This window comes from Streptomyces sp. NPDC026206, assembly GCF_040638465.1.
Taxonomy (GTDB): Bacteria; Actinomycetota; Actinomycetes; order Streptomycetales; family Streptomycetaceae; genus Streptomyces.
The window spans coordinates 57,672-145,636 of sequence record NZ_JBEZYL010000016.1; the positions used below are offsets into that span (position 1 = coordinate 57,672).

Genomic DNA, 87,965 nt, shown 5'->3' on the forward strand with positions numbered 1-87,965 from the left:
GCGCGACGGCGGTACCAGATCAGCCCACCGGCGATACCCGCAGTGGCGCCCACGAACGCGAGTGCCGGGGTGTCGAGAGCCGAGGACTCCGAAGCGGCCACGTCGGCCGTGGCGCCACCACCCGCGTGCGCGTGGTGACTCGGCCGGCCGTGGTGTTCGCGGCCACCGTCGTGGCCACCGTCGTGACCGCTGTGGTGCTCGCGCCCGCCGTCGTGGTGGTCACGGCCGTTGTGGTGCTCGCGCCCACTGTCGTGGTCGTCACGACCCTTGTCGTGGTCACGACCCTTCTCGTGGTCGTCATGACCCTTGTCGTGGTCGCGCCCACTGTCGTGGTCGTCGCGACCGTGGTCGCGCCCGCTGTCATGGTCGTCGCGGCCCTCGTGCTTCTTGTGGCCGTCGTGCTCGTCCCGGCCGTTGTGGTCGTCGTCGCAGTCGTCGTCCCGACCGTCGTGATGGTCACGGCCCTTGTGGTGCTTGCCGCCATCGTCGTCGTCGCAGTCGTCGTCACGACCCTTGTCGTGGTCGCGCCCGCCGTGGTGCTTGCGACCGTGGTCGTCGTCGCAGTCGTCATCGTCGTGCGTGGTGGCAAGACGGCTGTCGGCCTTGACGGTGGACAGCTCAACCGCCCCGGCCTTGGCGGACGGGTCGTTGAGGGCATAGGCGGCCGGGGCCGCGCAGACGGCAACTGCCGTCAGGGTGCCGCAGAGTGCGGTACGGATTGATTTCACGGGATGTACCTCCTTGCCTCCGAGGTTCACCCCGCACTCCGGGCGGAGCATCCGCAGGGTAGTCGTATTGCTCCATTCGGTAACGGATTCCGGCCGGACGGGTGGCGCGGCCGCTGGATACCGGCTGAATCCGGGCTGAACAGGCTTGGCGCCGAGGTCGCGGGCGGCCTCGCCACCCCGCGACGGCCCGCCGAGCTGGTGGGCGGGGACGGGCACGACGTCCTCGACGGAACGGCGCGCGTCGTGACGGCGCAGGCAGGGGTGACGGCCGGGTCGTTCTCGCCTGGTTTGTCCTTCTGAACGGCCGCGGCCGGCCATCGGCTGCCCCCCCCCGGAGGCACCGGCCTGCGCCTGGGGCTCCGACGGCATCTGAGGTCAGGGCGGCAGCAGTGGCTCGATATATGCCCCAAATCACCACACCGGTCAGGCCCGGCCAGGGCAATGCGACAAGAACTTGTGACGAGATCTAGCGGATACACCTCTTCCCCGCTTCGTGATCCTCATTGAGGATCGTGTGGCATCCGGAAGCACTCCGTCCGCTTCATCGACTCTGCGCTCCAATGAGGACTCATGTTGGCCCCATTCGACTCCCATGCCGCGCCCTTCAGATGGAGATTCAGTGAAGGTCCCGCCCTCTGTGCGCCTCGAAGGCGAAGCGCCTTGAGCGATATCACCTCGCGGTATGCCCGATGGAAGCCATGTCGAGCAGCGGATGAGGGAGCGCTGGCCCCTTGAGGTTCCGGATCGGTCGTCCAAGCAGCACATCCGCGCGCCCGTCCCCGGAGGACCCGGTACCGGTCCCAGCCGTACATGCGGGAGAGCCGGAGGCCGTCGAAGCACCTTTGTCGGACCACGAGATAGGCCTCATAAGGACTTCTCTGTCAGTGGTCGAGCCCCGCGCGGGGGAGATAACGGTCTACTTCTACGCAATTCTTTTCGCTCGCTACCCCCAGGTCCGTCAGATGTTCCCGCAGGGAATGGATGCCCAGCGCGATCGCCTCCTGCGCGCGCTGTTGCGCATCGTGGATCTGGCCGACGACCCCGAAAGTCTCGTCCGCTTCTGCGGACATCTCGGCCGCGATCACCGCAAGTTCGGCACCCTCGCCGCGCACTTCCCGGCTGTGGGCGAGTGCCTCCTCGCCGCTCTGGCCCGGTACGCCGGCCCCGCGTGGACCCTGGATATCGCCGCCGCCTGGGCGAAGGCCTACGGCACAGTCGCCCAAGTCATGATCAGTGCGGCCGAGCAGGACGAGGCCGTACGGCCCGCCGTGTGGCCCGCCACGGTTGTGCACCGTGTCTCGCGCGGCCATGGCATCGCCGAAATCACCGTACGCCCCCACATTACCTACGAGTACGCCGCAGGTCAGTACGTGAGCGTCGAGACTCCTTGGTGGCCGAAGCGGTGGCGCTACTACTCCGCGGCCAACGCGCCTCGTGAGGACGGCACACTCACCTTTCATGTGCGCGCAGTGGCCGGCGGCTCGGTCAGCGACGCACTGGTGCACCGAGCGGCGGTGGGCGACGTACTCCAGCTGGGGCCCCCGATGGGTGACATGGTCCTGGATGCCGCCGATCACAGGAAACTGCTCTTTGTGGCCGGCGGCACCGGTCTCGCCCCGATCCGCGCACTCATTGAAGAGGTCGCCCACCGAGGGGGACGCCATCAAGTGGATCTGTTCCTCGGCGCCCGGACCGGGGCCGAGCTGTACGCGGTCGACGACATGCTCCGGATGGCCCAACGACACCACTGGCTGACCATCAGGGCCGCAGTCTCCCACGAGCACCTCCCCGGAATCCGGGGCTCCCTGCCGGAAGTACTGGCCGAGTACGGGCCGTGGTACGAGCATGACGTCTTTCTCAGCGGCCCGGCTCGGATGGTCGTCTCCGCCATGGAGACGCTCACCCTCAACGGCACCCCGCCCCACCGCATCCATCACGACCCGTTCGAGACGCCGGTCCTGTCCACTTCTTGAGCCGCACCTCTTATCCGCCCTGCCAGGAGAACCCCTCGTGACCTTGCCGCCGCCGCCTTTCGGATCAGCAGGTGAACACCAGCTGCAGCAGCAACTGGGCACCGCCGACCGCGCTGCCCGGTTCTACGATCAACAGGTGCGTCCCCACCTCACACCTGAGATGCGGGACTTCATCGGCCGCCAGGCAATGGTCTTCCTGGCCACCGCCGACTCCCATGGGGAGTGCGATGCCAGCTTTCGGGCCGGGCCGCCGGGATTTGTCCACGTGATCGACGACCACACGCTCGCCTACCCCGAATTCCGCGGGAACGGTGTGCTCGCCAGCGCCGGCAACATGATCGAGAACCCTCATCTCGGCATGCTCTTCGTGGACTTCACGCACCATCACGTGGGGCTTCACGTCAACGGCGTGGCCCACCTCTACCGCGACTGGGACCTACGTAGCATCCATCCCGGCCTACCCACTGACATCGCGCCCGGGCGTAGTCCGGAAATGTGGGTCTATCTCACCATTGAGGAGGCATACATCCACTGTTCCAAGTACATACCCCACCTGGAACCAGCCCCCCGCCCCGCCGGCCGCGACGCAGCCCGCCCCAAGGACTCGGACTATTTCACCAGGCCCCGCACGACACACTGGCCGAGCATTCCGTGAACACCTTCCATGAACAGTGGGCACGGGGATTCGGCTGATACGTCCGGTGAGCGATCGTCAGAAGCGGGAAGGGGACTGCGCCTTCGGCGGGGCCACCGGGACCGGCAGGTTGAACACGTGGTCCGGGGTCACGATCCGGGTGATCGCCTGGCCGAAGAGAGTGCTCGGTTCCGTCCTGTCGTGGAGGATGTCGGTGTTGAGCAGGACGACCAGCGTCGCCTGCTCCTCGGGCAGGTAGATCGTCAGGGACTCGTAGCCGGGCAGGGAGCCGTTGTGGCCGATCCAGCCCTGCACATTGAGGACGCCGAGTCCGTAGCCGGCCCCCGGAATGGTCGTCGGCCGGGTCTTGAGCCGCTCCGCCTGCGAGGCGGGCGTCAGCAGGGTGCCGGTGGCGAGGACGCGCGCCCAGGTCCGCAAGTCCTGGAGGTCGGAGATCATCGCGCCCGCGGCCCAGCCCCAGGACGGGTTCCAGTCCGTGGAGTCCTCGGTCTTTCCGGAGGCGGTCTGGTTGGTGTATCCGTGGGCGTGCGGGCTTGGGAACGCGGCGTCGGTCGGGAAGAGGGTGTGGCGCAGTCCGGCCGGTTCGACCACGTTCTTCTGGATGAACTCGTGCAGCGGAAGGCCGCCGGTCTTCTCCACGACGAGTCCCAGCAGAATCAGATTGGTGTTGCAGTACTCGAATTCCTTGCCCGGCGCGAAGTTCACCGGGTGCTTGAAGGAGTAGCCGAGCAACTCCTGCGGACTGAAGGGACGTTTGGGGTTCGAGGTGAGCGCATCGAAGAAGCCGTCGTCCATTGAATAGTTGAACAGGCCGCTGCGCATGCCCGCCAGTTGACGCAGCGTGATCTCTTTGCCGTTGGGAACGTCGTCGACGTACTTCCCGATCGGATCGTCCAGGCCCACCTTGCCCTGGTCGACGAGTTCGAGCAGCGCGGTCACGGTGAAGGTCTTGGTCTCGCTGCCGATCCGCATGTAAAGGCCCGGGTTCATCGCGGTGTCGTCGGCCTTGTCGGCGACGCCGAAGGCGCGGACGTAGTTCCCCTTGCCGGGCGCCGATAGGCCCACGATCACACCTGGCACTTCGGTCTCGCGCATAACCCGCTGTATCGCGGCGTCCAGTCGTGCGGCGACAGCCGGGCTGAGCCCGGGGAAGCCGGTGCGGGAGGGCGAAGGCGAGGGGGAGGGGGAGGGGGAGGGCGCGGCGACGGTCGAGATCGATGGACCTGGAGCTGTCGCACCGTACGCGGCTCCCGCGGACGCCGGCACGGCCAGAGTCCCCGCCACGGTCAGACCTGCGCAGAGTATTCGCCAGCGTGCTGGTGAGTACCTCATGGCAGCCTCCAAGACAGACGGGGACAAGCCTCTTCCACGAGGCTAGGTCCGGGCCTCCGCCCCCGCACGGCGAGCGCCGCCCCACGTCCGAGCTGTCCGTGACCCCGGTACGGTTTCGCCGTCCACTGCGACGGCCCCCGTTTGCGCAGCCCGCCGTCCAGGGCCGGGGCGCTGAGGGGACCATGACGCATCGTCACGTGAGCGCCCGCGCCCTGACGGGACCGAGTGGCAACTTCCTGTCACGATATTGCAGCACCTGACCCTTTGACGGTAGGACTTGTGACGTCGGGGGATCTTGGTACGAATGCTTCAGGCGGCGACACCCTGTCCGCCCGGTGTACTCAATACGGACCTATGTCCGGCGCTGTTGATGGGAAACTCATTGCTTTTCCATCTTCACTCCGCGAACCTGCGGCGATGTGCTGGCCTCGGCGGAACCGGAAGAGTTTCCCGTCAATGTGCACGACACATCGGCTAACCAAGGGGTTCGGGGATGACAGGAACCGTCACGAGCGCATTACCCACGAGGCAGTTACGGCACGATAGCGGTGTTCTCTCGGCGCCGACAGCGCCACGGGTGCACGTTCCGGCGCTCGGAGATATTCTCCGGCTGCGGTCGAACTTATTGAATGCCATTCAATACGCCGCTTCGGACGGCAGCGAAGTCTCATATTTCAACGTCGGCTCCAAGAGCATGATTTTCATAAATCGGGCCGCTGCGGCGGACGTTGTCCTCTCGGATATTCACACCTTTGGCAAGCCGGACGGCAAAAATCCGCTGAGGTTGGTACTCGGGGACGGATTGATCAGTAATCCGTACCACGATAATTGGTTGCAGCGACGAAGGGCTCTTCAGCCCATGTACGGTCGCCCCAGCCTGGCCGGCATGCAGCAGAAGATGGCCGATGTGATCGCCGAACACACGAGGCGATGGGAATACCACGACCGAACAGATCTGAATGTTCACGAGGACATGCTGGCTTTTGCCCTCGACGTAGTGTCGAGGTGCATGTTCAGTCGATCCGGCGACACAGTATCCGACGTAATCACGCCGGGAACGGTCTCGTTCCTCCTCGGCTTCGTCGAGCGTCGACTCCGGTTGCCGCTCTCCTTGCCAGTAAGCGTGCAGAGCCGGAGGAACCGCAATTTCACCTCGACCATGAGAGATCTCGATGATCTCGTCTATCGGCTCATAAAAGAACGGCGCGGAACCGGCGAACAGCACGACGACCTTCTGGATATTCTGCTGGCGGCCAAAGTCGACGACGCCGGGAATCCATTGACCGATGTCGAGGTCCGGGACGAAGTTCTGACCGCGTTTGTGGCCGCATACGAGACCACGGCCAGTGCGTTGACGTGGATTCTCTACCTGCTGGCGTGTTATCCAGACATTCAGCAGCGTGTCCGTCAGGAGATACGTACGCCTGTATCACCTGGTCAGAAGGAGCGGCAGGGTAGCACATTTCTGGAATGTGTCATCAATGAGGGCATGCGACTGTTCCCGCCGTCCCCGACCATTCCGCGTCAAGTCAAGAAGGATGCGCTCATCGGCTCGGCCGAGGCTCCCAAAGGGTCGTTCGTGATGCTCAACGTTGCGGCCATCCACAGGGACCCAATCATCTGGGAACGGCCCGACGAATTCGTTCCGGAACGTTTCATGAACGGCATCCCCGGAAGGGGAAAGTATCTGCCTTTCGGCGCCGGTGCCCATATGTGCATCGGCAAAGGATTCGCCATGATGGAAATGGGCATGCTCTTGGCGAGTGTTGTCGACAAGTTCGAGATATCGCTGCGGGACTCCGCAGGTCCCGACCCCAGAGCTCTCCTTACCCTGCGGCCTCGTGAAGGTTTCGGACTGACCCTCACACGAATCTGACACCCGCTCCGGGCGCGTATCTTCTGAAAGCGCACGACATCAGAGAGAGGTTGACCTATGCGCCGCATGGCGCGTTTCAGCGCGGTAGTCAAAAACGTGCGTCCTCGCACGCTTCTCGTCAGCCCTCTCTCCTACTGCGTGGGTGTAGCCGTGGCTGATCACCGCTTCGATCTCGCGGTGCTCCTCGGCGTACTCTTTCATATTCTCGCCCCCCTGGCGGCCAATGCTCGCAATGCCGTGACCGATCTTGTCGAGGACGGAAAGAACGTACCCGGCCGCTTGAAGCTGGTCGAAACAGCAGGCGAAGAACTTCTGCAGAAGGTTGTGTCGGCGAGCCTGGGCATCATGCTGCTGCTGTCGCTGATGATATCGTTCGCCCAGACTGTCCTCTGGGTATTCAGCGTTTTCCTGGTACTCGGCTACTCTTCGCCGAGATTTCGGCTGAAGGGCCGTCCGGTCATCGGTATGGCCGTGTTCTCGATGGCGGTCACGGAACCGTACATCGCCGGTGCGCTTCTCGCGGACTCGTGGTGGGAGATTCCTCGATACGACTCCTACCAGCCGATTATTCTTGGAATATTCCTGTTCTGCTGGTATTTCGCTAAGGGAATCATGAAGAATGTTCCCGACTACGCGGGAGACAAGGCAGCTGGACTCAGAACGATTCCAGCACTCTTGCCGTCGCAGCGCTCGGGTGCTTGGGTCGCCGCGATAGCGACAACACTGGTCTACGTCGCGTTCCCGGTGCTCGCTCTCGTCACCAACATACCCGATCGTCTGGTTTACATGGGCGTTATGGTGCTGCCGGCTGTGGCTAATATGATCTCCATGGTCCGGGCCCGAACGCCGGTTGAGTACAACCTGGTTGGCCAACGGGACATGTATGTGTCCGTGGTGTTTCTCGGCCTTCTGCTCTTCGGGGTGCAACTGTCGGTGGGATCAGCGCTGATTGGGCTCCTTGCTGTTGCGGTCATGGTCGGGTCGGACGTGTCCGGAACAGACTCCAGAGCGAGCCGCCATCTCGCCCGGGCCGAGTCGACAGTGAGCATTCCTGGTGGAGGAGGTCTCAGAGGTGACGAGTGACCGCACGCCTCGTGGCAAAGGCTCCGAAGTGCACGGGATCTTCCAGAAGATCGCCGGGTACTACGATCGGATGAACTTCGTCATGACGCTCGGCCGTCATGAGAAATGGTGCCGCGAGGTGGCCGCACGTGTCGCACCGACCACGGGCGGACAGCTGTTGGACTTGGCCACTGGGACAGGTGTGATCGCCTTGGAAGCGGCACGAAAGTACCCTGCCGCCACTGTGACGGGCGTCGACTTCTCGGAGGAGATGCTGAGTCGTGCGATGGCCAAGCCCGGGGCGGACGCGGTTCGATGGCGGCATGCGGATGCGGCCTGTCTGCCGTTTGAGAAGGAGTCTTTCGACGGGATTACCGAAGGCTATCTCCTCAGGAACGTCGAAGACCTGGACGGAGTGCTTCGCGAGCAGTACCGGGTTCTCAAGCCCGGCGGCCGCATTGTGATTCTCGAAACGTGCCCCCCCGGCGGCCCGATGAAGCTGATCGTGAAGTGGGGGATGCGCATCATCGTTCCACTGCTGGGGCAGGTTGTGGCTCGCGACCGATCATCTTATACCTATCTCGAATCCAGCACGCTCGCCTTCGAGTCACCGCAAAACATCGCCGATATTCTGAGTGGACTCGATTTCAAGGACATCGGGTGGCGCAAGAAGTTCTTCGGCACGAACTTCATTCTGTGGGCCACCAAGCCGGGATGACGGCTGACAGCATCAGTATCTTGACGCCAGACAATTCTTGGCGGACCGGGGGGATTTTGTGAGTAAACCTGTTTTGGTCAGCACTCCAGCTGTTCCTTACGTATCACACGCCAAGAAGGCGCTGGAACGCTGGGCATACGAGTACCCCGACCGGGTCGGGGTGATCGGAATTGACGGCCGTGGGCTGACCTGGAGAGAAATCGCCACCTCGACTCGGACCCTGGCCGGCCGACTTGAGCGGGCCGGAATCGGGGTGGGTGATCGAGTCGCCGTCATGGCCGGCCGGTCACGATACGCACTCAGCAGCCTGCTTGCGGTCTGGGCAAACGGATCGTCGGCGGTGCTGCTTGACGAACGGCACCCGATCGAACGTCTGCGCTGGGTATCGCAGGATGCCGGTTGCTCGGCAGTCGTGTCGTCGGAACCGAATGCCGCAGACCTGGGCCTCATGGTGGTCGAGACGTACGACTCCGAGACCGAGTCTGTGGGCCTTCCCTTCACCGGGCTCGGCTGTGACGAATGGACCCGTGGTGAGGGTGAGTTGGAGGCATACGTCGTCTACACCTCAGGCACCACCGGTCGCCCGAAGGGCGTTCGCGTCGGCTCTGCCAGCCTGGAGAATTTTCTGGCCAGTGCCGAATCGCTGAGATATCGGCCGGGCAGTCGAGCCGTTTCGGTTGTCTCTCCGGGTTTCGACGGCTGGTTGTGGTCGATACTCACTCCTTTCGTCAATGGCGTCACGTGCGTCGCGATCGACACCACGCTCGGGGGCGTGGAACAGGCCCTGGTCGCACAGAAAATCGACAATCTTTGCATGACCCCCTCGCTCTACGCCGCGCTCGAGGAGCTGCCGGAGGTCGAGGTTGCCGTGGTGGCTGGAGAGCGCTGCCCGGACTCCCTCGTCGTTCGACTCCAGGAGATCGCCGACCGGGTGATCAACGTGTACGGGCCGACCGAAACCACAATCGCCGCCACCATGGCCGATACCGCCCGCCGGGAGGACCCCCGCACGATCGGTCGTCCGATGTCCGGCTACACAGTCACCGTCGTCGACGCCGACCTGAACGAGGTCCCCCCGGGCGTTACCGGCGAGGTCCTGATCGGTGGCATCGGAGTCGCTCTCGGGTACGTCAGCACGAGCGGGCCGAGCACGGATCGGTTCATCGACCGGAGCGACGCCAGATATTTCCGGACCGGGGACCTGGGGGTGCTCCGTGCCGACGGTCAGCTGAGCATCCTCGGCAGGGCCGACAATCAGGTCAAAATAGGTGGTTTCCGCATAGAACTCGAGGAGATCGAGAACATCGCCTGCGAGGTGAGTGGCGTCGAGGGGGCGGTGGCCTATACGCGTGGTGATCCACCCACACTCGCAATCGGTCTCCAGACGGCATCCGGCGCCCACCTGGACGATGGCCTGCGAAAGCGGCTCACCTCCGAATTCTCCTCACGGTTGCCACGACAGCTGTGCCCGACCTTCATGCATCGAATCGTCGACGTTCCGCTGGAGCCAACCGGTAAGGTTTCGCGACGCGAGGTGGCTGCGCTCGGCGATGTCGAACTGTCCGGCAACCAGAACAACGCGGTGGGAGACAGCGCCCGGTCCATGCGCGATGGCCAATTCCTCGACTGTGTCCTCGCGGCCTGGAGTGACGTGTTCGGGCACAGCGTCGCCGAAGACTCCGACTTCTTCGCTGTCGGTGGACATTCACTACTTGCGGCTCAGCTGGCCTCTCGCATGGAGACGCAGCTCGAGGTCACAGTTTCGATCACCGACGTCCTCACGGCCCGGACTCCTCGAGCGCTGGCAAACCGGATCGAAGAAACGAGGCCGGTGTGACCTATCTACGATCCTTCACCGCGGCCGGCGAGAGTGCCTCCACGACAGTGGTGGTGTTCCCGCAGGCGGGCGCAGGTTGCTTGCGCCTGCGATCGATCGCACCGGCGCTACCCTCCGGGCTGAACCTGTCAGGGGTGCAGTTGCCGGGTCGCGAGGACCGGTTGCTGGACTCTCCAGCGAACAACCTCTCCGAGGTGGTCGATTGCATCAGCGCCGAATTGCGCGATCCAACACATCGTCGACCGCTGGTCTTCCTTGGCGTCAGCCTCGGTGCGCTCGTCGCTTACGAGGTTGCGAGGAAGCTCGAACCCGAGGGCGCGGCGCCTCGTTCGCTGGTGGTGGCCGCGGCCCGGTCGCCTGAGCACTGGGGGACCTTTCCATCGGCGAACCCGCCATTGGCAGAGTTGACGGCTCTGCTGCATCCATCGGTCCGCGAGTCCGAGTTCGCCCGTTACGCCGTCGCGGCGCTGCGCTCGGACCTGCGTCTCATGGCCGACTATCAAGTCCCGTCCACAGCGCTGACGAGCACATCGCTCCGATCGGTGTCGGGACGCCGCGACAGAGTCGTCAGCACCGCGCAGATGGCCGGATGGCGTGACAGATCGACCGATTACCACGGGCATCAGGTGATCGATGCAGATCATCACGAGTTCATGGACCGGGACGTCCTCACCGGGATCTTCTCCGACGTCGCGTTCGAGACCGCTCCACGTCGGGTGGTGTGCGGGTGAAGCAGCGGACGGCGCCGGACCTGTTCGAGCCAGGTCTGTTCGACGGAACCAGGTTCTACGATGCCTTCGCGTGGTACCGGGCAAATGATCCAGTGTCTTGGCAGCATTCCGCCGGGGAGCCGGAGGGGTTCTGGAGCGTCACCAGGTACCGCGACGTGGTGTCCGTTCACAGAGACAGCACGAGGATGAGCTCGACGAAAGGCATGCGGCTCGGCTCGACAGACCGCGCTGTCGACGCCGTCGCGAACAAGATGCTGATCGTTTCCGACCCGCCCGATCACACGCGGATGAAGCGCGTGCTCATCCAGCCGTTCTCGAACGAGGTTCTCGCCAGGGCCGAAGAGTATGTGGAGAAGGTCGTCGCCGACGTCGTCGCAACGGCCGTTCGGAACCCCGAACCGGATCTGATCAAGCATATCGAGCACATCCCGACCGATGTCATCTGCGCGATCATGGGGTTGCCCCGTTCGGACTGGGAATGGATCGGAAAGAAGACCACCGAGGCGTTCGAATCGCCCTCGGAGCTTCACCGAATCACGGCAAACAGTGAGATTTTCAAGTACTTCAACGACATGGTGAGCGAGAATCGCAGAACCGGTGCGAACGAATTCATCAGCAGCCTCACTGATCTGACCCACAGCAGCCCGCAGTTGACCGACGAGGAACTGGTCTTCAATTTCAGCGGGATTCTGGCCGGTGGAAACGAAACGACCCGGTACACGCTGGCTGCGCTCACGCATCAGCTGGTGGAGCACCCGGACCAATGGCGTCGAATCGCCCGGGGAGAGGTCGACCCGGCCGTCGCAACCGAGGAAGGACTGCGCTGGTCGGTGCCCGGGATGCACGTGCTGCGGACCACAACCGAGGCAGTTCGGGTGGGCGAGGTCGAGATCGGGCCCGGACAGCGCGTCGTGACCTGGATCGGCTCGGCCAACCGAGATGCAGAGATATTCGACAACCCGGATACGTTCGATGTCGGACGGACCGGCAACCGGCATCTCAGCTTCGGCGCGGGCCGCCATATGTGTCTGGGGAGCCGGCTCGCGCGGCTGGAAATCACGGCGTATCTCCGGACGCTGCGCAGCATGGTGGGATCGATGACGCTCGAGGGCGAGCCACGCTACAACGGGTCGAATTTCACCTGGGGTTTGAACGAACTTCCGGTGGTGCTTCACGCATGACAGAGACGAGGCCTGCTTCTCAGGTGCGTGCCGTGACCCTCTGCCTTCCTGACGAAATGTTCGAGGGTGGGCGAGCCAGTGGCGTCGGCATCAGCGAATACGGCGAGAAAGCACTGGCGATCGGTGACAAGATCACGCGCGCCGGGTTCGAAGTGCAGACGGTCCGCCTTTCCAGCCCGGCACTGGACGGGCCGCTGAACCACGATCAACTCTACACGCGAGCCGCTGATCTCGTGGAAGGCTGCCGGCGGGCGGGCGTGGGCAGTGCCTCTCTGGGCGCATTGCGGCCTGCCGCGCTTGTGGAGCTCACGCCTTCCCAAGTCGCAGAAGTGCTGACTGAATACCCGTCGCTGTTCCTGTCTGTTGTCGTCGCTGATCGTGCCGACGTGGACCACTCCGCCGTCGATTTCAGCGGGGCTGTGATCCGCGAGCTGGCGAGCCGTGACGGTGATGCCAACTTTCGATTCGCGGCAGTCGCCAATCTGGGCGCCAACGCTCCATTGTTTCCCGGCTCCTTCAGCGACGGCGGCAATGCAGGGGTGAGCGTGGGACTGCAGTCGGCCGGCACACTGCTCGCACGCGCCCGAGCGAATCCACCCCGCGACCTGGCGGAGACGACACAACTGACCAGGATATGTCTGCAGGATCAGCTGGCCTCGTTCGAAGACTTGCTGAGGCCATCATGCGAGCAGCATGGCCTGCTGTTCCATGGTTTCGATCCGTCGCCGGCCTGTGCGCCGGATGCCAGCATCGGAGAGTTTCTGGAGAATGTCGGTGGAATCCGGTTCGGTTCCCCCGGCACGATCGCAACCTGCGCTGCAGTTACTGCTGGCATTCGGTCGGTCAGCCAGCCTACTGTCGGATATGCGGGTCTGATGCTCCCGGTACTCGAAGACAGGGTGCTCGCACTCGCCTGGCAGGAGGGCCGAATCAATGCCGACTCAGTGCTCGCGTACTCGTCGGTCTGCGGTGCCGGATTGGACACGATCCCCTTGCCCGGATCGACTCAGGATCATGAGGTGGTCGCCGTGATCAGGGATATGGCGGCACTGTCGGCACGGTGGGCGAAACCTCTGTCCGCCCGTTTGATGCTCGCGCCGGTCAGCTCCGATCCGCATCGTACCCAGTTTCGAGCGGAACAGATCGTCAACATCGACTATCCGACCGCTCAGGGGTATCGCGGGTGATGATCTGAATGAGGGTGCTCGTCTGCGAAACATCGAAGGAGGGGCAGTCAATGCCGCTCGCACCGTCCATCACCGATTTCTCGTTTCACCACCGCGAACACTGGATCGGCGGTGTATGGGTTCCCTCGAACGGCCCGGAAATCGATCGAGTGAGCAATCCGGCCGACGGCAGCCTCATCGGGAGCGTCCCCCGGGGTGAAGCGGCAGACGCGGAGGCCGCTCTCGCGGGCGCAGCCGCAGCGCTACCCGGCTGGAGCGAGACACCACGCGATGACCGACTCAAATCGGTGCAGAGCTGGCTGCGGCTGATCGAGGCCGATTCCGAATTCCTTAGCAAGCTGATATCCCGCGAGGCGGGCACGCCGATCACCTTGAGCCGCAATGTTCAGGTGGGTCTTGCGATCGACGTCGCCCGAGCGTGCATTGATGCAGCGTCTGTGCTGGACGAGGAGCGGCGTGGCAATTCCATCATCCGTAGGGTGCCGGCCGGGGTAGTGGCGGCGATCACGCCTTGGAATGTGCCGCTGATCCTCACCCTGCAAAAGGTTGTACCGGCTCTGCTCGCCGGGTGCACGGTCGTGCTCAAGCCCAGCGAACGGACGCCACTGCATGCGGCATACCTTGCACGACTGGCCGAGCGCAGCGAATTGCCGGCCGGCGTGCTCAATATCGTGTTCGGTGACGGGCTGAGGGTCGGATCAGCACTGGCATCTTCTCCCACCACCGACCTGATCTCGTTCACCGGCTCGGTGCGCGCCGGCCGCTCGGTGGCCGCTGCAGCGGCAACGAACCTCAGCCGCGTGCACTTGGAGCTCGGGGGCAAGAGTGCTTCATTGATTCTCGATGACGCAGACATAGCTCAGGCAGTCGCAGCGTCCATCGATCAGGCGATGTTCAACAGCGGGCAGGCGTGTCTCCAATGGAGCCGGCTGATCGTGCCGCGACGGCTGGTTCGCGAGACAGAGGAACTTGCGCGGACGATCACAGCCACGTACGTCGTTGGCGATCCCGCTGACCCTGATACCAACCTGGGGCCGCTCATCAGCGCAGACGCCAAGACGCGGGTCGCTCGCGCATGTGAACTCGGGGTGGCTGGAGGCGCTCGCCCGGTGGTTCCTCAGCGAGATATGGACGGTCTGTACTTCGCACCGACCGTGTTCAGCGACGTGACCGAGGACATGGATCTGGCGCAGGAGGAGATCTTCGGGCCAGTCATTTCGATCATGACCCATGACGGGGACGACGACGCCGTCCGCCTGGCGAACTCCACGCGCTACGGGCTGCATGGTTCGGTGTGGTCCCGCAGCGATGAGCGGGCAACCGCGGTCGCCCGGCGGGTGCGGGCAGGCCAACTGGAGATCAATGGTGCCCCGTTCAATCCGGCAGCGCCCTTCGGCGGGTTCAAACACTCCGGCATCGGGCGAGAGTGCGGAGCAGAGGGGATCGACTCCTTCTGCGAGCTGCAGGCCCTTCACTACCCAGTGGCAGGCGGACGGACTGTTCGAGCCAAGACGTAGATCCGGTGGTCTAGAAGAACCCCAGCTTCTTCGCCGAGTAGCTCACCAGCAGGTTCTTCGTCTGCTGGTAGTGGTCCAGCATCATCTTGTGGCCCTCGCGGCCTATGCCTGACTGTTTGTAACCGCCGAAGGCCGCGTGGGCCGGGTAGGCGTGGTAGCAGTTGGTCCAGACGCGGCCGGCCTGGATGGCTCGGCCGGCGCGGTAGGCGGTGGTGCCGTTGCGGGTCCAGATGCCGGCGCCCAGGCCGTAGAGGGTGTCGTTGGCGAGGGTGATGGCGTCGGTGAAGTCCGTGAAGGGGGCTACCGCTACGACCGGGCCGAAGATCTCCTCCTGGAAGACACGCATGTCGTTGCGGCCCTCGAAGATGGTGGGCTGGACGTAGTAGCCGCCCGCCAGTTCGCCGTCGAGTTCGGCGCGGGCGCCGCCGGTGAGGGTGCGGGCGCCTTCCTGGCGGGCGATGTCGAAGTAGGAGAGGATCTTCTCCATCTGGTCGTTGGAGGCCTGGGCGCCGATCATGGTGTCGGTGTCCAGGGGGTGGCCGGGCCGGATCTGCTCGGTGCGGTCGATCGCCGCTTCCAGGAAGGTCGTGTAGTGGCCGCCCTGGATCAGGGCCCGGGACGGGCAGGTGCAGACCTCGCCCTGGTTGAGGGCGAACATGGCGAATCCTTCAAGGGCCTTGTCGAGGAAGTCGTCGTCGGCCGCGGAGACGTCGTCGAAGAAGATGTTGGGGCTCTTGCCGCCCAGTTCGAGCGTGACCGGCTTCAGGTTCTCCGAGGCGTACTGCATGATCAGGCGGCCCGTCGTCGTCTCGCCGGTGAAGGCGATCTTGGCTACCCGGGGGCTGGACGCCAGTGGTTTGCCGGCCTCGGCACCGAAGCCGTTGACGATGTTCACCACACCCGGAGGGAGGACGTCCGCCACCAGATCCAGCCAGACGTGGATGGACGCCGGGGTCTGCTCGGCCGGTTTGAGGACCACGGCGTTGCCTGCCGCGAGTGCCGGGGCGAGCTTCCAGGCCGCCATCAGGATGGGGAAGTTCCACGGGATGATCTGGGCGACCACGCCCAGCGGCTCGTGGAAGTGGTAGGCGACGGTGTCCTCGTCGAGCTCGGAGAGGGTGCCCTCCTGGGCGCGGATCGCGCCCGCGAAGTAGCGGAAGTGGTCGATGGCGAGCGGGATGTCGGCGGCGAGGGTCTCGCGGACGGGCTTGCCGTTCTCCCAGGATTCGGCGACCGCGAGGATCTCCAGGTTGCGCTCCATGCGGTCGGCGATGGCGTTCAGGACCGCGGCGCGCTCCGCCGCGCAGGTGCGGCCCCACGCGGGTGCGGCGGCGTGGGCGGCGTCCAGGGCGCGTTCGACGTCCTCGGCGGTGCCGCGCGCGACCTCGGTGAAGGGCAGGCCGGTGACGGGGGTCGGGTTCTCGAAGTAGCCGCCCTGCTTGGGCGGTACGTACTCGCCGCCGATCCAGTGGTCGTAGCGCGGCCGGTAGGTGACGATGGCGTCGGGGGAGCCCGGGCCGGCGTAGCGGGTCATGAGGGCGGGCCCTTTCGGTTGACGGGTGCCTGCGTGGCGGGCGATTGCCGTCAGGACGCTAGCCCCGCGCAGGTTGCACGAACGTTGCCCGCAGGTGCCGCGCACGCGCCGCCACCGAGCCGCGGTGCGCCGCGCTCCGTGGGAGCGCGGTCAGCAGTCGCTCCCACACCTCCAGGTCCTCCTCGCCCCACCGGCTGTCGGCCCACAGCTGCAGCGCCCCCGCGTCACCGCTGCCCAGTAACGCCCGCCGCAGCCGGTCCTCCAGCAGCCGGCGCATCCGGCACACCCCCGGGGCCTCGGAGAGGGGGAGGAGGGGACCGTTGTACGCGTGGAGGGCGGCCCGGAGGTCGCCTGCCTCCAACTCCCGCTCCACGGCCGACGCGTCCGTCTCCAGCGGAACGTTCAGGCGGTACGGGCGAGAGGCCATCAGGTCGCCCGCCAGCCGTCGCAGCCGGGACAGCTCCGCCCGCAGTGTCACCATGGGCATCGGCCGGTCCCCGTAGAGGGCGAAAGCCAGTTGATCACCCGTCAGGCCCTCGGGGCGGTCCGCCAGCAGGGCCAGGATCTCACTGTGCCGTCTTCCCAGCCGCAATCGCCGGCCGTCCGTCACGAGGAGCGCCTCGTCGCGGCCCAGGACGGACAGGGCGTGGCGCGGTCCGGTGGCGGCGGTCGCCAGTTGCGCCTCCGCCGCGCGCGCGGTGGCCTGGACCAGGGCCAGGCTGTGCGGGCCCGCCAGATGGTCGCCGCCGGTGATGTCCACGGCGCCCAGCAGCCGCCCGGTGCGCGGGTCGTGGACGGGCGCGGCGGCGCAGGTCCACGGCTGGACCAGACGGTTGTAGTGCTCGGTGGCGAAGATCTGCACGGCGTGGTCCAGGGCGAGTGCCGTGCCCGGCGCGTTGGTGCCGGCGTGGCGCTCGTCCCAGCGGGCGCCCGGAACGAAGTTCATGCCCTCCGCCCGGCTGCGTACGCCCCGGTGCCCCTCGACCCACAGCATGCGGCCCGCAGCGTCGCAGACCGCGAGCAGATGTGCACCGTCGTCGGCGATGGAGCCGAGCAACTCGCGGAAGAGCGGCATCGCCCGCGCGAGCGGATGCGCGCGGCGGTAGCTCTCCAGTGCGCCGTCGGCCAGCTCGACCGGGACCGTGAACTCGGGCGCGGGCAGCGCCGCCGCGGACCGCCGCCAGGAGTCGGCGACCACCGCGCGCACGCGTGGGCTCAGCACGCCCCCGGAGACGAACGCGGCGTGCGCGCCGCGGAGTCGGCGGCACCGCTCGGCGGGATCGGCGCCGGAAGCCATCGCCAGCCATGGATTGACCGCGTCGGCCATAGGAACCCCTCCCAGCGGACCGGCTTCCCCGGACGCCCACGGCGTTCGCCGGCCGTCTCGGCCGTCGTCGGCCGTCGTCGTGACGATACCGCTGGGGGCGCCGGTGCGCCGGTGCCGAAGTGGCCCGGAGCGGGTACATCCCGGGACAGCAGAGCTTGCGGTGCACACGTCACAACGGCGACTCTTCCACCGGGAACAAGTGCTGAACCGACCGAACGTCCTGAACTCCGCAAGTACGTCCCGACACCAGTACGTCCCGACATCAAGTACGTCCCGACACCAGTACGTGCCGAAACACGAACGTCCCGTAATCAAGAACTCCCTGAAACGGAAGACCATTCATGCGCCAGGTGCTTGCCGACATCGCCGAACGTACCCTCGCCGCCTACGTGACCACCTTCCTCGGTCTGCTCATCGCGGACGGGTTCGACCTCACCAGCGTCTCCGCGATCAAGGCCGCCGCCATCGCCGCGCTGCCCGCCGCGCTCTCGGTGATAAAGGGGGCGATAGGCAGCCGCTTCGGCGACAAGGGCAGCGCCGCCTGGCTGCCGGCCCGGCGGGGCGGCCGGGCCTGACGCTTACCGGAAGCCGGCCGTCCACACGGGGTGTGCGCGGCGCACCCGCACCCACCCCCTCGCACACGCTGCCACCGGGGCCCGGCGCGCGGTTGACTCGACAGCGCGAGTCCCACTGGCGCGACGGGACCGGGTCGCCGGTCATTCCCCCCGAGCCGGCGGCCCGCCGCCCCGTACCGCCGGGCGGACGGTACGGGGCGGAGCCATGCGCCCGAGCGGGGGGTCGTACGGGCGTGAGCGAGCCCCCCGGCGTCGGGCCGCGCGGGGCGGGTGCAACGATGTCTCCGTCATGAGAGCAGGGCAGGAGACCGGGCAGGTACCGCGTGCGCTGCGAGCCGGGGTGTTCGCAGCGGTCTGCGTGCTGCTCGCGGCCCTGGGGCACGCCGTCATGTCCGGGACCACGGTCCCGTGGTGGGCCATAGCCGTCGCGCTGTCGACGACGGGCGCCTGTGCCTGGTTCCTGGCGGGGCGCGAACGCGGACCGCTGCTGATCACGCTCGCCACCGTGGGAGCGCAGACCGGGCTGCACTCGTTCTTCACGCTCGCGCAGAACGTCACCCAGAACATCGTGCAGAGCGCGGGGCACCAGGCGGCCGATGCAGCCGGCGGGGCCGGCACCGTCGTGGCGGACCTGGGCTCCACGGGCTCGTCCGCCCTGTGCGGCGGTGCCGGTCACGCGATGACCACACCCATGCCCATGCCCATGCCCATGTCCATCCCGTCCATGGACCACGCCATGGGCGGGATGGACATGGCAGGCATGTCGATGCACGCCGGCCACGGTGCCCTCGGCATGTGGTCCGCCCACGTGCTCGTCGCGCTCCTGTGCGGCATCTGGCTCTCCGGCGGCGAACAGGCCGCCTTCCGGCTCGGCCGGACCATCGGCGCCCGCCTCTTCACGCCGCTTCTCCTCCTCTTCCGCGACGTGCCGGTCCGCTCCGGACCGCCCCGCGTCCGTGCCGGCCTGGGCCGCGCCGACCAGCGGCTTCGCCGGCTGCTGTACGCCCACGTCCTGGCCACGCGCGGTCCGCCGGCTCGCGTCGCCGTCTGCTGACCGGCTCACCCCGGGGCCGCTGACGGCGACCGACCAGGTCGGATCACGTCACCGGGCCCGCCCGCCGCCCCTGCGGCCGGGCGCCCGGATTCCAGGAAGGACCCAGGGCGATGACCCCTGCCCTCACACCGCCGCTCTCGTCACACCGGACGCAGGCCCGCCGCCAGCGTCTTCAGCCGGCGGGCCCGACGGCCCCAGTCACGGCACGCGGAACAACTCAGCAGATGCGCGTCGAGTGCCGCCCCGGAGACCTCCGGCGGCAGCTCCTCGCCGTCGACGCGCGCGGATATAGCGGTACGGAACTCACTGCAGTGCACCCCGCCATCGTCCCCGGCACCGGTACGACTCCCCGCACCGGGGGCCGCTGTGCGTGACGACGAGACGGTGACCGCCTGGGCGCTGGCGGCGCGCGGCGGCGACGCCGACGCGGTCGAACGGTTCATCCGTGCCCTGCAGAGCGATGTGCGGCGGTACGTGGCGCGGCTGAGCAACGACCCGCAGGGCGCCGACGACCTCGTGCAGGAGACGTTCCTGCGGGCCCTGCGCTCCCTGCCGCGCTTCGAGGGCCGTTCGTCGGCCCGCACCTGGCTGCTGTCCATCGCCCGCCGCACGGTCGTGGACCGGCTCCGCTTCCAGGCGGCCCGGCCGCGCCTGTCGGACACCGACGACTGGCAGTCGGCCGCGGAGCGCGCGCAGAGCGCGGAGCTGCCCGGCTTCGATGAAGGTGTCGCGCTGTCGCAGCTGCTGGACCGGCTGCCGTACGAGCGGCGGGAGGCGTTCGTGCTGACCCAGATGCTCGGGCTGCCGTACGCGGAGGCCGCGGTCGTCGCGGGGTGTCCGGTGGGCACGGTGCGGTCGCGGGTGGCGCGGGCGCGGGAGGCGCTGATCGGGCAGTTGGAGACGGCTGAGCGGGAGGCGGTGGCGGTGCCGATGCCCGTGCCCGTGCTTGCGGGGTAACCACGTGTGCCCCGGCCCCCGGGGAGGTGCGGTGCGGGGCGGGGTGGTTCTTCCCCACCCCGCCCCTTCCCGCCGTATCCGACATGCGGCTCCGCCGCGTGGCGGTTCCGCCCCGGACCCCGGTCCGCAAACTCCCCAGCCACTACCGCTGGGAGGTGTCCCCGGACGGGCTGGATTGTGCCCGGGCGGCCGACAGCGCTCCGTGTCGTGCCGACAGCGTCTCCCGGCGGCTTGGACAGGGACCCCGCCCCGCGGGAGCGTTCAGCTTCCCGCCCTCACCACCGTGGCCTCCGCCCGGATCGTGCCGCTTTCGCGGAAGCGGAGAACGAAGGGGAGGCGGTCGCCCACGCGGACCTGGGGTGGGCGGTAGACCATGATGTCCAGGCCGTGGGGCGTCATCTTCAGCGTGCCGCGGGCGGGGACGGTCGCGGAGGGGACCATGCGCATCGAGCCCGCGCCGTTCTTGACGACCGTACGGCTCAGCATGGCGCCGCCCGCGGAGGGCACGTCGACGCCGATGAGCTCGTCGTCCGCGTCCCCGGCGTTGCGCAGCCGGAACATCGCCGCCGTGTTCTCGATGCCGAACGGCACCAGGACGCGTGCGTCCTCGACCGTCACCGCGGCGGGCCGGCCCGCCGCGCCGGAGGCGGTCCAGGCGGTCAGGCCGCCGAGGGCCACCGCGCACGCCACGAGCGGGACGAGAGCGGCTCGCCCGGCGCTGATCAGCGAGTCCTTCATCAGATGCCCCCTGGGGACGGCTTGTTGTTCCGGACGGCCCTGCCGGGCCGCGGCTGCCAGCCGCGCAGCCGCAGGCTGTTGCCGACCACCAGCAGGGAGCTGGCGGACATCGCCGCCGCGGCGACCATCGGGCTCAGCAGCCCGACCGCGGCGAGCGGCACGGTGACCAGGTTGTAGCCGAAGGCCCAGGCCAGGTTGGAGCGCACGGTCACGGAGGTGCGCCGGGCCAGGCGTACGGCGTCGGCCAGGGCGCTCATGTCCTCGCGTACGAGCGTCACGTCCGCCGCGCCGATGGCCGCGTCCGTGCCGCTGCCCATCGCGATGCCGAGGTCCGCGCCCGCGAGGGCGGCGGTGTCGTTGACCCCGTCGCCGATGACCGCGACCCGGTGTCCGCGCTCGCGCAGCGAGCGGACGAGCTCGGCCTTGTCCTCGGGCGTGGCCCGTGCGTGGACCTCGGTGATGCCGAGCTCGGCGGCGACCGAGCGGGCGGCGGCCTCGCTGTCGCCGGTGGCCAGGACGGGGCGCAGGCCGAGCCGCTTGAGATGGTCGACGGCGCGGTAGCTCCCGGCCCGCACGGTGTCGCCGAGGGCGATGACGGCCTCGGCGGTGCCGTCCACGGTCACGAGGACAGCGGTCCTGCCGGCTTCCCCGGCCCGCCGGAGGGCGTCGGCCAGCGGCGGTCGCAGTGCCGCCGGGCCCTCGCCCCCCGGGTTGCCCGCCGGTGCGGCGGGGGCGGCTTCCCCCGCCGCGGCCCGTCCCGTGACGCCCCCGGCGCCAGGGCCACCGTCCGGCCGCGTCACCTCCACCACGTGGCCGTCCACCCGTGCCCGTACGCCCATGCCCGCCGTCGCGACGAAGTCCGTCGCGGGCGGCAGGGGCCCGGACGCCGTCTCCAGCGCGTGGGCGTGGATCGCGCGGCCGACCGGGTGTTCCGAGCCGGCCTCGGCCGCGGCCGCGAGCTGCAGGGCCCGCTCGTCGCCGGTCAGCTCGGTCACCGTCATCGAACCGGTCGTCAGCGTGCCGGTCTTGTCCAGCACGACCGTGTCCACGCGGCGCAGCCCCTCCAGGGCCTGCGGGCCGCTGACGAGGATGCCGAGGCCCGCGCCGCGGCCCGTCGCGGCCAGCAGGGCCGTGGGGGTGGCCAGGCCCAGCGCGCACGGGCAGGCGACCACGAGCACCGCGACCGCCGCGGTGACCGCCGCCTGCACGGTGGCGCCCGCGCCCAGCCAGAAGCCGAGGACGGTGACGGCGACGGTGAGGACCGCCGGGACGAAGACCCCGGCGATGGCGTCCGCGACGCGCTGCACCCGGGCCTTGCCCGCCTGCGCGTCCTCCACCAGCCGGGCGATCCGGGCGAGTTGTGTGTCCGCGCCGACCGCCTCGGCCCGTACCTCCAGGACACCACCGGAGTTGACCGCGCCACCGATCACGGGCGAGCCGGGCCCGGCCTCGACCGGCGCGCTCTCGCCCGTGACCAGTGACAGGTCGAGCGCCGAGGTGCCCGCGACGACCACGCCGTCGGTGGCCACCCGCTCGCCGGGCCGTACGACGAAGCGGTCGCCGAGCTTCAACTCCGCGATGGGAACACGGCGTTCCGAGCCCTCGGCGGTCCGTACCACCACGTCCTTGGCCGCGAGCGAGGCGAGCGCCCGCAGCGCGGAGCCCGTGCCCCGCCGCGCCCGCCCCTCCAGCAGCCGGCCGGTCAGCACGAACAGCGGTACGCCGACCACCGCCTCCAGGTAGATGTCGGCGGTGCCGCCCATCGCCGACGGCACCAGCGTGAACGGCATCGTCATCCCCGGCCTGCCCGCACCGCCGAGGAACAGCGCGTACGCGGACCAGAGGTAGGAGGCCAGGACGCCGAGGGAGACGAGCGTGTCCATGGTCGCGGCCGAGTGCCGCAAGCCCCGCAGCGCCCGACCGTGGAACGGCCACGACCCCCAGACGGCCACGGGCGTGGCCAGCGCGAAGCACAGCCACTGCCAGTTGCGGAACTGCAGGGCGGGAGCCATGGACAGGACCAGCACCGGCACGGACAGCACGGCGGTGATCAGCAGCCGGGTGACCGCCGGGGCGTCCGGCGTGCCGGCGCTCTCCCCGGGCCCCGGCTCATCGGGGGCCGGCGGCTCGGGCAGCGAGGCGGTGAAGCCCGCGCCCTCGATCACCGCCACCAGTTCTGCGGCGGTCACCGCGGCGGGGTGGCTGATCCGTGCCCGGCCGGTGGCGAGGTTGACGCTCGCGCTGACGCCCTCCAGGCGGCCGACCTTCTTCTCGATGCGCGCCACACACGCCGCGCAGGTCATCCCGCCGACGATCAGCTCCGTCTCGACGGCGGAATCCGTCGCCGCGTTCGTCGTCGTGGTCATCAGTGGCCCATCCCGGGCATGCCGCCCATGCCCGGGCCGGAGCCGCCCCCCGGGCTTCCGCCGGAGCCCTCGCCACCGCCGGTGCGGTGCATGCCGGGTGCCGCGGGCCCGGCCGCCGACCCGGCCGCGCAGGCGACGCCGAAGAGGGCGGCCAGTAGCAGGACGAAGCCGGCCAGGGTTGCGTACGGACGGAGAGGGGGGCGTGCTCGACGTGCGGTCATCGCCGCATCGTGACACGCTCCGAGCCGCCCGGAGCCGTGCCCGCCGGTTCCTCGGCGCGTGAGGATTATCCCTTTCGTGCCCGGGAACCAGCGGGCCCCCGGAGCCGACTACCCAGAGATTGCGGCAGGCCGCCGACGGCCCGTACGAACACATCCGAACAGCCGGGAACCCGGCGGGCGTTCCGTACGACTTCTGAGGGGTCCACGACTTCGCGAGGAGAGCTCACCGTGCCGCTGCCCGACCCCGTACCCCTCTACGGCCCCGAGTACAAGCGGGACCCGTACCCGCTGTACGCACGGATGCGTGAGGCCGGGCCCGTCCACCGGGTGCTCTTCCCCAGCGGGGTCACCGCCTGGCTGGTCACCGGCCACGCCGCCGCACAGCAGACCCTCGCCGACCCCCGGCTCGGCAAGAACCACGCGCGCGGCAACGACCGCTGGCGCGTACGCGCCTCGATCATGCCCGAGCCGCAGCACTCCCAGTTGCAGGCGCATCTGCTCCACCAGGACCCGCCCAAGCACACCACGATGCGCCGCCTGGTCACCGACGCCTTCGCGCCGCGCCGCGTGGAGGCGCTGCGGCCGCGGTTCCAGGAGATGGCGGACGCCCTCGTCGACGCCATGGCCCCCGGGCCGCACCGCGGCGCGGACACCACCGACCTGGTGCGCTGCTTCGCGGCCCGGTTCCCCTTCCAGGTGCTGGCCGAGGTCATCGGCCTGCCCCCGCACCTCGCGGCCGGCTTCCGGCGCGAGTGGGGCAAGGTCGTGGCGCCCGTGGGTCCCACCGACCCCGGGCGGCCCGCCTACGAGGCGCTGCTGCGCGAACTGCAGGACTACATCGCCGAGGTCGTCGCCGACCGCCGCGCCGAAGGCGGGGACGGGCTCATCGGCCGCCTGGTGGCCGCCCGCGACGAGGGCGAGCTGAGCCCCGAGGAGCTGGACTCCATGATCTTCCAGCTGCTGGTGGCCGGGCAGGAGCCGGTCACCAATCAGATCACCACGGCCCTGGTCGCGCTGATGCGTCACCCGAAGGCGCTCGAACGGCTGCGGTCCGAGCCGCAGCTGATGCCGGCCGCCGTCGAGGAACTGATGCGCCTCGACAGCGCCTTCGAGCTCACCACCTGGCGCTTCCTCGCCGAGGACGCCGACCTGCACGGCACCCGCGTCCCCGCCGGCGACTCCGTGATCGTCTCCCTGTGCGCCGCCAACCGGGACCCCGGGCGCTTCCCCGACCCCGACACCCTCGACCTCGACCGGGCACAGGGCCCGCACCTGGCCTTCGGGCACGGCATCCACTTCTGCCCCGGTGCCGCGCTCGCCCGCATCGAACTCCAGGTCGCCCTCTCCACGCTGCTCGCGCGGCTGCCGGGCCTGCGCCTGGCCGTCCCCGATGACGAGCTCGACTGGATCCCCGCCGTCCTCGGCCGGGGCACCAGCGAACTGCCCGTCGCCTTCGACCTGCCCGTATGCCCGCACTCCCGTGGAACGACCGCATGACCCCCCGCAGCGACACCCTCACCGCGCCTTCCCCCGCGACGCCCCTGCCCGGAACCCCGGCCGCACCCTCCGTCGAGGCCCGCATCCTGGGCCTCCTGCTGCCCCACCACCGCACCACCGGGCCGGGCACCTGCGACCCCGGCGCCCACCCGGAACAGCTGCGCCAGATACGACGGTTCACCGGCGCGGGCCTGCCGGTCCTCTTCACCCTCCCCGGCTTCCCCTGCAAGTCCCCCAACCCCGCCAAGGTCCTCGGCCACCTCCCCGACGAGGGCGAGCGGCTCTCGCTCGCCTTCCTCGACCGGCTGTGCGCGCGCATCGGCGAGATATACGAGCCGGGGGCCCGCATGCTCATCTGCTCCGACGGCCACATCTTCGGCGACCTCATCAACGTGCCCGACGCGCACATCGACGCCTACGGCGACGCCCTGCGCGACCTGATCCACGACCTGGGCCTGCGCCACCTGGAGACCTTCGACATGCGCCACGTCCACGGCGACGCGGACCACGACACCAAGCGCGCCCTGGTCACCGAGGCATACGCCCCCTCCACCGACTCGCTGCGCGCCCAGGTCCGCACCGACGAGGAGACCGCCCGGCTCTACCGCGGCATCACCCGCTTCCTCGTCGAGGACACGGCGGGCTTCACCGGCACGCGCTCCGCCCTGCAGCGCGAGTGCCGCAGCCGGGCGTACGGCGTCATCGCCCGCAGCCGCGCCTGGGGCGACCTCATCGCCGACTGCCACCCCCACTGCGTACGGCTGTCCATTCACCCGCAGCGGCCGGGCGCCGCCAAGTTCGGGATCCGGCTGCTGGACTCCGCCGACGCGTGGGCCACTCCGTGGCACACGGCCGTCCTGCGGCAGCCGGGCGGCGAGGCACGGCTGATGCGCCGCGCGGACGCCGAGAAGCTGGGGCGCCTCGTCCTGCGCGACGGGCGCCCCAGTCACTTCGAAGCGGTCGCCTGAGGACGTTCCGGGGCTCTGCCCCGGACCCCGGCCGCCGGCGAGCGGTGATCGAAGGCGATCAGCGGGTCGCCGGTCAGCGGGTGGTCGACCACGGCCGCCCGGACCCCGAACACCTCGGCCAGCAGTTCCGGCGTCAGCACCTCCCGCGGCGCGCCCGAGGCCACCACGGCCCCCTCGTGCAGCACGTGCAGCCGGTCGCACACCGACGCGGCCGCGTTCAGATCGTGCAGCGCCAGCAGCGTCGTACGGCGCTGGGCGCGCAACAGCGCGAGCAGCTCCACCTGGTGACGCACGTCCAGATGGTTCGTCGGCTCGTCCAGCACCAGCACCTTCGGGTCCTGGGCCAGCGCCCGGGCGAGCAGCACCCGCTGGCGCTCGCCGCCGGACAGCGTGGAGAACCGGCGCCGTCCCGCGTCCTTCATGCCCACCCGGGCCAGCGCGTCGGCCACTGCGTCCCGGTCGGCCGCGTCCTCGCCCGCGAACGCCCGCTTGTAGGGCGTACGGCCCATGGCGACGACCTCGCGGACCGACAGCTCGAAGTCGGTGCCCCGCTCCTGGGGGAGCGCCGCGATCTGCCGCGCGGACTGCGCGGGCGTCAGCTGCCGGATGTCCGTGCCGCCGACGAGCACCCGGCCGGCCCGCGGCGCCAGATGCCGGTAGACGGTCCGCAGCACCGTCGACTTGCCGCTCCCGTTGGGCCCCACGAGGCCGGCGATCTCGCCGTCGTCCGCGATCAGGCCTACCCCCGAGACCACCGTCCGCCCGGACAGCGTCACTTCGAGGCCCTCGATGGCGATCCTCACAGCCGCTCCATCCGTCGGTCCAGTAGGTACAGCAGCGCCGGAGCACCGATCAGCGCCGTGACCACGCCCACCGGCAACTCCTGGTCGGGCAGGGCGGTACGGGCCACCAGGTCGACGACGACCAGCAGCAGCGCACCGAAGAGCCCGGCCACCGGCAGCAGCCGGCGGTGGTCGCCGCCCACCACCATCCGGCACGCGTGCGGCACCATCAGCCCCACGAAGCCGATCGCCCCCGACACCGCCACCAGCACCCCCGTCAGCAGGCTCGTCACCACGAACAGTTCGCGCCGCAGCCGGGTCACGTCCACGCCCAGGCCGGCGGCGGTCTCGTCACCCATCAGCATGGCGTTGAGCCCCCGCGCCCGGGCCAGCAGCACCGCCGCGGCCACGACCACCGCGGCCGTGGGCAGTGCCAGCGTGGACCACTGGGCCCCGCCGAGGGAGCCCATCAGCCAGAACAGCGCGCCGTGCGTCTGCTGCTCGTCCCCGGCCTGCAGCACCAGGTAGTGGGTGAACCCCGACAGGAACTGTCCGATGCCCACCCCCGCCAGCACCAGCCGCAACGGCCGGAAACCGCCCCCGCGCCGGGCGAAGGTCCACACCAGCGCGAAGGAGGCGAGCGCGCCGGCGAACGCCGCCGAGGAAAGCCCCAGGCCGAGCGCACCGCCCGCGCCTGCCCCCAGCACGATCGCCGAGACCGCGCCCAGCGACGCCCCGCTGGAGATGCCCAGCAGGTAGGGGTCGGCGAGCGGGTTGCGGACCAGGGCCTGGACGGCCGTACCGACCAGGCCCAGGCCCGCGCCCACCACGGCCGCCAGCAGTGCGCGCGGCACCCGGAGCTGCCACACGATCAGGTCCTGGGTGCCGGGCACCGGCCCCCGGCCGCCGGCACCGCGCACCACCGCCGACCACACCTCGGCCGGCGGCACCGAGGTCGAGCCCAGGCAGACCGAGGCGGTCAGCGCCACCAGCAGCGCGGCACCCAGCGCGGCGCAGGCCCAGCCGGCGCGCAGGCCCTGCTCCCGCTCCTCCTCGCGGGCCGCGGTGAGCGTCGCCATCTACTTGACCCGGTCCGGGTGGAGCGTGTGCGCGATCTCGCGCACGGTGTCGGCGCTGCGCACCCCGCCGATGGTGGTGCGCTCGGAGCCGATGCGCAGGAAGCGGCCCTCCTGGACGGCCGGGAGCCCGGCCGTCGCGGGGAAGGACTTCAGGAACGCGGCGGCCTCGTCGAAGGCCTTGTCGTCGGCCTCCTGGCTGCCCCGGTTGCGGACGGCGAGCTGGATCCAGTCGGGGTTCCTGGCGACGACGTCCTCCCAGCCGACGGGCTTGAAGTCGCCGTCGCAGCCGGCGAAGACGTTCCGCGCGCCGGCCTGGGTGATCACGGCGTTGGCGACCTGCCGGTTGCACACCGCCATCGGCTGCTTGGTGCCGGCGTCGAAGTCGAAGAGGAAGTAGGTCGGCCGCTTGTCCTCGGGGACGTCCTTGAGGGCGCCCCGCACCTCGCCCGTCTTCTTGCGCATGCCCTCCACCAGCTCGGTGGCGCGCCGCGAGGTGCCGGTGATCTTGCCGAGCTCCTCGATGTCGGCCTCGACGCCCGACAGGTCGGTGCGGGCGGCCTTGGCCATGGAGGCGCAGGCCGTCGACTTCAGGAAGACGTGCTTGATGCCGGCGGCCTCGAACTCCTCGGCCGTCGGCGCGTCACCCGCCTTGCCCATGTTCTTCATGGAGGAGAAGGAGTCGATGTACAGCTCCGCGCCCGAGCCCAGCAGCTTCTCCTTGGGGATCACGGTCTTCCCCAGCACCGGCACCTTCGCCGCCCCGTCCGCGTACTGCGCGGGCAGTACGCCCTTGCCGGGCGGGAAGCCCGTACCGACGACCTTGTCGCCCGCGCCCAGCCACATCAGCAGCTCCAGGGCGGCGGCGTTGCTGGTGACGATCCGCTGCGGTGCGGCGCCGAACGTCGTCCTCGCCCCCATGCAGTCGCCGACGCTCACGGGGAACCCGGCCCGCGCACCGGCCGCCGCGCCCGCGTCGTCGGCCTTCTTCGCCCCACCGCCAACGCCGCAGGCCGTCGCCGACAGGGCCACAGCGGCCAGCACACCGCACCACGCACGAGGGCGCATCAGTAACTCTCCAGAAACTCGACATCCCCGGGCCCGCCGATACGGGCCCGGACCAGATAGTCGGACCGCGCGTCCACCCAGTTCCCGCGTGTCGCGAAGAAGAGTGAAAAGGAGCGCTGCGGCCCGCATACGCTGCCCCGGGGTGCACCGACCGTGGAGACAGGGACGCGAAGGAGTAGCCATGACCGACCGGCTCGCCGAGATGCCCACCGACTGGCGGCGCGCCCTCGCCGTCGTCGCCCACCCCGACGACCTGGAGTACGGCGCCTCCGCCGCCGTCGCCACCTGGACCGACGACGGCCGCGAGTGCGCCTACCTGCTGGCCACGTTCGGGGAGGCGGGCATCGACACCATCACGCCCGCCGAGGCCGCGCCCCTGCGCGAGAGCGAGCAGCGGGCGAGCGCGGCTGCCGTCGGGGTGCGCAGCGTGGAGTTCCTCGGCCACAGCGACGGCATCATCGAGTACGGCATCGCGCTGCGCCGCGACTTCGCCGCCGCCATCCGCCGCCACCGCCCCGAACTCGTGCTGACCCTCAACCACCACGACACCTGGTCCTGGGACGGCGGCGCCGGCTGGAACACCCCCGACCACCGGGCCGTCGGCCGGGCGGTCCTCGACGCCGTCGCCGACGCCGGCAACCGCTGGATCTTCCCCGAGCTCGTCGACGACGGCCTGATGCCCTGGAACGGCGTGCGGTACGTGGCCGTGGCCGGCTCCCCGCGGGCCACCCACGCCGTGGACGCGCGCGCCGGCCTCGAACGGGCCGTGGAGTCCCTGCTGTGCCACCGCACCTACATCGAGGCGATCACCGACGAACAGCCGGAGACGTACTGCCGGAGGTTCCTGGAGGGCACCATGGCGGCCGTCGCCGACCGCTTCGGCGGCCGGCCGGGGGTCGCCTTCGAGCTGTTCCGCCGCTGACCGCCGCCTCGTCAGCAGCCCTCGCGCGAGCCGTCGGCGGAGCCGGGCCCGGCGGGCGTCCCGGGTGCGCGCTCCATCACCAGCACCGCCACATCGTCCTGTAGGCGGCCGCCGGTGTGCGCGTCGAGGTCGGCGCGCAGCCGGGCCAGCAGCTCGGGCGTGGACAGCGCGGCCCAGGCGTTGAGCCGCTCGGCGAGCGGATAGAAGCCGCCGTCCGCGGCCCGCGCCTCGGTGACCCCGTCGGTGCAGGCCAGCACCCGGCAGTCCGGGGGCAGCGCGATCCGCCGGGACGAGCGGGACTCCGCCACCAGGTTGCCGAGCCCCAGGGGCAGTCCGGGCTCCTGTTCCAGCTCGTGGACGCCGCCGTCCGAGCCGATCAGGAACGGGGCGACGTGCCCGCAGTCGAGGAAGACCACCGGCACCGCGCCCTGCGCCCCGGACCGCGCGCCGGGGTCCTCCTCCGTCCCGAAGACCAGCGCGGTGACGAACTCCTCCGAGGCCTGCGCGCCCCCCGAACTGGCCTGGTACTCCGCCGACCGGTGGTAGCGGTACAGCCCCTGCTCCATCGCCACCACCCCGCTCCCCAGGTCCCGCCGGTGGTACGCGGCCTCGCGGAACGCCGTCAGTACCGCCGCCCCCGCGCCCAGCGTGCCGAGCCCCTTGCCCCGCACGTCACCGATGAGCACCCGTGTCCCGTACGGGGTGTCGACGACCTCGTAGATGTCGCCGCCGATCAGCGACTCCCGCTGCGAGGACACGTAGAAGCCGTCCACGACGACGCGGCGGGTGCGCAGCGGCAGCGGCCGCAGCAGGGCCCGCTGGGCGGCCTCGCCCGTGACGCGTACGCGCTCCAGCAGGGAGACCTCCTCGCGCCGCAGCCGGGCGAGGGCGATGCTCGCGCCCGCCATGAGGGCGTTGCCCACGGCGGAGCCGACGCGGTTGACGGCCGGCATGTCCGTCGGCAGGACGCCGTGGTGGGCCACCATCAGGGAGAAGTCCAGGACTCCGACGAACACCGTCTGGCGGTAGGTGCACAGGGCGGCGGCGGTCATGGGCGCGAGTGCCGCGTACATGTCGAGGCGGAGGTTGGAAGGGGTCACCAGGTCGACGACCACGATGACCACCAGGTAGGTCAGGACCAGCGCGAAGGGCAGTACGCCCGTCTTCGACCGCGACATCGACAGGGTGCGCGACACCGTGGCAGGACCTCCGAGCCGGGAACCGGGAGCACCCGGGACAGGGGGATGAGAACACGAACACGTAGACATTTCCAGACTTTCCCGGTGAATGCCCAGCGGTCGCCCTCGTGTCGGCCACATCTGTTCGGTTGTGCCGGGCCTCAGAGCTTGCGGTACGTCCGCGCGTCGTCGGTCGCCGCGAGGACGGCCGGGAGGTCCCCGCCCGCCGAGGCCGTCACCACGGCCGCCACCGCGCCCTCGACGAAGGGCGCGTCCGCGATGCGCGCGTACTCGAACCCCTTCTCGGGCAGCAGTGCCTTGACGGTGAGGACCGCGCTGCCCATGTCGCACAGCACGACCACGCCGGAGCCCTCGTCCGCCGTGCCGACCGCCCGGCGGACGAGTTCGGCGCTGGTGCCGATGGCGCCGTCGGGCAGTCCGCCCGCCGGCACGACCGGCGCCGCCCCGCCCGTACCGACCAGGGCCCGCGCGAGCGCGGCGGCGGACTCGGCGACCTCGCGGCTGTGCGAGACGAGCACGACGCCGACCCGCCCGGCCGGCTGCTCCCGCTCCGCCCCGGGCGCCGCCTGGGCCTGTGCTTCCGCTTCCGGTGCGGCAGCGCACAGCGCCGGGTCGGTGGCCTCGTACAGCGCGGTGATCAGCAGTGCGGAGGAGGCGGCGCCCGGGTCCTGATGGCCGATGCTGCGCTCACCCAGGTAGCTGGCACGTCCCCGCCGGGCCCGCAGCGGGACGGTGGCCGCGGCCCCCGCGCGGGCGGCCCGGGCCGCCGCGTCGAGGGCCGCGGTCACATCGCCCTGCGCCAGGGCCTCGGCATAGGCGTCGGCGGCCGGCTGCAGGGCGTCGACCATCGTCGCGTCCCCGGGCGCGGACTCCCCGAGCCGCCGGACGCTCGCCACGGCAGCCGCCAGCGCGCGGCCCAGTGTCGCCGGCTCCACGGTGGGCTCCTCGCCGAGGACCTTGCCCATGCGGCGCAGCACCGTCCCGTACAGCGGACCGGCCGCCCCGCCGACCGTGTTGGTCAGGTGCGCTCCGACGGCGGTCAGCAGGGCCCCGGGCGTGGTGGGCGGACCGGCGGCGAGCGCCTCGGCGGCGGACGTGAAGCCGCGCTTGAGGTTGGCGCCGTGGTCGGCGTCGCCGATGGCGGCGTCGAGCTCGGTCAGATGCGCGGCCTGGGCGACGACGACGTTCGTCGCACGGTCCAGGAAGCGGCGGAAGAAGGCCAGGTCGAGCGTGACGGTCATGGGCGCGGCTCCTCGTGCGGGCTCGGGTCGGCCCAGCGTAACCACGCCCCGCTCCGGCGGGAGTCGCCGGTGGCGAGGGTCAGTTGATGGCCTTGATCAGCTCACCGCCCGCCGTGTCCCCGCTGAGCTCCCAGAAGAACGTGCCGCCCAGGCCCTGCCGGTTCTTGTAGGCCATCTTGCCCGCGATCGTCGACGGGGTGTCGTAGCTCCACCAGTCGCTGCCGCACCTGGCGTAGGCCGTGCCGCCGACCGTGCCGGTGGCGGGGCATGCGGACTTGAGGACCTTGTAGTCCTCGAAGCCCGCCTCGTAGGTGCCCTTCGCGGGGCCGGTGGCCGTCCCGCCGGGGGCCGACCGGGTGACGCCCGTCCAGCCGCGGCCGTAGAAGCCGAGGCCCAGGAGCAGCTTCGAGGGCGGGATGCCCAGCGACTTCAGCTTCTGGATGGTGGAGTCGGTGTCGAAGCCCGCCTTGGGAATGCCGTTGTAGGACGTGAGCGGGGAGTGCGGGGCCGTGGGGCCCTTGGCCTCCCAGGCGCCGAAGAAGTCGTAGGTCATGGGGTTGTACCAGTCGACGTACCGGGCCGCGCCCGCGTAGTCGGCGGCATCGATCTTGCCGCCGCTGGAGGCGTCGGCCGTGATGGCGGCCGTGACCAGGTTCTTGCCGCCGAACTTCGCGCGCAGCGCGGCCATCACGTCGCGGAAGGCGCTGCGGCCGCTCGTGTCGCAGGTCAGACCGCAGGCGTTGGGGTACTCCCAGTCGATGTCGATGCCGTCGAAGACGTCGGCCCAGCGGGGGTCCTTGACCAGGCCGTAACAGGACTCGGCGAATGCGGCGGGGTTCTTCGCGGCCTCCCCGAAGCCACCGGACCAGGTCCATCCGCCGAAGGACCAGACCACCTTGAGGCCCGGGTGCAGCTTCTTGAGCTTGCGCAGCTGGTTGAAGTTGCCGCGCAGGGCCCCGGCGTCCCAGGTGTCGGCCTTGCCGTCGACGCTGCCGGCCGCGCCGTAGGCCTTGTCGTAGTCGGCGTAGGCGTCGCCGATGGCGCACTTGCCGCCGGTGACGTTGCCGAACGCGTAGTTGATGTGGGTGAGTCTGGCCGCCGAGCCGGAGGTCTCGATGTTCTTGACGTGGTAATTGCGTTCGTAGACGCCCCAGTTGGTGAAGTAGCCGACCACTCGTTTGCCGGCGGAGGTGTCGTCCGGGGTGTCGGCGGTGGCCGGCGCCGCGGCGAGGGCGGTGGCCAGGAGGGTGGCGGCGGCCGCTGCCGAGGCGAGCAGGGCGCGGGCGCGGGGGCGGTGTCCGTGCGGTCGGGACATGGTTCTCCTCGGTGGGTGGGGAGAGCAGTGGGGGGTGACCGGCGTCGCGTGTGTTGGCATGGACGCGTTGAACAGTGGGGAAACCGTAGAAGGACTAGACCAATGGGTCAATGGTTCGGACCAAACCGCCCGAGAACTCGTTCAAGATCCGCCGACCCGTGACGTCACGCCCCCGATCGGGCATACTCCAACCCGCCACAGCCGCAGGTCACAACGGTCCGCAACCCGGCAAGGGACCATCGGCTGGGCACCCACGGTGGCGTCGCCGACACCCTTGCGCGCCGGCCACCGCAGCGCCCGACAGGGAGGAGAGCCGCCGTCATGACCGATCACGGCCCGCAGCCGGTGGAGCGTCAGCTGCCCACCGAGGAGGCCCGCGACCTGATCTCGCTCGTCCGCGAGCTGGTCCAGCGGGAGATCGAGCCGCACGCGGCCGAGGAGGAGGACGCCGGGCACTTCCCGCGCCAGGTCTTCGGCCTGCTCTCCGCGTCGGGGCTGCTCGCACTGCCCTACGCGGAGGAGTTCGGCGGCGGCGACCAGCCGTACGAGGTGTACCTGCAGGTGCTGGAGGAGCTCGCCGCGGCCCGGCTGACGGTGGGCCTCGGCGTCAGCGTGCACACCCTCGCCTGCCACGCGCTCGCCGGCTACGGCACCAAGGAGCAGCAGCAGGAGCACCTGCCCGCCATGCTCGGCGGCGGCCTCCTGGGCGCGTACTGCCTCTCCGAGCCGTCCTCCGGCTCCGACGCCGCCTCCCTGCGCACCCGCGCCACGCGCACCGGGGACACCTGGGCCATCGAGGGCACCAAGGCGTGGATCACCCACGGCGGTGTCGCCGACTTCTACACCGTCCTGGCGCGCACGGGCGGCGAAGGGGCCCGTGGCATCACGGCGTTCCTCGTGCCCGGCGACGCCGCCGGCCTGACCGCCGCGCCGCCCGAGCGCAAGATGGGCATGAAGGGCTCACCCACCGCTCAACTGCACTTCGACGGGGTCGAGGTCTCCGACGCCCGTCGCATCGGCGCCGAGGGCCAGGGCTTCGCCATCGCCCTGTCCGCCCTCGACTCCGGCCGCCTGGGCATCGCCGCCTGCGCCATCGGGGTCGCCCAGGCCGCGCTGGACCAGGCCCTGGCCTTCGTCGCGGAGCGGCGGCAGTTCGGGCGCCCGCTGTCCGACTTCCAGGGACTGCGGTTCATGCTCGCCGACATGGCCACCCAGATCGAGGCGGGCCGCTCCCTCTACCTCGCCGCCGCCCGGCTGCGCGACCAGGGCAGGCCCTTCTCCAAGCAGGCCGCCATGGCCAAGCTCTTCTGCACCGACGCGGGGATGCGGGTGACCACCGACGCCGTCCAGCTCATGGGCGGTTACGGCTACACCGCCGACTTCCCCGCCGAGCGCTACATGCGCGAGGCCAAGGTCCTGCAGATCGTTGAGGGCACCAACCAGATCCAGCGGATGGTCGTCGCCCGCCACCTCGCGGGACCCGAGTCCCACAGCGGCTGATCCCCGGCCACCGGCCGCGGGCGGAAGGCACCCGGGTGGAAGGAACCGGGCCGGGGCGCGGCCGCCGGCGCGGGGTGCTCAGGACGAGTGGCGCATCTCCGGCACGCGCAGTGGGAGCGAGCCGGGCCCGCCGATGTGCGAGAACGGCTGCGTCCGCCAGTCCAGGCTCTGCGGCAGCGTGAGCAGCAGCGCCGCGTCCAGATCCTGCGCGGTCAGCGACTCGTCGGCGGGAGCGGCGTCCTCCATGGCGCGCCCCGAGCCCGGGCAGACCGTGAGCCCGAACGGGTTCCACGGCGACGGGCAGAGCGCGTGCTCGGGGAGCACGTCCTCGTCGGCGAGCAGCGCGATGGGCCGCGCGCAGTCCGGGCACGTCACCCGGAACATCTCGTAGGTCTCGAACTCGTACGGGCTGCCGTCGCCGTCGTTGTCCAGGCGTTCCAGGCTGGGCATAGTGTTTTTCCCCCTCGGATGGGCCGGCCAGGCACCTCGGCCTCGGCCACACCAAGCACTTCCCGCGCGGGGAGTCGGGTAATCGCCGCGTACGGGAGGACACGGGTGCATACCTGTGGTGTTTGTCACATACGCTGTGCGCCTGCGGCGCCGTCGGCTGTCCCGGACACACGCGGACGCAGTAGGTTGACCCATGTGGAGGAGCTGGACAGAGAGATCGTGGAACTGCTCGTCAAGGACGGGCGGATGAGCTACACCGACCTGGGCAAGGCCACTGGCCTGTCCACCTCGGCGGTGCACCAGCGCGTGCGCCGGCTCGAACAGCGGGGCGTCATCCGCGGCTACGCGGCGGTGGTCGACCCCGAAGCCGTCGGGCTGCCCCTGACCGCGTTCATCTCGGTCAAGCCGTTCGACCCCAGCGCCCCCGACGACATCGCCGACCGGCTCGCCGAGATCCCCGAGATCGAGGCGTGCCACAGCGTGGCGGGGGACGAGAACTACATCCTCAAGGTGCGGGTGGCCACGCCGTTGGAGCTGGAGCATCTGCTCGCCCGCATCCGGTCGTTGGCCGGGGTCTCCACCCGCACCACGATCGTGCTGTCCACGCCGTACGAGGCGCGGCCGCCGCGGGTGGGGTGAGGGGTTCTTCTCCCCCCTGCCCGCCCCTTCCCGCTTCTTGTCCTCAATCGCCGGACGGGCTCGATTTTCCAGCCCGTCCGGGGGCACCTCCCAGCTGTAGCTGGGGGAGATTTGAGGACCGGGGTCCGGGGCGGAGCCCCGGTTACGGGAGACTGGATCCCATGAGCGAGCGACCCGACAAGACCGTCCTGCTGCGCGGCGGCGACATCCACAGCCCCGCCGACCCCTTCGTCACCGCCATGGTGGTCGAGCACGGCCACATCGCCTGGGTCGGTTCCGAAGGCGCGGCGGACTCCTTCGCCGATGGCGTCGACGAGGTCGTCGATCTCCAAGGGGCGCTCGTCACACCGGCGTTCACCGATGCCCACGTGCACACCACTGCCACCGGGCTCGCGCTGACCGGCCTCGACCTCACCGGCGTCCGCACGCTCGCCGAGGCCCTCGACCGGATCCGCGCCCATGCCGCCGGCCGCCCGGCCGACCGCGTCCTGCTCGGGCACGGCTGGGACGCCGGCGCCTGGCCCGAGCTGCGGCCTCCCTCCCGCCGCGAGCTGGACGAGGCCACCGGCGGCAGACCGCTCTACCTCACCCGCGCGGACGTCCACTCGGCCGTCGTCACCACGGCCCTGCTCGACCTCGTCCCACGCGCCCGCGAACTGGGCGGCTACACCCCCGACGCGCCCCTGACCGGCGCCGCCCACCATGCGGTGCGCGCCGCCGCGTACGACACCGTCACCCCGGCCCAGCGCGCGGAAGCGCAGCGCGCCGCGCTCACCCGCGCGGCCTCGCTCGGCATCGGCTCCGTCCACGAGTGCGCCGGGCCCCAGATCTCCAGCGCCGACGACCTCACCGGCCTGCTGAGCCTGGCGGCCGAGGAGCCCGGACCTCGCGTGACCGGCTACTGGGCCGAGGCGATCACCTCTGCCCAGGGCGCCGGACGGATCCGTGACCTCGGTGCGATCGGCGCGGCGGGCGACCTGTTCGTGGACGGCTCCCTCGGCTCCCACACCGCGTGCCTGCACGAGCCGTACGCCGACGCCCCCGGGCAGCGGGGCACCGCCCACCTCGACGCCGGGGCCGTCGCCGCCCATGTCGCCGCCTGCACCGAGGCGGGCATCCAGGCCGGCTTCCACGCCATCGGCGACGCCGCGCTCTCGGCGGTCGTCGACGGCGTGCGGAGCGCCGCGGACAGGCTCGGCCTCGCCCGCGTCCGCGCCGCCCGGCACCGCGTCGAGCACGCCGAGATGCTCAGCCCCGAGCTCATCGCCGCCTTCGCCGAACTCGCCCTGACCGCCTCCGTCCAGCCCGCCTTCGACGCGGCCTGGGGCGGGGACGAGGCCATGTACGCCCGGCGCCTGGGCCGCGAGCGGGCCCGCACCCTCAACCCGTACGCGGCCCTGCTGCGCGCCGGTGTGCCGCTCGCCCTCGGCTCCGACAGCCCCGTCACGCCCCTCGACCCGTGGGGCACGGTGCGGGCCGCGGCCTTCCACCGCACGCCCGAGCACCGGATCTCCGTCCGCGCCGCCTTCACCGCGCACACGCGCGGCGGCTGGCGGGCCATCGGCCGGGACGACGCGGGCGTCCTGGTACCGGGCGCGCCCGCCGACTACGCCCTCTGGCGGGCCGGCGACCTCGTGGTGCAGGTCCCCGACAGCCGGGTCGCCAACTGGTCCACCGACCCCCGCTCGGGCACACCCGGTCTGCCCGAGCTCACGCCCGGCGGCCCGCTGCCGGTCTGCCTGCGGACGGTCGTGGGCGGGCACACGGTCTACGCGGGCCCGAACGAGTGACGCGTCAAGATCGGTGTACCGCCGAACGATGTGCCCTCGGCCTGTCGCGGTGCGGCGTCATCTGCCGTACTGACCTGCTGATTTGAGTGAGGCACGCAGGTCGCGAGGGTGTTGACACGGTGCGGGCGGCGGCCGGTAGGTTCTCCGCTGTCCACCACAGGACGTCCGACCGGTGAATCTCCACGCAGTCGTCGAGCGCCGCTGGGCCATGGGCGGGGCGCCGAGCAGGCGCACCACCACTGGGAGCCAGGTCCAGCGCACGGGGGCGAGGGAAGGTTCCGCCAGGTCGGCAGGTGCGACCCGGGTGGGGCCCGGACGTTCAGTAGACAACGGCTTTCGGTCGACTCCGCAGCCAGCGGATCCCAGGTCGGTACGAAGGACACCGGGCCCCCATTCCGCCTTCACCGGGCTCATCGAGCTTTGCCGGGCTTCCCCCGGAGATCACCCCGGGCACCCGCCGGGCCGTGGTGTGTCCGGCGCGAGGTACGGTCTGAGACCCAGAAAGCTCCAGGAAGGCGCGACCGTGCCCTCGGGTCCCGAAACCACCCCAGAAGCCGCCGCGAGCCCGCCGGCGCCCGGTAGCGCGCCCCCCGGGCCGGTGGCGCCCGTGCGCCCCGGACGGGCCGCGCGCCTGGCCCGGCTCGTGCGCCGCGAGGCGCCGCGCACCGCTCTCGCCGCCATCGGCGGCCTGACGCTGGCCGGGGCCTTCCCGCCGTACGGCCTGTGGCCGCTGTCGGTTCTCGCTGTGGCCGCGCTCGCCCTGCTGACCCGCGGGCGCACCGCGCGCCAGGGCGCCTGGAGCGGCTTCGCCTTCGGGCTGCCGTTCTTCTTCGTCCTGCTGCGCTGGCTGCACGTGGTCGGCTACGACGCGGTGCTGGGCCTGTCGGTCGTCGAGGCGCTGTTCGTGGCCGCGCTCGGCGCGGGGCTCGCCCTGACCTCGCGGCTGCCCGGATGGCCGCTGTGGGGCGCCTGCCTGTGGACCGCCCAGGAGTGGGCGCGGGACCGGTTGCCGTTCGGCGGCTTCCCCTGGGGGCGGCTCGCCTTCGCCAACACCGGCTCCCCCTTCACCCCGCTCGCCGCCCTCGGCGGCGCCCCGCTGGTGACCTTCGCGGTGGCCCTGGCGGGCTCCCTGCTGGCCTGTGCGGCGGCTGCCGCGTACCGGCTGCGGACCGCTCCGCGCGGCGCCCGGGCCGTGCTGCCCGGCGCCGGGGCCCTGGTCCTGACCGCGGCCGTCGCGGTGGCCGGGTACGCCGTGCCCGTGCCTACCAAGGCGGACGACACGGTGGACATCGCCGTCGTGCAGGGCAACGTCGAGAAGCCCGGCATGGACTTCCTCGGCCGTCCGCTGATGGTGCTCGACAACCACGTCGCCACCACGCTCCAGCTGGCCCGGGACATCAAGGCCGGCAAGGTGGAGCGGCCCGACCTGGTCATCTGGCCGGAGAACTCCTCCGACCTCGACCCCTTCCAGTACCCGCAGGCCTACGACCGGATCGAGGGGGCGGTGCGGGCCGTCGGCGTCCCGGTCCTGGTGGGCGCCCTCATAGACCACCCCGGCAAGCAGGGCTACATCGACAACAAGGGCATCGTCTGGGACCCGCGGACCGGTCCCGGCGCCTCCTACGCCAAGCAGCACCCGGTGCCGTTCGGCGAGTACGTGCCCTTCCGGGCCCAGCTGAGCAAGGTCATCTCCCGGCTCCAGCGCGTTCCCCGCGACTTCTACCCCGGCGAGCGCACCGGCCTCCTGCAGGTCGGGCCCGCCCGGCTCGGCGACGTCATCTGCTTCGAGGTGGCCTACGACGAGATCGTGCACGACACCGTGCGGGCCGGCGCCCGCGCCCTGGTCGTCCAGACCAACAACGCCACCTACGGCCGCACCGGCCAGCCCGAGCAGCAGCTGGCGATGTCCCGGCTGCGGGCCGTGGAGCACGGCCGGGCCGTGGTCACCGCCGCGACGAGCGGCATCAGCGCCGTGGTCGCCCCCGACGGCAGGATCGTGCAGCGCAGCGAGGAGTTCACCCGGGACGTGATCACCGCTCGCATCCCGCTCCGGGACGCGACGACCGTCGCCGACCGCGCCGGTGCGGCGCCCGAATGGGTGCTCGCTATGGTGGGCCTTCTGTCCTGCGCGGCCGCGGTCCTGATCGGTCGCCGGGGACGGGTGGACGAGACCACGGGCAGGAAGGGCCAGAAGTGAACGACGGCGGTCAGCGGAGATACGGTCCGCTGGGCACGACCTTGGTGATCATCCCGACCTACAACGAGGCGGAGAACATCAAGCCCATCGTCGCCCGGGTGCGGGAGGCCGTTCCGGAGGCGCACGTCCTGGTCGCCGACGACAACAGCCCCGATGGCACCGGAAAGCTCGCGGACGAGCTGGCGGCCGAGGACGACCACATCAAGGTCCTGCACCGGCAGGGCAAGGAGGGCCTCGGTGCCGCCTACCTGGCCGGCTTCCGCTGGGGCCTGGACAACGGCTACGGCGTGCTGGTGGAGATGGACGCCGACGGCTCCCACCAGCCGGAGGAGCTGCCCCGGCTGCTCACCGCGCTGGGCAACGCCGACCTGGTGCTCGGCTCCCGCTGGGTGCCCGGCGGCCGGGTGGTGAACTGGCCCAGGTCCCGCGAGTTCCTCTCCCGCGGCGGCTCCACCTACTCCCGCCTCATGCTCGACGTGCCGATCCGCGACGTGACCGGCGGCTACCGGGCCTTCCGCCGCGAGACGCTGGAGGGGCTGGGCATGGAGGAGGTGGCCTCGCAGGGCTACTGCTTCCAGGTCGACATGGCCTGGCGCGCGGTCAAGGCCGGCTTCCACGTCGTGGAGGTCCCCATCACCTTCGTCGAGCGCGAGCTGGGCGACAGCAAGATGAGCCGCGACATCGTCGCGGAGGCCCTGTGGCGGGTCACGTCCTGGGGGCTCGGCTCCCGTGCCTCCAAGGCGCTGGGCCGGGACCGGTAAGGGCCGGATAAGCCCGCTCCGGCCGCTCGGCCCCCGGCCGGGCACACTTGAGGCATGACGTTCGGAGCGCAGCAGCAGACCTTGGACAGCCGGCCGCCGGGGCGCGGCAGGGCTCGCCGGCTCATCCCCCTCGGCGTGGCCGCGTGGGGGATCCTGGAGATCTGGCTCCTGACGCTGGTGGCCGGCGCGGCGGGCGGATGGACGGTGCTCGCCCTGCTCGCCGGGGGAGTGGTCGCCGGCTCCTGTGTGATCAAGCGGGCGGGCCGCCGGGCCTGGGAGCGCCTGACCCGGTCGCTGCAGACGCCCGGCGCGGCCCCCGGGCCCGCGCGGGAGGGCGGCGGCAACGCCCTGACGATGCTGGGCGGGCTGCTGCTCATGGTGCCCGGCCTGATCTCCGACGCGGCCGGCCTGCTGTGCCTCTTCCCGCCGACCCGGGCGCTGCTGCGCAGGTCCGTGGGGCGCCGGCTGAACCGCGCGGGCGTCTTCCCGCCGGCCCCGGCCCCACTGCGCGACGACAAGGTCGTCCAGGGCGAGGTCGTCCGCGACGACGAGCCGCCCGCCCCGCGCACCGGAGGGCCGCAGCTGCCGCCGAAATGATCCGGTCCGGCCCGGCGCCCGGAACCCGGATGGACGCACAAAGGGCCCGGGCCACCGCATTGAGCGGTGGCCCGGGCCCTTTGTCCTACGCTTTCGCCGTCAGGCGGACTTGCGGGTGTCCCGCGGATGCACGGCAATGTTCATGGCACCGGAGCGCAGGACGGCCAGCCTCTCGGCCAGCACCTCCTCGAGCTCCTCGCGGGTACGCCGCTCCATGAGCATGTCCCAGTGCGTACGCGCGGGCTTGCCCTTCTTCTCCTCCGGCCCATCGCCGTCCACAAGGAGTGCCACGGCGCCGCACGCCTTGCACTCCCACTCCGGCGGAATCTCCGCCTCTACCGAGAACGGCATCTCAAATCGATGGCCGTTCGGGCATGCGTACTCCACCGCCTGGCGTGGTGCCAGATCGATGCCGCGGTCGGTCTCGTAGCTGGTAACCACAAGTCGCGTGCCGCGGAGAGCTCGCTCACTCATGAATCGTGCCTCCCGGGCTTGTCGCCCACAGGACAGGTGTCGCTGTCGTCGTCATCCGGTCAACGTCCGGTCGGCGGTGAAGATTCCCCGTTGAGGGACATGCGTCGCCCGTCGTGCCGCCCCTTGTTGTACCCACCGGCGCCCGTTTTGTCACATCTGACAACAGATGTCACCCTGTGTTTCTGCTGCTTGAGCGCGCAGTAACGGTCCGTCCGGTGGTTCAGAGGCGTACACTACCCGCCCGCTTGGTTCAGGCCTAAACCGGGTCCGGGCATTCGCGGACAGGGGTGGTCGCAAGCGCTACATCCGGAACGTTCGGACGCCCCGTTTCCGGCGGCGAGAAGGCCCGCAGGAAGAACTGCGCCAGCGGCCCGATGCCCACCGCGTAGAGCACCGTACCGACCCCCGCCGAGCCGCCCAGCGCGAAGCCGGTCGCCAGTACGGCTACCTCGATGCACGTCCGCACGAGCCGCACCGAGCGCCCCGTACGGCGGTGCAGGCCCGTCATCAGCCCGTCGCGCGGCCCCGGCCCGAAGCGGGGCGCTATGTAGAGCCCGGTCGCCACCCCGCACAGCGCGATCGCGAACAGCAGGAGGGGGATCCGCGCCCACAGCGAGTGCGGGGCCGGCGTCACGCTCAGGGTCGCGTCCAGCGCGAGGCCGATCACCAGCACGTTGGAGACCGTGCCGAGCCCCGGGCGCTGCCGCAACGGGATCCACAGCAGCAGCACCGCCGCGCCGACGGTGATCGAGGCGGTGCCGATCGACAGGCCCGTGTGGCGTGCGATGCCCTGGTTGAGCACGTCCCACGGTGCCAGCCCGAACCCCGCCCGCAACTGCAGGGCGGCGCTCACTCCGTACAGCACGAGCCCGCCGTACAGCTGGACGAGACGGCGGGCGAGGCCTGATCCCCGAGGCGCAGACAACGAATTCTCCCCTGTGGTGGTGCGAGTGGACTGTCGCGTGACAGTCTGTGGACCGGGACGGACAATGATCCATAGCCAATCCCGGGAAGGTGGACCGCAAACGATGACCCACTGGACCTCTTCGGTGGGGGCGCCGCAACTCGGCCGCCTCCTCGGTTCGCAGCACGAGCGCGCCACCGTGACGCCGCTCGGTGCCCGCCGGACGCCCGCCTACCGCTCGCTCGCGGACGGCATCCGGCTGCTCGTCCTGGAGGGACGGGTCCCGGTGGCCGCCCGGCTGCCCGCCGAGCGCGAGCTGGCCGCCGCCCTGTCCGTCAGCCGCACCACCGTCGCCGCCGCCTACGAGGCGCTGCGCGGCGAGGGCTTCCTGGAGTCCCGGCGCGGAGCCGGCAGCTGGACCGCCATGCCCGCCGGGAGCCCGCTGCCCACCCGGGCCCTCGACCCGCTGCCCCCCGAGGCCGCCGGCTCGGTCATCGACCTCGGCTGCGCCGCCCTGACCGCCCCCGAGCCCTGGCTCACCCGGGCCTTCCAGGGCGCCCTGGAGGAGCTGCCGCCCTACGCACACACCCACGGCGACTACCCGGCCGGCCTGCCCGCCCTGCGCGAGGCCCTCGCCGACCGCTACACCGCCCGCGGCATCCCGACCATGCCCGAGCAGATCATGGTCACCACCGGCGCCATGGGTGCCGTCGCCGCCATCTGCCGGCTCATGGCCGGGCGCGGGGAGCGGGTGGCCGTAGAGTCGCCCTCCTACGCCAACGTGCTGCAGCTCATGCGCGAGGCCGGCGCCCGGCTCGTCCCCGTCGCGATGGCCGACCGGCTCGCCGGCTGGGACCTGCCGGCCTGGCGCCAGGTGCTGCGCGACGCGGCCCCGCGCATGGCCTACGTCATCGCCGACTTCCACAACCCCACCGGCGCCCTCGCCCCCGAGGAACAGCGCAGGGAACTGGTCGAGGCGGCACGCGCGGCGGGCACCCTGCTGGTGGCCGACGAGACCATGTCCGAGCTCGTGCTGGAGGACGGCCTCGCACTGCCCCGGCCGGTCTGCGCCTTCGACCCCGCCGGCAACGCCGTCATCACGGTCGGCTCGGCCAGCAAGTCCTTCTGGGCCGGGCTGCGCATCGGCTGGGTGCGCGCCGCCCCGGACGTCATCCGCAACCTCGTCGCCGCCCGCGCCTACGCCGACCTCGGCACGCCCGTGGTCGACCAGCTCGCCGTCGCCTGGCTGCTGAATACCGGAGGCTGGGACTCCGCCCTCGCCCTGCGGCGGACGCAGACGCGGGAGAACCGCGACGCCGTCGTCGCCGCCGTCCGGCGCCACCTGCCCGACTGGGAGTTCACCGTCCCCAGGGGTGGCCTGACGCTGTGGGCGCGCACCGGGGGCCTGTCCGGCTCGCGGATCGCCGAGGCGGGGGAGCGGCTGGGGGTACGGGTGCCGTCCGGGCCGCGCTTCGGCGTCGACGGGGCCTTCGAGGGGTACGTGCGGCTGCCCTTCACCGTGGGCGAGGCGGTCGCGGAGGAGGCGGCCACCCGGCTGGCCGAGGCGGCCCGCCTGGTGGCGAGCGGAGCGACCGCCGCCGTGGAGGTGCCGCGCACCTACGTGGCCTGAACCGGCAGCACCCCGTCACCGGCCGTCCGGCCCGTCACCGGCAGCATCCTCTCCGGCAGCAGGGCCAGCACCGCGCGGCGCTGCGCCTCACAGGTGTCCTGGTCGTACGGGTCGGGGGTGGCCGGCACCTGAAGCCGGTGCACGGGCCCCGCGCCCAGCCGGGCGTAGCCCCGGCCGGGCGGCACGTCCCCGGCCGGCGTGGTGTGCGGTGGCACGCCCAGCACCGCCGCCACCTCATCGGGCGTGACCGGCCCCAGCACCACCCGCGCCCCGGTCCGCGTGAGCAGGGGTTCACCGAGCAGCCCGGTGCCGCTCAGCTGCTCGCCCGCCGCGACGGTGACGTTCGCGACGCGCCCGTGCAGCAGCGCCACCTCCAGCAGCGCCTGCGGGTCCGGGCGGCCCTGCTGGGCGGCCAGCCGGCTCAGCGCGACGGGCCGGTCCACGACGATCCACAGCGGGCGGCGCACGTCGTCCGGCGCCGGCCGCCCCAGCCCGCGGGCGTACCGGGCGGCCGCCAGCCGCCGTTCCGTCTCGTGCGAGGCCCACTCCAGCGCGGCCAGGACGCCGGACAGCGCCGACTCCACCGCCAGCACGCCCTCCCGGCCCGTGAGGCAGGCGTACTCGCCGGTGCCACCGCCGTCCACCACCACGACGTCACCGTGGAGCAGGGCCTGTACGGTGAGCGAGCGCAGCAGGGTCGTGGTCCCGCTGCCGGGCCGGCCGAGGGCCAGCAGATGAGGCTCGGTGGAGCGCTGACCCGTGCGCCAGACGACGGGGGGCGCGTCGCGGGGCCCGGCCGCGTCGGTCACCGGCAGAGTGCGCTGGACGGCGGAGGGGTCGGTGAAACCCAGCACCGTCTCGCCGGGCGCGGTGACGAAGCGCTGCGCCCAGATGTCGGTGGGCAGCGCGGCCAGCGCGGTCAGGGACAGCCGGTTGGCGGCCTCGTCCCAGTCGAACCGGTACTCCCGGCCCCGGCCGGCCTTCAGGTACAGCAACTGCTCGACCCTGGCCCTGGCCTGCGGCTCGCCGTCGGTGAAATAGCCGGGGTAGCGCAGGTGCAGGGCGCACAGCCGGCCCTCCTCGTCGAAGGCGTGCTCCTCGAAGGCCTTCCGCCAGTCGCCGCCGTGCTCGTAGAGCGCTCCGGGAGCCTGCGGGTCGGAGAAGTACGGCACCAGGGCTTCGTAGACCGCCTGTAGCCGCTTGCCGTACTCCTCGCCCGCGTCGGCCCGCCCGGGCAGGCGCGCACGCTCCCGGCCCGCCCAGGCGCCCGCCGCCACCAGGGCCGCCGTGGCGAGCGTGGGCCCGTAGGGGAGCAGCGCCACGATCACGGTGGACGAGGCCAGCAGGAGCAGCGTGGGGCCGTGCCGCTCCCGGGGCATCCGCTGCCATCTGCGCCGCGCGCCGGAGACCAGGAGGCGCAGTCCGCGCGCCACGACCAGCAGGGGGTGCAGCATGTCCCGGGTGTTGTCGGCGACGCTGTGCGCGAGCTCCCGGCCCTGGGAGAGCGCCGGCCGGTCGGTCAGGGCGTGGGGGAGCGAGCGCCGGCCCATCTGGGCCTCCTGATGTCGGTGCGGCGGCGGTGGGTACGCGGCGGGATCAGAACTTGATGCCTCCCAGCAGGCTGGCGAGGCTGGCGCCACCCGCCTTGATGCTGGGGGCGATGCCGGTTCCCGCCAGATAGAAGCCGAACAGGGCGCAGACGAGTCCGTGCGAGGCCTTCATGTTGTCCTTGCGGAAGAACAGAAAGACGACGACACCGAGGAGCACGACGCCCGAGATGGAGAGGATCATGGGAATCTCCTGGAACTGGGGGGCGGTCACCGTGAGCCCCTCCAGCTTCACAGAAAGATTTTTTCCGGCAACTGGGGATACACCCGTACGGAGGTTGGCAGACGATGACCGGACCGGCGCCCGAAGCCGAAGAGCCCGCCCACGACCCCGAGGTGCTCCAGCTCGCGGCCAAGGTCTTCGACCTGGCGCGACACGGAGACACCGATACCCTTGCCGCCTATGTGGACGCAGGGGTCCCGGTGAACCTCACCAATGACCGGGGCGACTCCCTCGTGATGCTGGCCGCCTACCACGGCCACCCGGGGACCGTCACCTCCCTGCTGGAGCGCGGCGCCGACCCCGACCGGCCGAACGACCGGGGGCAGACACCGCTGGCCGGTGCCGTCTTCAAGGGCGAGACCGAGGTGGTGCGCATCCTCGTGGCACACGGCGCGGACCCGGCAGCGGGGGTGCCGTCCGCGGTCGACACGGCGGCCATGTTCGCCCGCCAGGACCTGCTGGAGCTCCTGCAGGGCGGCTGACGAGAAGCCGGCCGGGGGCGCTGATCCGAGCAGTGACGTTCCTTCAGCGCCCTTGGCCCCGGCCGGATTTCGCGGGTGTTCCTTAGAACTCTCTTAAACCCGCCCGCTATCAACTCCTCATGCACTTCACCAACCCCAGCCGCACCGCCCGTGCCGCCGCCGTCGCGCTCGCCGTGACCATCCCGTGCGTCACCCTCGCCACCCCCGCCCACGCCGCCGACCGGCGGCCGGCCCAGGCCGTCCGCGTGCACGACCGGCTCGTCGACGTCCCGCTCAAGGGCGGCACCGCCACCGTCGACACGGCCACCCTGCGCGTCACGGCCCGCACGGACGCCGGCGAGACCCTGGAGCTGTCCGCGCCGGCCGCCGGCACCCCCGGAAAGCCGGGGCGCGTGACCACCACGGCCGACGGCGCCCGCTGGACGTACGGCGACAGCGGCCTGACCGTCACCGCCCGCGCCGACCAGGGCCGCCTCCTGGTCTCCATGCGGTCCACCGGCACCGCCGACCACACCCTCAAGTGGCCCGTCACCGGCACCGACCCCAGCTCCTCGGCCCTCCAGCTGCCGCGCGGCGAAGGCCTGTCCATACCCGTGGCCGACACCTTCTGGAACTCGCCCGAGGCGCAGCTCGCCGGCAGCCACGTGGCCATGGACTCCCAGCTGTCCCTGCCGCTGTGGGGCTACACCGCCGGCCGGGCCGGTGCCGGCTACCTCGTCCCCACCGACATCGGAACCACCTTGGACATCACCTCCGAGCGCGGCCGGCTGCGGACCACCGCCGTGCACGCCTTCTCCCGCGCCGAGGGCACCACCGACTACACCGTCGCCCTCTCCCTGACCGACGGCTCCCCGGTCGCCCCCGCCGCCGACTACCGGGCCTGGCTGAAGGAGCACGGACAGCTCGGCAGCCTCAAGCGCAAGATCGAGGCCGTCCCCGCGAACAGGAAGCTGCTCGGCGCCTTCCACGCCTACGTGTGGGGCGGCGCCCGCACGGCCGAGGGCGTGCGCAAGCTGCGTGCGCTCGGCGTGGACCGGATGTGGCTCGGCTACGACTCCGGCGACAACCCCATGGACGCCGCCGCCGTCACCGCCGCCAAGGACGCCGGCTACCTCGTCGGCCCGTACGACTCCTTCGCCAACGGGCAGGAGCCGGAGAAGTCCGACACCCCCACCTCCGCCTGGCCGGACAGGCTCTACCCGGACTTCTGCGTCCAGGGCGCCGACGGCAAGCCGCAGACCGGCTACCGCGACCGCGGCTGCTACATGAGCTCCGAGGCCTTCGAGAAGGCCGAGCCTACCCGCCACTACCTCGCCGACCGCACCCGCGCGATGACCGCCAACGGCGCCGACAGCTACTTCCTCGACGTCGACGCCGCCGGCGAGCTCTTCCGCGACCACAGCGCCGCCCACCCCATGACCAGGGCCCAGGACCGCGCCAACCGCATCGCCCGCATGAAGCGCCTGGCCGACGCCCACAAGCTCGTGCTCGGCTCCGAGTCCGCGGGAGCCTGGTCCAACCAGGTGCTCGCCTACGACCACGGCTCCGGCACCCCCGTCCACGACGGCCTGTGGAAGGCCGAGCGGGAGAAGGAGAAGTGGGGCGGCTACACCCCCGAGCAGGCGCCGGGCGTCTTCTTCAAGCCCGCCGAACTGCCGCCGCACGTCGCGAAGGCCATGTACGACCCCACGTACCGCGTCCCGCTGTACGAGACGGCCCTGCACGACTCCCTCGTCAACGCCGAGCGCTGGGAGCTGCCGTACGACAAGCTGCCGCGGCAGAAGACGGACCGGGCCCTGCTGGCGATGCTCTACAACACGCCCCTCAACTTCGTCATCGGCGGCGACTCCCTGGAGCGCCAGGGCAGTGAACTCGCCGCGCTGCAGAAGTACTTCTCGCCGCTGCACAAGGCGGCGGGAACCGAGGCGATGAGGGACTTCCGCACCCTTGACGGTGACCGCACGGTGCAGCGGACCGTCTTCGGTGACGGCACACTGACGGTCACCGCCAACTTCGGCACGAAGGCGTACGACGGGCTGCCGGGCGGTTGCGCCGACGCGAAGCTCAAGGGGGACAAGAAGCCGCGCCGCCTCTGCCCGGCGGACGTCAACCGCTGAAATCCGGCCCGTCCGGCGCTTGGGGACCAGGGTCCGGGGCGGAGCCCCGGCCCAGCGCCAGCACCGTCTCCACCGTGTCGGCCTCCTCCGCCCGCTTGTCCTCCCGGTACCGCACCACGCGTGCGAACCGCAGCGTCACCCCCGCCGGGTACCGGGAGGACCGCTGGAGGCCGTCGAAGGCGATCTCCACCACCAGCTCCGGCCGCACGGTCACCACGAGTCCGTCGTCGCTCAGCGCCAGCGACCGCAGCCGCTCGGTCTGCCACGCCAGCATCACGTCCGTCATGCCCTTGAACGTCTTGCCGAGCATCGCGAACGAGCCGTCCGGCCGCCGCGCCCCCAGGTGCAGGTTGGACAGCCTGCCGCGGCGCCGCCCGTGCCCCCACTCGGCGGCCAGCACCACCAGGTCGAGGGTGTGCACCGGCTTCACCTTCAGCCACGACGTGCCCCGCCTGCCCGCGGTGTACGCGGCGTCCAGCGCCTTGACCATCACCCCCTCGTGGCCACGCCGCAGCACCTGCGCCGAGAACTCCCGCGCCGCCGCCCGGGACCGCTCGTCCGACGGATCCGCCACCACCAGCCGCCGTACCCGCAACGGCTCGGGCACCACCTGCGCCAGCACCGCGTGGCGCTCGGCGGTGGGCAGCCCCAGCAGCTCACGGCCGTCCACGGCCAGCACGTCGAAGAAGACCGGGGACAGCGGCAGGGCCGCACCCGCGGCCGCCACGTCGAGCCGGGAGCCGACCCGCCCGGCGATGTCCTGGAAGGGGTGCGGCCGCTCCGCCGCGTCCAGGGCGATGACCTCGCCGTCCAGCACGGCCGAGCTCACCGGCAACGCCAGCGCCGCCGGGGCCAGTTCCGGCAGCCGCCCGGTGATCTCGTCCAGGGTCCGGGTGTAGACCCGCACGTCGTCACCGTCCCGGTGCACCTGCACGCGGATGCCGTCCAGCTTCTCCTCCACCGCGCAGGGGCCCAGCCGGTCCAGTGCCTCGTCGACGTCCTTGGCGCTGTGCGCCAGCATCGGCAGCACCGGCCGCCCCACCTGCAACCTGAACTCCGCCAGCGCCCCCGGCCCTCCGGCCAGCAGCGCCCGCGCCACCGCACCCAGCGAGCCGCCCAGCATCACCGCTCGCCGCACCTCCTCCGGCGCCGCCCCCGCGGCGGCCGCCAGCCCCTCCACGGCCAGCGCGTCCAGGGCGCCCTGCCGCAGCTCGCCCCCGATCAGGCGCAGCAGGAAGTGCTGCTCCTCGGCCGTGGCGGCGGCCAGCAACACGCCGACCAGCCGCTTGCGTTCGGCCTGCGCGCCCGGCCCGGCCACGGCCGCGATCCGCCCGAGCGCCCGGTCCACCTCCCGTACGGTCAGGGACGGCTCGGCGGCCGGGGCGGGGACGTCGCGCAGGGTGCTCCAGCCGACGCCGATCCTGCGCTGCGGCAGCCGGCCCGCCAGATACGGGATGGCGACCGGCGCCTCGTCCGGCTCGGCGTCCTTGAAGAGCCCGGCCAGCAGCGCGGTCTTCTTCGACCGCGAGCTCGTCGCCGCGACCTCCGTGGACACCCGTGCGACCTCGGCGAGCAGCATGTTCTCATCGTGCACCGGGTGGCGCACCGGCGCAGTACGGCGCGGCCGCCCGCCGGCCGCGGACCGCCATCCGGAGTCACGGTGGGTGATGTCGCGCACACTTCGTGGAAGTGTCGTAACCGGCCGGTGTCACGGCGGGTTGACGCACCGGCACCGCAGGACCGACGACGCAGGACGGAGCAGTGGTTCAGCCATGAGCAAGCGCCAGAAGGGCCGCCGACACCGCAGGGTCAACCGCACCCCACGCCCGGTGGGTTCGACCAGCCCCTCCGCGGCGCGGCCGGAGCCGCGCCCGGACTCCCGGCCGGAACCGGGGCCGGCCCCCGGCCTCGGCCGCCACGAGACCCGTACGTTCGACGGGCTGAGGGCCCTCGGTGACGGCGGGGCATCCGTCGACGAGCTGTGCGCGGCGGTGGGCTACCAGGCGCGCACGATCCTCAAGCACGTCAACGGCCTCGCGGGCCACGGCCTGGCGGAGCTGCGCGGCGACCGCTGGTACGCCACGGCTGAGGGGCAGCTCACGAGCCGGTGACGCGCGCCGGCCGGGGAGCGCGCACGCCCCCGGCCCGGGCCTCGCCGCGGCCCCTCACCCGGTCACCGCTGAAAGGCGCCGCCCGCCTCCCGCCGCCTGCGCGCGAGCACCGCGAGCACGGCCTCATGGCCGAGGAGCACGTCGGCCGCCCGCTCCAGCGCCCGGGCGGCGTGCTCCGCCCGGTCGGCGTGCGCCAGGATCTGCCGCCGCAGCGCCGTGCCCTCCGCGTCGACCGCCGACACCGCCTCGGCAGCCGCGCGCAGCCGCCCGGCCTGCTCGCGCAGCCGGCCCGCCCGCTCCCGTACCGACCCCGACCAGGCCGCCTGACCGGCGGCCCCGACCCGGCCCGTCACCGCACCCCCGTCCAGGGGGCGAACGCGTTGCGCGCACCCTCCAGCGCGGGAGCGAGCTCCGGATGATGGCGCAGCAGGACGTCGCGCATGCTCGTGCGGTCGATCCACTCCAGGCCCTCCGCGGTGTAGATCTCCGGCCGGTAGTCGGCGGTGAAGAAGCGGTCGCTCTTCAGCCGCCGGGACGCCATCAGCACGAACACCCGGAACGCCGTGTCGCTGAAGGCGAAGCCGCGCGGCCTGGGTTCGGCGTACATGCCGACCATCGTGTCCACGCGCTCCAGGCGGCCGTCGTAGACCTCCCGCAGCTCCGCGGCCAGAGCGGCGTCGCCGCCGGTCAGCTCCTCGAAGCTGTGCACCGGCGGCCGGTGCAGGGCCGCCCGGAAGGCGGTGTAGCGGGGCACGCCGCGCTCGCGGTCGCGCAGGATGTCGACCGTGCCGACGTCGACGCGCTCCCCGGACACCCGGGCAAGATCCCGCAGGCAGTCGGGGTGGTTGTGCAGGGTGATGGCGCCGGGGTGCATGGTGCCGAAGGAGTACAGCAGGTCGGACAGGCCCCAGTGGTCCACCGCCTTGCGGGTGGCCAGCGCCTGCAGCGGCTCGAAGCCGGTGACGTCGATCAGCTCGCCCGTGCGGTGCGAACGGATCTCGTACTCGTCGCGGACCAGCGGGTGCAGCCGGTAGGAGGTGACGAACTCCTCGGTCATCGAGTACGGGGCGCGGTGGTGCCCGGTGGGGGAGCCGAGGATGCCGAAGAGGGCCTCGCCCCTGCCGAAGCGCCGCACCCGGCGGCGCAGCCGGGCGGGGAGCACGCCGTACCAGTTGAGGTGCATCGCCGCCCGCGTCACCGGCTGGTCGATGACGGCCGGCGTCCACTCCACCGTATGGATCTTCGCCATGACGGCGGCGTTGACCAACCGGGCCGTCTGGAAGAGCCGTTCGTCGCTCCAGGTGGGGTGGACCGAGGCGATGCGGTCGCAGATCGCGTTGTGCTCCTTGGCGAAGAGCGTGTGCAGCAGCGACAGCCCGACCCAGTAGTTGTCGTTGAAGCCCGTGGCGTCGATGCCGGACAGCCCGGCCCGTGGCTCGTCCGGCAGCCTGCCGGCCACGAGCGCCAGTTTGCCGCCCTCGCCCGTGCGCAGCGCCCGGCACTGCTCCTCGTCCGAGCCGTAGACCTGCGAGCCGTCCCACCAGTGGGTGACCGTGTTCTCGTACGTCGGCGGCCGGCCGGGGCCGGTGTGAGCGGTGGGGTCGGGGCGGGAGCGGCGGACGAGCATGGGGCACTGCGGCCAGTCGTCGTCCCCGGCGACCGGCACCTGCAGGGGCCGCTCGGTCTTGTTCTCGCCGTGGCTGAACCAGCCGTGGTTCTGGAACTGGATCCACGCCGCGGCCAGCAGATTGAGCGTGGGCGCCGGACGGAAGCCCGAGGTGCGGGCCAGCAGCTGCCGGCTGACCTCGCGCGGACTGGGGGTGAACAGGCCCTTGTCCTCGGGCTCGGGGAAGGTCTGCGGCAGCGCGCAGTTGCGGTCGAAGCGGGTGCCCGCCCGGCCCATGTCGGCGTCGTGCGGGTCGTAGCCCGAGCCGTCGTAGCTGCGGTGGGGCAGCAGGTGGGGGCCGGGCCCGCGGGGGCGCTCGCCGCCGGCGCCGTAGGTGTCGTGCAGATTGTGGGCGCGCAGCAGCTCCCGCTGTCGTCTGATCTCCCAGAGCGCCAGGGGGAAGGGCAGCGAGTGCCACTCGCGCCGGGGCCGGGGTACCGGGGTCATCTATCGCTCTCCAGAGGTAGGGGAAAGGGCGGTTCAGCGGTCGTGGAGCCGCAGGACGACGGTCTCCTCCACTTGGCCCCGGTACGGCTCCAGCAGGGCGTCCACCCGGTCGCGGGCCTCGGGGACCACCTCGTCGAGGCTCTGCGCGTACACCCCCGCGTTGTGGCACTGCGGGAAGTCGTGCGAGGAGTCCACCCAGGTGATCTCCAGCCAGTCCGCGGGCACCGGGAAGACGGAGACGGGGCTGCGGCCCTCCAGGTTGGGCACCACGTCGTGCTCGTTGACGAGGCTCACGACGCGGGTCGCGGGGTCGCGGGGCCGCTTGAAGTCGATCGGCGAGCCGACGGCCACGACGTGCGTGAGCCGCCACCGGCGGTTGACCTCGGGCAGCTCGGCGAGGCTCATGGCCGTGATGCCGCCCAGGCTGTGCCCGATGAGCGCGACCTGCGCCCCCTCGGGGACGGCGTGGGCGAGGGCCTTGCGGACGGCCCGGGTGTACGGGGTGTCGTTGCGGCCCACGGCGGTGACCGCGCCGACGAGGTCCTGCGGGGTGGCGTTGCGCGGGCGGCCGAAGGCCATACCGGGCAGCAGCACCACATGGCGGGTGACGCCGTCCGGCCCCGTCACGCGCTGGATCAGCATCCGGCCGTCGTTGCCGAGGACCGTCACGTTGCGCAGGTGCGCGGCGATGCCGCCGCCGTGGTCCAGCCGGGCCAGGAGCTCCGGGTCCGGGGGCTCGGTCTCCGCCCGGCCCGGGCCCCGGTCCCAGCGGGCCCACGCGCCGATGGAGGTGCCCAGCAGCGGATCGCCGTCGGCCCGGGTGCCCATGACGATGTGCCAGGCCGCCGCGTCGTTGAACGGGTTCTCGTCCACCAGCGCGTTCCAGGCCATCACCTCGGTCAGCGACGGCGCGAGCCGGGCCAGGGCCCGTTCCGCGCCCTCGGCCCGCACGCTCTCCCGCAGGATCCGCAGCGCCCGCGTCTGCCGGTCCGCCTCGATCGCGGCCAGCAGCCGCCGTACCGGCCCCTCCTCGGCGAACTCCGGGTGCCGCACCGAGCACAGCCGAATCCGCAGCTTGAGCGAGGTCACCGCCACCGCGACGGCCAGGGACTCCCGGCCGGCGAGGACCCCGCCCAGCCAGGCGGCCCGGCCCAGCGTCCCGCCGTCCGGCGCGTAGCCCAGCCCCGCCGGCGAGGTGAGGGCCCGGGCCAGGGCGCGGACCGCCCGCAGCCCGCTGCGCGGCGAGCGGCCCAGCGAGGCCGTCAGCGCCGGGTCGGTGGCCACGGCGGTCAGCGCCCGGCCCGCCTCACGGATCTCTCCCGCCACCTCGCCCAGCGTGCGGGCCACGGCCGCGAGGGCGGCCACGTCCGGGCCGGCGGTCCCGGCGCGGGTGCCGCTGTCGGTACTCATGTGCCCTCCGGCGACCGGTGGGCGCGGTAGCCGATGCGCAGCCGGGTCGTGTCGAAGGTGAGCGGCAGCGGCTGCTGCGGGCTCAGCCGCACCCCGGCCACCGCCAGGTCCCCGCCGCGCAGGAACTCCGCGACGAACCCGGTGGCCAGCAGCAGCCCCAGCTCCATGCCGCTGCACTGCGCCTCGCCCCGGCTGAACGGGCTGACGGCCCAGTCCCGCTCCGCGGTGCCGTCCAGCCACTTCTCGGGCGCGAACCGGTGCGCGTAGTCGATGCGCTCCCCGTCCCGGGCGAGGAAACCGGCGGGCACCAGCACATTCATCCCGCCCGGTGCCACCCTCGCCCGCCAGCGGGTCTCCGCCGTGGTGCGCCGCATCAGGCTCGGCACCGGCGGCCACAGCCGTGCGGCGTCCTGGACACAGGCGCGCAGGTACGGCATGTCCTCGAACCCCGCCACCGTATGGGCGCCGTTGCGCAGATCCGCCGCCCGTACCTCATCGGCGGCCCGCCGGTACTGGAGCGGATGCGTGGCCAGCACGGCCAGCGTCTGCACCACCGCGGCGTTCACCACCCCCAGCGCCATGAACCAGTGGGCGACCTGCCCCTCGGGGGCCGTCTCCGGGCTTCGGGGCGCCGTGCGGAACAGCCCGGTCAGGCTGCGCGGGTCGGCGTCGCACAGATACCGCGCCTGACGCTGCATCATCCGGCGCCGGACGCGCCGGGTCCGGCCCGCCCGCCAGCGCCGCGCCCCCATCCAGTTGGCCTCCGCCAGCAGCTCGCCCAGCAGCCGGGAGAACTCCGCGTCCTCGGCCGCCGCCTCGCCCAGGAAGCAGCGCCGCCCCATGCGCTCGATCCGCTCGCGCACCTGCTCCGCCGACAGGCCGCCCGCCGCCCGCGGCCCCAGCAGCGCCCGCGACTCCTCGCCCACGACCCGCAGGAAGTGGCCCGCGAGCCGGTGCACAGGACACCCCGCGTCCAGCACCGCGTCGTTGAACGCCCGGCGCGCGGTGCGCTGCCGGCCGTGCGAGGCGACCAGCGCCTCGGGCTGCACGGCCGCGAAGCCGCTCACCTTCTCCCAGGTGTCGACGGCGTACACCTCGATGGGCCCCGCCAGGACCTGCCGGGCGTCCTCGGCGTCGAGGACGAGCAGCGTGGGCCCGGACGTGCCGCGCACCACGACCGGTCCGCGGCCGTGCCGCCTGCGCAGGCCCTGCATCAGCTCCATGCCGCGCCGGTTGGGGTCCAGCGCCGCCACCAGACGGGCGACCTGAGGGCGGGAGCGGAAAACGCCCCTGAGGTAGTTGGGCAGGAAGTAGCCCAGGGTCAGCCGCAGGTTCTCGCTCCTGGACGCGGTGGGCAGCGCCGGGCCGTCCGCCGCACCGGTGAGCGTTCCGGTGCTGCCGCCGAAGGTCTCGCTCGTCGAGCTCATGCCAGCACCTTCCCGGGGTTGAGCAGGCCCTGAGGATCCAGCAGCCGCTTGATCTCCCGTTGCAACCGCAGGTTGCGCGGTGACAGCTCCCGGACCAGCCAGTCGCGCTTGAGCGTGCCCACGCCGTGCTCGCCGGTGATGGTGCCGCCCAGCTCCAGGCCGGCCGCCATGATGGCGTCGTAGGCCTCCTTCGCCCGCCGCACGGCCGAGGGATCGGAGCGGTCGAAGACCACCGTCGGGTGGAGGTTGCCGTCACCGGCGTGCCCGACCGTGGCGATGTAGAGCCCGTACTCCTCGGCGATCTCCTCGATCCGCCCGACGAGCGCGGCCAGCCGGTCGCGGGGCACGGCCACGTCCTCGATGAACGCCGTCACCTCGCCCGGCATCTCCTGGGCCCGGGATGCGAGCGCGGGCATCACCATCCGCCGCGCCCGCAGCACCTGCCGCGTCCGCTCCTGGTCGTCGGCGACCGCCACGGACAGCGCCTTCGCGCCCTCGCACAGCGCGGCCATCTCCCGCACGCGGGCCGCCGCGTCGGGGGCGTCGCTCGCCACGATCAGCGTGGCGACCGAGCCCTGGGCATCCGCGGCGCCCGTGGCCAGCAGCGGGTGCCCCAGCGTCGCGACGGCCTCGGTCGTCGTAGGGTCCAGCAGCTCCAGCGCGGACGGCACATGGCCCTCCCGGATGATCGCCCCCACGGCCGCACCGGCGTCCGCGGTGGACGCGAAGCGGGCCAGCAGCGCCAGCTCCGGCGGGCGCGGCGGGCGCAGCGCCAGCGTCGCCTCGACGACGACGCCCAAGGTCCCCTCGGACCCGACGAACAGCCGGGTCAGGTCGTAGCCGGCGACGCCCTTGACGGTGTCCCGCCCGACGCGCAGCACCTCGCCGTCCGCCAGGACGACCGTCAGGCCGAGGACGTAGTCGGCGGTGACCCCGTACTTCACACAGCACAGCCCGCCCGCGCCGGTGGCGATGTTGCCGCCGATCGTGCAGGTTTCCCACGACGCGGGGTCGGGCGGATAGCACAGCCCCTCACCGGCGACGGCCGCCGCGAGGTCCGCGGTGATCACGCCGGGCTCGCAGCGCACCAGGCGGTTCGCCGTGTCGATCTCCAGGATGCGGTTCATCCGCACCATGGACAGCACCACGCAGCCCTCCACCGCGTTCGCGGCGCCGGTGAGCCCGGTGCGGGCGCCCTGCGGCACCACGGGCACGCCCTGCGCGCGGGCTGTGCGCAGCACGTGCTGCACCTGCTCCACGCTCCCGGGGCGGACGACCACGGTCGGCTGGCCCGCCTCGCTGAAGGGGGCCGAGTCATGGCTGTGCAGGGCGAGTTCGGCCTCGTCGGTGAGGACGGCGTCCGGAGGCAGGCCTTCGGCCAGCGCCGCGAGCAGCGCGCTCTCGAAGGTGACGGTCATGGGCAGCTCCATGCGGTGGGGGTCCGGAAGAGGGCGTCAGGGGGTGACCGCACGGCGCCGGGCACCGTGCGGGAGAAAGACAGGGGAGAGGAGTCAGAGAGTGGGGGGTACGGTCGTGACCGGGGCCTCGATCAGTACCGGGCCGTCCGGGCTGGTCGTGGCGGTGGCGACCAGCTCGGCCAGGTGCGCCGGGTCGGTGGCGCGGTGCGCGGGTACCCCGTAGCCCCGGGCGAGCGCACACAGGTCGAGGCCGGGGACGTCCAGGCCGGGCACCCCGGGGGTGTTCTCGAAGCGGCCGAACCACTTGAGGATCGCGTACTCGCGATTCGCGGGGATGACGAAGGTCACCGGCACCCGGTAGGCGGCGGCCGTCCACAGCGCGGTGATCGCGTACTGCGCCGAGCCGTCGCCCACCACCGCCACCACCGGCCGCTCCGGGCGGCCGAGCTGGGCGCCCACGGCCGCCGCGAGGCCGAAGCCCAGGCCGCCGCCGGTGGTCATCAGGAACGAGCCGGGCCGGTCGATGCGCACGTGGTCGCGGAACGCCTGGATGTTGGAGGGCGATTCGTTGACCCACACCGTGTCGGCGGGGGCCCCGCTCGCGACGGCGGCCAGCGCGATGGACGCCGACATCGGTTCGCCGTCGGCCTCCGGCACCTCGGCCGCGCTCTGCCGGGGCGTCGGCGCGGGGGAGTCGCCGCGCTTTTCCACGAGCTCGGTGAGCAGCTCCAGCGTGGGCCGCAGCCCCGCCACCAGCGCGTCACCCACGGGTGCGCGCGCGGCCTCCGCGGGGTCGCTGGTGAGCAGCACCAGTTCGGCGCCCTCGGGCAGCAACGGGCCCGGGACGTAGGGGTAGTAGCGGAAGACGGGGGCGCCGGCCACCAGCACCAGATCGTGCCCGGCCAGGGTCCGGGCCAGCGGACCGATGGCCGGAGGCAGCACGCCCCGGTAGAGGCGATGGTTCTCCGGGAAGCCCACCCGGCCCTCGATGGGGGAGGCCCACACCGGCAGCCCCCGGCGCTCGGCGAGCGCCACGGCCGCGTCCCAGGCGCCCTCCGCGTCCACCGAACCGCCCGTCACCAGCACGGGATTCGCCGCCGCCGACAGCCGGCGGGCGAGCGCTTCGACGGCCGGGGTGTGCGCCGAGGTCAGGTCGCCGACCCGGCGGGCCGCGGCGTGCCGGGCGGCGCGCTCCTCGGCCGCGTCCAGCTCCACGTCGAAGTCGTCCATCGGAAGCGAGAGGAACACCGGGCCGCGCGGCGCGGTCCCGGCGATGTGGAAGGCCCGGGCGAGCGCGGCGGGCACGTCCTGGGGGCGCGGTGGCTCGTACGCCCACTTCACGGCCGGTCGCGGCAGGAGGGTGGCGTCGGCGTTCGTCAGCATCGCCTCCATGGTCATCATGGCCCGCACCTGCTGCCCCGCCGTCACCACCATCGGCGTGTGGTTGGCCGCCGCCGTGACGAGGGCGCCCATGGCGTTGCCCAGGCCGGGCGCGGTGTGCAGGTTGACCAGGGGCGTGGTGCCGGTGGCCTGGGCGTATCCGTCGGCCGTTCCCACGACCACGGCCTCCTGCAGGCCGAGCACGTACCGGAAGTCGGCGGGGAAGTCCTGGAGGAAGGGGAGCTCGGTGGAGCCGGGGTTGCCGAACACCGTCGTCGCTCCGTGGGACCGCAACAGCTCACGCGCGGCTGCGCGTACGGTCGTCATGCCTGGCACCTCTTGGGGTCATGTGGGCCGAATGGGGGAGGGGAGCATTGCCACTTCCCGTCCGGCGAAGCCATGACTCCGGAAGATCACCTGAGTATTCATCCGAGCGGGTGAATCCCTCCTGGCCTGCACCGCTTTGCCGCCGCGCGGGTTCTACCGTCGCCCGCATGCCTGACATGGATGAGATGATCCGACGAATCCGCCGGGACATGGACACGGAGCTGCGCAAGCGGGCGCGGCGTGCGCTCACCACCGGCGGCACCGCGGATCAGCAGGGCGCCACCATCCCCGCCCAGCCGCCCGGTACCGGCCGCAACCCCGCGCTCAGGGCCCCGTTGCAGCAGCCCGAATAGCCGGTAGGCGCGCGGTGGCCCCGCCGCCCGGACCGCGGGCGGCGGGGCTCGGCCGTACGCGTGGTGTCACAGGCGTCGTGCCCTGCTGACGCCTAGTCCTGCCAGAGCCAGGGCGGTCAGGCACGCCAGGACCCCGACGACGACGTTGCTCACGCCGGCCCGCGTGGCGAACGCGTGGCCCGCGACGATCCACGGGGCCGCGATCGTCCAGGCGGCCAGGACCAGGGCGGCCCAGCTCATGGAGTGCGTCCGCTCGTAGGCGGGCCCAAAACCGCCGACCAGGCAAGCGAAGGCAATGCCGCAGATCAGGTTATTGATGGCCAGGGTGGTGGAGCCGTTGAAGCCTGCAATCCATGGTGAGGCCGCCAAATAGACGCCACAGAGGATCGCGAATGCCTCGACGGCCTGGGCGGCGGGGGTCGCCGTCGTCTCCTCGGAGTGGGCGCGGAGCGCCATGATGTCCGGGTGCTGGTCGATCCGGGGCGACGTAGGGGCGGTCACATCAGCCACCTTCTTTCCGTGTCGGTTCGGACCTGGTTGCATTTTAACCCAATTGCCCGTTAATTAACCCTGTTGGCGGTAGGAAGTGACACCTGGTCCGAAGACGCGGCATATCAACCCTCCGAACGGGGAAGTCTTCAAGGTCAGGAACCGCACCCCTAGGGGGAGACGCGTCATGGAAGAGCCCAGGAGGCGGGAGAACCGCGACGGGAACACCACCGGAGCCCCGGAGCACGCCGTACGGGCGCGCCGCACGGCACCGGACGAGCACCCCGGCCATCACCCGGCAGGCGACGAGGACGAGGCGGAGCCCCACATCATCCGCGGCGTGGACTGACGCTCACGGGACGTTCCCCGGGCGGAAAGATCCACGTGGCCGGCGCAACGCACCCGGTGCCGAGACCATCCGTATGCGAGTCGTCATCGTCACCGAATCGTTTCCGCCCGACGTCAACGGCGTCGCGCACTGCGCCTGGCAGACCGCCCGGCACCTCGCTTCGAGCGGCCACGAACCGCTCGTGGTGGCACCGGCCGGGCGTCCGGGCTCCGGCGCCGGACCGCTTGCGGCCGGGCCCTGTGCCGTCGTGCGCGTGCCGTCGGTGCCGCTGCCCGGCTATCCGCAGATCCGCGTCGCGCTGCCCAGCCGGCGACTGGCCGCCGCGCTCGGCGCGCACCGGCCGGACGTCGTCCACCTCGCGAGCCCCTTCGTCCTGGGCGCCCGGGGCATGACGGCCGCCGCACGGCTCGGCGTGCCCGCCGTCGCCGTCTACCAGACCGATTTCGGCGGCTACGCCCGTACCTACCTCGGCATGGGCGAGGGCATGGCCTGGCGCCGCATCAGCACCGTCCACAGCGCCGCCGACCGCACGCTCGCGCCCTCCGCGGCGGCCGTCCACGACCTCGCCGCCCACGGGGTGCCCCGCGTGCGGCTCTGGCCGCGCGGCGTGGACTCCGAGCGCTTCCACCCGGCCCGTCGCGACGTGGACCTGCGCCGCGCGCTCGCCCCCGGCGGCGAGCTGCTCGTCGGCTACGTCGGCCGTCTCGCGCGGGAGAAACGCGTCGACTTACTGGCGCCCCTGTGCGGCGTGCCCGGCGTCCGCCTCGTCGTCACCGGCGACGGCCCGCACGCGGCCCGCCTGCGCACCGCCCTGCCGGGTGCGCGTTTCCTCGGCACCCGCACCGGCGACGAACTCGCCCGGATCTTCGCCTCACTGGACGTCTTCGTCCACCCCGGCCCCCAGGAGACCTTCTGCCAGACCCTGCAGGAGGCCCAGGCCAGCGGCGTCCCCGTCATCGCCCCCGCCGTCGGCGGCCCCCTCGACATTGTCGATCACGCCCGCACCGGCCTCCTCGTCCGCCCTCATGACGCCGGGGCCCTGCGCGACGCGGTCCTCACCCTGGAGGCCGCCCGCCGCACCCGCACCGCGTACGGCCGCGCCGGCCGGGCCTCCGTCCTCGCCCGTACCTGGGCGGCGGTCGGCGACAGCCTGCTGGGCCACTACCGGGAGGTGCTGGAGGAGAGGGCGGCACACGAGGTGGCCGTGTGAGCGGCACGGCAGCCGGCCCGTGCCCCTCCGGCACCCGATCACGCCCGTACCGGGACGAACCGCACGACGGTGCCCGGCAGCGCCTGCGCCGCGGCGGCCAGGGCCGGTTCGGGCACCACGCCGATGACGGGGTAGCCGCCGGTCGTGGGGTGGTCGGCGAGGAAGACGACCGGGTGGCCGTCCGGGGGGACCTGGACGGCACCCAGCACCATGCCCTCGCTGGGCAGTTCACCGGCACGGGACCTGGCCAGGGCGGGGCCCTCGGTTCGCAGGGCGATGCGGTTGCTCGCCGCGGAGACGGAGAAGCCACGGCCCGCCAGGGTGCGCAGGGCCTCGGGGGCGAACCAGTCGTCCCGCGGCCCGGCGACGACCGGCAGGACGAGCTCGCGGGCGGGCGGCCCCGGCCACGGCACCGCGTCGGCACCGGCGGACGGCCCGCAGGGGGCACCGAGGGGCAGCCGCGCACCGTCGGCCAGCGGCTCCGGCCCGAGGCCGGAGAGCAGGTCCCGGGAGCGGCTCCCCAGCACCGGCGGCACCGCGACGCCGCCCGCGAAGGCGACGTAGCTGCGCACCCCCGCACCGGCCGCGCCCACGTCCAGGACCGCCCCCGCGGGAAGCCGCACCGCCGCGCCCCACGCCACGGGCCGGCCGTCGGCCCGCACCGCACAGGGCGCCCCCGTCACGGCCACGGTCACGGCCGGACCGGTCCGCACGGCGCAGCCGTTGAGCGTGGTCTCCAGCGTGGCGCACTCCGCCGGATTGCCCACCAGGGCGTTGGCGAGCCGGTGCGCCGGCTGGTCCAGGGCGCCCGACCGCGGCACGCCCAGGTGCGCGTGGCCGGGCCGGCCCAGGTCCTGCACGGTCGTCAGCGCCCCGGCCCGCACGACCGTCAGGGCGTTCACGCGCGCTCCTCGAAGCGCACCCGGGTACCGGGCGCGAGCAGGGCCGCGGGCTCGCGCCCCGGATCCCACAGCACCGCGTCCGTGCGGCCGATCAGCTGCCAGCCGCCGGGGGAGGAGCGCGGGTAGACGCCGGTGTACGGGCCGGCCAGGCCGACCGAGCCGGCGGGGACGGAGGTGCGCGGCGTGGCCCGGCGCGGCACGTGCAGCCGGTCCGGCAGGCCCGTCAAATAGCCGAAGCCGGGCGCGAAGCCGCAGAAGGCGACGCGGAATTCGGTGCCGGAGTGGACGCGCGCGACCTCTCCCTCGGTCACCCCCCACAGCGCCGCGACACGCGCCAGGTCCGGGCCGTCGTAACGGACGCTCAGCACGACCGGCGCGGCGTCGGCGGCGGGCAGCGGCGGCACCTCCCAGTGCGCCAGGTCGGCGGCCAGCGCGCCCGGCTCGTCCAGGCCGTCCAGCAGTACGGTACGGGCGGCCGGCACGATCTCGCGTACGGGCGGCAGGGCGCCGGCGGCGCGCCTGCGCAGCAGTTCGGCGTGCAGGGCCTGGGCCTCCTGGGCCGTGGCGACCTCCACCAGCAGTGCGTGCCGGCCGACGGGGAGCACCCGCGGCGGCGCGGTGGGCCGGGCCTGCCCGGGGCCGGTCATACGAATGCCTCGACGCGGACGCCCGCGGCCTCCAGCCCTTCCCGTACGCGCCGCGCGAGCAACGCGGCCCCGGGCGTGTCGCCGTGCACGCACAGCGAGCGGGCGCGGACGGCGACCTCCTCACCGGTGAGGGCCGTGACCGCGCCCTCGCGGGCCAGCCGCACGGAGCGGGCGATGACGGCGTCCGCGTCGAGGATCACGGCCCCCGGCTGCCGGCGCGGCACCAGCGCCCCGAGCGCGGTGTACGCGCGGTCCGCGAACGCCTCGGCCACGACCGGCAGCCCGGCCCGCCCGGCCGCCTCGTGCAGCCGCGAGCCGGGCAGCCCCAGGACGGGCAGCGGGCCGCCCGCCCGCAGCACGCCGGAGACCACGGCCGCCGCCTGCTCGGCGTCGGTGACCACACGGTTGTAGAGCGCGCCGTGCGGCTTGACGTACGACACATCCGAACCGGCGGCCTGCGCGAACGCGCGCAACGCGCCGATCTGATAGGTGATCTCGTCGGCCAGCTCGTCGGGAGGCACGTCCATGGCGCGCCGCCCGAAGCCGGCCAGGTCCCGGTAGGAGACCTGCGCGCCGATGCGCACACCGCGCGCGGCGGCGCGCTCGCACACCCATCGCATGATGGACGGGTCGCCCGCGTGGAAGCCGCAGGCGACATTCGCGCTGGTGACGGCCGACAGCAGGGCGTCGTCGTCCGTCAGGTGCCAGCGTCCGAAGCCCTCGCCGAGGTCGGCGTTGAGGTCGAGCACGGGCACCGTCACCGGGTGTTCCGTCATCGGTCAGCCTCCCGCATCGTGCCGAGGATGAGCCGGCGGGCGTCATCCAGATAGGTGGTCAGTTCCGCCTCGGCCCGCCCGTGGTCGCCGCTCGCGAGCAGTGTCGCCAGGGCCCGGTTGCGGGCCACGAACGGCTCGTGGAAGCGGCGTGGCGAGGGCATCTCGTGGAAGGCCAGCCGCAGTTCGGCCAGCAGCCGGTCCATCGCGGCGTCGATGCGCCCGCTCCCGGCCAGCGCGGCGAGCGCCCGGTGGAAGTGCAGGTCCGCCGAGCCCACCGCACGCCAGTCGCCGGCGGCCGCGGCCCGTTCGGCCTCCGCGACCGCCGCCGCGACGGGCTCCAGCAGCGCGGCCGGTGCCCCGGCGGCGGCGCGTACGCCCGCGGTCTCCAGGGCCTCGCGTACCCGGTAGATGTCCGTGACGTCCTCGGGCGCCAGGACCCTGACGAACACCCCGCGGTTAAGCACGTGCACCACGAGGCTCTCGTGCACCAGCAGCCGGAAGGCCTCGCGCAGCGTGTTGCGCGACACCCCCAGCTCTCGGCCCAGGGCCTCCTCCGACAGCTGCGTGCCGGGCGGCAGCCCACCGCCCTCGATGCGCTCGCGCAGCGCCGCGGCGACGCGCTGAGCGGTGGACCGGGCCATGGCGTCTCCCGTGGGGGCGGTGGCGGTACGGCTGGCGGGAATCACTGTTTCAGCATTGCCTATTGAGGATTGTTGAACAATATCTTAGCCTCCTCGCCAGTCGCCTCACCTCATCGAGTGAGGTCCGGGAATGCGGAAGGCGGACGCATGCTCGTACTCCTGGGCGTCCTCGTGGTGGTGGCAGGCTTCGCCACCAGGCGCAACCCCCTGCTGGTGGTCGGCGTGGCGGGCATCGTCACCGGCCTGCTGGGCGGGCTGTCGCCGCGGGAGGTCCTCGCCGCCTTCGGCACCGGCTTCGCCTCCAGCCGCGCGGTGACCATCTTCGCCATCACCCTCCCGGTCATCGGCCTCCTGGAGCGCTACGGGCTCCAGGAGCAGGCCCGCACCCTCATCACCCGCTTCGGCAGGCTCACCGCCGGCCGCTTCCTCGCCTGCTACCTCCTGCTGCGCCAGGTCACGGCGGCCCTCGGGCTCAACGGCGTGTTCGGGCACGCCCAGACCGTACGCCCGCTCGCCGCCCCGATGGCCGAGGGCGCCGCCGAACGCGGCCACGGGCCGCTGAGCGACAAGGCGCGCGAGAAACTGCGCTCCTTCGCCGCCAGCGCCGACAACGTCGGCTTCTTCTTCGGGGAGGACGTCTTCCTGGCTGTCGGCTCGATCCTCCTGATCACCGGTTTCGTCAACACGACGTACCACACTCACCTGGAACCACTGCACCTCGCGCTCTGGGCCGTCCCGACCGCCCTGTGCGCCCTGCTCGTCCACGGCTGCCGGCTGCTGCGCCTGGACCGCACCCTGGAGCGTGCGGCGCAGCAGGCGGCGCCCGCCCCGGCCGTCCCGGGCGGTGCGGCCGAATGATCAAGGCGGAGTGGTTCTTCTGGCTCGTCGGCGGCCTCTTCCTGGTGATGGCCGCCCAGATGGCCGCCGACCGCACCAACCCCAAGCGCCTCGGCACGGCCGTGTTCTGGGGCCTGCTCGGCCTGGGCTTCGTCTACAGCACGTGGGTGGTGCGCAAGAGCGCTCCCCCCGAACCGCTGGGCGCCGCCGTCCTCGTCATGGTCTGCCTGGCGGGCTTCGGCTTCACCGGGCGCGGCGCGGCCCGTACCGCCACGCCCGGGCAGCGGGCGGCGAGCGCCGAGCGGTTCGGGTCCCGGCTCTTCGTGCCCGCGCTGGCCATCCCCGTGGTCGCGCTGATCTGCGCGGTCGGCGTCAAGAGGCTCTCCGCCGGTGGTGAACCGGTCCTCCAGAAGGGCAGCGAGACCGTTCTCGGGCTCGGCATCGGCTCGCTCGTCGCGCTCGCCGTCGGCATGGCGATGCTGCGGGAGAGGCGCGTGACGGTCCCCCTGCACGCCGGGCGCTCGATGCTGGAGTCGATGGGCTGGGCCATGCTCCTGCCGCAGCTGCTCGCCACGCTCGGCGCCATCTTCTCGGTGGCCGGTGTCGGGGACCAGGTCCGCCGGATCACCACATCGGTCCTGCCGGAGGGTTCCGTCCTCCTCGCCGTCGTCGCCTACTGCGCCGGGATGTTCCTGTTCACCGGCATCATGGGCAACGCCTTCGCCGCCTTCCCCGTGATGACCGCCGCCGTCGGCTGGCCGGTGCTGGTGGAACAGGCGCACGGTGACCCCGCCGCCGTTCTCGCCGTCGGCATGCTCGCAGGGTTCTGCGGCACGCTTGTGACGCCCATGGCGGCCAACTACAACATCGTCCCCGCCGCGCTCCTGGAGCTCAAGGACCAGTACGGCCCCATCAAGGCACAACTTCCGACCGCTTTCATCCTTCTTGGCTGCAATATGGCCATCATGTTCGCTTTTGCGGTCTGATGTGCTCAACCGTTGCCCGGCCGTGGGGGACTTCCGCCGGGGAACGGCATGTCCCCGAGCGGGGCGAGCCCGTGCCGTTTCGTCCGTTGTCAGGGTGACCGCCTACTCTGTGCGACGTGACTTCTGCAGCCCCGGCGGCCGTTCCGCCCCAGCTCAACGGGCCCTCGCTCCCCCGAGCTCCTGGCTACGCGCGAGCAGGGGGGACCCCCACGGCCCCGGGCCCGGCCGCCGACGAGGGCCTGGCCCGCAGGCTGCGTGCGCTCGCCTGCACCGCGCCCCTGCACGACCTCGACGTGCGCAAGGCCAATCTCGCGGGTGAGTACGGCGTCTACGCCATGGCGGAGGTGGCGCTGGCCGCCATCGACCTGGTCACGCTCAACATGGACTTCGACACCGGGGCCGACCACGAGCAGATAGTCGCCAGGCTGCAGCCGCGCGTCGCCGCCCAGGCCCCCGGGCGGCCCCACGCCGAGCACGAGCGCGTCGCCCGCTGGGTCCTGGAGAACCTCATCAACGTCGGCAGCGTCGACCGGGGCTTCCGCGCCGTCTACGGCACGTTCGGCGCGGACGGCGTGTACGTGCGGCGCGACTACGACTTCAAGCTCCTCGAGGAGGTCCCCGGGCCCGGCGGCACGGTCTTCCTGCGCACCACCGACGAGGCCGTCAACGTCCTGGTGGGCGCCCTCGACACGGACGTCACCAGCGCTCAGATCGCCGCCGAGGTCAAGCTCGAGGTCCTCATCAGCCGGGGCCGGCTCGCCGACGCCCAGCTCGCCGCCGAGCAGGCCCGTTACCGCACCGTGCAGTACGCGGAGACCCTCCGCAAGACCCTGGACGCCACGCGGCGCAACGTCCGCGCCGTCGACTGGCTGCAGGCCGTCCCCGACATGATCGCCGAGGCCCTCGACCACGTAGCCGACCGCTACCGCCACGAGAACGCGATCCTCACCAACATCCGCAAGGCCCGCGACGAGGCCGAGACCGGCAACGACCCGAAGACGGCCGAGCACAAGCGGCGCGCCGCCGAGCTCGTCGACATCGTCAAGGACTGCATCCGCCGCCACACCCAGCTGCAGTCCCGCCTCCTGGAAGCCGGCCCCCTCTTCCGCGCCGAGCAGGACCGCCAGGCCTTCGCGACCCCGGCCGCCCGCTCCGGCCTCGACCTGTACGGACAGCTCCTGGCCCCCCTGCTGCCGCTTCCCCTGGAGCAGGCCGGGCGCGTCACCGACGCGTTCTTCGCCCGTGGCACGGGTCTGCGCACGCCGGCCTCCGTGCGCGTCGGCGACCTCGTCGAGATGCTGCTGACGCCGCCCGCCGAGCGCGAGCACCTGGGCGCCGAGATGCCCGAGCCGGACCTGATCGCGACCCCGGACGACAGCCGCTTCAGCGAGGAACAGCTCGCGAGCGCCATGGAGCTCCTCGCCCTGCCGCCGGACGCCCCCCGGCGCCTTTCCGGCCTCCTGGCCGAGGCCCGCCGCCGCGACCCCGAACTGCCCTACCTCCTCGCCCTGCTGGCCGTCCACGCCGCGAGCCCCTCGGTGGGCACCGCCTACCGCCAGGGTGAGCGGTCCCTGCTCTTCGCCGTCGACGACGGCACCCAGCTCGACGACGCCGAGTTCGGGGGCGCGGACCTGATCGTGGGCACCGCCCTGCTGGACGCGGCCGGCATGGCCGCGGACCGCTCGGAGGGGGCGTGAGCGGCGTGCGGCTCGCTTCGCGGCGGGCATGTGGGAACGGCCGGCCCGGCACCGCCGGAGCGCGCCGTGTGACGTCCCGCCGTCGCGGCGGAGGGATGTTCCCCGGTCTGGCCACCCCGGACCTTCCCGGGGTCCGGGGCCGGGTCCCGGGAAACGGGAAGGGGTGGGACCGGGGCTCTCTCTCCCCGCCGACGCGGCGCGCGACCACCGCGACGCGGCCCGGCGGTGCCGAGCCGGCCTGCCCAACCGACCGCACCCATGCAACCCCCAGTACCCCCAGCAGGAGCACCAACCGTGACTGAGTACGACGCCGGCCACCCGGCGCAGCCGGACGCCGCACCCGCCGGCGGGGCCGAGGCCCCCACGGCGAGCGGCCCCGCACCCGTCACCCCCGCCGACGCGGCCGACGCCGCGCGCCTCATCGCGTTCGGGCTCCAGCCCAAGCTGCAGCCCGCCCGGGACGCCGAGTACGCCGACCTGCTGCGCCGCCACCGCGACGAGCCCGCGTTCGCGCGCCTCGCCGACGCCGTCGCCGCCGGGCTCGGACTGATCGTCCTGGAGGTGTCCACCCGCGCCGGCATGGCCGTCACCGCCGCCGAGGACTCCGTCTTCGCGGTCCGCATGGGCGACTACGCCCGCCGCGCCACCGCCGACTCCGCCGACCGGTTCCTGCACGGCCTCGCCCACCTCGCCGTCGCCGCCATGGCCTTCCCCCGCCCCGACGACCTCGCGGACGACGGCTACATCGGCCGCATCACCGTCAACGGCGTCGACGCCTTCGTCCGCCAGGCCTGCCGCAGGCTGGAAGAGAAGGCCGCCGAGCAGGGCGAGAACACCGACCCCACCACCGACGCCCCCGGCCTCGAAGCCGCCTGGCGCGTCTACGCCCGCCGCAGCGCGACCGGCGCCACCAAGGACGCCCGCCGCCTCGCCGGCTCCACCACCGGCATCATCGCCAAGGCCGTCGCCTTCCTCGTCGACTCCGGCTTCCTGCAGCGCACCGGCGACGACGCGGGCGGCACCTTCCGCACCACCGCGCGCTACCAGCTGCAGGTCCGCGACATGGCCGGCAGCGCCGCCATGAGCGAACTCCTGGAGCTCGGGATCGTGCCCGTCGCCGACGGCAAGGCCACCCTCCTGCCGCCGGACGACGCCGACGACCTGGACCTGGTCGCCGACGCCGGCCTGCCCTTCCACTCCGCCTGACCCCGCCTGATCCCGCTGGCGGTCCCCCTGATCCCGCACTGATCCCCCACTGATCCACCTCAGCAAACGCCCGTCACGACAACGAGAGTCCGCCATGTACGAGCTGTCCCGGGTCCGCCTCTACTCCATCGGGCCCGCCGGTGCGCGCTACGCCGACACCGTGCTGGACCTGCGCGGGGTGGGCGCGCCGGTGCCCTCTCCCGCGCCCGCGCAGGCGGAGTTCTTCGAGGACGAGCCCACGGGCCCGCCGCGCCGCCCCGCGCCGGCCGGCGTGCTCTTCCTGGAGAACGGCGGCGGCAAGTCCGTCCTCCTCAAGCTGATCTTCTCGGTGATGCTGCCGGGCCACCGCAACACCCTGGGCGGCGCCAGCTCCGGCGTGCTGCGCAAGTTCCTCCTCGCCGACGACTGCGGCCACGTCGCCCTGGAGTGGCAGCACGTCCTGACCGGCGAGTCCATCGTCGTCGGCAAGGTCAGCGAGTGGCGCGGCCGCCAGGTCTCCAATGACCCCCGCAAGTTCGCCGAGGCCTGGTACTCCTTCCGCCCCGGCCCGGGCCTGAACCTCGACTCGCTGCCCGTCGCCGAGTCCACCGCGATGCGCCCGGCCGCCGACGGCGCCTCCGCCGCGCGCGGCCGCCGCCGCACCATGAAGGGCTTCCGCGACGTCCTCACCGAGGCCGGCAAGGCCTACCCCAACCTCGACGTGGAGTGGGAGGAGATCCACGAGCGCTGGAACGAACACCTCGGCGAGCTGGGCCTGGACCCCGAACTCTTCCGCTACCAGCGCGAGATGAACGCCGACGAGGGCGAGGCCGCCGGCCTCTTCGCCGTCAAGAACGACTCCGACTTCACCGACCTGCTGCTGCGCGCCGTCACCGACACCCGCGACACCGACGGCCTCGCCGACCTCGTGCACGGCTTCGCGCACAAGCTGGGCCGCAGGGCCGAGCTGACCGCCGAGCGGGACTTCACCGCCGGCTCCCTCGACCTGCTCTCCCGCATCGCCGACGCCGCCGTGCAGCGCGAGCAGGCCCGGGGCGTGCACGCCGGTGCCGAGCGCCGCACCCGCGTCCTCGCCCGCCGCCTCTGCGCGCGCGGCGCCGAGGAGCGCGGCCGCGCCGTCGAGCTGGCCGCTCAGGTCTCCGCCGCCGCGGACGCCGTCACCGACGCCGAGAGCGAACGCGGCCGCCGCTCCCTGATCGCCGCCGAACTCGCCTACCGCCACGCCTCCCTGGCCCTGGCCGCCGCCGAGAAGGCCGCCGCCGCACAGCGCCGCGAGCTCAACGACGCCCGGACCCTGCACGCCGCGTGGCAGGCCGCCGAGACGGTGCTGCGCCACCGCGCCGCCGCCGACCGCTCCGCACGCGTGGCCGCCGCCATCCACGAGGCCGAGCGCGACGCCGCCCCGGCGCTGGCGGCCCGTTCCCGGGCCGCCACCGAGCTCGTACGGGCCCTCAACGCCGCCGCGGAAGAAGGCGAGCGGCTGGCCAACGAGCACGAGGAGCGCTCCGCCGTCCTGCAGGAGACCGGCGAGGCCGCGCACCGCGACGCCACCGCCGCCGCCACCGAGGCGCAGCGCGCCCGCAGCGAGTCCGGGCACCTGCGCCAGCGGCTCGCCGAGGTGGAGCAGGAGACCGCCGAAGCGGTCCGCGCCGGCTGGCTGGACGACACCGCCCCCGACGCCGACCCCGCCCGCGCCGCGCTCGCCGCCAGCGACGCCGAGAAGCCCGCCGTCGCCGCGTACGAGAGTGCCCGCGAAGCCGCCCGCCGGGCCGCCGACCGGGCCAAGGAGGCGGCCGCCGCCGAATCCCGCGCCGAACTGGCCTCCGCCCGCGCCTTCGATGCCGCCACGGCGGCCGGGGCGGCGTACGAATCCGAGCGCCGCGCCGCCGAGTCGCTCGGCGCCGACCAGCGCATCGTCGAACTCCTGGGCCTGTCCCAGCCGACGGCCTGCGGCCACGTGCCGGGCCAGCGCGCCGCCGGCGACGCGACGGCCGGGGAACCCGCCGCCCACGGCCCGCAGGACGCCACTTTCGGCCCGGCCGGACACGGGGCCCAGCCGCCCGCCCCGCGCAGGTCCGGCGAGGGCCCCGGGGACGGCGGCGCCACCGGCTCCCCGGCCGCCCGCCGGCCGGCCGACGGCCCCCTGACCGCCGAGGAGCTGGACCGCGCCGCCGACCCGCTGCGCGAGCTGCTCGACGAGAACGTGGCCGCCGCCGAACGACAGCTGTTCGACCTGCGCACCGCCGCCGCCGACGACTCCCGCATCCTGGGCGCCCTCGGTGACGGCGGCCTGCTGCCGCCCAGCCCGGACGTGCTGGCCGCCGTCGAATACCTCGGAGAGCACGGCATCCCGGCGCTGCCCGGCTGGCGCTACCTCGCCCAGGCCGTCGACCCGGCCGACCACGCCGCCGTCCTCGCCGCCCGCCCCGAGCTCGTCGACGGCGTCGTCATCACCGACCCGGGCGCCCACGCCCGCGCCCGCGAGGTGCTCGGCGCGGCCTCCCTGCTGCCGCGCTCCGCCGTCGCCGTCGGCACCGCCGCCGCCCTCCTCGCCCCCACCCCGGCCGCGGACGGCCAGGACAGCGGCGCCGTCGACGTGTTCCTCGTCCCGCCGAACCCCGCCATGCACGACGAGCGCGCCGCCGACGAGGAGCGGCACGCACTGCGCGAGCGCGCCATGGCGCGGGACGAAGAGATCCGCGCCACAGCGGCACGGCTGGCCGGCGACCGCACGCTCGCCGCCCGGCTCTCCTCCTGGCGCGCCGGCTGCCCGCAGGGGCGGCTCGCCGAGCTCGCCGCCGAGACCGAGCGCTGCCGCGCCCTCGCGGACGCCGCCCGGGAGGCGCTCGCCGAGGCCCGCACGGCCCGCGCCGAGGCCGAGGAGGCCGCCGCCGGGACGGCCCGCGTCCGCGACGAGCGGCAGGAGGCCGCCCAGCGCGCCCGCCGGGTCGCCGACGCGCTCGCCGGACTCGCCTACCGGCTGCGCGAGCGTGCCAACTGGCAGAGCAGGCTGCGCGAACTGGCCGAGGAGGCCGCCGAGGCGGAAGAGCAGGCAGCAGTCCGCGTCGACCGCGCCCGCGCCGCCGATGAGGACCGCCGCGCCGCCCAGCGCGCCGCGGACGACGCGCGCCGCACCACCCGCGCGCTGCGCGCCGAGCGCGCCGAGATCGCCGGTGCCCCGGACACCTACGACGCGGTACCCGAGGGCACCGAGGCGTCCACCACCTCCCTGCCCGCCCTGCGCGAGGCCTACCGCGCCGCCTCCCAGCTCTACGAGAAGGTCGGTGTCGGCGCCGACCTGCGCGCCGAGCAGGCCCGGGCCGAGAGCGACGAGAGCGCCGCCCGCGCCGAGCTCGACCGCCTCACCAACAAGGTCCGCACCCGTGCCGCGCAGCTCCTGGAGGGCACCGACGGCGCCGACGGGCCCTCCCGCCAGGCCGCCTCCGCCCGCGCCGAGTCCCTCGTGCAGATGCTGGAGACCCGCGCGTCCACGGCCAGCGAGCAGCTCGGCCGGCTGCGCGGCGAGGCCGAGCGCCTCGCCCCCGCCGACGGCGAGGCGCACACCGGGCTCCCCGAGGATCTGGTGCCCTCCGACGCCGAGCGGGCCAAGGAGCTGCTGCGCACCGCCACCTCAGAACTCGCCGCCCGCACCGACGCCCTCGACGGCGCCCGCCGGGCCCACGGCGACCTGGTGCGCTCCCACCGCGCCGCCGAGGACGCGGCCACCGGCTTCGACGACACGGCGGCCCTCCTGCGCGACCTGCTGCGCGAGAACTCGCCCGAGGAGGAGAGCGAGCAGTCCGAGCCGTACGCCGGGACGCTGGAGGAGGCCCGGCAGGCCGCAGCCGAGGCCCGGCGCTCCCTGCGTGGCTGTGCGGGCGACCTGTCGGCGGCGGAGGCCGCGGTCCGTGAGGCGAGCGACGTTCTCGTGCGGCACGCCAACTCCACCCGCTACGAGCAGGTGCGCACCCCGGCCCGCCAGCAGATCCGCGAACTGCCCGCCGCCGCCCTGCCCGAGCACGCCGTGGCCTGGGCCGAGGCCTTCGCACCCCGGCTGCGCGTGCTCACGGACGAGCTGGAGCAGCTGGAGCGCAACCGCGACAGCATCGTCGACCGGCTGCGCGGCCTGGTGGAGTCCTCGCTGACCACCCTGCGCTCCGCGCAACGCCTGTCCCGGCTGCCCGAGGGCCTGGGGGAGTGGTCCGGCCAGGAGTTCCTGCGCATCCGCTTCGAGGACCCCGACCAGTCCACGCTCACCGAGCGGCTCGGCGAGGTCATCGACGAGGCGACCCGCTCGGCCGTGAAGAAGAACTCCGACCTGCGCCGCGACGGCATGTCGCTGCTGCTGCGCGGTGTGCAGGCGGCGCTGCTGCCGCGCGGCGTCGCCGTGGAGATCCTCAAGCCCGACGCGGTGCTGCGCGCCGAGCGGGTGCCGGTCCGTCAGATGGGCGACGTCTTCTCCGGCGGGCAGCTGCTGACCGCCGCGATCGCGCTGTACTGCACCATGGCGGCGCTGCGCAGCAACGACCGTGGCCGCGACAAGCAGCGGCACGCCGGCACGCTCTTCCTCGACAACCCCATCGGCCGCGCCAACGCCACGTACCTGCTGGAGCTCCAGCGGGCCGTCGCCGACGCGCTGGGCGTACAGCTGCTCTATACGACGGGCCTGTTCGACACCACCGCGCTGGCGGAGTTCCCGCTGGTCATCAGGCTGCGCAACGACGCGGACCTGCGGGCGGGGCTGAAGTACATCAGCGTCGAGGAACACCTGCGGCGCGGGCTGCCGCAGCCGTGGGCCGCCGACGACGGGGCGGCCGAGAAGGTGCACGGCGAGATCACGGCCACGCGGATGTTCCGCCGCCCCGCGGATACGGAGGAGGGGACCGGCCGGACCGAGCCGGTGGCGGCCGGGTCGTAGCGCCGCCGCCGGCCGGGCTTCCCCTGGCGCAAGGCCCGTCAGGGGTAGTGCGGCCTGCGTACCCTGCGCATCCCGCGCGCCGAGCTGCTCGGCACGGACACCACGCCGTGCCGCTGCAGCCACACCTGCCGCGTCACCCATACGTCGACCACGCCCCACGTCGCGGCCACCGTGCACGCCACCGAGCAGAGCACCGCCGGGAACGCGAACCACGACCCCGAGAGCGCGAGCAGTACCGTGACCACGGTCTGTATCAACGTCACCGCGACGATGAGAAACGCGCGCACCGCGGACGTCCGGACGGGATCGGGCATCCTCGGCCTGCGGGCCGGCTCCTCGACCCACAACGGCCTGCGGGCGTACGACGCGGCGTCGTGGCGGTCCTGATCCATGGCGGCTCACCTCCCCCAGTGGCTGCCCAGAGCTCCCTCTCCGTAGGAGAAGAGCGAACAATGACCCCCAAAGGTTCCCCCGGGGAGGGGGAATCCGGCCAGACCCCCTTCCGTCAGCCGTACTGGCCTTCGAGGCGCGCACCCCGCAGTAGTAGGCTCACGCCGCATTACTGTCGGAAGACCACCCCCGTGCGCCGGGGCTGACGGAGGGGAGGCCATGCGCTTGCGCGGGAAGTCGATCCGCCGGAAGATCGTGGCGCTGCTGCTGGTGCCACTGGTGTCCCTGACCGGCCTGTGGATCTTCGCCACCGTCATCACCGGCAGTGAGGCCGTTCAGCTGCTGTCCGTCGCCGACGTCATGCGCAAGATCGGCTACCCGGCCGAGGACATGGTCCGGTCCTTGCAGAAGGAGCGCCGCCAGACCCTCGTCTACCTCGCCGACCCGGGCCGCTCCGACGCCCTGGCCGGGCTGCGCGAGCGGCAGCGCGCCACCGACAAGACGGTCGCGGCCTTCCGCTCCCGGGTCGGCGACGGGGTGCGCGACGACATGGCCGACGAGGCGGCGAATCGTTTCCGTGCCATCGAGAAGAGCCTCGACAGCATCGAGGGACTGCGCCGCAAGGTCGAGGACAACACCGTCACCCGGTACACCGCCCTGCAGGCCTACAACGAACTCGTCGAGCCCTACTACGACTTCCTCGGCAGCCTCAGCGCCATCCAGGACGCCGGCATGGACCGCCAGGGCCGCGCCCTGGTCGGCATCGCCCGCGCCCGCGAGGCCCTCTCCCGCGAGGACGCCCTGCTCGCCGCCGCGCTCGCCGCGGGCAGCATGAGCAGACAGGACCTGCGCTCCTTCTCCGACCGCGTCGCCGAGCGCAAGGTCCTCTACAGCACCCACCTGGCCGTCCTGCCGGCCGCCGACCAGAAGACCTTCGACGACTACTGGCGCGGCACCAACGCCCAGGCGCTGCGCTCCGCCGAGGACACCGTGATCCTCGCCGGCGCCGCCCGGGCCGCCCACGTCGCCGACCCCCAGCGCTGGCAGGCCACCGCCGGCCCGGTCCTGGACGACCTCGGCCGCATGGGCATCGAGGCCGTCGACCGCTTCGGCGACCGGGTACGGCCGGTGGCCATCGGCGTCCTCACCAAGGCCGCCGTCGCGGGTGTCCTCGGCCTCGCCGCCCTCGTCTGCTCACTGGTCATCTCCCTGCGCGTCGGCCGCGGCCTCGTCAAGGACCTGAGCCGGCTGCGCAAGGAGGCCCACGAGATGTCCGGGGTCCGGCTGCCCGGTGTGATGCGCCGCCTCGCCGCCGGGGAACGGGTCGACGTCCAGGCCGAGGCCCCCCGCCGCGACCACGGCTCCGACGAGCTCGGCCAGGTCGGCCAGGCGCTCGACACCCTCCAGCGCGCCGCCGTCGAGGCCGCCGTCAAGCAGGCCGACATGCGCCGGGGCGTCTCCGACGTCTTCGTCAACCTCGCCCGCCGCAGCCAGGTCCTGCTGCACCGTCAGCTGGCCCTGCTGGACACCATGGAACGGCGCACCGAGGACACCGACGAACTCGCCGACCTCTTCCGCCTCGACCACCTCACCACCCGCATGCGCCGCCACGCCGAGGGCCTGGTCATCCTCTCCGGCGCCGCCCCCTCGCGGCAGTGGCGCAAGCCCGTCCAGCTGATGGACGTCGTCCGCGCGGCGGTCGGCGAGGTCGAGGCGTACGAGCGCATCGAGGTGCGCCGGCTGCCGCGCCTGGCCCTCAACGGGCCCGCCGTCGCCGACCTCACCCACCTCCTGGCCGAGCTGCTGGAGAACGCCACCGTCTTCTCCCCGCCGCACACCACCGTGCAGGTCCTCGGCGAGCGGGTCTCCAACGGCTTCACCCTGGAGATCCACGACCGCGGCCTGGGCCTGACCCCCGACGCGATGCTCGAAGCCAACCTGCGCCTGGCCGAGACCCCCGAGTTCGAGCTGTCCGACACCGACCGCCTCGGCCTCTTCGTGGTCAGCCGGCTCGCCCAGCGCCAGGGCGTGCGCGTCTCGCTGCAGACCTCCCCGTACGGCGGCACCACGGCCGTCGTGCTCATCCCCTCCACGCTGCTCACCGACACCCTGCCGCTCGGCGGGATGCGGCGCACCGAGGACACCGGCGGGCAGCCGGCCCGCAAACGTCCCGCCCGCGAGTCCGGGGCCGCGGCGCAGCGGCCGCACCCGGACGGGCCGGCGGAAGCGCGGCCCGTGCCGGGCCCGTTCGACGGCGGCCCCGGCGAGCAGCACCACCAGGCCCCCGACGGCCCCGAGGCGGAGCGGACGCCGACCGGCGGCCTGCCCCGGCGCGTCCGCCAGGCGAGCCTCGTCCCGCAGCTCAAGGAGGACCCGGCCGCGCGCACCCGGCCCGTCCCCGACCCGGCCGGCGCCGGTGACGACCGCGACGCCGACGAGGTACGGGCGCGGATGGCGGCCCTCCAGCGCGGCTGGGAGCGCGGGCGGGAGCACAATGACGGGCCGGGGGACCATGGGGTGAAGAACCCACCCGGCACAACAGCACCAGGAACAACAATTGAGGGGGACGGTCGATGACCGCACCGAAGGCCGCGATACGTAACGTTCTGTCAGAGACGGGCCCCGGCGGCACGGGAGAGCTCAACTGGCTCCTCGACGAGCTCGTCGAGCGCGTCGGCAGCGTCAGCAAGGCACTCGTGCTCTCCAGCGACGGCCTGGCCACCGGCAGTTCGAAGGGGCTCACCCGCGAGGACGCCGAGCACCTGGCCGCCGTCGCGTCCGGCTTCCACAGCCTGGCCAAGGGCGTGGGCCGGCACTTCTCCGCGGGACAGGTCCGCCAGACCATGGTCGAACTGGACGAGGCGTTCCTGTTCGTCACCGCCGCCGGCGACGGCAGCTGTCTGGCCGTCCTCGCCGGCGCCGACTCCGACATCGGCCAGGTCGCCTACGAGATGACGCTGCTCGTCAAGCGCGTGGGCACGCACCTGGCCACCGCTCCGCGCGCCGGCGTCGCCGACGAGTGACCGGCGGCATGACCGGAGACGCCGCGCAGGAGGCCCGCTGGTACGACGACGCGGCGGGCCCGGTGGTCCGGCCCTACGCCATGACCCGCGGCCGCACCCGCGGCCCGGCCGAGGAGCGGCTCGACCTGATCGCGCTCGTCGTCGCCGAGGAGTTCCTGGTGGCACACCCGGGCGGGGCGCACGCCATCGCCGACCGGACCCTGTCCCCGGAACACCTCGACATCGCCGGGCTCGCCGTGCAGGAATCCCGGTCCATCGCGGAACTCGCCGCCGGGCTCGACCTCCCGGTCGGCGTGGTCCGCGTCCTGGTGGGCGACCTGATCGACGCCGGGTACGTCAAGGTCTCCCGCCCGGTCCCGCCGGCCGAGCTGCCCGACGCGGGAATCCTGCGCGAGGTGATCGCCGGCCTGCGGGCGCTGTGACCGGCGGCGGACGGCCCCGGCTCGGCCCGGGGCCGGCCGGGCCGCAGGCGGGACCGGACGGGGGTTGTCGAGGTGGCGTTCCTTGCGGAACGATCACTACCACGGGGGAGCGCGAGCCGCACTGACCCTGAATCGGAGGAATTTCCATGGTGTTCGGGCGCTCTGACCGCCGCATACGGCCCTCGGTCACCCCGGTGGCACTCAAGCTCCTGGTGGCCGGCGGCTTCGGCGTCGGCAAGACCACCCTGGTCGGTGCCATCAGCGAGATAAAGCCGCTGCGCACCGAGGAACTGCTCACCGAGGCGGGCAGGCCGGTGGACGACACCTGCGGCGTCGAGGCCAAGCGCACCACCACCGTCGCCATGGACTTCGGCCGGATCACGCTGCGCGAGGACCTCGTCCTCTACCTCTTCGGCACCCCCGGCCAGGACCGCTTCTGGTTCCTCTGGGACGAGCTGGCACAGGGCGCGCTCGGGGCGGTCGTCCTGGCCGACACCCGGCGGCTGGAGGACTGCTTCGCCGCCGTCGACTACTTCGAGCGGCGCGGCATCGCCTTCACCCTCGCCGTCAACTGCTTCGACGGCGCGGCACGCTACCCCGAGGAGGCCGTGCGCGACGCGCTCGACCTCGACCCGGCGGTGCCCGTCATCATGTGCGACGCCCGCGAGCGCGAGTCCGTCAAGCACGTCCTTGTCTCCGTCGTCGAGAACGCCCTGGCCGCGGGGGTCACCGGCCGCAGCCCCGCCACGGTGTGACGACGGGGCACACCGAAGGCCTCAGCGGACGGGGAAGTCGAAATAGGTCGCGGGGTACGGCTCGTCCCGGAGCATGTAGTGCCACCACTCCTCCGGCAGATTGACGAAACCGGCTCCCTCCATCGCGGACTTCAGCAGCAACCGGTTGGCCCGCTGCCGGCCCTCGACCCGCGGGTCGAGGGTGTGGGAGAGCGTGTCGAAACAGTCGAAGCCGGTGCCCATGTCGACGGAGTTGTCGGGGAAACGTTCCGCCCTGGGCGCGTAGCACGGCACGAGCCGCTCGCCCGGCAGGTACGGGCGCGTGGGCAGGACCGGCAGCCGCACCACCGTCACATCCAGGGTGCTGCCCCTGCTGTGGCCCGACTTCGCCGCGATGTAGCCGTCCTCGAACAACCGCGACTTCTCCACGCGCGGATAGAACTCCCCCTTCATCCGCACGTCCCGCAGATCCTCCGCCCACGCCACGAAGTCGTTCACCGCACGCTGGGGCCGGTAGCAGTCGTAGACCTTGAGGGTGTAGCCGCCGCGCAGCAGCACGCGCTGCACCCTCCGCAGCGCCTGGGCGGCCGGGCGCGTGAGCAGGCAGCGGGGCCGCTCGTAACCCTCGACGCGATGGCCGGTGAAGTTGTGCACACCGGCGTAGCGCATCTCCTGGACGATCGTGGGGTCCACCTCGGCGAGGGCGACGAAGCCCGGCGGCGCCTGCCGCGCCGGGCCCGCCTGCGAGGACGGAGCGGCCACGGCGGGAGCGGCCGCCGCGGCGACGGGCAGGACGAGCGCCGCCACCACGGCGCGCAGTACAACGGAGAGTCTCTGCATGGCCCCTTGCGATACCAGCCGCCGCCGCCCCGGGGAAGGGGGTGCGCGCCGCCTCAGCCGCGCACACGCACCGGATACCCCACCTCGGCCGCACCCTCCTGCTCCACCGTCACCACCCCGCCCCGCGACCGGGTCGTGAAGCGCACCACCTCCGGCCGCTCCCACCCCCCGCCCGCATCCGTGATCAGCACCCCGCCCCCCGTACGCCCCGCGGCCGGCGCCCACACCTGAAGCTCCACCGCCCCGCCCGCACCCGCCACCGGCACCACCGAACCCGCCCGCGCCAGCACCGGAATGCGCGAGAGCGGAGCATCCACCAGCACCTGCCCCGGCCCCTCGTGCGCCCGGCCCGTCGCCGTGTCGTACCACCGCCCGCGCGGCAGCCGCACCGCCCGCTGGTCCGCCCCCCGCTCCAGCACCGGGGCCACCAGCAGCGAATCCCCCAGCAGGAACTCGTCCTCGCAGTCACGCAACGCCCGGTCCTCCGGCGACCGCCACCACACCGGCCGCACATAGGGCGCCCCCGTCCGCTGCGCCAGGTGCGCCAGCGTCACGAAATACGGCAGCAGCCGCATCCGCTCCCGCAGCGCCGCCCCCGCGTGCTCCAGCACCTCCGCCCCGAACTCCCACGGCTCGCGCCGCCCCGCCGACATCGCGGCATGCGTACGGAACAGCGGCAGATACGCGCCCAGCTGGAACCACCGCAAATACAGCTCGGGCGAGGGGAACCCGGTGAACCCCCCGACGTCCGGCCCCGAATACGGCACCCCGCACAGCCCCACACCCAGCACCAGCGCCAGCGACGCCCGCAGCCCCGGCCAGCCCGTGGTCACGTCCCCCGACCACGTACCCCCGTAGCGCTGCATGCCCGCCCAGCCCGACCGCGAGAAGACGAACGGCCGTTCCTCCGGGCGCAGCGCGCACAGGCCCTCGTAGCCCGCCCGCGCCATCGTCAGCCCGTACACGTTGTGCGCCTCCCGGTGGTCACCACCGCGCCCCTCCAGCGCGTGCCGGGCCGAGCGCGGCAGCGTCGGGTCACCGAACGCCGCGAACGACACCGGCTCGTTCATGTCGTGCCACACCCCGGAAAAACCCTGCACCAGCCGCTCCGCGTACAGCCCGCCCCACCACTGGCGCACCTTCGGATCGGTGAAGTCGGGAAAGACCGACTCGCCCGGCCACACCTCCCCCCGCACCTCGTGCCCCCGGGCGTCCCGCACGAACGCGTCCGCCTCCCGCCCGCCGTCGTACACCTCCTCCCCCGGCTCGGCCTTCACCGCCGGGTCCACGATCGACACCAGCCGCACGCCCTCCCGGCGCAGGTCGGCCGCCATCCCCGGCAGATCGGGAAACCGCTCCCGGTCCACGGTGAACACCCGGTGCCCCCGGTAGTGATCGATGTCCAGGTGCACCGCGGACAGCGGCAGCCCCCGCTCCCGGTAACCGGTCACCACCCGCCGCACCTCGCGCTCACTGCCGAACCCCCACCGCGCGTGCTGGTACCCCAGCGCCCAGGCCGGCGGCAGCGCGGCCGCACCCGTCAGCGCCGCCCAGCCGTGCAGCACCCGCGCCGGAGTGCCCGCCATCACCCAGTAGCGCAGCGGACCACCCTCCATCCGCATCTCGCACCGCCCCGGCCGGTCATGCCCCGAACCGGCCCCCTCCTCGCCCTCCCACAACGTCACCCGGCCGTCCCAGGTGTTGTCGTGGAACACCAGATGCGTCCCCGCGTCCGCCACCACCAGCTGCACCGGCATCGTGATGTACAGCGGATCGTCCCCCGGCTCGAACGCACCTCCCGGATCGGTGTTCCACAACCGGTACGAACCGTCCCGCAGCCGCGGCCCCGCGGCACGCCCGCCCAGCCCGAAGAACCGGGCGTCCGCCGTCACCTCCGACCGCTGCACCCAGCGCGCCCCGGCCGCCGTCCGGGCCGCGGGCTCCCACCAGCGCGGCGGCAGATCACGGCGCAGCATCACCCCGCCCGGCGTCCGCACCTCCACCGCACCGTGCCGGGACACGACCACCAGCACCCGCTCCGACACCACCCGCCAGCCGCCGTCCGTGTCCGGCTCCAGCACCGCCCGCTCGTCCACCTCCGGCACCGGCCCCGCCAGCGCGTAGGACGGCTCCGGCCCGGCATCGTCCCAGCCGCAGAACACCGCGCCCCCCGCCGCCACCCGCACCCGCAACGACGACCGGGCGAACCGCACCACCCCGCCCCCGGGCCGCGGCTCCGCGCCCTCCGCCACCCCCGGCACCCGCGCCCGCTGCGCACCCGGCCGCGGCAGCCCCACCGCGTCCACGCGGTGCCGCCGCCACGCCGAACGCACGGACCGCAGGCCCTGCGCGCTCCCCACCGCCCTCAACGAGGCCATCCACTTCACCGTCCGCACAAGGTCACCCGCGTCCATGCCGCTCACCCTGCCACCGTCCCCGTCCGCCCCGCGTACCGTTCGACCGGCGTTCACCCCAGCAGGGCGTGCCCTTCAGACCGTGGTGTGACACCACCCCTGGTGCACGAGTCGATCACATGGCATCGTCCTGGTCAGCCGCGCGATGGGCCGACCCCGCCGTGTGCGCGGCGCCGCCCACGACGCGTACAGCCGGGAGCAGCCAGATGACCACCGCACCGCAGCCAGTCGACCCGCCGGAGCCCCTGTGGCGCCCCGGCGAGGACCGCATCGCCCGCGCGCAGGTCACCCGCTTCCACAGCCGGGCCGCCGAACGGCACGGGGCCCCCGCACCCGTCCCCGGCGACACCGTCGCGAGCTACACCGCCCTGCACCGCTGGTCGGTGGAGGAACCCGAGCCCTTCTGGCAGGCCCTCACCGAGTGGTGCGACGTCCGCTTCTCCAGCCCCTACGAGCGCGTACTCGCCGACCGCGCCATGCCCGGCGCCCGCTGGTTCCCCGGCGCCACCCTCAACTACGCCGAGCACGCCCTGCGCACCGCCGAGGACCCGGCCCGGGCCGCCGAGCCCGCCCTGCTGCACGTCGACGAGACCCACGAGCCGCGCCCCGTCAGCTGGGCCGAGCTCCGCGGCCGGGTCGGCGCCCTGGCCGCCGAGCTGCGCCGCCTCGGCGTACGCCCCGGCGACCGCGTCAGCGGCTACCTGCCCAACATCCCCCAGGCCGTCGTCGCCCTGCTCGCCACCGCCGCCGTCGGCGGCGTCTGGACCTCCTGCGCCCCCGACTTCGGCGCCCGCAGCGTCCTGGACCGCTTCCAGCAGGTCGAACCCGTCGTCCTGTTCGCCGTCGACGGCTACCACTACGGCGGCAAGCGGCACGAGCGCACCGACGTCGTCGCCGAGCTGCGCGCCGAACTGCCCACGGTCCGCGCCGTCGTCCACATCCCGCTGCTGGGCACCCCGGCGCCGGAAGGCGCGCTGGAGTGGGACGCTCTGACGGCGGGCGACACCGAGCCCGTCTTCGAACAGGTCCCCTTCGACCACCCCCTGTGGGTCCTCTACTCCTCCGGCACCACCGGCCTGCCCAAGGCCATCGTCCAGTCCCAGGGCGGCATCCTCGTCGAACACCTCAAGCAGCTCGCCCTCCACTGCGACCTCGGCCCCGGCGACCGCTTCTTCTGGTACACCTCCACCGGCTGGATGATGTGGAACTTCCTCGTCTCCGGCCTCCTGGTCGGTTCCACCGTCGTCCTGTACGACGGCAGCCCCGGCCACCCCGACACCGGCGCCCAGTGGCGCATCGCCGAACGCACCGGCGCCACCCTCTTCGGCACCTCCGCCGCCTACGTCATGGCCTGCCGCAAGGCCGGCGTCCGCCCCGGCCGCGACTTCGACCTCTCCCGCGTCCAGTGCGTCGCCACCACCGGCTCCCCCCTGCCGCCGGACGGCTTCCGGTGGATCCACGACGAGGTCGCCGAGAACATGTGGATCGCGTCGGTGAGCGGCGGCACGGACGTCTGCAGCTGCTTCGCCGGCGCCGTACCGACCCTGCCGGTGTACATCGGCGAGCTCCAGGCCCCCTGCCTCGGCACCGACCTCCAGGCCTGGGACGCCCAGGGCAAGCCCGTCGTCGACGAGGTCGGCGAACTCGTCGTCACCGCACCCATGCCGTCCATGCCGATCCACTTCTGGAACGACCCCGACGGCAGCCGCTACCGGGACAGCTACTTCGAGATGTTCCCGGGCGTCTGGCGGCACGGCGACTGGATCACCCTCACCTCCCGCGGCACCGTCGTCATCCACGGCCGCTCCGACTCCACCCTCAACCGCCAGGGCGTCCGCATGGGCTCCGCCGACATCTACGAAGCCGTCGAACGCCTCCCCGAGATCCGCGAATCCCTCGTCATCGGCGTCGAACAGCCCGACGGCGGCTACTGGATGCCCCTATTCGTCCACCTCGCACCGGGTGCCACCCTCGACGACGACCTCCTCGACCGCATCAAGCGCACCATTCGCGAGGAGCTCTCCCCGCGCCACGTCCCCGACGAGGTCATCGAGGTCCCCGCCGTCCCGCACACCCTCACCGGCAAGCGCATCGAGGTCCCCGTCAAGCGCCTGCTCCAAGGAACTCCGCTGGAGAAGGCAGTCAACCCCGGCTCCGTCGACAACGCCGGACTGCTGTCCTTCTACGAACGGCTGGCGCGCGAGCGGAACTGAGCGGGCGGCCAAGGTCCGGGCTGGTCACGGCCGTTGTCAGTGCCGTCCCTTACTCTCAGTGAGCATCGAATCACTCGCGCTGAGGGGGAGTTCATGGCGCACACCGACAACGGCCGGAAGCGACTGACCGCGCGACACAGGCTGCGCAGCGAAACACCGAGCACCGTGGCCGTCCTGGCCGACGAGAGAGACTTCGCCGCCATGCGGCGCTACGACAGCTTCCACTTCGACGACCACGTCACGTACCTGAAGGACGTCGACCGACTGCTGCGCGCCCTGGCCGCCCAGGGCACCTACACCAGCGTCACGCTCTTCGACCCCGTCGACTACGAGGAATACTGCACCGACCTGCACATCGACCCCGACACCGCCACCAGCCGCACCCGCTACACGGCCGAGGTCGCGGCCGCCGGCACCAAGGTCACCTACGAGGGCCAGCCCCTGGCCCGCCTGCTGCCCCGCCTCATCGATGAAGCGGAAGAGCAGGCCACCTGGGAGTACGCCTCGGCCCTGCTGGCCGGCGGGGGCGACTGCGCCTCGTGCGGCGAGGACATCGGCCGGGCGGCGTTCACCCGGGCATCGCAGACGCTGCGACGGATCGTCGAGGCCGTGGGGGAGGGCAGACACCACCTCGTCTGCAGCGTCCAGGCCGAAGGGGACACCCCGCTCGTCGCCGTCCTGCGCACCGAATGCCGCGAGGACGGACGACTGCACCTGGGAGAGGCAGCGGCCCTGGTCTTCTGCACGGTCCTGGCAGCCGGCATCGCCACGGACCTCCCGGGCGGCGTCGTCCTGCGCACCACGCTGCCCGGCCGGCCCGACACCGTTCGGGGCTGGGGACTCAAGGACGGCGGACTGCGGCCCCTGAGCGAGGCCGAGGTCTTCGCGGCCTACTGCACCGACGCGCAGACCGGCGACCCCGTACCCCCGGAGCACGGCGTCGAATACCACGCCGGCTTCACCCTCGCCACGGAGGAGGGCGACTGACGGGAAAAGGGGTGTCCCGCCGGCCGGCGGGACACCCCTTCTCACCTCACTTCACCAGCGCATCACGCGCGCCGCCCCGGCTCACTCGCCGGACAGCACCGCCTGCGCGGCCAGACGGGCCTCCTCGGCCGAGTCCGTGGCCCGAGCGGCAGCGGCCGCACGCTCGCACTGCGCGAGCGTGTGCTTGGCCAGCGTGGCACGGACATAGGGAATGGACGCCGCGCCCATGGACAGGCTCGTCACACCCAGACCGGTCAGCACACAGGCCAGCAGCGGGTCCGACGCGGCCTCACCGCACACGCCACAGCTCTTGCCCTCGGCCTTGGCGGCCTCGGCCGACAGGGCGATCAGGTCGAGCAGCGCCGGCTGCCACGGGTCCTGCAGACGCGAGACCGCACCGACCTGACGGTCGGCCGCGAAGGTGTACTGCGCCAGGTCGTTCGTGCCCAGCGACAGGAACTCGACCTCCTGCAGGATCGAGCGCGCACGCAGCGCGGCGGAGGGAATCTCCACCATCGCACCGAACTTCGCCCTCAGCCCGGCCTCACGGCACGCGTCCGCGAACGCCTTGGCATCGGTCCGGTCCGCCACCATCGGAGCCATGACCTCGAGGTAGACCGGCAGCCCTTCGGCCGCCTTCGCCAACGCGGTGAGCTGCGTGCGCAGCACCTCCGGGTGGTCCAGCAGCGTCCGCAGCCCCCGCACGCCCAGCGCCGGGTTGGGCTCATCGGCCGGCGTCAGGAAGTCCAGCGGCTTGTCCGCGCCCGCGTCCAGCACCCGCACGACCACACGGCCCTCGGGGAACGCCTCCAGCACCTTGCGGTACGCCTCGACCTGCTTGGCCTCCGACGGCGCCTTCGCGCTGTCGTCCAGGAAGAGGAACTCGGTACGGAACAGGCCCACGCCCTCCGCACCCGCCTCGACCGCGGCCGGCACGTCCGCCGGACCGCCGACGTTCGCCAGCAGCGGCACCTTGTGCCCGTCGGACGTGGCCCCCGGACCGGAGGACGCCGACAGCGCGGCCTTGCGCTCCTCCGCGGCCTTCGTCAGCTCCGCGCGCTTCTCCGGGCTCGGGTCGACGAAGATGTCGCCCGTGCTGCCGTCCACGGCCACCACCGTGCCCTCGGCAAGCTCCCCGGCTCCCGGCAGCGCCACAACGGCCGGCACCCCGAGCGCACGCGCCAGGATGGCGCTGTGGCTGGTCGGCCCGCCCTCCTCCGTCACGAAGCCCAGCACCAGCGTCGGGTCGAGCAGCGCCGTGTCGGCGGGCGCGAGGTCCCGGGCGATCAGCACGTAGGGCTCGTCGCTGTCCGGCACACCCGGCATCGGCACGCCCAGCAGGCGCGCGACGATGCGATTGCGCACGTCGTCGAGGTCGGCCACCCGGCCGGCCAGGTACTCGCCGGCGTTGGCCAGCAGCGCACGGTAGGCGGCGAAGGCGTCGTACACCGCGCGCTCGGCGGTGCTGCCGACGGTGATGCGCCGTTCGACGTCGGCCATCAGTTCGGGGTCCTGGGCCATCATGGCCTGGGCCTCGAGCACGTGCTGGGCCTCGCCACCGGCGAGGTTGCCCCGCGCGATGAGGTCGGCGGCGACAGCCTCCACAGCCTGGCGCGCACGCCCCTGCTCGCGCGGCGCCTCGTCCGCCGGGATCTGCTTGGCCGGCGGCTCCAGAACCGCCGTGCCCATGTGCCGCACCTCGCCGATCGCCACACCGTGGCTCACGCCGACGCCTCGCAGCGTTGTCTCCATTTCACCCGTCTCCGGTTGGATGCGGCGGTCACGTCCGCCGCGGTGGATGTCGTACGCGCCGTCCTTCGAAGACGGCTCAAGGTCACCGCAGGTGAAATGTCACTGCCAGGTGAAGAGGGTGTCGCCGGCCTTGAGGTCGCCGTCCTCACGGACGTCGGCCAGCGCGTCGGCCGTGGCCTCGAGCGCGACGATCGGGCAGACCGGCGACTTACCGGCCTCCTCGACGGCGACGGGGTCCCAGCGCACGATGTCCTGACCGCGCGTCACGGTGTCGCCCTTGTTGACGAGCAGCTCGAAGCCCTCGCCGTTGAGCTGGACGGTGTCGATGCCGAGGTGCGTCAGCACGCCGTGCCCCTCCGCATCGACGACGACGAACGCGTGCGGGTGCAGCGAGACGATGACACCGTCGATGGGCGAGACCGCGGTCGCGGGCTCGCGCACGGGGTCAATGGCGGTACCGGGTCCCACCATCGCGCCGGAGAAGACCGGATCGGGCACTGCCGCGAGTCCGATGGCGCGTCCGGCGATCGGGGACGTCACGGTGGTCATGGGAAGCCTCCCAGAGGTGAAGATTCATCACGCGCCGTCACTGCCTGTCCTGGACGGCGCACTGGTCGGAAGCCTAAGTCATAGGAACTAGGGATTCCGCACGAGCGTGCGCGCGCGGTCCATGTGTGCGGTGCGTAATCGATTTGCCTCGGGTGTGCGGGACATGTACTGTCGGACCCCTGCCCACGACCGAGGCCCGCAGTCAACTGCTGGCGAGACGAGGGCGGCACTCCACTGGATAAGATCCAATTCCCGGATCCGCTTCCGTATGTCTGCATGCATTTACATGCGGAAAACGAGCGGTAAGGGGGCCGGAAAACTCCTGATAGAGTGGTGCAACACGAAGGGAAGCGCCCGGAGGAAAGCCCGAGAGGGTGAGTACAAAGGAAGCGTCCGTTCCTTGAGAACTCAACAGCGTGCCAAAAGTCAACGCCAG

General features: G+C 72.4%; 75 protein-coding genes and 2 pseudogenes (1 of these 77 only partly in view). 40 read left to right on the forward strand and 37 right to left on the reverse strand.

Features of this window, described 5'->3' with window-relative positions; translation table 11 throughout:
• A protein-coding gene (locus AB0F13_RS21580) for a hypothetical protein (RefSeq protein WP_362084571.1) crosses the window boundary here: on the reverse strand, nucleotides 1-728 show its 5' portion. The gene continues 19 nt to the left of window position 1, outside the view; the window shows 728 of its 747 coding nt (coding positions 1-728); its start codon is at nucleotides 726-728; the stop codon falls past the left edge of the window.
• Nucleotides 729-1,612: 884 nt separating this feature from the next.
• Between AB0F13_RS21580 and AB0F13_RS21585 the strand changes: the two genes are divergently transcribed.
• Nucleotides 1,613-2,701, forward strand: coding sequence for a globin domain-containing protein (locus tag AB0F13_RS21585; protein WP_362084574.1), 1,089 nt, complete (start codon nucleotides 1,613-1,615; stop codon nucleotides 2,699-2,701).
• Between the two features lie 37 nt (nucleotides 2,702-2,738).
• Nucleotides 2,739-3,356, forward strand: a complete 618-nt coding sequence (locus tag AB0F13_RS21590) for a pyridoxamine 5'-phosphate oxidase family protein (RefSeq protein ID WP_362084577.1) — start codon at nucleotides 2,739-2,741, stop codon at nucleotides 3,354-3,356.
• Between the two features lie 57 nt (nucleotides 3,357-3,413).
• On the opposite strand, the gene AB0F13_RS21595 is transcribed toward AB0F13_RS21590, so the two are convergent.
• A complete protein-coding gene (locus AB0F13_RS21595; protein ID WP_362084580.1) occupies nucleotides 3,414-4,688 on the reverse strand; it encodes a serine hydrolase domain-containing protein in 1,275 nt (424 codons plus the stop codon).
• Between the two features lie 493 nt (nucleotides 4,689-5,181).
• On the opposite strand from AB0F13_RS21595, the gene AB0F13_RS21600 reads away from it, so the two are divergent.
• Genes AB0F13_RS21600 through AB0F13_RS21635 form a run of 8 tightly spaced genes read left to right on the forward strand, consistent with a single transcriptional unit; the run spans nucleotide 5,182 to nucleotide 14,797 of the window.
• Complete coding sequence (locus AB0F13_RS21600) at nucleotides 5,182-6,564, forward strand: cytochrome P450 (protein ID WP_362084583.1); 1,383 nt, start codon at nucleotides 5,182-5,184, stop codon at nucleotides 6,562-6,564.
• A 57-nt stretch (nucleotides 6,565-6,621) separates the two neighbouring features.
• Nucleotides 6,622-7,647 (forward strand): UbiA family prenyltransferase, encoded by a 1,026-nt coding sequence (locus AB0F13_RS21605; protein ID WP_362084586.1) that lies wholly within the window; start codon nucleotides 6,622-6,624, stop codon nucleotides 7,645-7,647.
• The gene (locus AB0F13_RS21610) at nucleotides 7,637-8,344 is read left to right on the forward strand and encodes a ubiquinone/menaquinone biosynthesis methyltransferase (RefSeq protein WP_362084589.1); all 708 of its coding nucleotides are present in this window, start codon (nucleotides 7,637-7,639) and stop codon (nucleotides 8,342-8,344) included. Before AB0F13_RS21605 ends, AB0F13_RS21610 begins: the two co-directional genes overlap by 11 nt.
• Before the next feature lie 58 nt (nucleotides 8,345-8,402).
• Entirely contained in the window at nucleotides 8,403-10,181 is a 1,779-nt protein-coding gene (locus AB0F13_RS21615; protein ID WP_362084592.1) for a non-ribosomal peptide synthetase, read from the forward strand.
• Nucleotides 10,178-10,912: an alpha/beta fold hydrolase gene (locus AB0F13_RS21620; protein ID WP_362084595.1), complete on the forward strand. Its 735-nt coding sequence runs from the start codon at nucleotides 10,178-10,180 to the stop codon at nucleotides 10,910-10,912. Before AB0F13_RS21615 ends, AB0F13_RS21620 begins: the two co-directional genes overlap by 4 nt.
• On the forward strand, nucleotides 10,909-12,093 hold the full coding sequence (locus AB0F13_RS21625; protein WP_362084598.1) for a cytochrome P450: 1,185 nt from the start codon (nucleotides 10,909-10,911) through the stop codon (nucleotides 12,091-12,093). The genes AB0F13_RS21620 and AB0F13_RS21625 overlap by 4 nt, the downstream gene beginning before the upstream one ends.
• Nucleotides 12,094-12,125: 32 nt before the next feature.
• Complete coding sequence (locus AB0F13_RS21630; protein WP_362084601.1) at nucleotides 12,126-13,280, forward strand: DUF711 family protein; 1,155 nt, start codon at nucleotides 12,126-12,128, stop codon at nucleotides 13,278-13,280.
• A gap of 50 nt (nucleotides 13,281-13,330) precedes the next feature.
• Complete coding sequence (locus AB0F13_RS21635) at nucleotides 13,331-14,797, forward strand: aldehyde dehydrogenase family protein (protein ID WP_362084604.1); 1,467 nt, start codon at nucleotides 13,331-13,333, stop codon at nucleotides 14,795-14,797.
• Between the two features lie 10 nt (nucleotides 14,798-14,807).
• Here AB0F13_RS21635 and AB0F13_RS21640 read toward each other — a convergent pair whose 3' ends face one another.
• Together AB0F13_RS21640 and AB0F13_RS21645 are read right to left on the reverse strand one after the other, a co-directional pair.
• Nucleotides 14,808-16,331 (reverse strand): aldehyde dehydrogenase family protein, encoded by a 1,524-nt coding sequence (locus tag AB0F13_RS21640; protein WP_362084607.1) that lies wholly within the window; start codon nucleotides 16,329-16,331, stop codon nucleotides 14,808-14,810.
• 58 nt (nucleotides 16,332-16,389) lie between these two features.
• Nucleotides 16,390-17,658, reverse strand: a complete 1,269-nt coding sequence (locus AB0F13_RS21645; RefSeq protein WP_362084610.1) for a GAF domain-containing protein — start codon at nucleotides 17,656-17,658, stop codon at nucleotides 16,390-16,392.
• Nucleotides 17,659-17,999: 341 nt separating this feature from the next.
• On the opposite strand from AB0F13_RS21645, the gene AB0F13_RS21650 reads away from it, so the two are divergent.
• Both AB0F13_RS21650 and AB0F13_RS21655 read left to right on the forward strand, forming a co-directional pair.
• Nucleotides 18,000-18,233, forward strand: coding sequence for a holin (locus AB0F13_RS21650; RefSeq protein ID WP_362084613.1), 234 nt, complete (start codon nucleotides 18,000-18,002; stop codon nucleotides 18,231-18,233).
• A 289-nt stretch (nucleotides 18,234-18,522) separates the two neighbouring features.
• Nucleotides 18,523-19,287 (forward strand): hypothetical protein, encoded by a 765-nt coding sequence (locus tag AB0F13_RS21655; RefSeq protein WP_362084616.1) that lies wholly within the window; start codon nucleotides 18,523-18,525, stop codon nucleotides 19,285-19,287.
• A 140-nt stretch (nucleotides 19,288-19,427) separates the two neighbouring features.
• On the opposite strand, the gene AB0F13_RS21660 is transcribed toward AB0F13_RS21655, so the two are convergent.
• The gene (locus tag AB0F13_RS21660; RefSeq protein ID WP_362084619.1) at nucleotides 19,428-19,604 is read right to left on the reverse strand and encodes a zf-HC2 domain-containing protein; all 177 of its coding nucleotides are present in this window, start codon (nucleotides 19,602-19,604) and stop codon (nucleotides 19,428-19,430) included.
• 49 nt (nucleotides 19,605-19,653) lie between these two features.
• Here AB0F13_RS21660 and AB0F13_RS21665 point away from each other — a divergent pair, with 49 nt between their 5' ends.
• Nucleotides 19,654-20,244, forward strand: coding sequence for a sigma-70 family RNA polymerase sigma factor (locus AB0F13_RS21665; protein WP_362084622.1), 591 nt, complete (start codon nucleotides 19,654-19,656; stop codon nucleotides 20,242-20,244).
• A gap of 261 nt (nucleotides 20,245-20,505) precedes the next feature.
• Here the strand turns inward: AB0F13_RS21665 and AB0F13_RS21670 are convergent, their stop codons facing one another.
• From AB0F13_RS21670 to AB0F13_RS21680, 3 genes are read right to left on the reverse strand one after another with little or no spacing between them, the layout of a single operon-like run.
• Nucleotides 20,506-20,982, reverse strand: coding sequence for a copper chaperone PCu(A)C (locus tag AB0F13_RS21670; RefSeq protein WP_362084625.1), 477 nt, complete (start codon nucleotides 20,980-20,982; stop codon nucleotides 20,506-20,508).
• The gene (locus AB0F13_RS21675; protein WP_362084628.1) at nucleotides 20,982-23,348 is read right to left on the reverse strand and encodes a cation-translocating P-type ATPase; all 2,367 of its coding nucleotides are present in this window, start codon (nucleotides 23,346-23,348) and stop codon (nucleotides 20,982-20,984) included. The genes AB0F13_RS21670 and AB0F13_RS21675 overlap by 1 nt, the downstream gene beginning before the upstream one ends.
• Nucleotides 23,348-23,569, reverse strand: a complete 222-nt coding sequence (locus tag AB0F13_RS21680; protein ID WP_362084631.1) for a hypothetical protein — start codon at nucleotides 23,567-23,569, stop codon at nucleotides 23,348-23,350. The genes AB0F13_RS21675 and AB0F13_RS21680 overlap by 1 nt, the downstream gene beginning before the upstream one ends.
• Before the next feature lie 228 nt (nucleotides 23,570-23,797).
• On the opposite strand from AB0F13_RS21680, the gene AB0F13_RS21685 reads away from it, so the two are divergent.
• On the forward strand, nucleotides 23,798-25,066 hold the full coding sequence (locus tag AB0F13_RS21685) for a cytochrome P450 (protein WP_362084634.1): 1,269 nt from the start codon (nucleotides 23,798-23,800) through the stop codon (nucleotides 25,064-25,066).
• Nucleotides 25,063-26,034 (forward strand): isocyanide synthase family protein, encoded by a 972-nt coding sequence (locus AB0F13_RS21690; RefSeq protein ID WP_362084637.1) that lies wholly within the window; start codon nucleotides 25,063-25,065, stop codon nucleotides 26,032-26,034. Before AB0F13_RS21685 ends, AB0F13_RS21690 begins: the two co-directional genes overlap by 4 nt.
• On the opposite strand, the gene AB0F13_RS21695 is transcribed toward AB0F13_RS21690, so the two are convergent.
• Genes AB0F13_RS21695 through AB0F13_RS21705 form a run of 3 tightly spaced genes read right to left on the reverse strand, consistent with a single transcriptional unit; the run spans nucleotide 26,013 to nucleotide 28,960 of the window.
• A complete protein-coding gene (locus AB0F13_RS21695) occupies nucleotides 26,013-26,837 on the reverse strand; it encodes an ABC transporter ATP-binding protein (RefSeq protein ID WP_362084640.1) in 825 nt (274 codons plus the stop codon). The two genes, AB0F13_RS21690 and AB0F13_RS21695, sit on opposite strands and share 22 nt — an antisense overlap.
• The gene (locus tag AB0F13_RS21700; RefSeq protein ID WP_362084643.1) at nucleotides 26,834-27,895 is read right to left on the reverse strand and encodes an iron ABC transporter permease; all 1,062 of its coding nucleotides are present in this window, start codon (nucleotides 27,893-27,895) and stop codon (nucleotides 26,834-26,836) included. The genes AB0F13_RS21695 and AB0F13_RS21700 overlap by 4 nt, the downstream gene beginning before the upstream one ends.
• Nucleotides 27,896-28,960, reverse strand: a complete 1,065-nt coding sequence (locus tag AB0F13_RS21705) for an ABC transporter substrate-binding protein (RefSeq protein WP_362084646.1) — start codon at nucleotides 28,958-28,960, stop codon at nucleotides 27,896-27,898.
• Nucleotides 28,961-29,141: 181 nt separating this feature from the next.
• Between AB0F13_RS21705 and AB0F13_RS21710 the strand changes: the two genes are divergently transcribed.
• The gene (locus tag AB0F13_RS21710; RefSeq protein WP_362084649.1) at nucleotides 29,142-29,882 is read left to right on the forward strand and encodes a PIG-L deacetylase family protein; all 741 of its coding nucleotides are present in this window, start codon (nucleotides 29,142-29,144) and stop codon (nucleotides 29,880-29,882) included.
• A gap of 11 nt (nucleotides 29,883-29,893) precedes the next feature.
• Here AB0F13_RS21710 and AB0F13_RS21715 read toward each other — a convergent pair whose 3' ends face one another.
• The 4 genes and pseudogenes from AB0F13_RS21715 to AB0F13_RS21730 form a co-directional block, all read right to left on the reverse strand.
• Complete coding sequence (locus tag AB0F13_RS21715; protein WP_362084652.1) at nucleotides 29,894-31,078, reverse strand: PP2C family protein-serine/threonine phosphatase; 1,185 nt, start codon at nucleotides 31,076-31,078, stop codon at nucleotides 29,894-29,896.
• Between the two features lie 143 nt (nucleotides 31,079-31,221).
• Nucleotides 31,222-31,599 (reverse strand): PTS fructose transporter subunit IIA, encoded by a 378-nt coding sequence (locus AB0F13_RS21720; protein WP_362084792.1) that lies wholly within the window; start codon nucleotides 31,597-31,599, stop codon nucleotides 31,222-31,224.
• Nucleotides 31,600-31,707: 108 nt separating this feature from the next.
• Nucleotides 31,708-32,322: pseudogene (gene dhaL / locus AB0F13_RS21725) on the reverse strand (dihydroxyacetone kinase subunit DhaL); the annotation flags it as partial.
• A gap of 79 nt (nucleotides 32,323-32,401) precedes the next feature.
• Nucleotides 32,402-33,637: a glycoside hydrolase family 18 protein gene (locus AB0F13_RS21730; protein WP_362084655.1), complete on the reverse strand. Its 1,236-nt coding sequence runs from the start codon at nucleotides 33,635-33,637 to the stop codon at nucleotides 32,402-32,404.
• 321 nt (nucleotides 33,638-33,958) lie between these two features.
• Here AB0F13_RS21730 and AB0F13_RS21735 point away from each other — a divergent pair, with 321 nt between their 5' ends.
• A complete protein-coding gene (locus AB0F13_RS21735; protein ID WP_362084658.1) occupies nucleotides 33,959-35,137 on the forward strand; it encodes an acyl-CoA dehydrogenase family protein in 1,179 nt (392 codons plus the stop codon).
• Between the two features lie 78 nt (nucleotides 35,138-35,215).
• On the opposite strand, the gene AB0F13_RS21740 is transcribed toward AB0F13_RS21735, so the two are convergent.
• Nucleotides 35,216-35,587: a hypothetical protein gene (locus tag AB0F13_RS21740; protein ID WP_362084661.1), complete on the reverse strand. Its 372-nt coding sequence runs from the start codon at nucleotides 35,585-35,587 to the stop codon at nucleotides 35,216-35,218.
• A 195-nt stretch (nucleotides 35,588-35,782) separates the two neighbouring features.
• Here AB0F13_RS21740 and AB0F13_RS21745 point away from each other — a divergent pair, with 195 nt between their 5' ends.
• The 5 genes from AB0F13_RS21745 to fxsA all read left to right on the forward strand — a co-directional run bounded on the left by AB0F13_RS21745 (nucleotide 35,783) and on the right by fxsA (nucleotide 41,571).
• Complete coding sequence (locus tag AB0F13_RS21745; protein ID WP_030365423.1) at nucleotides 35,783-36,226, forward strand: Lrp/AsnC family transcriptional regulator; 444 nt, start codon at nucleotides 35,783-35,785, stop codon at nucleotides 36,224-36,226.
• A 161-nt stretch (nucleotides 36,227-36,387) separates the two neighbouring features.
• On the forward strand, nucleotides 36,388-38,016 hold the full coding sequence (locus tag AB0F13_RS21750; protein ID WP_362084665.1) for an amidohydrolase: 1,629 nt from the start codon (nucleotides 36,388-36,390) through the stop codon (nucleotides 38,014-38,016).
• A 607-nt stretch (nucleotides 38,017-38,623) separates the two neighbouring features.
• Nucleotides 38,624-40,213 carry an apolipoprotein N-acyltransferase gene (gene lnt / locus AB0F13_RS21755; RefSeq protein ID WP_362084668.1) on the forward strand — a complete coding sequence of 530 codons (1,590 nt, stop codon included), beginning with the start codon at nucleotides 38,624-38,626 and terminating at the stop codon, nucleotides 40,211-40,213.
• Nucleotides 40,210-40,974 carry a polyprenol monophosphomannose synthase gene (locus AB0F13_RS21760; protein ID WP_362084671.1) on the forward strand — a complete coding sequence of 255 codons (765 nt, stop codon included), beginning with the start codon at nucleotides 40,210-40,212 and terminating at the stop codon, nucleotides 40,972-40,974. The genes lnt and AB0F13_RS21760 overlap by 4 nt, the downstream gene beginning before the upstream one ends.
• A 54-nt stretch (nucleotides 40,975-41,028) precedes the next feature.
• On the forward strand, nucleotides 41,029-41,571 hold the full coding sequence (gene fxsA / locus AB0F13_RS21765; RefSeq protein WP_362084674.1) for an FxsA family membrane protein: 543 nt from the start codon (nucleotides 41,029-41,031) through the stop codon (nucleotides 41,569-41,571).
• 99 nt (nucleotides 41,572-41,670) lie between these two features.
• Here the strand turns inward: fxsA and AB0F13_RS21770 are convergent, their stop codons facing one another.
• Both AB0F13_RS21770 and AB0F13_RS21775 read right to left on the reverse strand, forming a co-directional pair.
• Entirely contained in the window at nucleotides 41,671-42,045 is a 375-nt protein-coding gene (locus AB0F13_RS21770; protein ID WP_004948858.1) for an RNA polymerase-binding protein RbpA, read from the reverse strand.
• 256 nt (nucleotides 42,046-42,301) lie between these two features.
• Complete coding sequence (locus tag AB0F13_RS21775; protein ID WP_362084676.1) at nucleotides 42,302-42,970, reverse strand: hypothetical protein; 669 nt, start codon at nucleotides 42,968-42,970, stop codon at nucleotides 42,302-42,304.
• A 103-nt stretch (nucleotides 42,971-43,073) separates the two neighbouring features.
• Between AB0F13_RS21775 and AB0F13_RS21780 the strand changes: the two genes are divergently transcribed.
• Nucleotides 43,074-44,579, forward strand: coding sequence for a PLP-dependent aminotransferase family protein (locus AB0F13_RS21780; protein ID WP_362084679.1), 1,506 nt, complete (start codon nucleotides 43,074-43,076; stop codon nucleotides 44,577-44,579).
• Here the strand turns inward: AB0F13_RS21780 and AB0F13_RS21785 are convergent.
• Together AB0F13_RS21785 and AB0F13_RS21790 are read right to left on the reverse strand one after the other, a co-directional pair.
• The gene (locus AB0F13_RS21785; protein WP_362084682.1) at nucleotides 44,567-46,129 is read right to left on the reverse strand and encodes a hypothetical protein; all 1,563 of its coding nucleotides are present in this window, start codon (nucleotides 46,127-46,129) and stop codon (nucleotides 44,567-44,569) included. The genes AB0F13_RS21780 and AB0F13_RS21785 overlap by 13 nt on opposite strands.
• Nucleotides 46,130-46,175: 46 nt before the next feature.
• Nucleotides 46,176-46,370, reverse strand: a complete 195-nt coding sequence (locus AB0F13_RS21790; RefSeq protein WP_362084795.1) for a hypothetical protein — start codon at nucleotides 46,368-46,370, stop codon at nucleotides 46,176-46,178.
• 104 nt (nucleotides 46,371-46,474) lie between these two features.
• Here AB0F13_RS21790 and AB0F13_RS21795 point away from each other — a divergent pair, with 104 nt between their 5' ends.
• Together AB0F13_RS21795 and AB0F13_RS21800 are read left to right on the forward strand one after the other, a co-directional pair.
• Nucleotides 46,475-46,891, forward strand: coding sequence for an ankyrin repeat domain-containing protein (locus tag AB0F13_RS21795; RefSeq protein ID WP_362084685.1), 417 nt, complete (start codon nucleotides 46,475-46,477; stop codon nucleotides 46,889-46,891).
• Between the two features lie 119 nt (nucleotides 46,892-47,010).
• Nucleotides 47,011-49,008, forward strand: a complete 1,998-nt coding sequence (locus AB0F13_RS21800; RefSeq protein WP_362084688.1) for a glycoside hydrolase — start codon at nucleotides 47,011-47,013, stop codon at nucleotides 49,006-49,008.
• Here the strand turns inward: AB0F13_RS21800 and AB0F13_RS21805 are convergent.
• Nucleotides 48,998-50,587 carry an ATP-dependent DNA ligase gene (locus AB0F13_RS21805; RefSeq protein WP_362084691.1) on the reverse strand — a complete coding sequence of 530 codons (1,590 nt, stop codon included), beginning with the start codon at nucleotides 50,585-50,587 and terminating at the stop codon, nucleotides 48,998-49,000. The genes AB0F13_RS21800 and AB0F13_RS21805 overlap by 11 nt on opposite strands.
• Nucleotides 50,588-50,780: 193 nt before the next feature.
• On the opposite strand from AB0F13_RS21805, the gene AB0F13_RS21810 reads away from it, so the two are divergent.
• Nucleotides 50,781-51,119, forward strand: a complete 339-nt coding sequence (locus AB0F13_RS21810) for a hypothetical protein (protein ID WP_362084694.1) — start codon at nucleotides 50,781-50,783, stop codon at nucleotides 51,117-51,119.
• A 62-nt stretch (nucleotides 51,120-51,181) separates the two neighbouring features.
• On the opposite strand, the gene AB0F13_RS21815 is transcribed toward AB0F13_RS21810, so the two are convergent.
• The 6 genes from AB0F13_RS21815 to mdlC all read right to left on the reverse strand — a co-directional run bounded on the left by AB0F13_RS21815 (nucleotide 51,182) and on the right by mdlC (nucleotide 59,194).
• Nucleotides 51,182-51,472: a hypothetical protein gene (locus AB0F13_RS21815; protein WP_362084697.1), complete on the reverse strand. Its 291-nt coding sequence runs from the start codon at nucleotides 51,470-51,472 to the stop codon at nucleotides 51,182-51,184.
• Entirely contained in the window at nucleotides 51,469-53,232 is a 1,764-nt protein-coding gene (locus tag AB0F13_RS21820; protein WP_362084700.1) for a peroxidase family protein, read from the reverse strand. The genes AB0F13_RS21815 and AB0F13_RS21820 overlap by 4 nt, the downstream gene beginning before the upstream one ends.
• Before the next feature lie 33 nt (nucleotides 53,233-53,265).
• Nucleotides 53,266-54,642 carry a hypothetical protein gene (locus tag AB0F13_RS21825; protein WP_362084702.1) on the reverse strand — a complete coding sequence of 459 codons (1,377 nt, stop codon included), beginning with the start codon at nucleotides 54,640-54,642 and terminating at the stop codon, nucleotides 53,266-53,268.
• The gene (locus AB0F13_RS21830) at nucleotides 54,639-56,069 is read right to left on the reverse strand and encodes a cytochrome P450 (protein ID WP_362084705.1); all 1,431 of its coding nucleotides are present in this window, start codon (nucleotides 56,067-56,069) and stop codon (nucleotides 54,639-54,641) included. The genes AB0F13_RS21825 and AB0F13_RS21830 overlap by 4 nt, the downstream gene beginning before the upstream one ends.
• Complete coding sequence (locus AB0F13_RS21835; RefSeq protein ID WP_362084708.1) at nucleotides 56,066-57,487, reverse strand: FAD-linked oxidase C-terminal domain-containing protein; 1,422 nt, start codon at nucleotides 57,485-57,487, stop codon at nucleotides 56,066-56,068. Before AB0F13_RS21835 ends, AB0F13_RS21830 begins: the two co-directional genes overlap by 4 nt.
• Nucleotides 57,488-57,580: 93 nt before the next feature.
• Nucleotides 57,581-59,194 (reverse strand): benzoylformate decarboxylase, encoded by a 1,614-nt coding sequence (gene mdlC / locus AB0F13_RS21840; protein ID WP_362084711.1) that lies wholly within the window; start codon nucleotides 59,192-59,194, stop codon nucleotides 57,581-57,583.
• 167 nt (nucleotides 59,195-59,361) lie between these two features.
• On the opposite strand from mdlC, the gene AB0F13_RS21845 reads away from it, so the two are divergent.
• Nucleotides 59,362-59,547: a hypothetical protein gene (locus AB0F13_RS21845; protein ID WP_362084713.1), complete on the forward strand. Its 186-nt coding sequence runs from the start codon at nucleotides 59,362-59,364 to the stop codon at nucleotides 59,545-59,547.
• 66 nt (nucleotides 59,548-59,613) lie between these two features.
• Here AB0F13_RS21845 and AB0F13_RS21850 read toward each other — a convergent pair whose 3' ends face one another.
• Nucleotides 59,614-60,048 carry an SPW repeat protein gene (locus AB0F13_RS21850; protein WP_362084716.1) on the reverse strand — a complete coding sequence of 145 codons (435 nt, stop codon included), beginning with the start codon at nucleotides 60,046-60,048 and terminating at the stop codon, nucleotides 59,614-59,616.
• A gap of 175 nt (nucleotides 60,049-60,223) precedes the next feature.
• On the opposite strand from AB0F13_RS21850, the gene AB0F13_RS21855 reads away from it, so the two are divergent.
• Both AB0F13_RS21855 and AB0F13_RS21860 read left to right on the forward strand, forming a co-directional pair.
• Nucleotides 60,224-60,385 (forward strand): hypothetical protein, encoded by a 162-nt coding sequence (locus AB0F13_RS21855; RefSeq protein ID WP_362084719.1) that lies wholly within the window; start codon nucleotides 60,224-60,226, stop codon nucleotides 60,383-60,385.
• Nucleotides 60,386-60,458: 73 nt separating this feature from the next.
• Nucleotides 60,459-61,595 carry a glycosyltransferase family 1 protein gene (locus tag AB0F13_RS21860; protein WP_362084722.1) on the forward strand — a complete coding sequence of 379 codons (1,137 nt, stop codon included), beginning with the start codon at nucleotides 60,459-60,461 and terminating at the stop codon, nucleotides 61,593-61,595.
• 38 nt (nucleotides 61,596-61,633) lie between these two features.
• On the opposite strand, the gene AB0F13_RS21865 is transcribed toward AB0F13_RS21860, so the two are convergent.
• The 4 genes from AB0F13_RS21865 to AB0F13_RS21880 are packed head-to-tail and all read right to left on the reverse strand — an operon-like array spanning nucleotide 61,634 to nucleotide 64,606.
• Entirely contained in the window at nucleotides 61,634-62,497 is an 864-nt protein-coding gene (locus AB0F13_RS21865; protein WP_362084725.1) for a biotin-dependent carboxyltransferase family protein, read from the reverse strand.
• Entirely contained in the window at nucleotides 62,494-63,144 is a 651-nt protein-coding gene (gene pxpB, locus AB0F13_RS21870) for a 5-oxoprolinase subunit PxpB (protein WP_362084728.1), read from the reverse strand. Before pxpB ends, AB0F13_RS21865 begins: the two co-directional genes overlap by 4 nt.
• Nucleotides 63,141-63,920 carry a 5-oxoprolinase subunit PxpA gene (locus AB0F13_RS21875; protein ID WP_362084731.1) on the reverse strand — a complete coding sequence of 260 codons (780 nt, stop codon included), beginning with the start codon at nucleotides 63,918-63,920 and terminating at the stop codon, nucleotides 63,141-63,143. Before AB0F13_RS21875 ends, pxpB begins: the two co-directional genes overlap by 4 nt.
• Nucleotides 63,917-64,606, reverse strand: coding sequence for a GntR family transcriptional regulator (locus AB0F13_RS21880; RefSeq protein WP_362084734.1), 690 nt, complete (start codon nucleotides 64,604-64,606; stop codon nucleotides 63,917-63,919). Before AB0F13_RS21880 ends, AB0F13_RS21875 begins: the two co-directional genes overlap by 4 nt.
• A 102-nt stretch (nucleotides 64,607-64,708) precedes the next feature.
• On the opposite strand from AB0F13_RS21880, the gene AB0F13_RS21885 reads away from it, so the two are divergent.
• The 5 genes from AB0F13_RS21885 (at nucleotide 64,709) to AB0F13_RS21905 (ending at nucleotide 74,205) form a co-directional block, all read left to right on the forward strand.
• Complete coding sequence (locus AB0F13_RS21885) at nucleotides 64,709-65,419, forward strand: DUF969 domain-containing protein (RefSeq protein WP_362084737.1); 711 nt, start codon at nucleotides 64,709-64,711, stop codon at nucleotides 65,417-65,419.
• The gene (locus AB0F13_RS21890) at nucleotides 65,416-66,384 is read left to right on the forward strand and encodes a DUF979 domain-containing protein (protein WP_362084740.1); all 969 of its coding nucleotides are present in this window, start codon (nucleotides 65,416-65,418) and stop codon (nucleotides 66,382-66,384) included. Before AB0F13_RS21885 ends, AB0F13_RS21890 begins: the two co-directional genes overlap by 4 nt.
• 116 nt (nucleotides 66,385-66,500) lie before the next feature.
• Nucleotides 66,501-68,081 carry a hypothetical protein gene (locus tag AB0F13_RS21895; protein ID WP_362084743.1) on the forward strand — a complete coding sequence of 527 codons (1,581 nt, stop codon included), beginning with the start codon at nucleotides 66,501-66,503 and terminating at the stop codon, nucleotides 68,079-68,081.
• 258 nt (nucleotides 68,082-68,339) lie between these two features.
• Nucleotides 68,340-69,287 (forward strand): hypothetical protein, encoded by a 948-nt coding sequence (locus AB0F13_RS21900; RefSeq protein ID WP_362084746.1) that lies wholly within the window; start codon nucleotides 68,340-68,342, stop codon nucleotides 69,285-69,287.
• A gap of 94 nt (nucleotides 69,288-69,381) precedes the next feature.
• Complete coding sequence (locus tag AB0F13_RS21905) at nucleotides 69,382-74,205, forward strand: hypothetical protein (RefSeq protein WP_362084748.1); 4,824 nt, start codon at nucleotides 69,382-69,384, stop codon at nucleotides 74,203-74,205.
• 53 nt (nucleotides 74,206-74,258) lie between these two features.
• On the opposite strand, the pseudogene AB0F13_RS21910 reads toward AB0F13_RS21905, so the two are convergent.
• Nucleotides 74,259-74,597: pseudogene (locus AB0F13_RS21910) on the reverse strand (hypothetical protein); the annotation flags it as partial.
• 217 nt (nucleotides 74,598-74,814) lie between these two features.
• On the opposite strand from AB0F13_RS21910, the gene AB0F13_RS21915 reads away from it, so the two are divergent.
• From AB0F13_RS21915 to AB0F13_RS21930, 4 genes are all read left to right on the forward strand, one after another.
• A complete protein-coding gene (locus AB0F13_RS21915) occupies nucleotides 74,815-77,172 on the forward strand; it encodes a nitrate- and nitrite sensing domain-containing protein (protein ID WP_362084751.1) in 2,358 nt (785 codons plus the stop codon).
• Nucleotides 77,169-77,618, forward strand: a complete 450-nt coding sequence (locus AB0F13_RS21920) for a roadblock/LC7 domain-containing protein (RefSeq protein ID WP_362084754.1) — start codon at nucleotides 77,169-77,171, stop codon at nucleotides 77,616-77,618. Before AB0F13_RS21915 ends, AB0F13_RS21920 begins: the two co-directional genes overlap by 4 nt.
• 8 nt (nucleotides 77,619-77,626) lie before the next feature.
• Nucleotides 77,627-78,040: a DUF742 domain-containing protein gene (locus AB0F13_RS21925; protein WP_362084757.1), complete on the forward strand. Its 414-nt coding sequence runs from the start codon at nucleotides 77,627-77,629 to the stop codon at nucleotides 78,038-78,040.
• 146 nt (nucleotides 78,041-78,186) lie between these two features.
• Nucleotides 78,187-78,795, forward strand: a complete 609-nt coding sequence (locus AB0F13_RS21930; RefSeq protein WP_362084760.1) for an ATP/GTP-binding protein — start codon at nucleotides 78,187-78,189, stop codon at nucleotides 78,793-78,795.
• A gap of 21 nt (nucleotides 78,796-78,816) precedes the next feature.
• Here the strand turns inward: AB0F13_RS21930 and AB0F13_RS21935 are convergent, their stop codons facing one another.
• Together AB0F13_RS21935 and AB0F13_RS21940 are read right to left on the reverse strand one after the other, a co-directional pair.
• Nucleotides 78,817-79,614, reverse strand: coding sequence for a M15 family metallopeptidase (locus AB0F13_RS21935; RefSeq protein ID WP_362084763.1), 798 nt, complete (start codon nucleotides 79,612-79,614; stop codon nucleotides 78,817-78,819).
• Between the two features lie 53 nt (nucleotides 79,615-79,667).
• Complete coding sequence (locus tag AB0F13_RS21940; protein WP_362084766.1) at nucleotides 79,668-82,028, reverse strand: TIM-barrel domain-containing protein; 2,361 nt, start codon at nucleotides 82,026-82,028, stop codon at nucleotides 79,668-79,670.
• A 206-nt stretch (nucleotides 82,029-82,234) separates the two neighbouring features.
• On the opposite strand from AB0F13_RS21940, the gene AB0F13_RS21945 reads away from it, so the two are divergent.
• Both AB0F13_RS21945 and AB0F13_RS21950 read left to right on the forward strand, forming a co-directional pair.
• A complete protein-coding gene (locus AB0F13_RS21945) occupies nucleotides 82,235-84,241 on the forward strand; it encodes an acetoacetate--CoA ligase (RefSeq protein ID WP_362084769.1) in 2,007 nt (668 codons plus the stop codon).
• 93 nt (nucleotides 84,242-84,334) lie between these two features.
• On the forward strand, nucleotides 84,335-85,228 hold the full coding sequence (locus tag AB0F13_RS21950) for a hypothetical protein (RefSeq protein ID WP_362084771.1): 894 nt from the start codon (nucleotides 84,335-84,337) through the stop codon (nucleotides 85,226-85,228).
• A gap of 81 nt (nucleotides 85,229-85,309) precedes the next feature.
• On the opposite strand, the gene ptsP is transcribed toward AB0F13_RS21950, so the two are convergent.
• Nucleotides 85,310-86,980 (reverse strand): phosphoenolpyruvate--protein phosphotransferase, encoded by a 1,671-nt coding sequence (ptsP, locus tag AB0F13_RS21955; protein WP_362084774.1) that lies wholly within the window; start codon nucleotides 86,978-86,980, stop codon nucleotides 85,310-85,312.
• A 99-nt stretch (nucleotides 86,981-87,079) separates the two neighbouring features.
• Complete coding sequence (locus AB0F13_RS21960) at nucleotides 87,080-87,529, reverse strand: PTS glucose transporter subunit IIA (RefSeq protein WP_362084777.1); 450 nt, start codon at nucleotides 87,527-87,529, stop codon at nucleotides 87,080-87,082.
• Nucleotides 87,530-87,965 lie beyond the last annotated feature (436 nt).

Excerpts from the sequence above, each read along its gene's own strand:
- AB0F13_RS21950 (WP_362084771.1), top strand. The coding sequence starts at position 84,335 with ATGGCGCACACCGACAACGGCCGGAAGCGACTGACCGCGCGACACAGG.
- AB0F13_RS21690 (WP_362084637.1), top strand. The coding sequence starts at position 25,063 with ATGACCCCCCGCAGCGACACCCTCACCGCGCCTTCCCCCGCGACGCCC.
- AB0F13_RS21710 (WP_362084649.1), top strand. The coding sequence starts at position 29,142 with ATGACCGACCGGCTCGCCGAGATGCCCACCGACTGGCGGCGCGCCCTC.
- AB0F13_RS21735 (WP_362084658.1), top strand. The coding sequence starts at position 33,959 with ATGACCGATCACGGCCCGCAGCCGGTGGAGCGTCAGCTGCCCACCGAG.
- AB0F13_RS21635 (WP_362084604.1), top strand. The coding sequence starts at position 13,331 with ATGCCGCTCGCACCGTCCATCACCGATTTCTCGTTTCACCACCGCGAA.
- AB0F13_RS21845 (WP_362084713.1), top strand. The coding sequence starts at position 59,362 with ATGCCTGACATGGATGAGATGATCCGACGAATCCGCCGGGACATGGAC.
- pxpB (WP_362084728.1), bottom strand. The coding sequence starts at position 63,144 with ATGACCGGCCCCGGGCAGGCCCGGCCCACCGCGCCGCCGCGGGTGCTC.
- AB0F13_RS21860 (WP_362084722.1), top strand. The coding sequence starts at position 60,459 with ATGCGAGTCGTCATCGTCACCGAATCGTTTCCGCCCGACGTCAACGGC.
- fxsA (WP_362084674.1), top strand. The coding sequence starts at position 41,029 with ATGACGTTCGGAGCGCAGCAGCAGACCTTGGACAGCCGGCCGCCGGGG.
- AB0F13_RS21680 (WP_362084631.1), bottom strand. The coding sequence starts at position 23,569 with ATGACCGCACGTCGAGCACGCCCCCCTCTCCGTCCGTACGCAACCCTG.
- AB0F13_RS21960 (WP_362084777.1), bottom strand. The coding sequence starts at position 87,529 with ATGACCACCGTGACGTCCCCGATCGCCGGACGCGCCATCGGACTCGCG.
- AB0F13_RS21780 (WP_362084679.1), top strand. The coding sequence starts at position 43,074 with ATGACCCACTGGACCTCTTCGGTGGGGGCGCCGCAACTCGGCCGCCTC.
- AB0F13_RS21830 (WP_362084705.1), bottom strand. The coding sequence starts at position 56,069 with ATGAGCTCGACGAGCGAGACCTTCGGCGGCAGCACCGGAACGCTCACC.
- AB0F13_RS21930 (WP_362084760.1), top strand. The coding sequence starts at position 78,187 with ATGGTGTTCGGGCGCTCTGACCGCCGCATACGGCCCTCGGTCACCCCG.
- AB0F13_RS21645 (WP_362084610.1), bottom strand. The coding sequence starts at position 17,658 with ATGGCCGACGCGGTCAATCCATGGCTGGCGATGGCTTCCGGCGCCGAT.
- AB0F13_RS21675 (WP_362084628.1), bottom strand. The coding sequence starts at position 23,348 with ATGACCACGACGACGAACGCGGCGACGGATTCCGCCGTCGAGACGGAG.
- AB0F13_RS21640 (WP_362084607.1), bottom strand. The coding sequence starts at position 16,331 with ATGACCCGCTACGCCGGCCCGGGCTCCCCCGACGCCATCGTCACCTAC.
- AB0F13_RS21825 (WP_362084702.1), bottom strand. The coding sequence starts at position 54,642 with ATGAGTACCGACAGCGGCACCCGCGCCGGGACCGCCGGCCCGGACGTG.
- AB0F13_RS21875 (WP_362084731.1), bottom strand. The coding sequence starts at position 63,920 with ATGACGGAACACCCGGTGACGGTGCCCGTGCTCGACCTCAACGCCGAC.
- AB0F13_RS21655 (WP_362084616.1), top strand. The coding sequence starts at position 18,523 with ATGAGAGCAGGGCAGGAGACCGGGCAGGTACCGCGTGCGCTGCGAGCC.
- AB0F13_RS21805 (WP_362084691.1), bottom strand. The coding sequence starts at position 50,587 with ATGCTGCTCGCCGAGGTCGCACGGGTGTCCACGGAGGTCGCGGCGACG.
- AB0F13_RS21940 (WP_362084766.1), bottom strand. The coding sequence starts at position 82,028 with ATGGACGCGGGTGACCTTGTGCGGACGGTGAAGTGGATGGCCTCGTTG.
- ptsP (WP_362084774.1), bottom strand. The coding sequence starts at position 86,980 with ATGGAGACAACGCTGCGAGGCGTCGGCGTGAGCCACGGTGTGGCGATC.
- AB0F13_RS21595 (WP_362084580.1), bottom strand. The coding sequence starts at position 4,688 with ATGAGGTACTCACCAGCACGCTGGCGAATACTCTGCGCAGGTCTGACC.
- AB0F13_RS21915 (WP_362084751.1), top strand. The coding sequence starts at position 74,815 with ATGCGCTTGCGCGGGAAGTCGATCCGCCGGAAGATCGTGGCGCTGCTG.
- AB0F13_RS21900 (WP_362084746.1), top strand. The coding sequence starts at position 68,340 with ATGCAACCCCCAGTACCCCCAGCAGGAGCACCAACCGTGACTGAGTAC.
- AB0F13_RS21650 (WP_362084613.1), top strand. The coding sequence starts at position 18,000 with ATGCGCCAGGTGCTTGCCGACATCGCCGAACGTACCCTCGCCGCCTAC.
- AB0F13_RS21730 (WP_362084655.1), bottom strand. The coding sequence starts at position 33,637 with ATGTCCCGACCGCACGGACACCGCCCCCGCGCCCGCGCCCTGCTCGCC.
- AB0F13_RS21835 (WP_362084708.1), bottom strand. The coding sequence starts at position 57,487 with ATGACCGTCACCTTCGAGAGCGCGCTGCTCGCGGCGCTGGCCGAAGGC.
- AB0F13_RS21810 (WP_362084694.1), top strand. The coding sequence starts at position 50,781 with ATGAGCAAGCGCCAGAAGGGCCGCCGACACCGCAGGGTCAACCGCACC.
- AB0F13_RS21670 (WP_362084625.1), bottom strand. The coding sequence starts at position 20,982 with ATGAAGGACTCGCTGATCAGCGCCGGGCGAGCCGCTCTCGTCCCGCTC.
- AB0F13_RS21935 (WP_362084763.1), bottom strand. The coding sequence starts at position 79,614 with ATGCAGAGACTCTCCGTTGTACTGCGCGCCGTGGTGGCGGCGCTCGTC.
- AB0F13_RS21800 (WP_362084688.1), top strand. The coding sequence starts at position 47,011 with ATGCACTTCACCAACCCCAGCCGCACCGCCCGTGCCGCCGCCGTCGCG.
- AB0F13_RS21920 (WP_362084754.1), top strand. The coding sequence starts at position 77,169 with ATGACCGCACCGAAGGCCGCGATACGTAACGTTCTGTCAGAGACGGGC.
- mdlC (WP_362084711.1), bottom strand. The coding sequence starts at position 59,194 with ATGACGACCGTACGCGCAGCCGCGCGTGAGCTGTTGCGGTCCCACGGA.
- AB0F13_RS21605 (WP_362084586.1), top strand. The coding sequence starts at position 6,622 with ATGCGCCGCATGGCGCGTTTCAGCGCGGTAGTCAAAAACGTGCGTCCT.
- AB0F13_RS21945 (WP_362084769.1), top strand. The coding sequence starts at position 82,235 with ATGACCACCGCACCGCAGCCAGTCGACCCGCCGGAGCCCCTGTGGCGC.
- AB0F13_RS21890 (WP_362084740.1), top strand. The coding sequence starts at position 65,416 with ATGATCAAGGCGGAGTGGTTCTTCTGGCTCGTCGGCGGCCTCTTCCTG.
- AB0F13_RS21790 (WP_362084795.1), bottom strand. The coding sequence starts at position 46,370 with ATGATCCTCTCCATCTCGGGCGTCGTGCTCCTCGGTGTCGTCGTCTTT.
- AB0F13_RS21905 (WP_362084748.1), top strand. The coding sequence starts at position 69,382 with ATGTACGAGCTGTCCCGGGTCCGCCTCTACTCCATCGGGCCCGCCGGT.
- AB0F13_RS21820 (WP_362084700.1), bottom strand. The coding sequence starts at position 53,232 with ATGACCCCGGTACCCCGGCCCCGGCGCGAGTGGCACTCGCTGCCCTTC.
- AB0F13_RS21705 (WP_362084646.1), bottom strand. The coding sequence starts at position 28,960 with ATGCGCCCTCGTGCGTGGTGCGGTGTGCTGGCCGCTGTGGCCCTGTCG.
- AB0F13_RS21600 (WP_362084583.1), top strand. The coding sequence starts at position 5,182 with ATGACAGGAACCGTCACGAGCGCATTACCCACGAGGCAGTTACGGCAC.
- AB0F13_RS21925 (WP_362084757.1), top strand. The coding sequence starts at position 77,627 with ATGACCGGAGACGCCGCGCAGGAGGCCCGCTGGTACGACGACGCGGCG.
- AB0F13_RS21785 (WP_362084682.1), bottom strand. The coding sequence starts at position 46,129 with ATGGGCCGGCGCTCGCTCCCCCACGCCCTGACCGACCGGCCGGCGCTC.
- AB0F13_RS21770 (WP_004948858.1), bottom strand. The coding sequence starts at position 42,045 with ATGAGTGAGCGAGCTCTCCGCGGCACGCGACTTGTGGTTACCAGCTAC.
- AB0F13_RS21740 (WP_362084661.1), bottom strand. The coding sequence starts at position 35,587 with ATGCCCAGCCTGGAACGCCTGGACAACGACGGCGACGGCAGCCCGTAC.
- AB0F13_RS21750 (WP_362084665.1), top strand. The coding sequence starts at position 36,388 with ATGAGCGAGCGACCCGACAAGACCGTCCTGCTGCGCGGCGGCGACATC.
- AB0F13_RS21700 (WP_362084643.1), bottom strand. The coding sequence starts at position 27,895 with ATGGCGACGCTCACCGCGGCCCGCGAGGAGGAGCGGGAGCAGGGCCTG.
- AB0F13_RS21885 (WP_362084737.1), top strand. The coding sequence starts at position 64,709 with ATGCTCGTACTCCTGGGCGTCCTCGTGGTGGTGGCAGGCTTCGCCACC.
- AB0F13_RS21795 (WP_362084685.1), top strand. The coding sequence starts at position 46,475 with ATGACCGGACCGGCGCCCGAAGCCGAAGAGCCCGCCCACGACCCCGAG.
- AB0F13_RS21855 (WP_362084719.1), top strand. The coding sequence starts at position 60,224 with ATGGAAGAGCCCAGGAGGCGGGAGAACCGCGACGGGAACACCACCGGA.